The 113,104-nt window shown below is 57.6% G+C and carries 113 protein-coding genes, 1 tRNA gene and 1 other RNA gene (2 of these 115 cut by a window edge); 49 read left to right on the top strand and 66 right to left on the bottom strand.

Annotation, left to right across the window (positions count from 1 at the left end):
• Window positions 1–194: the start of a methyl-accepting chemotaxis protein gene (locus QMZ18_RS13315; protein WP_282606779.1), read on the bottom strand. It extends 1,960 nt beyond the left edge of the window; the window shows 194 of its 2,154 coding nt (coding positions 1–194); the start codon lies at window positions 192–194; its stop codon lies off the left edge, out of view.
• A gap of 596 nt (window positions 195–790) precedes the next feature.
• Window positions 791–1,330 carry a hypothetical protein gene (locus tag QMZ18_RS13310; protein WP_282606778.1) on the bottom strand — a complete coding sequence of 180 codons (540 nt, stop codon included), beginning with the start codon at window positions 1,328–1,330 and terminating at the stop codon, window positions 791–793.
• 278 nt (window positions 1,331–1,608) lie between these two features.
• Here QMZ18_RS13310 and QMZ18_RS13305 point away from each other — a divergent pair, with 278 nt between their 5' ends.
• The 3 genes from QMZ18_RS13305 to QMZ18_RS13295 are packed head-to-tail and all read left to right on the top strand — an operon-like array spanning window position 1,609 to window position 3,092.
• Window positions 1,609–1,857 carry a DUF6460 domain-containing protein gene (locus QMZ18_RS13305; RefSeq protein WP_282606777.1) on the top strand — a complete coding sequence of 83 codons (249 nt, stop codon included), beginning with the start codon at window positions 1,609–1,611 and terminating at the stop codon, window positions 1,855–1,857.
• Window positions 1,858–1,891: 34 nt separating this feature from the next.
• Window positions 1,892–2,761, top strand: coding sequence for a fructosamine kinase family protein (locus tag QMZ18_RS13300; RefSeq protein ID WP_282606776.1), 870 nt, complete (start codon window positions 1,892–1,894; stop codon window positions 2,759–2,761).
• A gap of 13 nt (window positions 2,762–2,774) precedes the next feature.
• Entirely contained in the window at window positions 2,775–3,092 is a 318-nt protein-coding gene (locus QMZ18_RS13295) for an NIPSNAP family protein (RefSeq protein WP_282606775.1), read from the top strand.
• 38 nt (window positions 3,093–3,130) lie between these two features.
• On the opposite strand, the gene QMZ18_RS13290 is transcribed toward QMZ18_RS13295, so the two are convergent.
• From QMZ18_RS13290 to QMZ18_RS13250, 9 genes are all read right to left on the bottom strand, one after another.
• The gene (locus QMZ18_RS13290) at window positions 3,131–3,658 is read right to left on the bottom strand and encodes a gamma carbonic anhydrase family protein (protein ID WP_282606774.1); all 528 of its coding nucleotides are present in this window, start codon (window positions 3,656–3,658) and stop codon (window positions 3,131–3,133) included.
• A gap of 41 nt (window positions 3,659–3,699) precedes the next feature.
• Window positions 3,700–4,335: a glutathione S-transferase family protein gene (locus QMZ18_RS13285; protein WP_282606773.1), complete on the bottom strand. Its 636-nt coding sequence runs from the start codon at window positions 4,333–4,335 to the stop codon at window positions 3,700–3,702.
• A gap of 134 nt (window positions 4,336–4,469) precedes the next feature.
• On the bottom strand, window positions 4,470–5,480 hold the full coding sequence (locus QMZ18_RS13280) for an Ldh family oxidoreductase (protein WP_282606772.1): 1,011 nt from the start codon (window positions 5,478–5,480) through the stop codon (window positions 4,470–4,472).
• Window positions 5,477–6,409, bottom strand: a complete 933-nt coding sequence (locus QMZ18_RS13275; protein WP_282606771.1) for a hydroxyacid dehydrogenase — start codon at window positions 6,407–6,409, stop codon at window positions 5,477–5,479. Before QMZ18_RS13275 ends, QMZ18_RS13280 begins: the two co-directional genes overlap by 4 nt.
• 68 nt (window positions 6,410–6,477) lie before the next feature.
• Window positions 6,478–6,957 (bottom strand): tripartite tricarboxylate transporter TctB family protein, encoded by a 480-nt coding sequence (locus QMZ18_RS13270; protein ID WP_282606770.1) that lies wholly within the window; start codon window positions 6,955–6,957, stop codon window positions 6,478–6,480.
• On the bottom strand, window positions 6,947–8,455 hold the full coding sequence (locus QMZ18_RS13265; protein ID WP_282606769.1) for a tripartite tricarboxylate transporter permease: 1,509 nt from the start codon (window positions 8,453–8,455) through the stop codon (window positions 6,947–6,949). Before QMZ18_RS13265 ends, QMZ18_RS13270 begins: the two co-directional genes overlap by 11 nt.
• A gap of 85 nt (window positions 8,456–8,540) precedes the next feature.
• Window positions 8,541–9,515, bottom strand: a complete 975-nt coding sequence (locus QMZ18_RS13260) for a tripartite tricarboxylate transporter substrate binding protein (protein ID WP_282606768.1) — start codon at window positions 9,513–9,515, stop codon at window positions 8,541–8,543.
• Between the two features lie 137 nt (window positions 9,516–9,652).
• A complete protein-coding gene (locus QMZ18_RS13255; protein WP_282606767.1) occupies window positions 9,653–10,822 on the bottom strand; it encodes a UxaA family hydrolase in 1,170 nt (389 codons plus the stop codon).
• Between the two features lie 2 nt (window positions 10,823–10,824).
• Window positions 10,825–11,112, bottom strand: a complete 288-nt coding sequence (locus QMZ18_RS13250) for a UxaA family hydrolase (RefSeq protein ID WP_282606766.1) — start codon at window positions 11,110–11,112, stop codon at window positions 10,825–10,827.
• Window positions 11,113–11,365: 253 nt separating this feature from the next.
• Here QMZ18_RS13250 and QMZ18_RS13245 point away from each other — a divergent pair, with 253 nt between their 5' ends.
• A complete protein-coding gene (locus QMZ18_RS13245; protein ID WP_282606839.1) occupies window positions 11,366–12,091 on the top strand; it encodes a GntR family transcriptional regulator in 726 nt (241 codons plus the stop codon).
• Between the two features lie 131 nt (window positions 12,092–12,222).
• Here QMZ18_RS13245 and QMZ18_RS13240 read toward each other — a convergent pair whose 3' ends face one another.
• Complete coding sequence (locus QMZ18_RS13240; RefSeq protein WP_282606765.1) at window positions 12,223–12,621, bottom strand: DUF427 domain-containing protein; 399 nt, start codon at window positions 12,619–12,621, stop codon at window positions 12,223–12,225.
• Window positions 12,622–12,903: 282 nt separating this feature from the next.
• Here QMZ18_RS13240 and QMZ18_RS13235 point away from each other — a divergent pair, with 282 nt between their 5' ends.
• Both QMZ18_RS13235 and QMZ18_RS13230 read left to right on the top strand, forming a co-directional pair.
• Window positions 12,904–13,713 (top strand): IclR family transcriptional regulator, encoded by an 810-nt coding sequence (locus QMZ18_RS13235; protein ID WP_282606764.1) that lies wholly within the window; start codon window positions 12,904–12,906, stop codon window positions 13,711–13,713.
• Window positions 13,714–13,884: 171 nt separating this feature from the next.
• Window positions 13,885–14,808: a bifunctional enoyl-CoA hydratase/phosphate acetyltransferase gene (locus tag QMZ18_RS13230; protein ID WP_282606763.1), complete on the top strand. Its 924-nt coding sequence runs from the start codon at window positions 13,885–13,887 to the stop codon at window positions 14,806–14,808.
• Window positions 14,809–14,947: 139 nt separating this feature from the next.
• Here QMZ18_RS13230 and QMZ18_RS13225 read toward each other — a convergent pair whose 3' ends face one another.
• The gene (locus QMZ18_RS13225) at window positions 14,948–16,204 is read right to left on the bottom strand and encodes an EAL domain-containing protein (RefSeq protein WP_282606838.1); all 1,257 of its coding nucleotides are present in this window, start codon (window positions 16,202–16,204) and stop codon (window positions 14,948–14,950) included.
• A gap of 558 nt (window positions 16,205–16,762) precedes the next feature.
• Here QMZ18_RS13225 and QMZ18_RS13220 point away from each other — a divergent pair.
• The 14 genes from QMZ18_RS13220 to QMZ18_RS13155 all read left to right on the top strand — a co-directional run bounded on the left by QMZ18_RS13220 (window position 16,763) and on the right by QMZ18_RS13155 (window position 32,706).
• A complete protein-coding gene (locus QMZ18_RS13220) occupies window positions 16,763–17,560 on the top strand; it encodes a peptidoglycan-binding protein (protein WP_282606762.1) in 798 nt (265 codons plus the stop codon).
• 183 nt (window positions 17,561–17,743) lie between these two features.
• Window positions 17,744–19,774 (top strand): hypothetical protein, encoded by a 2,031-nt coding sequence (locus tag QMZ18_RS13215; RefSeq protein ID WP_282606761.1) that lies wholly within the window; start codon window positions 17,744–17,746, stop codon window positions 19,772–19,774.
• A gap of 14 nt (window positions 19,775–19,788) precedes the next feature.
• On the top strand, window positions 19,789–20,808 hold the full coding sequence (locus tag QMZ18_RS13210; protein ID WP_282606760.1) for a hypothetical protein: 1,020 nt from the start codon (window positions 19,789–19,791) through the stop codon (window positions 20,806–20,808).
• A gap of 346 nt (window positions 20,809–21,154) precedes the next feature.
• Entirely contained in the window at window positions 21,155–21,931 is a 777-nt protein-coding gene (locus QMZ18_RS13205; RefSeq protein ID WP_282606759.1) for a FadR/GntR family transcriptional regulator, read from the top strand.
• On the top strand, window positions 21,921–22,997 hold the full coding sequence (locus QMZ18_RS13200; protein WP_282606758.1) for an ABC transporter ATP-binding protein: 1,077 nt from the start codon (window positions 21,921–21,923) through the stop codon (window positions 22,995–22,997). The genes QMZ18_RS13205 and QMZ18_RS13200 overlap by 11 nt, the downstream gene beginning before the upstream one ends.
• Window positions 22,994–24,106, top strand: coding sequence for an ABC transporter ATP-binding protein (locus QMZ18_RS13195; protein ID WP_282606757.1), 1,113 nt, complete (start codon window positions 22,994–22,996; stop codon window positions 24,104–24,106). The genes QMZ18_RS13200 and QMZ18_RS13195 overlap by 4 nt, the downstream gene beginning before the upstream one ends.
• 187 nt (window positions 24,107–24,293) lie before the next feature.
• Window positions 24,294–25,811: an ABC transporter substrate-binding protein gene (locus tag QMZ18_RS13190; RefSeq protein ID WP_322097203.1), complete on the top strand. Its 1,518-nt coding sequence runs from the start codon at window positions 24,294–24,296 to the stop codon at window positions 25,809–25,811.
• Between the two features lie 89 nt (window positions 25,812–25,900).
• Window positions 25,901–26,848 carry an ABC transporter permease gene (locus QMZ18_RS13185; protein ID WP_282606756.1) on the top strand — a complete coding sequence of 316 codons (948 nt, stop codon included), beginning with the start codon at window positions 25,901–25,903 and terminating at the stop codon, window positions 26,846–26,848.
• 10 nt (window positions 26,849–26,858) lie between these two features.
• The gene (locus tag QMZ18_RS13180; protein WP_282606755.1) at window positions 26,859–27,734 is read left to right on the top strand and encodes an ABC transporter permease; all 876 of its coding nucleotides are present in this window, start codon (window positions 26,859–26,861) and stop codon (window positions 27,732–27,734) included.
• A 57-nt stretch (window positions 27,735–27,791) separates the two neighbouring features.
• Window positions 27,792–29,585 (top strand): gamma-glutamyltransferase family protein, encoded by a 1,794-nt coding sequence (locus QMZ18_RS13175; RefSeq protein WP_282606754.1) that lies wholly within the window; start codon window positions 27,792–27,794, stop codon window positions 29,583–29,585.
• 52 nt (window positions 29,586–29,637) lie between these two features.
• Complete coding sequence (locus QMZ18_RS13170; protein ID WP_282606753.1) at window positions 29,638–30,384, top strand: DUF1028 domain-containing protein; 747 nt, start codon at window positions 29,638–29,640, stop codon at window positions 30,382–30,384.
• A 128-nt stretch (window positions 30,385–30,512) separates the two neighbouring features.
• Window positions 30,513–30,914, top strand: coding sequence for a DUF2306 domain-containing protein (locus QMZ18_RS13165; protein WP_282606752.1), 402 nt, complete (start codon window positions 30,513–30,515; stop codon window positions 30,912–30,914).
• A 33-nt stretch (window positions 30,915–30,947) separates the two neighbouring features.
• Entirely contained in the window at window positions 30,948–31,772 is an 825-nt protein-coding gene (locus tag QMZ18_RS13160) for a class I SAM-dependent methyltransferase (protein WP_282606751.1), read from the top strand.
• 76 nt (window positions 31,773–31,848) lie between these two features.
• Entirely contained in the window at window positions 31,849–32,706 is an 858-nt protein-coding gene (locus QMZ18_RS13155; RefSeq protein ID WP_282606750.1) for a TauD/TfdA family dioxygenase, read from the top strand.
• Window positions 32,707–32,768: 62 nt separating this feature from the next.
• Here the strand turns inward: QMZ18_RS13155 and QMZ18_RS13150 are convergent, their stop codons facing one another.
• From QMZ18_RS13150 to QMZ18_RS13135, 4 genes are all read right to left on the bottom strand, one after another.
• The gene (locus QMZ18_RS13150; RefSeq protein ID WP_282606749.1) at window positions 32,769–34,103 is read right to left on the bottom strand and encodes an NAD(P)H-dependent oxidoreductase; all 1,335 of its coding nucleotides are present in this window, start codon (window positions 34,101–34,103) and stop codon (window positions 32,769–32,771) included.
• Between the two features lie 45 nt (window positions 34,104–34,148).
• A complete protein-coding gene (locus QMZ18_RS13145; RefSeq protein WP_282606748.1) occupies window positions 34,149–34,946 on the bottom strand; it encodes a phytanoyl-CoA dioxygenase family protein in 798 nt (265 codons plus the stop codon).
• Between the two features lie 147 nt (window positions 34,947–35,093).
• Window positions 35,094–35,780 (bottom strand): GntR family transcriptional regulator, encoded by a 687-nt coding sequence (locus tag QMZ18_RS13140; RefSeq protein WP_282606747.1) that lies wholly within the window; start codon window positions 35,778–35,780, stop codon window positions 35,094–35,096.
• A 263-nt stretch (window positions 35,781–36,043) separates the two neighbouring features.
• The gene (locus QMZ18_RS13135; RefSeq protein WP_282606746.1) at window positions 36,044–37,891 is read right to left on the bottom strand and encodes an ABC transporter ATP-binding protein; all 1,848 of its coding nucleotides are present in this window, start codon (window positions 37,889–37,891) and stop codon (window positions 36,044–36,046) included.
• A 599-nt stretch (window positions 37,892–38,490) separates the two neighbouring features.
• Here QMZ18_RS13135 and QMZ18_RS13130 point away from each other — a divergent pair.
• Window positions 38,491–38,667, top strand: a complete 177-nt coding sequence (locus QMZ18_RS13130; RefSeq protein ID WP_282606745.1) for a DUF3012 domain-containing protein — start codon at window positions 38,491–38,493, stop codon at window positions 38,665–38,667.
• A 138-nt stretch (window positions 38,668–38,805) separates the two neighbouring features.
• Entirely contained in the window at window positions 38,806–39,045 is a 240-nt protein-coding gene (locus QMZ18_RS13125; RefSeq protein ID WP_282606744.1) for a GlsB/YeaQ/YmgE family stress response membrane protein, read from the top strand.
• Between the two features lie 65 nt (window positions 39,046–39,110).
• Here the strand turns inward: QMZ18_RS13125 and QMZ18_RS13120 are convergent, their stop codons facing one another.
• On the bottom strand, window positions 39,111–39,854 hold the full coding sequence (locus QMZ18_RS13120; protein ID WP_282606743.1) for a sulfite exporter TauE/SafE family protein: 744 nt from the start codon (window positions 39,852–39,854) through the stop codon (window positions 39,111–39,113).
• A gap of 323 nt (window positions 39,855–40,177) precedes the next feature.
• Here QMZ18_RS13120 and QMZ18_RS13115 point away from each other — a divergent pair, with 323 nt between their 5' ends.
• Complete coding sequence (locus QMZ18_RS13115) at window positions 40,178–40,612, top strand: hypothetical protein (RefSeq protein ID WP_282606742.1); 435 nt, start codon at window positions 40,178–40,180, stop codon at window positions 40,610–40,612.
• Window positions 40,613–40,621: 9 nt separating this feature from the next.
• Here QMZ18_RS13115 and QMZ18_RS13110 read toward each other — a convergent pair whose 3' ends face one another.
• The 5 genes from QMZ18_RS13110 to QMZ18_RS13090 form a co-directional block, all read right to left on the bottom strand.
• Window positions 40,622–40,927: a DUF2277 domain-containing protein gene (locus tag QMZ18_RS13110; RefSeq protein WP_282606741.1), complete on the bottom strand. Its 306-nt coding sequence runs from the start codon at window positions 40,925–40,927 to the stop codon at window positions 40,622–40,624.
• Window positions 40,928–41,037: 110 nt separating this feature from the next.
• Window positions 41,038–41,793, bottom strand: a complete 756-nt coding sequence (locus QMZ18_RS13105; RefSeq protein WP_282606740.1) for an SDR family NAD(P)-dependent oxidoreductase — start codon at window positions 41,791–41,793, stop codon at window positions 41,038–41,040.
• Window positions 41,784–42,803, bottom strand: coding sequence for a ketopantoate reductase family protein (locus QMZ18_RS13100; protein ID WP_282606739.1), 1,020 nt, complete (start codon window positions 42,801–42,803; stop codon window positions 41,784–41,786). Before QMZ18_RS13100 ends, QMZ18_RS13105 begins: the two co-directional genes overlap by 10 nt.
• On the bottom strand, window positions 42,785–43,495 hold the full coding sequence (locus QMZ18_RS13095) for a creatininase family protein (RefSeq protein WP_282606738.1): 711 nt from the start codon (window positions 43,493–43,495) through the stop codon (window positions 42,785–42,787). The genes QMZ18_RS13100 and QMZ18_RS13095 overlap by 19 nt, the downstream gene beginning before the upstream one ends.
• 37 nt (window positions 43,496–43,532) lie before the next feature.
• Complete coding sequence (locus QMZ18_RS13090; protein WP_282606737.1) at window positions 43,533–44,027, bottom strand: MarR family winged helix-turn-helix transcriptional regulator; 495 nt, start codon at window positions 44,025–44,027, stop codon at window positions 43,533–43,535.
• A 206-nt stretch (window positions 44,028–44,233) separates the two neighbouring features.
• Here QMZ18_RS13090 and QMZ18_RS13085 point away from each other — a divergent pair, with 206 nt between their 5' ends.
• From QMZ18_RS13085 to QMZ18_RS13060, 6 genes are all read left to right on the top strand, one after another.
• Entirely contained in the window at window positions 44,234–45,823 is a 1,590-nt protein-coding gene (locus tag QMZ18_RS13085; RefSeq protein ID WP_282606736.1) for an ABC transporter substrate-binding protein, read from the top strand.
• 94 nt (window positions 45,824–45,917) lie between these two features.
• Window positions 45,918–46,889 (top strand): ABC transporter permease, encoded by a 972-nt coding sequence (locus tag QMZ18_RS13080; protein ID WP_282606735.1) that lies wholly within the window; start codon window positions 45,918–45,920, stop codon window positions 46,887–46,889.
• Complete coding sequence (locus tag QMZ18_RS13075) at window positions 46,889–47,770, top strand: ABC transporter permease (RefSeq protein WP_282606734.1); 882 nt, start codon at window positions 46,889–46,891, stop codon at window positions 47,768–47,770. Before QMZ18_RS13080 ends, QMZ18_RS13075 begins: the two co-directional genes overlap by 1 nt.
• Window positions 47,767–48,738 (top strand): ABC transporter ATP-binding protein, encoded by a 972-nt coding sequence (locus QMZ18_RS13070; RefSeq protein ID WP_282606733.1) that lies wholly within the window; start codon window positions 47,767–47,769, stop codon window positions 48,736–48,738. Before QMZ18_RS13075 ends, QMZ18_RS13070 begins: the two co-directional genes overlap by 4 nt.
• Window positions 48,735–49,724, top strand: a complete 990-nt coding sequence (locus tag QMZ18_RS13065; RefSeq protein WP_282606732.1) for an ABC transporter ATP-binding protein — start codon at window positions 48,735–48,737, stop codon at window positions 49,722–49,724. The genes QMZ18_RS13070 and QMZ18_RS13065 overlap by 4 nt, the downstream gene beginning before the upstream one ends.
• Window positions 49,725–49,824: 100 nt before the next feature.
• On the top strand, window positions 49,825–50,718 hold the full coding sequence (locus QMZ18_RS13060) for a polysaccharide deacetylase (protein WP_282606731.1): 894 nt from the start codon (window positions 49,825–49,827) through the stop codon (window positions 50,716–50,718).
• Between the two features lie 83 nt (window positions 50,719–50,801).
• On the opposite strand, the gene QMZ18_RS13055 is transcribed toward QMZ18_RS13060, so the two are convergent.
• The 5 genes from QMZ18_RS13055 to QMZ18_RS13035 form a co-directional block, all read right to left on the bottom strand.
• Window positions 50,802–52,862 (bottom strand): VWA domain-containing protein, encoded by a 2,061-nt coding sequence (locus QMZ18_RS13055; protein WP_282606730.1) that lies wholly within the window; start codon window positions 52,860–52,862, stop codon window positions 50,802–50,804.
• A complete protein-coding gene (locus QMZ18_RS13050) occupies window positions 52,859–53,392 on the bottom strand; it encodes an RNA polymerase sigma factor (protein WP_282606729.1) in 534 nt (177 codons plus the stop codon). The genes QMZ18_RS13055 and QMZ18_RS13050 overlap by 4 nt, the downstream gene beginning before the upstream one ends.
• Window positions 53,393–53,570: 178 nt before the next feature.
• Window positions 53,571–53,646: transfer RNA gene (locus tag QMZ18_RS13045), tRNA-Glu, on the bottom strand.
• A 164-nt stretch (window positions 53,647–53,810) separates the two neighbouring features.
• Window positions 53,811–54,866, bottom strand: coding sequence for a low specificity L-threonine aldolase (locus QMZ18_RS13040; RefSeq protein ID WP_282606728.1), 1,056 nt, complete (start codon window positions 54,864–54,866; stop codon window positions 53,811–53,813).
• A 57-nt stretch (window positions 54,867–54,923) separates the two neighbouring features.
• Window positions 54,924–55,259, bottom strand: a complete 336-nt coding sequence (locus tag QMZ18_RS13035) for a hypothetical protein (protein WP_282606727.1) — start codon at window positions 55,257–55,259, stop codon at window positions 54,924–54,926.
• A gap of 78 nt (window positions 55,260–55,337) precedes the next feature.
• Between QMZ18_RS13035 and QMZ18_RS13030 the strand changes: the two genes are divergently transcribed.
• The 3 genes from QMZ18_RS13030 (at window position 55,338) to QMZ18_RS13020 (ending at window position 58,454) form a co-directional block, all read left to right on the top strand.
• On the top strand, window positions 55,338–56,336 hold the full coding sequence (locus tag QMZ18_RS13030; RefSeq protein WP_282606726.1) for an RluA family pseudouridine synthase: 999 nt from the start codon (window positions 55,338–55,340) through the stop codon (window positions 56,334–56,336).
• A gap of 229 nt (window positions 56,337–56,565) precedes the next feature.
• Window positions 56,566–57,450, top strand: coding sequence for an RNA polymerase sigma factor RpoH (gene rpoH / locus QMZ18_RS13025; protein ID WP_282606725.1), 885 nt, complete (start codon window positions 56,566–56,568; stop codon window positions 57,448–57,450).
• Between the two features lie 251 nt (window positions 57,451–57,701).
• Window positions 57,702–58,454, top strand: a complete 753-nt coding sequence (locus QMZ18_RS13020) for a hypothetical protein (protein WP_282606724.1) — start codon at window positions 57,702–57,704, stop codon at window positions 58,452–58,454.
• Between the two features lie 79 nt (window positions 58,455–58,533).
• On the opposite strand, the gene QMZ18_RS13015 is transcribed toward QMZ18_RS13020, so the two are convergent.
• The 4 genes from QMZ18_RS13015 to QMZ18_RS13000 form a co-directional block, all read right to left on the bottom strand.
• Window positions 58,534–59,025, bottom strand: a complete 492-nt coding sequence (locus QMZ18_RS13015; protein ID WP_282606723.1) for a hypothetical protein — start codon at window positions 59,023–59,025, stop codon at window positions 58,534–58,536.
• Window positions 59,026–59,037: 12 nt separating this feature from the next.
• The gene (locus tag QMZ18_RS13010; protein ID WP_282606722.1) at window positions 59,038–61,062 is read right to left on the bottom strand and encodes a hypothetical protein; all 2,025 of its coding nucleotides are present in this window, start codon (window positions 61,060–61,062) and stop codon (window positions 59,038–59,040) included.
• 280 nt (window positions 61,063–61,342) lie between these two features.
• The gene (locus QMZ18_RS13005; RefSeq protein WP_282606721.1) at window positions 61,343–62,635 is read right to left on the bottom strand and encodes an adenylosuccinate synthase; all 1,293 of its coding nucleotides are present in this window, start codon (window positions 62,633–62,635) and stop codon (window positions 61,343–61,345) included.
• 2 nt (window positions 62,636–62,637) lie between these two features.
• Window positions 62,638–63,813 carry an ATP phosphoribosyltransferase regulatory subunit gene (locus QMZ18_RS13000; RefSeq protein WP_282606720.1) on the bottom strand — a complete coding sequence of 392 codons (1,176 nt, stop codon included), beginning with the start codon at window positions 63,811–63,813 and terminating at the stop codon, window positions 62,638–62,640.
• Between the two features lie 198 nt (window positions 63,814–64,011).
• On the opposite strand from QMZ18_RS13000, the gene QMZ18_RS12995 reads away from it, so the two are divergent.
• Window positions 64,012–64,581, top strand: coding sequence for a paraquat-inducible protein A (locus QMZ18_RS12995; protein WP_282606719.1), 570 nt, complete (start codon window positions 64,012–64,014; stop codon window positions 64,579–64,581).
• Window positions 64,582–64,665: 84 nt separating this feature from the next.
• On the opposite strand, the gene serA is transcribed toward QMZ18_RS12995, so the two are convergent.
• Both serA and QMZ18_RS12985 read right to left on the bottom strand, forming a co-directional pair.
• Complete coding sequence (gene serA / locus QMZ18_RS12990; protein ID WP_282606718.1) at window positions 64,666–66,243, bottom strand: phosphoglycerate dehydrogenase; 1,578 nt, start codon at window positions 66,241–66,243, stop codon at window positions 64,666–64,668.
• Window positions 66,244–66,343: 100 nt separating this feature from the next.
• Window positions 66,344–67,522, bottom strand: coding sequence for a phosphoserine transaminase (locus QMZ18_RS12985; RefSeq protein ID WP_367575948.1), 1,179 nt, complete (start codon window positions 67,520–67,522; stop codon window positions 66,344–66,346).
• A gap of 217 nt (window positions 67,523–67,739) precedes the next feature.
• On the opposite strand from QMZ18_RS12985, the gene QMZ18_RS12980 reads away from it, so the two are divergent.
• Window positions 67,740–69,515, top strand: a complete 1,776-nt coding sequence (locus QMZ18_RS12980) for an SLC13 family permease (protein ID WP_282606716.1) — start codon at window positions 67,740–67,742, stop codon at window positions 69,513–69,515.
• A 25-nt stretch (window positions 69,516–69,540) separates the two neighbouring features.
• Here the strand turns inward: QMZ18_RS12980 and QMZ18_RS12975 are convergent, their stop codons facing one another.
• On the bottom strand, window positions 69,541–70,326 hold the full coding sequence (locus QMZ18_RS12975) for a PhzF family phenazine biosynthesis protein (protein WP_282606715.1): 786 nt from the start codon (window positions 70,324–70,326) through the stop codon (window positions 69,541–69,543).
• Between the two features lie 149 nt (window positions 70,327–70,475).
• Window positions 70,476–70,667: a DUF1127 domain-containing protein gene (locus QMZ18_RS12970; protein WP_282606836.1), complete on the bottom strand. Its 192-nt coding sequence runs from the start codon at window positions 70,665–70,667 to the stop codon at window positions 70,476–70,478.
• A 139-nt stretch (window positions 70,668–70,806) separates the two neighbouring features.
• Between QMZ18_RS12970 and QMZ18_RS12965 the strand changes: the two genes are divergently transcribed.
• On the top strand, window positions 70,807–72,204 hold the full coding sequence (locus QMZ18_RS12965; protein ID WP_282606714.1) for a PLP-dependent aminotransferase family protein: 1,398 nt from the start codon (window positions 70,807–70,809) through the stop codon (window positions 72,202–72,204).
• A gap of 18 nt (window positions 72,205–72,222) precedes the next feature.
• On the opposite strand, the gene thiD is transcribed toward QMZ18_RS12965, so the two are convergent.
• From thiD to QMZ18_RS12885, 16 genes are all read right to left on the bottom strand, one after another.
• A complete protein-coding gene (gene thiD / locus QMZ18_RS12960; protein WP_282606713.1) occupies window positions 72,223–73,032 on the bottom strand; it encodes a bifunctional hydroxymethylpyrimidine kinase/phosphomethylpyrimidine kinase in 810 nt (269 codons plus the stop codon).
• 41 nt (window positions 73,033–73,073) lie between these two features.
• Window positions 73,074–74,435 carry a phosphoglucosamine mutase gene (glmM, locus tag QMZ18_RS12955; protein WP_282606712.1) on the bottom strand — a complete coding sequence of 454 codons (1,362 nt, stop codon included), beginning with the start codon at window positions 74,433–74,435 and terminating at the stop codon, window positions 73,074–73,076.
• A 288-nt stretch (window positions 74,436–74,723) separates the two neighbouring features.
• The gene (gene folP / locus QMZ18_RS12950) at window positions 74,724–75,791 is read right to left on the bottom strand and encodes a dihydropteroate synthase (protein ID WP_282606711.1); all 1,068 of its coding nucleotides are present in this window, start codon (window positions 75,789–75,791) and stop codon (window positions 74,724–74,726) included.
• Between the two features lie 85 nt (window positions 75,792–75,876).
• Window positions 75,877–77,811, bottom strand: coding sequence for an ATP-dependent zinc metalloprotease FtsH (gene ftsH, locus QMZ18_RS12945; protein ID WP_282606710.1), 1,935 nt, complete (start codon window positions 77,809–77,811; stop codon window positions 75,877–75,879).
• Between the two features lie 88 nt (window positions 77,812–77,899).
• Entirely contained in the window at window positions 77,900–79,228 is a 1,329-nt protein-coding gene (gene tilS, locus QMZ18_RS12940) for a tRNA lysidine(34) synthetase TilS (protein WP_282606709.1), read from the bottom strand.
• Window positions 79,229–79,351: 123 nt separating this feature from the next.
• Entirely contained in the window at window positions 79,352–80,440 is a 1,089-nt protein-coding gene (gene ybgF, locus QMZ18_RS12935; protein WP_282606708.1) for a tol-pal system protein YbgF, read from the bottom strand.
• A 466-nt stretch (window positions 80,441–80,906) separates the two neighbouring features.
• Window positions 80,907–81,425: a peptidoglycan-associated lipoprotein Pal gene (gene pal / locus QMZ18_RS12930; RefSeq protein ID WP_282606707.1), complete on the bottom strand. Its 519-nt coding sequence runs from the start codon at window positions 81,423–81,425 to the stop codon at window positions 80,907–80,909.
• A gap of 144 nt (window positions 81,426–81,569) precedes the next feature.
• Window positions 81,570–82,850 (bottom strand): Tol-Pal system beta propeller repeat protein TolB, encoded by a 1,281-nt coding sequence (tolB, locus tag QMZ18_RS12925; RefSeq protein WP_322097212.1) that lies wholly within the window; start codon window positions 82,848–82,850, stop codon window positions 81,570–81,572.
• Between the two features lie 71 nt (window positions 82,851–82,921).
• The gene (locus tag QMZ18_RS12920) at window positions 82,922–83,929 is read right to left on the bottom strand and encodes a cell envelope integrity protein TolA (RefSeq protein ID WP_282606705.1); all 1,008 of its coding nucleotides are present in this window, start codon (window positions 83,927–83,929) and stop codon (window positions 82,922–82,924) included.
• Between the two features lie 17 nt (window positions 83,930–83,946).
• Complete coding sequence (tolR, locus tag QMZ18_RS12915) at window positions 83,947–84,456, bottom strand: protein TolR (RefSeq protein WP_282606704.1); 510 nt, start codon at window positions 84,454–84,456, stop codon at window positions 83,947–83,949.
• 2 nt (window positions 84,457–84,458) lie between these two features.
• On the bottom strand, window positions 84,459–85,187 hold the full coding sequence (gene tolQ / locus QMZ18_RS12910) for a protein TolQ (RefSeq protein ID WP_322097202.1): 729 nt from the start codon (window positions 85,185–85,187) through the stop codon (window positions 84,459–84,461).
• A complete protein-coding gene (gene ybgC, locus QMZ18_RS12905) occupies window positions 85,187–85,696 on the bottom strand; it encodes a tol-pal system-associated acyl-CoA thioesterase (protein WP_282606703.1) in 510 nt (169 codons plus the stop codon). The genes tolQ and ybgC overlap by 1 nt, the downstream gene beginning before the upstream one ends.
• Entirely contained in the window at window positions 85,693–86,757 is a 1,065-nt protein-coding gene (gene ruvB / locus QMZ18_RS12900; RefSeq protein WP_282606702.1) for a Holliday junction branch migration DNA helicase RuvB, read from the bottom strand. The genes ybgC and ruvB overlap by 4 nt, the downstream gene beginning before the upstream one ends.
• The gene (gene ruvA / locus QMZ18_RS12895; RefSeq protein WP_282606701.1) at window positions 86,754–87,380 is read right to left on the bottom strand and encodes a Holliday junction branch migration protein RuvA; all 627 of its coding nucleotides are present in this window, start codon (window positions 87,378–87,380) and stop codon (window positions 86,754–86,756) included. Before ruvA ends, ruvB begins: the two co-directional genes overlap by 4 nt.
• Window positions 87,377–87,943, bottom strand: a complete 567-nt coding sequence (gene ruvC, locus QMZ18_RS12890; RefSeq protein WP_322097201.1) for a crossover junction endodeoxyribonuclease RuvC — start codon at window positions 87,941–87,943, stop codon at window positions 87,377–87,379. Before ruvC ends, ruvA begins: the two co-directional genes overlap by 4 nt.
• 30 nt (window positions 87,944–87,973) lie before the next feature.
• Window positions 87,974–88,723, bottom strand: a complete 750-nt coding sequence (locus QMZ18_RS12885; protein WP_282606700.1) for a YebC/PmpR family DNA-binding transcriptional regulator — start codon at window positions 88,721–88,723, stop codon at window positions 87,974–87,976.
• 429 nt (window positions 88,724–89,152) lie between these two features.
• Here QMZ18_RS12885 and QMZ18_RS12880 point away from each other — a divergent pair, with 429 nt between their 5' ends.
• Complete coding sequence (locus tag QMZ18_RS12880; RefSeq protein ID WP_282606699.1) at window positions 89,153–89,431, top strand: hypothetical protein; 279 nt, start codon at window positions 89,153–89,155, stop codon at window positions 89,429–89,431.
• A gap of 62 nt (window positions 89,432–89,493) precedes the next feature.
• On the opposite strand, the gene QMZ18_RS12875 is transcribed toward QMZ18_RS12880, so the two are convergent.
• The 5 genes from QMZ18_RS12875 to QMZ18_RS12855 all read right to left on the bottom strand — a co-directional run bounded on the left by QMZ18_RS12875 (window position 89,494) and on the right by QMZ18_RS12855 (window position 91,767).
• Window positions 89,494–90,309, bottom strand: a complete 816-nt coding sequence (locus QMZ18_RS12875; protein WP_282606698.1) for a TIGR00282 family metallophosphoesterase — start codon at window positions 90,307–90,309, stop codon at window positions 89,494–89,496.
• Between the two features lie 16 nt (window positions 90,310–90,325).
• Window positions 90,326–90,916, bottom strand: a complete 591-nt coding sequence (locus QMZ18_RS12870; RefSeq protein WP_282606697.1) for a 5-formyltetrahydrofolate cyclo-ligase — start codon at window positions 90,914–90,916, stop codon at window positions 90,326–90,328.
• A gap of 40 nt (window positions 90,917–90,956) precedes the next feature.
• Window positions 90,957–91,112: non-coding RNA, 6S RNA (ssrS, locus tag QMZ18_RS12865), on the bottom strand.
• Window positions 91,113–91,137: 25 nt separating this feature from the next.
• A complete protein-coding gene (locus tag QMZ18_RS12860; protein ID WP_282606696.1) occupies window positions 91,138–91,524 on the bottom strand; it encodes a cell division protein ZapA in 387 nt (128 codons plus the stop codon).
• A 3-nt stretch (window positions 91,525–91,527) separates the two neighbouring features.
• Window positions 91,528–91,767, bottom strand: a complete 240-nt coding sequence (locus tag QMZ18_RS12855; protein WP_282606695.1) for a DUF4164 family protein — start codon at window positions 91,765–91,767, stop codon at window positions 91,528–91,530.
• A 352-nt stretch (window positions 91,768–92,119) separates the two neighbouring features.
• Here QMZ18_RS12855 and tkt point away from each other — a divergent pair, with 352 nt between their 5' ends.
• The 4 genes from tkt (at window position 92,120) to QMZ18_RS12835 (ending at window position 96,433) form a co-directional block, all read left to right on the top strand.
• Window positions 92,120–94,135 (top strand): transketolase, encoded by a 2,016-nt coding sequence (tkt, locus tag QMZ18_RS12850; protein ID WP_322097200.1) that lies wholly within the window; start codon window positions 92,120–92,122, stop codon window positions 94,133–94,135.
• Window positions 94,136–94,208: 73 nt separating this feature from the next.
• Entirely contained in the window at window positions 94,209–95,216 is a 1,008-nt protein-coding gene (gap, locus tag QMZ18_RS12845) for a type I glyceraldehyde-3-phosphate dehydrogenase (RefSeq protein WP_282606694.1), read from the top strand.
• A 121-nt stretch (window positions 95,217–95,337) separates the two neighbouring features.
• Window positions 95,338–95,760 carry a hypothetical protein gene (locus QMZ18_RS12840; RefSeq protein ID WP_282606693.1) on the top strand — a complete coding sequence of 141 codons (423 nt, stop codon included), beginning with the start codon at window positions 95,338–95,340 and terminating at the stop codon, window positions 95,758–95,760.
• A gap of 31 nt (window positions 95,761–95,791) precedes the next feature.
• Window positions 95,792–96,433 (top strand): thiamine phosphate synthase, encoded by a 642-nt coding sequence (locus tag QMZ18_RS12835; RefSeq protein WP_282606692.1) that lies wholly within the window; start codon window positions 95,792–95,794, stop codon window positions 96,431–96,433.
• Here QMZ18_RS12835 and QMZ18_RS12830 read toward each other — a convergent pair.
• Window positions 96,405–96,929: a DUF523 domain-containing protein gene (locus tag QMZ18_RS12830; RefSeq protein WP_282606691.1), complete on the bottom strand. Its 525-nt coding sequence runs from the start codon at window positions 96,927–96,929 to the stop codon at window positions 96,405–96,407. The two genes, QMZ18_RS12835 and QMZ18_RS12830, sit on opposite strands and share 29 nt — an antisense overlap.
• Before the next feature lie 265 nt (window positions 96,930–97,194).
• Here QMZ18_RS12830 and efp point away from each other — a divergent pair, with 265 nt between their 5' ends.
• From efp to QMZ18_RS12805, 5 genes are all read left to right on the top strand, one after another.
• Window positions 97,195–97,761 (top strand): elongation factor P, encoded by a 567-nt coding sequence (gene efp / locus QMZ18_RS12825; protein WP_282606690.1) that lies wholly within the window; start codon window positions 97,195–97,197, stop codon window positions 97,759–97,761.
• A gap of 66 nt (window positions 97,762–97,827) precedes the next feature.
• Window positions 97,828–98,631: an inositol monophosphatase family protein gene (locus tag QMZ18_RS12820; protein WP_282606689.1), complete on the top strand. Its 804-nt coding sequence runs from the start codon at window positions 97,828–97,830 to the stop codon at window positions 98,629–98,631.
• A 222-nt stretch (window positions 98,632–98,853) separates the two neighbouring features.
• Window positions 98,854–100,257, top strand: coding sequence for an OmpA family protein (locus QMZ18_RS12815; RefSeq protein ID WP_282606688.1), 1,404 nt, complete (start codon window positions 98,854–98,856; stop codon window positions 100,255–100,257).
• 140 nt (window positions 100,258–100,397) lie between these two features.
• Window positions 100,398–101,531 carry a flagellar motor protein MotA gene (locus QMZ18_RS12810; RefSeq protein WP_282606687.1) on the top strand — a complete coding sequence of 378 codons (1,134 nt, stop codon included), beginning with the start codon at window positions 100,398–100,400 and terminating at the stop codon, window positions 101,529–101,531.
• A gap of 11 nt (window positions 101,532–101,542) precedes the next feature.
• Window positions 101,543–103,267 carry a peptidoglycan -binding protein gene (locus tag QMZ18_RS12805; protein WP_282606686.1) on the top strand — a complete coding sequence of 575 codons (1,725 nt, stop codon included), beginning with the start codon at window positions 101,543–101,545 and terminating at the stop codon, window positions 103,265–103,267.
• Between the two features lie 9 nt (window positions 103,268–103,276).
• On the opposite strand, the gene QMZ18_RS12800 is transcribed toward QMZ18_RS12805, so the two are convergent.
• Together QMZ18_RS12800 and QMZ18_RS12795 are read right to left on the bottom strand one after the other, a co-directional pair.
• Window positions 103,277–105,145, bottom strand: a complete 1,869-nt coding sequence (locus tag QMZ18_RS12800; protein WP_282606685.1) for an ABC transporter transmembrane domain-containing protein — start codon at window positions 105,143–105,145, stop codon at window positions 103,277–103,279.
• Window positions 105,146–105,328: 183 nt separating this feature from the next.
• The gene (locus tag QMZ18_RS12795) at window positions 105,329–105,775 is read right to left on the bottom strand and encodes a helix-turn-helix domain-containing protein (RefSeq protein WP_282606832.1); all 447 of its coding nucleotides are present in this window, start codon (window positions 105,773–105,775) and stop codon (window positions 105,329–105,331) included.
• 128 nt (window positions 105,776–105,903) lie between these two features.
• On the opposite strand from QMZ18_RS12795, the gene QMZ18_RS12790 reads away from it, so the two are divergent.
• The 3 genes from QMZ18_RS12790 to rpmE all read left to right on the top strand — a co-directional run bounded on the left by QMZ18_RS12790 (window position 105,904) and on the right by rpmE (window position 108,197).
• Window positions 105,904–106,524 carry a cation transporter gene (locus QMZ18_RS12790; protein ID WP_282606684.1) on the top strand — a complete coding sequence of 207 codons (621 nt, stop codon included), beginning with the start codon at window positions 105,904–105,906 and terminating at the stop codon, window positions 106,522–106,524.
• Between the two features lie 159 nt (window positions 106,525–106,683).
• Window positions 106,684–107,691, top strand: coding sequence for an aldo/keto reductase (locus tag QMZ18_RS12785; RefSeq protein ID WP_282606683.1), 1,008 nt, complete (start codon window positions 106,684–106,686; stop codon window positions 107,689–107,691).
• A 284-nt stretch (window positions 107,692–107,975) separates the two neighbouring features.
• Window positions 107,976–108,197: a 50S ribosomal protein L31 gene (rpmE, locus tag QMZ18_RS12780; protein WP_282606682.1), complete on the top strand. Its 222-nt coding sequence runs from the start codon at window positions 107,976–107,978 to the stop codon at window positions 108,195–108,197.
• Window positions 108,198–108,412: 215 nt separating this feature from the next.
• Here the strand turns inward: rpmE and QMZ18_RS12775 are convergent, their stop codons facing one another.
• Window positions 108,413–108,820, bottom strand: coding sequence for a DUF1465 family protein (locus QMZ18_RS12775; RefSeq protein ID WP_282606681.1), 408 nt, complete (start codon window positions 108,818–108,820; stop codon window positions 108,413–108,415).
• A 342-nt stretch (window positions 108,821–109,162) separates the two neighbouring features.
• Here QMZ18_RS12775 and QMZ18_RS12770 point away from each other — a divergent pair, with 342 nt between their 5' ends.
• The gene (locus QMZ18_RS12770; RefSeq protein ID WP_282606680.1) at window positions 109,163–109,630 is read left to right on the top strand and encodes an Hsp20 family protein; all 468 of its coding nucleotides are present in this window, start codon (window positions 109,163–109,165) and stop codon (window positions 109,628–109,630) included.
• A 161-nt stretch (window positions 109,631–109,791) separates the two neighbouring features.
• Here the strand turns inward: QMZ18_RS12770 and QMZ18_RS12765 are convergent, their stop codons facing one another.
• From QMZ18_RS12765 to QMZ18_RS12745, 5 genes are all read right to left on the bottom strand, one after another.
• Complete coding sequence (locus tag QMZ18_RS12765) at window positions 109,792–110,262, bottom strand: HEAT repeat domain-containing protein (protein WP_282606679.1); 471 nt, start codon at window positions 110,260–110,262, stop codon at window positions 109,792–109,794.
• A 14-nt stretch (window positions 110,263–110,276) separates the two neighbouring features.
• The gene (locus tag QMZ18_RS12760; protein WP_282606678.1) at window positions 110,277–110,981 is read right to left on the bottom strand and encodes a hypothetical protein; all 705 of its coding nucleotides are present in this window, start codon (window positions 110,979–110,981) and stop codon (window positions 110,277–110,279) included.
• A 25-nt stretch (window positions 110,982–111,006) separates the two neighbouring features.
• Entirely contained in the window at window positions 111,007–112,074 is a 1,068-nt protein-coding gene (locus QMZ18_RS12755) for a hypothetical protein (protein ID WP_282606677.1), read from the bottom strand.
• A 318-nt stretch (window positions 112,075–112,392) separates the two neighbouring features.
• On the bottom strand, window positions 112,393–112,842 hold the full coding sequence (locus tag QMZ18_RS12750; protein WP_282606676.1) for a thioesterase family protein: 450 nt from the start codon (window positions 112,840–112,842) through the stop codon (window positions 112,393–112,395).
• Window positions 112,842–113,104, bottom strand: the final stretch of a protein-coding gene (locus tag QMZ18_RS12745) for an alpha/beta fold hydrolase (protein WP_282606675.1). The gene runs 526 nt beyond the window's last position; the window shows 263 of its 789 coding nt (coding positions 527–789); the start codon falls outside the window, past its right edge — the gene reads right to left on this strand; its stop codon occupies window positions 112,842–112,844. The genes QMZ18_RS12750 and QMZ18_RS12745 overlap by 1 nt, the downstream gene beginning before the upstream one ends.

The following is a 113,104-nucleotide window of genomic DNA, read 5'->3' as shown; positions in this document are numbered from 1 at the left end:
CTCAGATATGACTGCAAGGCAGTGCGTCTGTCCTCAAGAACCGCGGTCAATTTCTCTTCGATCGCGACGTACGCCTGATCAGACGCCTGAAAATAGTTGGCTCCCCCGATACCGAGTGCAAGTACCAACGCAAATGAAACAATAATCAGCGGTAGTTTGACCGCGATCTGAAGTTGGGCAATACGCGAAAACATGATCCACTCCTGGTCTCTAATTTAGACCAATGATAGTAAAAGGGTGTTAAACAATAATAAATTTTGGGCATATGCCTAAGAAATCGCCAAACTTAACTTTAAGTAGCAACACAACAGAGTCACTCTTAAGATGTTAGAAAATAATTCTATTTTCTGGAGCAGGTTTTTACTCAAAAAAACAATTATTGCGAGCACGATGCCTATTTAAAAATCAACAGGGAAGGTTTTCATTTTTCATTATATATCAATCCGTTATAACGTTTTCGTAACTTCCGATTTGAAAATGAAGTGAAAAACTAAAGAAGACTACACTCACACAATGCAATATCTCAATCGTGATTGTTCGCAACAGGTGTCTCTGCAGGCAACAATCGCCATTGAGGCATCAAATTGAACAACTTTTTGGCAAAAAGTCACAACAGCGGCTCGTATGAACGCACTTTTGCCTACTACCTAGCGTTCATTCGATTTCGAACACCGAGCGGCAATAAATTCGCCGCATTCTGCTGGTTCACAGAAGCAATCAGTGCGGGAAGAAATATGCCAAAAACGGTCATTAATTGTGACCATCCTGTGCAGATTTCCGTTGTTTCCAGTTATTTATCCTGCTTCTGCTCGACGAAGAGATCCCGGGAAATCTGCCCGATCAGCTTGGAGTACTTTTCGTCATCACGGCTTTTCAGCTTCTCAATCCAGCCTGTAACAGTGGCGTAGCGGGCGTCCTTGCCACAAAAACTTGCCGTAACGTCGAGCCGCGCATCTGAGCCACGCGGCGTTCCACCCTGTGTTTCGCCCTTGCACTGCGCCTGTCCATTCAGGCTCTTCGCGCCATTGAAAGTCATGACGACATAAAGACTTGGCTGGGGGGCCTTTGAGGGATCAGTCGTTACAGAAAACCGTCGTTTCTGAAGGGCGCCTGCGATCATGTCCGAAACCTCTGCTTCGAAGGCGGCACGGTCCATATCGAAGGCCTCGCCCTGCACCTTCAGCAACAACGGCCCCGCCTTGGTTGCCTCAATCAAGAAATCCCAGGTGCCTGCGGGATGAACATAGGTCTGATTGGTTGCCGGATCGTCGCAAGCCGAAAGCACAAAGAAAGCTGCCAGAACCATGCCGCGAAAAAAACTCTTAGTCATAAAAATCCCTCAGATAATGTAGAGACTCTGCTACAACACTTGCGATGGATCTGACAATCCGTAGTTATACTGCCGTCTTGCCCACGCGCCCATAGTTGTTCAACATGTCAGGCAAGAGCGAAATGCACAGGATTCCAGTACTTCTGGGGCACGATTCCTCTTGAAGGAAACAGTCGAGAACGTAAATCTTCCTCTAACTATTTGAATAAGAAATAGGTTTATGTTTTTCACTAACATGTTGAAAAACGATCAGACTCTAGCGGGTTAGTTATCACACCATGCCGAACAACGTTGTTTCCACCCTCATCAAACTGGTCGTCGCCTCTGTGATCGTCGGCTTCATTATGTCGTACTTGGACCTCACACCGAGGCAAGCTTTCGAAGGCATGGGCGACGCGGCCGTGGAAGTCTTTGAAATGGGGTCGTCGGTGTTTGAGTGGGGCTTTTCCTACCTCCTGCTGGGCGCCGCCGTTGTCATTCCCATCTGGCTAATCGCCATGGGGTGGAAGATGCTGCGTAGAAAATAGTCGCTCCGCACTCATTCCGGAAAAGAGCCCGGTTTTGGTCAGTTTATCGGAAACAACCCGGCAGAAAATTCAGTCTTTCACCAGCCGCAGGATTGTCTCGACGCGTCGCCTGAGCGGTGGTTGCATCGCCGATGTCTTCAGGATCGGGCTCGACGACGGAAGCTGTTGCGTCGCCAAAGCTGGATCTGTGGGGCGCGAGAACATTGACCTAACGATCGAAGCAGAGATGCTTCAGTTTCTCGGCACAGAAAGCAAACTTCCCGTCCCGGATGTATTACTTGCGACTGAGGGCCTTCTCCTGATCGAATACATCGAGACTGATGGACAGATCGATAGCTCCGCTCAGACGCATGCAGCCGAATTACTTGCCGATCTCCACAATCAAACAGCGCCCAGCTTTGGGTTTTCACGCAACACACTCATTGGACCACTGCAGCAACCCAACCCGGAAACGGAAAGTTGGATTGAGTTTTTCCGAGACCAGCGGCTGCTGCACATGGGCCGGGTCGCGTTGGACCGTGGCAGGCTGACGGATGAAATCTACGATGTGCTGGAACGGCTCTGTGGAAAGCTGGAGCAGTTGTTGCCAGCGCAATCGAAGCCCGGCCTCGTCCATGGGGATGTCTGGGACGGCAATCTTCTGGTTCGCAACGGCCGAATCGCGGCCTTTATCGATCCTGCGACCTACTACGGAGATCCGGAAATCGAATTGGCTTTTTCAACGCTTTTTGGAACCTTCGATCAGAGTTTCTTTGACCGTTACCAGGAACTCAGGCCGCTGGAACCCGGCTTTTTCGAGTGCCGTTGCGATCTCTATAAGCTTTACCCCCTGCTGGTTCATACGGCATTGTTCGGCGGTTCCTATGCGGCCACCGTCGCTGCGACAGTCAACAAATACGCTTGAAGGAATTGCCTCTATGATCTTTGATCATCGCACCTATAGGGTCCGCCCGGGTACTCTACCGAAACAAATGGCGCTCTATAAGGAGTATGGTTATGCCGCGCAGTGCCGGAACCTGGGCAAGCCCGTGCTATATGCGACGACTGAGGTGGGAGACGTGAACACCTATGTCCACATCTGGGCCTATAAAGATATCGCCGAACGCGCAGAGAAACGAGCAGCGATGCTTGCCGACCCGGATTGGCAGAATTACCTGAAGCATAGTGCAGAAGCCGGTTATCTGATCAGCCAGGAGAACAAGATCCTGGTGGCATCAGATCTGCCAACTGCGTAACAGCGACCATCTTCTATAGAAGATGGTCGGTTTTAGCTTTAGTCGATACGCCGCAACTGACTCTTATAGTCTGGAATCTTGGTCACGTAAGACTCTGATGAAAGCCGCAGGCGTTCGATGTGCTGCTCCGACAATTCCCGCACGACTTTGGCCGGTGCGCCGAAGACCAGGGAGTTGTCGGGGATTTCCTTCCCCTCCCCGACAAAGCTGTTGGCGCCGATCAGGCAGTTTCGACCGATCTTGGCCCCATTCAGAATAATAGCGCCGATGCCGACCAGCGTGCCGTCGCCGATCGTGCAGCCGTGAAGCGTTACGCTGTGTCCAATCGTAACGTTGTCACCGATGCTGCAGGGAATGCCCGGATCGACATGCACAACCGAATTTTCCTGAATATTGCTGCCTTCACCGAGCGTAATGCTGTCGTTATCACCCCGCAGCACGGTCCCCCACCAGATCGACGTATGACGCGCCAAGCTGACATCGCCGATTACGACTGCGGTTGGCGCAATCCAGCTCGAAGTCTCGTCGGCGAAGCGAGGTGCCTTCTCGCCAATGGCATAAAGCATGGCGTTTTCTCCGCTTGATTTCCCGGTATCGTAACAGGCGCTCAGGGTAGCGGGATTTCACCCATCTGTTTGGGAACGTGATAGCCACGTTGAAAGGCAGGACGTGCGGCCAGTTCGCTGTACCAACGCGCAAGGTTGGTAAAGGACTTCAAGTCGATCTGCTGCCATTCGAAGCGTGAAATCCATGGCCAGGTGGCAATATCCGCGATGGAGAGTTGATCACCAGCAAGATATGCTGAATCCTCGAGCTGTTTGTCCAGAACGCCGTAAAGCCTCTTCGCTTCATTGCCATAACGCTCCTCGGCGTAGGGCGCTTTACCGGGATTGAATTTCAGAAAATGGTGCGCCTGTCCCAACATGGGCCCGACTCCGCCCATCTGCAGCATCAGCCACTCCATCATACGCCAGTAGCCAGCCTCATCAGCAGGAACAAGTTTACCGCCAGCTTTCTTGGAGAGGTACAACATGATCGCACCGGATTCCATTACGGAAGTTCCATTTTCCGTATCGACGATCGCAGGTATTTTGTTGTTGGGGCTGATCTTAAGAAAGTCGGGCGCAAACTGGTCGTCGTTCGTGATGTTGATGGGAATTGCCTTATACGGCATTTCCAATTCTTCAAGCATGATCGAGACCTTGCGGCCGTTGGGCGTGGTCCAGGTATAGAGATCAATCACGGAGCGCTGTCCTTTCGCGTATTTAGCCAGGTGCGACAGGAATTATCAGCTGTCGACCGTAGAATGGTGCGGCAGTTTAGACCGTGATCCCAGGTTTACGGCAAGAGATTTCGAGCCATCGCCGACGCCGTGGGCTATCGATGTGCCAACTGCTCCAACTCTTCAACAAAGGCAGGATCGACGGCAACGCCACCTCTGGCCGCGGCACCACGTGCCTCCAACCGCCGCATGCCCGGCAGACGTGTACCCGGCTGCACCAGGATCGCTTGCAGCAAGACTTCGAGCCGGTCTGTGAAGGCATCCCCTGACATCCGCCTCGGATCAATCGCAATGAGGGTCTGTCCGACGCCTGGCGCAGGACCATCGGACGTGAAAAATGATGAGGCTTCGAAACCGAAGTTCGCGCCGGTCACGGCGGCGGCGAGGATCTCAACCATAAGAACCAAGGCAGCCCCCTTCGCGTCGCCGATGGGGATCATAGTTCCTTCCAGAGCTGCCGCAGCATCGGTTGTGGGCTGACCTTCCTTGTCCAGGGCCCAGCCGTCAGGAATTGGCTCGCCCTTCTTGGCAGCGACCATCACCTTGCCACGAGCCACCTTGCTAAGGCTCAGGTCAATCAGCAAAGGGTCAGCCGAGCGGCGCGGTGCGGCAAAGGCAATCGGATTGGTTCCGAAGACGCCGTCCCTGCCTCCCCAGGGCGCAATGGCCTTGGGACTGTTGCCCAGAGCAAGGCCAACCAGTCCGTGCTGGGCCAAACGTTCAACGTGATAGCCTGCCTGCCCGAAGTGGTGAGAGCGAAAGACACCTGCCATCGCGATTCCGCTTTCAGGCGCAACCTCGTCCAGCTTTTCGATTGCGAGATCCATCGCCGGAAATGCAAAGCCCGAACCGGCATCGATGCGCAGGGCCGCTGCTCCCACGGGTTCGGCCCGAGGCACGGCATGCCCCTGTACTTTGCCCGAAGCCGCCTGTGCGGAATAGGCCGCCAGCCGCGAAAGGCCATGCCCTTTTTGACCGTCGACTTCGGCGGCAACCAGCGCATTGGCGACGCTGGTGGCATTTTCAGGCGATGTGTTGTGGGCCGTCAGAACGCGGCTCGCCAGATCCTTAAGGGCATCGATTTCGAAGTGCGTCACGGCGGTCATGCCTGTTTCTCCAAGTGGCGTCTTACATTGTCTGCGGTTACGCCGCTGACCCGAACATTTCCCTCTTCGGTCACCCCGGCGATATGCGGAGTGAGAATGAGGTTGGGAACACCCGCGAACAAGCCGCCGGCATCAGCGGTCACCGGTTCACCCGCAAAGACATCCAGTGCGGCCCCGCCGAGCGCACCTGAGCGAAGTGCGGCTGCCAGCGACGCCTCGTCGATGACACCGCCACGCGCCGTATTGATGATAACAGCCCCCTTTTTCATTCCGGCAATCGCGTCCGCGTCGAGCAGGTTACGGGTCGTGTCGTTGAGCGGGACATGCAGACTGATGGCATCACTAGAAGCCAGCAGGTCCCGCAATTCTAGCTTCTGACTGCCCGACCAGGCCCGATGATCCGACGGCAGGAAAGGATCGAACGCGGCAATCCGCATTCCCATGGCACCGGCCCTGCTCGCGACATTGCGTGCAATGGCGCCAAAACCAACCAAGCCAAGCTGTTTACCGGCGACTTCCCGCCCGATGCAGGCCTGGCGCGGCCAATCACCTGCAACGACGGCATCGCTCGACAGGAAAGCACCCCGCAATAAGACCAAGGTCATGGCGATGACATACTCTGCTACCGAGTCATCGTTGGCGCCGCTTGCCGGACAAACCACGATGTCGCGCGCTGTACAGGCATCCAGATCGATATTGTCGAGTCCAACACCGAGGCGGCCAACCACCTTCAGGGAAGTAGCAGCTTCAAGCAATTCACCACGTATCTGAGTGCGGTTCCGGACGATCAGAGCGCGTGCGCCGGCAACCAACTGCAGGAGCTCGTCGGCCTTCTCGACCAAATCCGGATCGTAGTGAAGGGTGTAGTCCCGACGCAGGCCCTCCACCGCAGCTTGATCCATGAATTCGGAAATAACGATATCGGGCATGACTGTATTACCTGTGAGTTTCGGCCAAGGCCGATCCGCATCGACAGAACGGTCTCGGCATTACGCCGTCAGCGAAACCAAACGCCGACGGGAAGCGGCACGAGCAGGACTTTGGAAAAGAGCGTATAAAATCCGAGAACAATTGCCAGACCTGCCACGGGAAACACGATGCGGCGACGGCCGGTCCAAGGGTCATACATGGCAAAAAGCATGATTGCGCCGAAGGCGCAGAAGCCCGACAGAAGAAACCCCACCCAAGGCATGACGAGCGACGCCCCCAGCATGGCGGCCACAAGGCCGACCCGCCGGGGCGTCGAGGCACTGCCCGTGCCGCCGGCAGCCTCGTCGGCTGGTCTTTTTATAAAATTGTACGCGATCAGCAGGATACAAAAGACAATCATGGCCGCCGCAATCGCACGTGGGAAAACGTAGGAATCCGAGTCCGTCATCGAGGTCGTATCCCAGAGAGCCAAACAGGCCATCAGAATGAATACGACCGCAGTCACAGTGCCGGCAAGGTCGCTGCGGCTTTTCGACTCAACCTGCATTAGCGGTTCCTCCCGTAGTGGCCCAGTGCTTCCGTATGAGCGGATAGAAGAGAGAAATCAGCGTGAAAAGAATAATCACCAGGCTGATCGGCCGGCCGAAGAACATACCTGTCAAATCCTCCGTCGCCGCACCGATAGTCCAGGCCTGAACGAACCCCTGCTCCGCGATGCGCCCCAGGATGAGGCCAAGGACGATCGGTGAAGGGCTGAAACCAAAGCGATTGAGGAACCAGCCCACAACGCCCAGAACAATCATGATCACCACATCGGAGATGGAATTGCGGATGGCATAGGTGCCGATCATGGTCATGAATGCGACCGTCGGCACCAGTATGGCCTTAGGTACGGTAATGATCGATTTGTAGGCGTAGCGGCCGATCACCAGACCGGCAGGCAGCATCAGGACCGTCGCCAGAATCAGACCATAGATGAAAGTGTAGACGATGGCGCCGTTCTCAGTGAAGAGACTGGGACCGGTACGCACCCCCTGGATCAGGAGAGCGCCCAGAATGACGGCATCCGGTGGTGTACCCGGGATGCCCAGGACCAAGGTCGGAATAAAGCCACCGCCGACCGTCGCGTTGTTCGCAGATTCGGTCGCCTGAACCCCTTCCGGTTCGCCTTTGCCGAAAAAGGCGCTGCGCTTCGAACTGCGGCGCGCTTCGGAATAAGCGACCAGACCGGCGATCGACCCACCCGCTCCTGGAAGAATTCCTACCAGAGTACCGATTACGGAGCTGCGGATAAGATTGAATTTTCCCAACCAGGAAATCGCCAAAGCTTCCTTGAGGCGGAAACCTCTTGGCTGCTGTGTGACCTTTAGGTGGCGGTCAGGGGTCGCAACCAAATCGATCATGACCGGAATGCAGTACAGCCCGATCAGAGCGGAAACCGTTTCGATGCCGCCAAGCAGAACCTGGCTACCGAAGGTAAAGCGAATATCGGCAGATATTTCCGCAACACCTATACAGGCCAGCAACAACCCGAAGCAGGCGCCGATCAACCCCTTGAGAAGATTACCTTCGGAGAGCGCCGAGATCAGCGTCAGACCGAAGACCGCCAGCCAGAAGTATTCAACCGGCCCGAAAGCCAGAGCGACCTCGGCCAAAGGCGGGGCAAGTCCAAGCAAAAAGGCGGCCCCAATCAGTCCGCCGACCACGGAAGAGACGCAGGCCAGGGTGATCGCAAGATCACCGTCCCCGCGTTTGGCCATGGGATAGCCGTCAAATGTGGTCGCAATCGCCGAGGGCGTGCCGGGCGTGTTCAGAAGAATGGCGGCATATGCACCGCCATAGATTGCGCCCGTGTAAATGGCGCCCATGAGGATAAGAGCCGAAGCCGGCTCCATGGAAAAGGTAATCGGAACCAGGACAGCCACGGCCATGGTTGCCGTCAGCCCCGGCAAGGATCCAATGACGGTTCCCGCCACAACGCCGGCCAGGGCCAAGAGAACGTTGAGCGGCGTCAAAGCCTGCCAGAGATAGTCCAGTCCGGTCATAGCCGCTGTGCCCCGGTTCCGATACCCAGTTTCGTGAAGGAAGAGTAGTTTGCGTCAGTCAACGAAAACTACTTGTAGACGAAAGCTACTTGATAACCCCGGCTTCACGCGCAGCTTCCTCATATGCCTTTGCCTGCTCGGCAACAAAGGCGTTGAGATCCTTGTAACCGACATCGAGCAAAGCCATGCCGTCGTTTTCCATGCGCTTGCGAAACTCCGGATCCGCGTTGATTTCGCCGATCATCTCGGAGAGCTTTACGCGCACATCTTCTGGCGTGGACTTGGGAACCGCGATGCCACGATAGGCCCCAGAAACCAGATCGAAGCCGAGCTCCTTGAAGGTCGGAACATCCGGGAATTTCGGATGACGCTGTTCCATGGCAACCGCCAGCATACGGACCTTGCCTTCATGCTTGGCACCCACCGAAGTGTAACCCCACTCCGCCTTTACCTGATCCCCCAGCAGAGCCGCAACGGCCTTACCGGTTCCCTTGAAAGCGACATAAGTCGTCTTGACGCCGGCCATCTTGTCGAAGCGAACCTGCGCGAGATGATTGGCAGTACCCTTACCCGAACCTGACATTGTCAGCTTGCCAGGATTGGCTTTCGCGTAGTCGACCAGATCCTGAAGCGACTTGATATCACTGCTTGCGTTCACGACGATCGCATCGGGGGTGTAATGGAACATGTAGACGCCAGTGATGTCCTCGGTCTTGAAACCGACATCCTTCTGCAGGGGCTTGACCACGATGTGCGGCAGGTTGATGCCCATCATTGTGTAGCCGTCGCCGATCATGCCGTTGAGTTGCGACCAGCCGACCGCACCACCGCCGCCGGGCTTGTACGCGATCACCAGATCCTGGCCGAACTTCTCTTTGAAGAAGGACTGCTGGTGACGTGCCGTTATGTCGGACTCGCCACCTGGTCCGAAGGGAATGATGTAGTTGACAGGTTTGTCGGGAAAGGCTTGCGCCGTCGGTACGCCAGAAATCATTGCGATCGCCGCCAATGACATCGCCGCGACCACCGTAGTGGCACCGATTTTTCTCAGAATATCCATAGGTTCCTCCTGAATGTACGCCGATTCTTATGGTCCCCGTATCTTCGGGGTATCAGGTAACACACCTGCAAGACGAGCAGGCAATGCTCGGGGCGACGTAAGTCTATTACATCGCCCCGAACCGATAACAACCGAAACTAAGCGCTTCGGTACAGCTTGGTCATAACGAACTCGCGGTGCCCAAGCGCTTCTGCAGCGGTCAAGCGTCCGTTACAGGTCCGGATCGTCATGTCGAGCAGCGCATCACCTGCTTCATCCATATTCATTTCGCGTCGCAGGATGCCGGACACATCGACATCAACATGCTCTCCCATTGTCCGCACGGTACGCGGATTTGCAGTCAGCTTGATGACCGGCTCAATCGGATTGCCGATGATATTGCCCTGACCAGTTGGGAAAAGGTGAACTACGAAACCGGCAGCCGCTTGCAGAGTCACACACTCGGCAGCTGCCGAGGAGGTGTCCATGAAGTACAGACCGGGTCCGCTCGAAGGCGCTTCGGCCGGCTGCAGGACATCGACGAAGTTGGTCTTCTTGCCAATCTTCTCGAAGTTGCCGAAAGCCTTCTCCTCGATGGTGGTCAGACCGCCCTCGATATTGCCTTTGGTTGGCTGACTGTCGGAAAGATCGCTGGTCTTAAAGGGCTCGATCACCTCATCCATATAGGCCTGCCAGGTGGCGAGGAACTTCTTGCCGATTTCAGGGGTTACGCCGCGCTTGGCGCACTCCAGTTCGGCGCCGGTCAGCTCGGACGTCTCACCGAAGCAGGTGGTGGCGCCCTGGACGTCGACCTTGTCGATGAAGTTACCCACCGTCGGGTTCGAGGCCAGGCCCGAGGTCGTGTCGGATTCGCCACACTTGGTCGAGACCCAGAGCTCGCCCAGGCCACATTCCTCGCGGGTCTTTTCGCTGGCCCACTGAACGTATTCCTTCGCCTTGCGGGATGCTGCGGCAATGGTATTGATGTCGCCGTTCTGCTCGATGGCGAAACCCTCGACCGGCTTACCGGTGGCGGCAATACCGTCAACGATCCGTTTGGTCCAGACCGGCTCGATACCAATCACAACAACCGCTGCCACGTTAGGGTTGCTGCCGGTCCCGATCAGAGTACGGAAATGCAACTCCAGATCCTCACCGAACTGCAGACGGCCGTAGTGATGCGGCAGGGCCATGCAGCCCTGGATGTTGTTGGCCACGGCTTCGCAAGCCGCATTGGAGAGATCGTCGAGCGGCAGAATGATGACGTGGTTCCGGACGCCGACACGATTGTTTTCGCGGCGATATCCCCAAAAGCTTGATTGCGCCATACCTACCACCTCTTGGTCTTGACGTTGTGAACGTGGGCGTGATGTCCCTTGCCGATGTCGGCGATCGCCTTGCCGATGTCATGGCTGTACTTGATGATCGTGTCGCCATTCGCGATATCACCCAGTGCAACCTTGTGCCCCAGGGGAATCGGGTCGAGCGCAGTAATCGAAAGCGTCTCGTCGGTCTCCATCAGCCATCCAGTCAGTTCCTGACCGGCTTCGATGCCTTCGACCACGATGACACCAACGGTGTCCTTCGTCTCATGGACGAGAAAATCGGGTGCTGTCACTTAAGTCCTCCCATGCAGAAATCCGCCCGCTGAACGACAAACGGCAGGGGCGGCGTAAAATCTGTCCGACGTTATGCCCGGCGCAGTCCGCAGGTCAAGATATTCTTTTAACTCTTATATAAGAGTTGTATGATTTTTCTTCTAAACTTGCTATAACCCTGGCGCGACATAAAACTTGACCCGCGATAAACCGAAAAGCGCCCGGACCACAGTAAAATGACAGCCGGCAAAGGTGACTGACCCTTTGAATGAAATGAAAACCATACGTGGCAGCGCGCCACTCTACAGTCAGGTCAAAGAGCTGATCATTCAGCAGATCGTAAAGGGCATCTGGAGCCCCGGCGACCTGCTGCCCAGCGAGACCAAACTTGGACAGGACTATGGCGTAAGCCAAGGAACCGTGCGCAAGGCGCTCGACGAGCTGGCATCAGAAAACCTGGTGATCCGGCATCAGGGGAAGGGAACTTTCGTTGCTGCCCATACGCCCGATCGGGCATTGTTCCACTTCTTTCACATTGTCAGCAACAGCGGTGTGCGCCAGATGCCGTCCAGCCGGGAAAAGGGTATGACCCGGCGTCGGGCTCTGCGCGAGGAGACCTTGAAACTTGGGTTGCCGTCTACGGCCAGAGTTATACAAATTGATCGCGTACGCGACTTGGAGGGTCGCCCGGTCATCGCCGAGAGCATCGTGGTTCCTGCCAAGGTCTTCCCGGATCTGGACAAGCTCCCCTTGGCCGATCTGCCAAACAATCTCTACCAACTCTATGAAGACCGCTATTGCGTAACCATCAGCCGCGCGGTCGAGCACCTGCGGGCGGTGGCCGCCTCATCGCAGGACGCGGCCTGGCTCGGCGTCAAAAAGGGCTCGCCCTTGCAGTTGATTGAACGCGTTGGCCATAACCTGAGCGGAGTCCCGGTCGAACTGCGGACCAGCCGCTGCAACACCCAGGACCATTACTACGAAAGCGTCATCGTTTGATTCAGGCGTGCGGGAACCCTCGGCCGACTGCGTCTTGATAAAGCTGCATTTCCATCGACAAAGCGCCTGGATGAACCGATATCTCTACAGTGCGGAATCATACCAATCGTTGTTGTTAACGATCTTTGGTATTAGTGCTCCGAGATGAATTCGTAGCTGACGAGGCGCTTATCGAAAGCGATACAATCAGCGAGTTCCGTCACTTCTTCGTAACTGCGCGGATAGGCCCACGCTGCATTCTCGGCAATTTCACGATCGACTTTGACCGACCAGTAGGACGCGTAACCTTTAAAGGGGCAATGTGTCTCCCGGGACGTTTCGCGCAAGAATTCGCTGCGCACATCTCTACGTGGAATGTAAACCACGGGATCATAGCTGGCTTCCCGGACCGTGATCCCATTCCTGGTGTCGGCCACAACAATGCCATTAAAGAGCACACGGACTTGCCTCTTTTCATGCGCAAGTTCGACTGTGTGTTCAGGGTGTTTTTCGTATCCGGGGCCCGGCCCCATTACCGCCGCGCTGTGCATCTGCATCTCCCAGTTGTTGAAACCATAACCTATTCATCTGGTCCTGCAAAAAAAACAAACAAGAGGAAGCCGGTCGTTTTTCTTTTTCCTACTGCGACTTTACTCCTCATTTTAACGCCCCGCTCATGAGGGCTTTTCCCTGCTTACGACTTAGCTTTCAAGCATTATACTTGTTAACGAGCGTACCGGCGTATACCAACTATCCCCCGTTGAACGACGAGATTAGGGAATGGGGATCTTCCGAACCGGAGCCCCGGGACGCCCTATAGTGGACAGGTGAGAATGGCGCGGCAAGGTAACGGAAAGAAAGAGGATCAAGCAGACCGCACGCCCCCCGGCCTGCGGCGATTGTACATTCTCGAGGTTCTCACCCAGTCGGGATACCCGATGACGCCAACGGACATCAACGAAAGCCTCGGTTTACCGAAGCCTACCGTCCATCGCCTTTGTAACGAGCTGCACCTGGACGGTTACCTGACCAAAGACATCGACGGCCGACGCTTTCTGCCGGGCAAGCGCCTGCGGAGCATCGCCGCAGGCGTGCTGAGCTTCGCGCCACTTGCACAGCTGCGGCACACAATCCTGCAACGCGTGTCGGAACAGGTGGGCGAGACCTGTAACATCACTCTGCCCGACACCAGCGGCATGATCTATCTGGACCGCGTGGAAACCCACTGGCCGATCCGTATCGAGCTACCCGTGGGCGGCCATGTGCCCTTTTACTGTACTGCAAGCGGCAAACTGTACTTGAGCACTCTGCGCCGGTCACAGCAACGCCGGCTCGTGGACAGCCTGAAACTGGACCGGCACGCACCGAACACCATCACCGACAAAGACGAGTTGCTTGCGGCACTGGAAGTAACGCGCAAGAACCGGCTCGGCGTAGACAACGAAGAGTTCGTCGAGGGAATGGTCGCCGTGGCAGTACCGGTCGAAAACGATAACGGAGACTTCGTCGCAACCCTGGCAATCCACGCCCCGGTCCAGCGGATGAGCTTGGCTTCAGCCATGGAGCACGTCGATCTGTTGCGGCATGCCGCGAAAGATCTCTACAGCGTCGCGATCGACCCAGAGTCCCCGCCGACAGACTGAACAGGCTGGCGATAATGCCCGCGTTGCTTAGCGCGTGCCGATAGCTCTTCTCGAGTAAGCCGTAAACCGCTAGCTTTTGCTTGACTTGTTTTATGCGATCCATCTATTTGAGACTTAAAGTCTCATTTTTAGACGAATACGCTTAAACTCTTTTTGTTCGGGAGTCGGGACATGCTCGGAAAAACACAGGTCGAATGCCCGCAGAGCCTTCTGCGCGCCGCCAAATCCGCCGCGCCACTGCGCACCGCAATCGTCAATGCGGGTGCCGCCGTCGTCATGGAGAGCGCCTACGACGCAGCAAGCGCGGGCGTTATCGAGCCGGTATTTTTCGGTGACGCCGATGCCATTCACCATCATGCCTCCGATCTCGGTTGGGATATTTCCGCGTATCAGATTACGGCCGCCGACAACGAACAGGCTGCGGCAAGTGCGGCGGCAAGCGCGGCAGGTAACGGCGAAGCGGCTGCGGTCATGAAGGGACATATCCACACAGACGTCTTCATGCGCGCTCTACTGAGCAGATCAGCGAACCTGCGGACGGAACGCCGCCTGACCCATGTTTTCCATATGACGATTCCAGGACGGGAAGGTCAGCTCCTGCTTACGGACTGCGCCGTCAACATCCACCCGGATATCGAGACCAAGAAGGCCGTAGTTCAGAATTCGGTCGACTTGGCACATGCCCTGGATTTGGCTGAACCAAAGGTTGCTCTGCTCTCAGCCACCGAGGAGCCCATGGAACAGATGCCCTCAAGCACCGAGGCTCGAACCCTTTCCGACTGGGCAAAGGAAAACGTCAGCGGCGCCGCAGTCTACGGCCCACTGGCGATGGATCTCGCTCTCTCCAGCGAAGCCGCGCGCACGAAAGGCGTGGATCACCCGGTCGCCGGTCGCGCCGACATCATCGTTGTACCGGATATTGTGACCGGCAATGCTCTCTTCAAAATGATGGTGCATTACATGAACGCCTGCGCCGCCGGCATCGTCTTGGGCGCCAAGGTGCCGATCCTGCTTACCAGCCGAGCCGACCCGCCCGCCGCTCGTCTGGCCTCCGCAGCTCTGGCGGCCATCATGAACAACAACAGCGCGCACTAGATTCACGCATTCGGCAAAGGCCTGATTCGCGTTCCATTTTGGTTCAAAACGAAAAGATCAGGCTAGAGAGTGCGGTCGCTCTCGATAAGCTTATTCGAGAGCGTAAGATGCCCTCTCATTCATAAAACAGGAGCCGGATTCAAGTTCCATTTTGGTTCAAAATGAAACGATCAGGCTCAGCGTCAACCGGCGTGACGCTGTGGATAAATTCTAATGCGTCCTTTGCCGCCATCGGCGCGGCAAAGTGATAGCCTTGACCATAAGAGCATCCCATATCTGTCAGCATTTCGGCCTGTTCGGGCCTCTCGATGCCTTCCGCGACGACGTCTTTTCCAAGCGCGCGCGCCATGGCACAGATTGAAGCCATAATCGTCTTGCTCTGCTGCGAACGGGTCATTGCCTTAACGAAACTGCGATCGACCTTCAAAATATCGATCGGCAAACGCGCAAGGTAACTGAGAGAGGAATATCCGGTCCCGAAGTCATCCAACAAAACGCCGATTCCCCGAGTGCGCAACTCGGAAAGGATTGCGATCGCTTGCTGGGCGTCGCGGATCAGGACCTGTTCGTTTACCTCGACTTTTAACATTGCCGGATTCACAGTATGCGCGGACAGAGCAGCATCGATGTCACTGATGACACTGCCGTCGGAAAGCCGGACTGTTGAGAGATTGAATGAAACATGGATCGGGGGACAATCCCGGGTCTTTGCACAAGCGTCGTGCCGGGCCTGGTTCGCTTCTGCGATAAAGGACAAGCTTCGCGCAATGATCTCACGGTCGAGATGAACGACGGCTTCCAGGTTTTCGGCAACCGGAATAAAGCGCTGTGGTGAGACATTTCCCAGATCAGGGTGCCGCCAACGCACTAAAGCCTCAAAACCAACAAGGTCATGCGTTTCGAGACTCATTATCGGCTGAAATTCGACGAAGAATTGGTCGTTTTCAAGGCCGGCGATTAGTTGCCGTTCAAAGCGGAGAATCTGCCTGACATCTTCGGTGCCCGCGCGCGCCGACAGCAGTGCACTCTCGCCCGGTTCAGCAACGCTTTGAGTTAACCCCGGTGCACCGACAAGACTTTGCATGGATCGAAGGCGGTTGGTCAGCGTATCAATCAGCAGGGCGATGGTGGGATCGGCATTGCGTATCTTGGCGTCGATCTGCAACCGGTCGATCGAGAGAAGCGTCGTTTTTTCGACGGCAACCACCGTAGCCGACCGCGGCGCATTATCAAAGAGTGCCATCTCGCCAACAATTTCGCCGTGACCAAGCCGGGCCAGGGTGACAGAGCCTTGCGACGTTTGCTTGACGACTTCGACCACACCGTCTTCCACGACATAGGCACGCTCGCCCCCCTCACCCTCACTAAACAGCAGGTCTCCCGGCTGAAGGGTAATCTTGTAGGGTTGAGAAACATCGGGAGGTACGTCGTCGATTATAGTCGCTCCAACTCGTTAAAATCATGAATCAGACGGCGCAATGGAGCGTGGCTGAACGACCTACCTGCCGCCGATCAATTTTCCGCGCCGCACCCGAGGGCGGGCATGCGCCTTCTTGGCCCAACGTCTGTCAATATTGTACGATCACTTACAACATACAACCACCAAGAAGATCACACAGGCGTGAAATCTGAGTGACAATAAAAAGGGATGAGCGAAGCGTCTGAAAACTAACGCTACACAGAGTTCAGCGCCGAGCAAGATATTACAGCCGCACTCGCCGATTCAGAGTAAACGCAAGTAATCATCTATTACCACAGATAGGTGTGAATTGTTCAGAATCCTTTTTCGACTCCTCACCCAACCATGCAGTAGATAACTCCATTGGCATTGAAGAGCATATGACGCCGCTCTGAGTTTCCCGATTTCGCCTACGTCCGGGGAATACAAAATCGGCATCGGATGCTAGACGCTGTGCTAGTATCCGCTCGCTTACAAACAACCTGGCGAGAAACGATGGCGACACTGAAACGGGGTATGCGCAACGACGAGGTCAGGCGGCTTCAGGAAAAACTGAAGGAAGCAGGTTTCAATCCAGGTGGTGCCGACGGACACTTCGGTAAGGCAACCGATCGAGCCGTACGGGCGTTCCAGGCCAGTGAGGGTCTCCTCGTCGATGGTATCGTCGGCCCGAGAACACTTGCAGTACTGTCAGCCGAGATTGAACCGGATCCTCCGCTGGCCATCGCGACGGTAACCGTTGAAGGGGTTGCAAAGATGATTCTCTCGACCCCACGCCGCAATATCGAAACCAATCTGCCGCCGGTTCTTGAGTCGCTGGTCAGCGCGGAACTCACCGACAAACCGATGGTGCTCACGGCCTTGGCGACCATCCGCGCCGAATCGGCCGGTTTTCTGCCGATACCTGAAGGAAAGTCACGATTCAACACTTCGCCTGGCGGTCATCCTTTTGACCTCTACGATAATCGCCGAGACCTGGGCAACCAGGGGCCGCCGGACGGTGGCCACTTCAAGGGCCGGGGTTACATCCAACTGACCGGGCGCGATAACTACGGCCGCATCGGTGAGAAAATTGGTTTGGGAAACGGTCTAGTCGAAAATCCGGAGCGGGCAAACGAGCCCAGAATTGCCGCCGGCATTCTCGCAGCCTTCCTGAAAGTCAAGGAACGTCGCATCAAGGAGGCCATTATCCGTTCCGATCTCCGGTCGGCACGGCGTCTGGTCAACGGCGGAAGCCATGGGTTGGATCGCTTCAGCCGCGCCTTCAGAACGGGCGAGCGAGTCATCGTCTAATTCCAATTGGCAATGCATCAGCATTCCGACTCGGCATCTATCCATGTTAGAATGCCGCAACTGATAAACCCGCTTGCGGCGAACGTCAAAACCGAACAGCAAGCGTCAGAGGCCCGCAGCAGGTCCGGGCATTGGCGACAGGTCCCGGCAATAGCGGGGCGGCTTTGAGATGGGGGAGACCGCATGACGATACCTTTGTCTGTTGTCATGTCCGCGATCACCGCGGTTCTGAAATACCGGGGACGCGTCGATACGATTTTATCCCTCAACGAGGCGACGAAGGGTCTGCCCTTTCGTCTCCCGCCCGCGCCCAAACGGGAAGACCGCAGCAATTTTCTGCGACAGATGTGGGCGTTCTTCGAATCGCCGACCGGTTTGGCGATTCTGCATACCCAGGATCTGGTAACAGATTTCGAAGACGTTAAGGCGGCCGTGAACGGCGGCAACAATCCGCCTGCTGCGAAGCTGAACCGCTGCTACAAACTCTACTTCGAAGCCGCCAATGTTCCGGCCACACTGCTGGCGGGAGATGGTGCCGCCCCAGGAGACTTGCGCGCTCTGGCCAGTTCAGGCCCCGATACGGAAATGCGGCTGGCGTACTACGTCGTTGAATCCCAACGGCTATCGCGTAATCCGGTCTACGCGCGCCTCGCCCTTGCAACCGTAGACACCGCCCTGGAATTCCTGGGAGACAACGCGACGACCTTCATCGCGAATCCCAGAACCAGAGTGTTGGTCGAATCTCTGATTTCAGAATTTGCGGTCAAACAGGATTTCGACGATTTCTCGATCAGAAGTATTTACCAGAGTCTTTTAGGCTCCGCGCTTTTCGCCGCACTCGACAATCCGGATGCGGTTCCCAATGAAGCCGCACTCAAAGCACTGTTCGGCGCGCTTAACGACCTCCGGGCGGCGCGGCGAGAGCAAGCCGGAGACTCGGCGGGTGCACGGGAACGCGCCGACGAATTCTTCGCCCGACTGATCACTGCTGACGGCTTCAAAGATCTGGTCGCAGGCATTTTCAGACAGGTTGCAAGCGACCCTTCCTTCATCTCCTCCGACGCAGCAGCAAAAGCCGTCATCAGCAGCACACTGAACGCCTTTGCAGATAATTTTCCGGAAGTTCTAGAAGGTGATCAGGCCGCCATCTTTGGTGTGATCGAAGCCGGTCTTGCCGCCGGCGCTCAAAACGTGGAAGGTGTTCTCAAACGCAAGATCGGGGATCAGCCCCTGATAACGGCCGTTGCCACCGCAATTGCAGGCACGATCGGCGAGCGGGCAGCTGCAAACAGCTTTTTCAAGGAACTTGCGAGCGGCGAAATTTTTGCCGGCATCTACAAAGTTGCTCTTGGGGCGGTCGCCGCCAACCCGGTTGCCCTAGCCAGCACCGCAGGTCTGCCTCCATTCGCTACGGATCTTGTAACCGGCCTCGCCCAAACCCTGTCCGAAACGCCGTTGAAGGAGACCTTCGACAAGCAGACGCTTCGAGATGTGGTGTCGAAAAGCCTCGTTATCTTGTCGGAACACCCCGACTTGGTCGCTCGTGACAGCCGCTTTGCCTCACAAGTCGTCAGCGCGACGTTTGAGGCGGCGGGAAATGCCATCCGGGACGGCCTGCAAACAGAAGATGTCATCGCCATAACCGACGCTGCATTGCGATCGGCAACGGACAACCTGGCGCTGGTCGAGATGGACGCGCGGTTTCGTAGCGTCCTGACGACCATGGGGACAGTGCTGGGCAGCGAGGGCGTCACACCATTGCTGACCAGAGCAGGGCGAAGGGATGCCCTGATCGCTTCCATCCGGGCCGTGGCGGCAAACCCTGGCGTCTGGGCAAAGTTTGACGAAGCCGATATCCTTCAACCCCTTACAGTCGGCATCATTGATGCACTGATAACCGATCCGACCAAGCTGCTCTCCGGTCCCGTCATGGTGGATGCTCTGCGCAAAAGTCTGACGGCTGTTGCCCGACGAGGCGCTGTGTTGCTGTCGGACGGTGCAGTCGATCATACGGCGCTCAAGGCCGCCCTTACCTTAGGATTGAGCGCGGCCAACGGCGAGATCGGTAAGACAGTCGACGGCGAGAACCTGCCGGATTTCCTGGAGCGGGTGATCCTGAGTTATCTGGCAGCACCCTTCGCGCTCGCAGAGGGAGGCAATCAGGCCTTCGACGACTTGGTTCGGGGTGTGGTCGCTCAGCTTGACGGCGCATGAAGAGAGGTAACGCGATGCAGAGATTTCTCCTTTCATTCCTTGCGGCAGTAATCCCCGTCATATCTCTTTCAGGCTGTGAAAGCATAAAGACACCGGCGCTGCTTCCCGAAAAACAGGCTCTCGCGGAGGTCCACGACGTCTATCGGCAAGAGTTCGCTGAGCTGTTTCTCTCCGGCCAAGGCGAAGAACCCCAGTGCCTGGCTAACCTTCCATCGGCAAACCAGCCGACTTTTTCCAGAACCCGGTCAGCTATCCGGGCCTATCGCGTACGTTTCGGCAGCAAACAAGCTGAAGCCGCTCACCTGACCGTGTTGGATGCCATGATGCATCTGCAGGTCGGCAACGTCGGCCTCGCCCGTCTTCTTGAGAGTGACGTGGAGACGGCCAAGGGCAACCTGGTATCCAAGACCGGACGCTTTACCCGGGACTTCCTGTTTGCCGAGCATTTTGGAGCGTTGATCGAAGGCTGGCGTGTGGTCTGCGATCTTACCGCGACACCGGCAAAAGAGGTCGAACGGGCGGCAGAACGACTCGAAACAGCCGCGGAAGAAATCGGCGATGGCCTTACAGAAGCGGCCAAATCAGGCCAGTTGGCTGAGCCCGACGCCGATCAGGGCGCGATCTACCTGGCAACGACCGCAGCGATCTTCAATGTCTGGGCCATAAAGGAACGCGGACAACTCTGCATCGAGCAAGGGATGTGTGGTTGCGAAGCAGGCGAAAGCGCCTGTCCATCGGCCACTCAGACAGCAACGGCCTGCGCTGCAGAAACCGCCGCGCTGGATCGTTTGGAATGTCATCAGAACCTGCGCCGCGACTATTTCAATGAAATGGTCAAACCTGAGAGATACGTGGGAAGCCGCGATCTGATCGGCCTTTTTCTGGACGACAGCGAGAAAAAGCTGGCGAACTGCGCAGCGGCAGATGCGATGACGCGCTCTACGAGTTCATCGCGTCTGAGATACCTGAGTTGGTACAAATTCTTTCACGAGCGTTTGCCGGCGGCGTCGACCTCCGAAGCCTGCCCCTCCTAAAGGGCAATTCAGATTGTTCGCTGTTTCAGAGAAACCGATCAGTTTTGAAAGCTTGCCACCGCCTATCGCGCACGGCGCCCTCCAAAGGTATAAGCCAGGCAATTTTTGACGGTACCAATCATAATTGGTTTCGTTTATTTGCCAGGCGAGCAGATTTTCTATGCGTTAGAGTTTTTTGACCAAATTGGCTGATTTTAGCCCATAGTAGGTATTTTTATAGCAATTTTGGGTTATGCAGTTTCCGAATGCTTTTCCAAAAATTGATTAAGCGGGCTTGCAATCGAACCAATACGAATCAATGATGGCATCAATTCATATTGGTTTCCCTGCAAACGAACCTTTGCCTATGTCGCCCGACAATCAGAGAGACGCACAGAATTCAACGCTCGATAGCGGCGATCAAACTCACCCTGGGCAGAATAGCTCAAGATCCAGCAATTCAAGCCTGGCCCTTGAACGCCTGCGCAAGATGCTTGACGAGGATCACTCGACGACGGACCACCAGTTGCCGACCGAGCGTGTGCTTTCGGAAATCCTTGGCGTCGGGCGCCGCGCTGTCAGACGTGCATTGGAAGTTCTTGAGTCCGAAGGCCGGATCTGGCGGCGGCAGGGTTCGGGCACTTACGTTGGCCCGGCCCCCGAGCAACAGGGCCCCACAATCGACGGGCTCTCCAACCGTTCGAATTTCTTCGAAGTGATGGAAGTTCGGCTGCGGATCGAACCTGCCCTTGCACAGCTCGCCGCGCTGCGTGCCACCGAAGATGACATTAAACACCTGCGCGAACTGACCACGAAGATCGTGGAAGCCAAGGACGCAGACAGCCGTGAGCTCTGGGACAGTGCTTTGCATCGCTACATCGCGCAGACCGCAGGCAACACACTGTTTCTTGCGCTTTTCAACATTGTCGACAAGGTTCGGCAGGATCCAGCCTGGCACCATGTGCGCGAACTTGCGCGCAGCCGCGATAGCGCGATGCTCTACAGTGATCAGCACGACACGATTGTCGAGGCCATTGAACGTCGCGATCCGGCTGGTGCCGAGGCCGCCGCGCGGCAACACATCCTCTCGCTGCACGAACGCCTCCTGGCCGTAACGGCCGGCGGTCTCAGTCATGCGTCCTGATTCCGCTCTTCTTGAGGAACCGGCTTCTTTGGTTGATGCCCTTGGCAAAGATGATTCAGTTGCCAGCACCGCGGCCGTCACGCCGGTGTTGGCAGTCGAGAGCCTCTCGATCGGCTTCAAAGGCATTGCGACAAATGTTGTCGATAACGTCTCTTTTTCCGTAGCACCGGGCGAGACTTTATGCCTGGTCGGAGAATCCGGTTGCGGCAAGAGTATCACCGCTCTTTCCCTTATGGGCCTGCTGCCCACTCCACCGGCAGAGATCACCTCAGGTACCGCAGTGTTCGACGGTAAAGACCTGTTATCGCTCCCGAAGTCGGAAATTTCAGAAATTCGGGGCGACAAGATCGCCATGGTGTTCCAGGAGCCCATGACCTCGCTGAACCCGGTCTACACGGTTGGCGATCAGATCAGCGAAGCGGTACGCCGCCACCGACAGGTGACAAAATCCGAAGCGCAGGACCGCGCCCTGGAAATGCTGAAGCGGGTCCGGATCCCTGCCCCCGAAAAACGCCTGAAGGAATTTCCGCACCAGCTATCAGGCGGCATGCGCCAGCGGGTGATGATCGCCATGGCACTCGCAAATGATCCAAGCCTTTTGATTGCGGACGAGCCGACCACGGCACTTGACGTCACCATCCAGGCCCAGATTCTCTCGCTTGTCCGCACCCTGCAGGAAGAAACCGGTACTGCCCTGATCATGATCACGCACGACCTCGGTGTGGTCGCGGAAGTCGCCGACAAGGTTGCGATCATGTACGCCGGGCGCATCGTAGAGGCGGGGCCGGTCGAGGAGATCTTTGAAAATCCGCAACACCCCTACACGCTTGGCCTGATGAGTTCGATCCCCTCCCTGGCAAAACGCAGTGGGCGTCTGGTCACTGTTGCAGGCATGGTGCCGACGGTCGATGCCATGCCGAGCGGCTGCCGGTTTGCGACACGCTGCCCCTTCGTTGCCGCAGATTGCGAACGAAATATCCCGCCTTTGTCGAAGGCAGGCGACGATCACGAGGTCGCCTGTTTCAGAGTTCCGCTGGAGCAAAAAGTTGGAGAGGCGACATTATGACGCCCGACCTCTCCACGACAGCACCCGAGACGACGATTCTCGAAGCACGCGGTCTCACACGTCATTTCGCTGGCCCGGCACGCCTGTTCGGCAAAACGCCATCGGTCAGGGCGGTTGACGGCGTCAGTTTTGGCATCCGGCGCGGAGAGACCTTTGCGATCGTCGGGGAATCCGGATGCGGTAAATCAACTCTCGCCCGGTTGCTCATTCGTCTTTTGGCGCCCACCGACGGGCGCGTCATTTACAACGGCCAGGACATCAGCGGATTGTCGGATGCTGAAATGCGGAGCCTGCGCGGCGAGCTGCAATTTATCTTCCAGGATCCCTTCTCGTCGCTCAATCCGCGCATGACCGTCGGCGCCATCGTTGAAGAGCCGATGCAGGTCCACGGCGTCGAAAGCAGCGCAGCCCGAAAGGAACGTGTGGCGCAGCTGCTTGGCCGGGTCGGACTGCGGGCTGAGCATGCCAATCGCTATCCGCACGAATTCTCGGGTGGCCAGCGCCAGCGCATCGGCATCGCCCGGGCACTCGCCAGCGGCCCCAAGGTGATCATCGGCGACGAGCCTGTCTCGGCTTTGGATGTGTCCATCCAGGCACAGGTGGTCAACCTGCTGGAAGACCTGAAAGAGGAGTTCGGCCTAACCCTGATCATCATTGCCCATGACCTCGCGGTCATCCGGCATATGAGCGACAGGGTCGGCGTGATGTATCTTGGTGAGATGATCGAACTCGGCCAGACTGATGCTCTCTACGATCAGCCATTACACCCCTACACCCAAGCACTGATGACCGCCATCCCGGTGCCCTCGCCCAAGGCGCGGCGTATGTCGGAAGGCTTGAGCGGCGATGTGCCGAGCCCCTCGGCACCACCAACCGGCTGCCGCTTCCATACCCGCTGCCCACACGCACGCAGTCGTTGTTCGGAGCAAAAGCCGGCTCTCGAACAAACCGGGGATGAGCGCTGGGTCGCCTGTCACTTCTGGCAGGAGATCAAACGCCCCGATGCCGGGCTCGATGCCGAAACGGTGCGTGGCGACGCCACGGCGCGGAGGTTCGAACTTTACAGAAGCTGGAGCGAGGGGAAGAACCCCGCCACGCCGCAAAGATAGCAAACCAAGATCCACGCAGAATGGAACACAGATAAGAAACAGGACGTGCCTAGAGTGCGATCGTTTTTGAAGGAAACAATCAAGAACGAGATTCGTCCTCTAACAATATGGAGTAGAGACTGGTTCATGTATTTCGCTGCTGCAGTGAAAAACTGGCCTGTCTCTAGAAACAGAGGAGACAAGCAAAATGCGTAAGCTGACACTCGCCGCAACGATGGCTGCCCTGGCAGTCGGGGTTGCGCCCGGTATCTCACCGGCCACAGCCGCCGACCTTAGGATCGGCCTGCAGGAAGACCCGGATGTTCTCGACCCCGATCAATCCCGTACGTTCGTTGGCCGTATCGTCTATGCGGCAGTCTGCGATAAGCTGGTCGACATCACACCGGACCTGGAAATTATTCCCCAGCTCGCGACCGGTTGGAGCTGGTCGGACGACGGTCTGACGTTGACCATGGATCTTCGCGAAGGCGTCACCTTCCATGACGGCACCCCCTTCGACGCAGAAGCGGTGAAAGCGAACATCGAACGCTCCAAGACGATGCCCGAATCCCGTCGCAAGAGTGAACTCTCATCAATCGAAACCACTCAGGTGACCGGATCTCATCAGGTAAAATTCACTCTCGCATCGCCTGATGCGACCCTAATCGCACAGTTCGCCGATCGGGCCGGCATGATGTTGTCGCCGACGGCAGCCGCTGAAAAGGGTGTCGAACTTGGTTTGGCGCCGGTTTGTTCGGGTCCCTTCAAGTTCGTTGAACGGGTTCAGCAGGATCGGATCGTGCTGGAGAAGTTCGATGGCTATTGGAACAAGGACGCAATCCACATTGACAAGGTGACCTACCTGCCGATTCCGGACACCACCGTCCGATTGGCGAACCTGCGCGCGGGCGACCTCGATATGCTGGAGCGGCTTGCAGCTCCCGACGCCGCCTCGGTGAAGGGTGATTCCAGCCTGCAGTACGCCGAAGCGGTGAGCCTGGGCTATCAGGGCATCACAGTAAACGTCGGGAACGGCGATCGTGCCAAGAATCCGTTGGGTGAGGATCCACGCATCCGCCAGGCACTAGAGCTTTCCATTGACCGGGAAGCCCTTAACCAGGTCGTGTTTGAAGGCGCCTTCAAACCGGGTAATCAGTCCTTCCCAACCACCAGCCCCTGGTACGACAAATCCCTTCCCATGCCCGCACGTGACGTGGAAAAGGCCAAGTCGCTGTTGAAGGAAGCAGGATACGACAAGCTGGAGATCGAAGTGCAGGTCGCCAACAACCCGGTGCAGATGCAAGTCATGCAGGTGGTTCAGGCCATGGCGGCCGAAGCCGGCTTCGACGTGAAGATCAAGGCGACCGAGTTTGCGACGCTGCTGCAGGAGCAGTCTGCGGGCAACTATCAGGGCAGCCAGATCGGCTGGTCCGGCCGGGTCGATCCCGATGGCAACATCCATCAGTTCATGACCTGCAAGGGTGGCATCAACGACTCCAAATACTGCAATCCGGAGATCGATGCCCTTTTGAATGCAGCCCGTCAGTCCACGGATAACGCCGTGCGCAAGGCAAAGTATGACGAGGCCCGCAAGATCCTCTCGAAGGACCTGCCAATCATTTACCTCTATCACCAGACCTGGATCTGGGCGCTGTCCGAAAAAGTGGAAGGCTTCGCGGCTTATCCAGACGGCATGATCCGCCTGGAGAACGTCAAAATCAATTAGGCTAGTGCCGCCTCGGGGTCCGGGAAAAAAGCCCGGACCCCACTTTTTCCACGCAAACAAACTTCGCACGCCGGAACGAACAACCGACCATGTATTCCTATATCGGCCGACGCATTCTGATCACGATCCCGACCCTTTTGCTGGTGTCGGTTTTCGTGTTCATCCTGCAAAAACTCCTGCCCGGTGATCCGATCCTGGTGCTCGCCGGTGAGGAACGCGATCCCGAAGTCATTGCCTTTCTGCGCGAAAAATACCGACTGAACGATCCAATTCCCTATCAGTATTTCTATTGGATCTCTTCGGTTCTTCAGGGCGATTTCGGAATCTCGCTCCGGACCAATCAACCAGTGCTGGAACTGATTAAGGAAAAGCTGCCGGTTACAATCCAGCTGGCCGTAATGGCCATGATCATTGCCTTCGTGATCGGCATTCCGACCGGAATCCTCTCGGCCATCAAGAAAGGTACGATTACCGACTACCTCGCCAATATCGTCGCCTTGTCAGGGCTCTCAGTACCGAACTTCTGGCTCGGTATCATGCTGATCCTACTGGTGTCGGTGAATCTGGGCTGGCTTCCGGCCTCCGGTTACCAACCTCTGTTCGAAGACCCGATAAAATCTCTTCAAACCATGATCATGCCAGCCTTCGTCCTTGGCACCGCCTTAGCCGCCACACTGATGCGTCACACCCGCAGCGCAATGCTCGGCGTCTTGAAAGCAGATTACATCCGGACCGCACGCGCCAAGGGGCTGTTCGAATCCGTCGTCGTGCTGAAACATGCCTTTCGAAACGCCCTGCTGCCCATCGTAACCCTCAGCGCCCTGCTCTTTGGAGAGTTGCTCGCCGGCGCAGTGCTGACAGAACAGATCTTTACCATCCCCGGCTTCGGCAAGCTGATCGTCGATGCGGTTTTTAACCGGGATTACGCGGTGGTCCAAGGCGTGGTTCTCTGCACGGCCGTGGGCTTTATATTTATGAACCTGTTGGCCGATGTCGCCTATCTGGTTCTCAATCCGCGTTTGCGGGATCAGGTGTGAGGAGCCCATCATGACCAGCGCCGTCACCACCCTGAAACCGGAATCAACGCATCGTGACGAAAGCCGCATCTGGAAAAAGCTTAAGGGCAACAAGAGCGCGGCCCTGGGCTTTATCTTGGTGCTATTCTTCGTCGGCATTGCGGTGCTCGCCCCGATCCTGCCGATCGACGACCCGACGGGAACCTCCTGGTCGGCGATCCGTAAGGCGCCGTCCGACGCCTATTGGTTCGGCACGGACGAGCTTGGCCGTGACATCCTCTCGCGCATGATCTGGGGGGCTCAGGCTTCGCTCTTGGCCGGTGTTGTCTCGGTCGCCATCGCGGTGCTGATTGGTGTGCCTTTTGGGCTGATCGCCGGTTACTTTGGTGGCTGGCTGGACGGAATCATTTCCCGCGCAACCGATGCCCTGCTGGCAACACCCTTTCTGATCCTGGCCATCGCCCTGGCAGCCTTTCTCGGACCGAGCTTGACCAACGCGATGATCGCGATCGGCCTTTCGGCCATGCCGATATTCGTCCGCCTGACCCGCGGTCAGGTTCTGAGCGTAAAGACCGAGGACTATGTGGAAGGCGCGCGGGCGATCGGACTATCTCACACCCTCATCATCCTGCGGTACATTCTGCCCAACGTTTTCGCGCCGATCCTGGTGCAGGCGACGCTCGCCGTTGCGACCGCGATCATTGCCGAGGCCAGTCTTTCCTTTCTTGGATTGGGTCAACAGCCACCTGCGCCGAGTTGGGGCAGCATGCTGAACGTGGCAAAAAACTTTCTCAGCCAGGCGCCCTGGATGGCCATGTGGCCTGGCGCGGCAATCTTTCTCGTCGTCCTGGGGTTCAATCTGCTTGGCGACGGCCTTCGCGATGCCCTCGACCCCCGTGAAACCTAGACGCAATTTTCGCATACGCTGACAGTTATCAAAGCATAAGAAACAATCGGAGCCTCTATGTCCCAGTTCACCACCCGCCCGGAAATTGTCGGCAGCTTCGGCGTCGCGACCTCGACTCATTGGATTGCGTCCTCGGTCGGGTTCGGCATTCTGGAGAAGGACGGCAATGCCTTCGATGCCGCCGTGGCCATGGGCTTCGTACTTCAGGTCGTCGAACCGCACTTGTGCGGCCCGGCAGGCGACGCCCCGATGGTGTTCCATTCCGCGAAAACCGGGAAGGTTGAAGTCCTCTGCGGTCAGGGCACGGCACCGGCAGGTGCAACAATCGAGGCCTACCGCGCACAGGGCCTGGATCTCATTCCCGGGTCAGGTCTGCTCGCGACCGTCATTCCCGGTGCCTTCGATGCCTGGATGCTGATGCTGCGCGACCACGGGAGCCTCTCAGTGCGGGAGGCACTGGCCCCCGCGATCTATTACGCAGAAACCGGCCACCCGATGCTTGAACGCGTCGCGGAGACCATTGCCGATCTAAGTGAATTCTTTAAGGAGGAATGGCCAACATCCTACGAGACCTGGTTGCCCGGAGGACAGGCGCCAAAGGCGGGCAAACTGTTCCGCAACCCGCAGCTGGCCGCCACCTGGCGCCGCGTGGTTGAGGAAGCCGAAAGCAAGACTGGTCGCGAGGCACAGATTGATGCCGCACGTGACGCCTTCTATCGCGGTTTCGTCGCCGAGGCAATCGACAGCTATGCCAGCACGGCTGTCGTCATGGATGCCAGCGGCGAGAAACATGGCGGCGTTTTGACAGCGGACGATATGGCTGGCTGGCAGGCAAGCTATGACACGCCGCTGACCTACGACTATCACGACTGGACCGTGGCCAAGACCCAACCCTGGAGTCAGGGACCGGTCCTTTTGCAGGCACTGGCACTGCTCAAGGGCTTCGATATTTCAGCGATGGACCCCACCGGGGCAGATTTCGTGCACCTGGTCATCGAAGCCATGAAGCTGGCCTATGCCGATCGCGAAGCTTATTACGGTGACCCGGATTTCGCCTCAGTACCTATCGAGCACCTGTTATCCGACGCCTACAACGATGAGCGGCGAAAGCTGATCGGACCACGAGCTTCCACCGAACAGCGTCCGGGCATCGTTCCAGGTTACGAAAAACAGGTAGAGCTTTCCCTCGAAGTCCAAGCCGCCATCTCGGATAGTGGTTCGGGAGTCGGGGCCGGCGAACCGACCATGGCCCATCTCTCCGACCGCAAGGGCGATACTGTCCATATCGACGTTATTGATCGTCACGGCAACATGGTATCTGCAACTCCCTCCGGTGGCTGGCTACAGTCTTCACCGGTTGTACCGGGTCTGGGCTTCCCATTGAACTCCCGCGCACAGATGTTCTGGCTGACCCCCGGCCTGCCCACGTCACTGGCACCGGGCAAACGCCCGCGCACCACGCTGACACCATCATTAGCTTTTCATAAGGGGCGCCCGACACTGGCGTTCGGCACACCTGGTGGCGACCAGCAGGACCAGTGGCAGCTTATTTTCTTCCTGCGTCATGTTCACCACGGGCTCAATCTTCAGGAATGCATAGATTTCCCATTGTTCCACAGCATGCATTTCCCCAGTTCCTTCTATCCGCGGGGTGCCGCGCCCGGTCATATGATGATCGAAGAGAATGTCGGGCCTAAAATATTGTCGGACTTGGAAGCACGGGGTCACATCGTCAATCCTGCACCGGAGTGGAGTGTCGGCCGTTTGACGGCAGCAAAGCGGGACGAAGACGGTCTGTTGCGTGCCGCCGCGACGCCACGGCTGATGCAGGCCTATGCTGTAGGACGTTAAAAACTGCTGTCCCGCCTTTGAAACAAAAGTCGAAGCACAGAGGAATTAGACCATGACCTGGTCCATCGTTGCGCGTGATCCCAAAAGTGGTGATCTGGGTATCGCCGTCGCCACCCGCTTTTTCGCGGTCGGCGCCAGGGTGCCACACATTCGTAGTCACGTGGGCGCGGTTGCGACCCAGGCGTTCGTCAATCCGCACTACGGCGTCAATGGCCTGGAGCTGCTGGCCGAGGGCATGTCGCCGCAGGAGGTGATCAATGCCGTGACAGCAGCCGACGAAGGCCGGGAAAGCCGTCAACTCCATTTGATTGACGCACAAGGACGCAACGCGGCCTTCACTGGTAAAGATTGCGTCGACTGGGCCGGACATCTGGTCGAGGATCAGGTTTCTGTTGCCGGGAACATGCTGGCGGGACCGGAAGTGGTCGGCGCAACTCTGGAGAGCTACCTGCGTCATCCGGACCTCCCGATGCTTGAACGACTGCTGACGGCAATGGATTCCGGAGAAGCGGCCGGCGGAGATAAGCGCGGCCGGCAATCCGCCGCCGTGCAGGTCTATCGCGGTGAAGCCTATCCGTGGCTAGACCTGCGAGCCGACGATCACGCCGCGCCCCTGAAGGAACTGCGCCGCCTCTATGCTGTCGCCCAGGAACGCTATCTGCACTTTGCAGAGGGGCTCCCGACGGCAGCCAATCCCTCCGGTCTGGTTGATCGGACTGAACTTGAGAAAAAGCTGAAAAACATAGAAGAAGCCCGTCAACGCAGCGGCGCGGCCTCCGCCTCCTTTGCCAATCCATAAAGGGCTCGTCCTGCCGACTAATACCAAGGAGCGTTGGTATTAGTCGGCATCTTCCATTGTCACGATGGACCGCTATGATGCGCCTTTCAGCCGAAACAGAATTCGGCTCAGAGGATGCTGCAATTCAGATGTTTAACCTGGATCCATTACTTCAAGCCAACACCGCCATCCAGATCCATGCGTCGGCGGCGATCGTTGCGTTTTGTTTGGGGGTCCTCCAGTTCGCTGCGCCGAAAGGCACCTTGCCCCACCGCACCATTGGCTGGATATGGGTCGTTGTCATGATGTTCGTGGCGGGCTCTTCGCTTTGGGTTCATGAGATTCGGCTGATCGGACCTTGGAGTCCAATCCACCTCATCTCGCTCTGGGTACTTGCCGGACTACCTTTCGCCGTGATAGCCGCAAGACAACACCGTGTTGATTCTCACCGGCGGGCCATGATCGGATTTTTTACAGGTGGTTTACTACTGGCAGGCGCTTTGACGTTCCTGCCAGGCCGCCTGATGCCGAAAGTCTTCTTCGGCCTCTAATCATTCAAGGTTTTTTTCCATCGAGGCATTTCCATGACCGATTCCACCCAACCACCGGCGGGGCTCAGCCAGGACGACCTCAAAACCGCCAATCAGGCGGGCTGGGACGAGGCTGCCGACCTGCACCGGGCGCATCCGCAATTCGCAGCCTTGTTGGAGGGCTTTGCAACACCCGGCTTTTCCTGCTTCGACGACTTCGCAAACAGGCGGCTAAGAACGCTAGAAATGACCGGAAAGTCGGTCGCGCAGCTTTGTTGCAACAACGCGCGCGAGCTGCTCTCCATCAAGAACATAGGCGCCGGCAGGTGCGTCGGATTCGACTTTTCCCAGGCCTTTCTCGACCAGGGCCGCGAGCTCGCCGCGGCGGGGCAACTGGAGGCCGAATTCGTGCAAACGGAAATCTCGGCAATTCCGGACGAATACAACGAGAGTTTTGATCTGGCGGTCATGACCATCGGCGTGCTGGGCTGGATGCCGAACCTTACAACCTTCTTCGCAACAGTAAGTCGTGTCCTGAGGCCGGGAGGTCGCCTATTCCTATACGAAGATCATCCGATCCTCAATATGTACCCGGACGGTGAACAGGATATGCCACCGGTGCCGGACGAATCCTACTTCCGCTCGACACCTTATCAAAGCAAGTCGGGACTGGATTACGGGAGCGGGAAGACCTACGACGCCCAACCGGTCTATTGGATCTTTCACAGGATGAGCGACGTGGTCATGGGCGTAGTGCGCAACGATTTCGCCATTGAGGAATTCGAGGAACTGCCTTACGACATCGGCACGCGCCCAAGCTACGAGAACCAATCGCAGCAACTGCCCTTGTCCTATATTCTGTTCGCCAGGAAAGAGTGAATTGACTTTCAAACGATTTGCTTTGCTGGATTAGCACCGGCAGCGCTAGGCTCCCGTAGACTGAGGGAGGCCCAACATGCTCAAACTGGATCAGATTACGCCCGCGATAGGCGTGGAAATATCGGGCGTGGACTTCTCGCGCCCCCTCACGCCCGAGGTGCAAGACGAGTTCTATCAGGCACTCCTCGATCACCTGGTCATCTTCGTGCGGGGTACCGCGATCAGCCCGGAGACCCATCTCGCCTTTGCCCGCAGCTTTGGTGACCTGGACAGGCCCCACCCCCTCTACCCTCACGTCGAGAGTTTCGAGAACATCGTGCTATTGGAGAACGATTCCAACACACCCCCCGACACCAACTCCTGGCACACCGACCTGACCTTCAAGGCGGAGCAGCCCTTTGCCTCGATCCTAGTGGCGCGCCACGTGCCCCCCACCGGCGGTGATACCATGTGGTCGAGTTGCTACGCCGCCTACGACCGACTACCCGACGGCATGAAACGGGACCTGAAAGAGCTGGAGGCGGTCCACGACATGGGCGATTTCCGCAACAGCTTCGCAGAGGAAAAGGATGGAAAGTCCGGCGTCGAGCGTCTTGACGACGGTTTCGCGCGCTTCGGTCAGAACCTTCGTCCGCTGATCGGCCGCCATCCCGTCACGGGACGAATTTTCCTGAACTTCAACGAAGCCTTTGTGAGCCATATCGCGGGCCTGACGACCAACGAGTCCAACGCGCTGAAGAGCTTTCTGGCCAACCACATGAACAAGCCGGAAGACCAGATGCGCTGGCGCTGGTCCGAAGGCGATCTCGCCATGTGGGACAATCGCGTGACCATGCACTACGCGGTCGCTGATTACCTGCCGCGGTACCGCTGCATGAACCGTATCACGGTGATACAAGACCGCCGGGTGAAAGACGCGCAGACGGCAGCTTAGCGCAGCAACTTAACACGGTGTAGTCATCCAACTCCGCAGTCGGAACGCCGCTGGTGGCGCCCTTACTGGGCCGCCCCAGATAACGCTTCCGGCGCCGCGCGGGTGGCCTCGCTCTCGCGCCGCAACCGTACGGCTTCGCTTGTTTCGTCGATTTTCACGTCGGTGATCGACACCAACTGACCTTTCGGCACATCGCAGCACAAGGCGACGCCGTGTGCCAGGCCGATCGGTAGCGCGGCTTCGGTAACGCTGCGTTCCGCCGGGACGAGCTTGCCCCACACAGTATAGCCGCCCTCGCCGTCCAGGATCTCACCGGCTTTGAGATCACGTTTCGCCACCGCCACGGCATCGCCGTTGAAGGCGCGACTCTGTCCGGTCGGTTCGCCGCGCAGAGCAGCGGAGAGCACCGAGATGCCTAGCTCGAGGCCGATCAGGTGGAAGGGCTTGTACATGGATGCAAAGCGGCCGCTGTCGTCGGTCTTGAGGCCATATTGCCGGAAGCAGGCTGCCGCATAGTCGTTGGGCGCTTCAAAGACGACGTAGACGCCCCAACGCAGATCCCGATAGACCGGCCGGCCGTCACGCTCAAGGGACGAGACCACTTCCACTGTACCCGATGAATCCAAAAGGCCGCCGGCGGACTTCGGACGTAAGACATGGGACAGATCGTCCACGCCGCAGGGCGGGAAGAGCAGGCCGTCGCTAGGTACCGCCAGATCGCAGGCATTAGCGATGGCCGCCATCTCGATCGCCGACTTGGTCCCGTCGAGGAAGGAATTGAACATCTGAGGATTCATGCCGGCCGCCTTTGCCTCTGCAGGCGTCAGACCGTAGTGAGACCAGACGTCCTCCGGCGTTACCGCGTGATATTCCGGAAGGTACTTCGTGCCCTTGCCTGCCGTCACAACCTTGAAACCCGCGGCGCGCGCCCAATCGACCATTTCCGACACCAGCGCTGGCTGGTCGCCGTAAGCCATGGAATAAACCACGCCGGCCGAGCGCGCGCGCTGGGCAAGCGCCGGACCGGCCAACACGTCCGCTTCGACGTTGACCATGACAATATGCTTGCCGCTGTCGATCGCCGTAAGGGCGTGGCGGATTCCGGCAGCCGGTTGGCCCGTCGCTTCGATTACAACTTCGACGTCATCTCGCCGGCAGAGTGCTTCACCGTCCTCGACAAATTCGGTCGCGGTAATCAGATCTTCCGGCCAGCCTGTGTCCCGGCAAGATTTACGCGCGCGTCCGGGATCGAGATCCGCAATGGCAGCAACCTCGATGCCCTGGGTGCTCGGGATCTGATTTAAAAACATCGTGCCGAACTTTCCAGCTCCGATGAAACCGACCCTTACTGGTCTGCCCGACGTGGATCTGTCCTTAAGGAGCGCGTGAAGGTTCATGCTGCAACTTCCCTTTATATCTCATTCCGCTCTCCTGACCGGACGTCAGGCGACGGCCTTCCGGCTCTCGGCATAGCGGCTCAAAGCGTCGTCCGATAGCGGTTCGATGGGCGTGAAATCGCGATGGGCGATCCACTCCGGCCGTTGAAATTTGGTGATGTGATTGGAGACTGCACAGAGCGTCAAATAGACGATCGTACGGGGATAGGGCGTAATGTTGGGTGGACTGGCGTGTACCAGATTGCCGTGGAACATCAGGACCGATCCGGGTGCCCCGGTCGGTGCCACGATGCCCCCTTCCGCCGCGAGCGCAGTCACGCTTGCTTCATCGAGCGTCCACAGCGGATAAGACGTGGTCTGGAGGTCGTGTGCGGCCTCGATCGTACCCTTCTTGTGACTTTTCGGGATGAACATCAGGGGTCCGTTGATCGCCATAACCTCATCCAAAAAGACGGCGATGTTCATGGCGCGGGCTTCCGGCATGCCGTCGTCGCGCGCCCAGGTACCGTAATCCTGATGCCACTGCCAGACATCGCCGGTAAACGCCGCCTTGGCATTGACCTTGAACTGATGCATGTAGACCTGCTCTCCCAGCAATTGGGTGACCGGGTCGATCAGACGTGGGTGGGCACCGAGACGCCGAAAAGCCTCGTTATAGGTATGGGCGGCGAAGGCCGTGCGTGGCGCGCCTGATTTTTCCCGCCAGACCTCTTCCCGATCCGACGCGTAGATCTCAGACGCCTCCTCGCGCAGTGCCGCAATTTCGGCCTCGGAAAAACAGGAGGGTAGAAATACGTAGCCCTGCTCGTCGAATTCCTCGAGCTGTTCCGCCGACAGTTTCATGGTGTCTTCTCCCTAACTCTTATCGCGGCCATTCTTATCGGGCCATTCTGATACCGGCCAATCGTACCGGGGCATCATTATTATGCGCAGCCTGGGTATGCCTTATCTAATTCTGGAGCTCATCGAGGCCTGCAGTCTATCAAGCCCTCACGCTGCCGCCGTACGCTGACTGAGCCTGATCCAGGTTGCCTCACCGGCGTCAGTGGCGTGCTGGCGCGCGAGTTCCTCGGCATGACGTCCCTGGCTGCTCATGATCGCTTCAGCTATTTCGTTGTGTTCCACCCATGCCCGGGCGCGGTAATCGGGATCGTCCAGAACGACACGCATGGAGCGCTGAAAGTGCGGCCAGGACGGTTGAACCATTTCGGCAATCGCAGGATTTCCGGAGAGCCCATAAACCGCCTGGTGAAAATTCACATCGGCATCAACCAGCTTTTTGATGTCGTTCGCTTTGACCGCAGCCTCGCCGATTACCAGTGCCTGCTCCAATGGTTCGCGCTCCTCGACCTTCAGGCCGCCGAAGATCGCCCGACCTGCGGCCAGTCCTGCCGCCAGACCGTCGATGGCACCGCGCACCTGATAGAGAGCTCGGATGCGATCGGCGTCAATCGGCGCCACCATCAGCCCGCGCCGGCCGCGCTCGATTACCAGGCCTTCATGCTTCAGGAGAGCAAGAGCATGACTGACTGGTTGGCGCGACACACCGAGTTTCTCGACCAAGTCGTCCTGAACCATCGCCTCCGACTCCGCTAAATCCCCCATCAGGATGGCGCTCTTCAATGCCTCATAGACCTCATCCACGAGGTCGGGCTTCTGCCGTATCTGCTGAATCATGATTTTTTGAATTCCATATTCCGAACGTTGAATTCTTTCGATGGAATTCAGTATTTATTAATGCACTCGCGAAGTCAAAGCGATTGTTTTGGGTAAAATAATGTTCTTATTTTAAATTAGAAAAAAATTATATATTATTGTTTAATATTGATTTTTTCCGATCATTCATGTCAGCGACGAATGAACAGGGCCAAGCAGATAGGCATTTCCGCTTGGCCGGTTAGAGTTCAATTAGATTTGAAGTCTCAAACTGGTGGAGCCGCTTATCCCGCTTTGGCGGGCGCGTCCAACCCCAGGAACCCGCCAGACTGCCGCTCCCAGAGGCGCGCATAGAGACCGCCCTGGCGCAACAGATCCTCATGGCTGCCTTCCTCGGCAATCCGGCCACGATCCAACACGACCAGCCGGTCCAAAGCCGCAATGGTCGAAAGACGATGCGCGATAGCGATGACGGTTCGCCCCGCCATCAGGTTTTCGAGCTGCCCCTGGATCGCGGCCTCCACTTCGGAATCGAGCGCCGAGGTCGCCTCGTCCAGAACCAGGATCGGCGCATCCTTCAGAATCACACGGGCGATGGCAATCCGCTGCCGTTGACCGCCCGAGAGCTTCACACCCCGCTCGCCTACCTGGGCGTCATACCCCTGTCTTCCGTTACGATCGACCAGATCCGGAATGAAATCGACGGCCTCCGCCAATTCGGCTGCACGGCGCATTTCCGCCTCGCTCGCATCGGGCCGGCCATAGACGATGTTGTCGCGGATCGAACGATGCAGCAAAGAGGTATCCTGCGTCACCATGGCGATGTGGCTGCGCAAGCTCGATTGAGTGACTGATGCGATGTCCTGACCGTCAATCAGGATACGTCCGCCTTCCAGATCGTAGAACCGCAACAGAAGGTTCACCAACGTCGATTTACCCGCGCCAGAGAGGCCCACCAACCCGACTTTCTCCCCGGGTCTGACGTTCAGGGAAAGGTTCTCGATGACACCGCTGTCTTTGCCATAATGGAAACGCACGTCTTCGAACCGCAGGGCTCCATGAGGCACCTGCAGCGTTCCGGCGTTTTGTCGGTCGAGCACTTCATTGGGCTGGGAAATAGTCTCGACACCGTTCTCCACCGTCCCGATGTTCTCAAAGAGATTGGTAACGGTGCGCAGGATCCAGCCGGACATCTGGGTTAAGCGGATTACCAGACCCACCGCGATGGCGATGGCACCGACGGTAATTCCGCCATTGAGCCACAAGGATATCGACTGTCCGGCGATGATCAGTAGCAGCAGCGAGTTCAACACCAGCAATGCCGCGGTCATGCCAAAGATCGAGCGCATCAGCAAACGAAAGGCATGGGTGTGCCGCCGCATGGTTTCGCCGGCGAACTCGTCTTCCCGCTCGGTGTGGGCGAAGAGCTTGACCGACTGGATATTGGTATAGCTGTCAACCACCCGTCCGGTGAGCGCCGAATTGGCTTCGGACAGCGATGCCGCGCGGCGCCGCACTGGTGGCACCATAAAGACGATCACCGCAGCGTAACAGGCGATCCAGACCACGATCGGCACCATCAGTCGCCAGTCGAGTCCCGAAAAGAGAAACAATGTTCCCGCGAGGTAGATCACCAGCAGCCAGACCCCGTCTATGACGTTGACCACTGCTTCGCGCAACGCGTGACCGGTCTGCATCACCTTTTGCGCAACCCGTCCCGCGAAATCGTTCTGGAAAAATGCCAGGCTCTGACGAAGCACATAACGATGATTGCGCCAACGCACGCGGTTGGTCAGGCCCGGTGAGAGGGTCAGAGTGATGAGCCCCCGGGAACATAGAGTCGCAATAGGCCGCACGACGATAGCAACGAAGCCCATGAGCAGCAGCATCGTGCCGTGGGTCTCGAAAAAGCTCTCCCGGCTGGTTGAGGTCATCCAGTCCACCAGAACACCCAGGAAAGCATAGAGCGCCAAATCCGACACTGCCGCGATCCCTGAGACAATCAGGGTCACGCTCAACAACCCCTTGATGGGGAGCAGATAGTGCTCGAAAAACGCTTTCACGCGCGCGGGCGGCTGCACGATCGAAGCCGGTGCGAGCGGGTCGAAAAGGCGTTCGAAGAAGACGTACATAGGATGGCTTTCCAGTAGCGTTGACAAAACCGGGAACGAAGCAAACCCCGGAACTCGGCAATAAGCCGGGATCTGAAAGACACAGAACCCCCGGCGATGGCCGTAGGCTGGGACATAGCTCTGCGGCAAAAGCTTGAATGAGCAATAAGCTGGAGTCATCGGCGGGGCGAGGCCGATACGAAAACTATCATAGCATCGGACCAGCAGGTTGTCGAACAAATCCGGAACATAACATAGCCAGAAGATGGCTGAATTTCCTATCGTCCACAGGATTCCAGGAAAATCTCATTCTATAGCTTTTCATCAAGATAAATTGAATTTTAGCTTTATACTCTGTAACTTAGGGGCCTTTCACATTCTTGATTGCAACGCACAAAAATGATCGTGCGCTCAGTTCGCACAGGGATAATCTGGATTGCGTTTAAGGCATGCGAACTAATCCTACGTGTTATTACGAACAGGCGCAGATGCGTCTTTCCATTATCCTGAATGAAAGAAAAGGCCACAGGCGACTGGCGTCAATCTCAGGCAGCGTAGCGCCACCCGGCTGCGTCGTCATTCGATGCCGTCAATTTGCCTTCGCCGTTAGAGAGGACGAAATGAAAGTAAAACGCCGAACGGCACTTGCCGTGCTTGTGATTGTTGGTGCCCTGACCGCCGCCTGCTCCCCCGAAGTGGGCAGCGAAGAATGGTGCGCGGATTTGAAAGATAAACCCAAAGGCGATTGGAGTGCCAACGAAGCCAAGGACTTCGCCAAGCACTGTATCCTGGGTTAGTTAGCGTAACGGAATAAGCCGCAGAGAGAATTTGCGCGGGTGTCCGGCCGACGCTCCAGCAGCGAGCGCCCTCCGTTTCAGCGGAGGGCCGATCCGGACTATGAATAGACAAAAAAACGATAAGGAGACTGGAAAATCATGGAATCGATAATCGGCTCAATCCTCATTGGCGGCCTTGCCGGATTTGTTGCGGAAAAGCTTATGAAATCCGACATGGGTCTGATTGCCAACATTCTGCTCGGCATCGCCGGCGGTCTGGTTGCCGGCTGGCTCCTGCCCCTCGCCGGGATCGGCATTTCTGGCCTGGTCGGGTCGCTGTTAGCCGCAACGGCCGGTGCCTGCCTGCTGATCTTCATCGCACGGCTGGTGAAAAAGTAGACCGGAATAAGAGCGGACGGAAATTGAGGCGCCCAACAAAGTGGCGCCCCCGGCGCTGCGAATGCCTACCAACCAGCGTCGGCAATGATATAGAGGCCGAGCAACAACAGCGAGATGAAGAACAGACGGCGAAAAAGAGTCTCGGGCAGACGGCGGCGCAGGCGTTGCCCCAAAACCATGCCAATCAATGCCGGAATGACTGCAGCAGCCGAAAGTCCGCCAAGCTCGGCGGTCAGGAGGTTGTTGCCCTTGAGTGAAAACCCCAACGCGATCGTAGAGACCGTGAAGAGCATGCCCATGGACTGAATCAGCAGATCGCGGGGCAGACCGATGGCTTGAAGAAAAAGAATGCCAGGGAACACGAAGGACCCGGTCATACCCGTAAGCACACCGTTCAGCCCACCCAGCAGCGGTCCCGCCCAGCGCTCGCGACCAGGCGAGAGCGACAGCCGAAGGCCGCTCAGGCTTAAGAGCGCGTAGACGATTAACAGGATCCCCAAAAGTGCCGAGAGCCAAGCCAGATCGACGCGCGTCAGAGCCGCGGCTCCGAGCCAAACCGTCACCGAGGCCAAGATAAGAAACGGCCAGATCCGCAAGAGGATCACCCTCGCGTTCCCGCCCACCGCCGCCTGCCAGATGTTGGTGACGAAAGACGGCACCAACAACAGTGCCATGGCTTGCGGCAGACCCAGCGAAGCGGTCAGAAGCGCAAGGGAAACTGATGGCAAGCCCAGCCCGATGACACCCTTGACGGTCCCGGCCAGCAAAAACGTCAACGCAATGGAAATGAGCGTAAAGTGATCAGGCATCGCCGCAGTCTACAATGGAAACTCAAGAGTGCGGTCGCTCTTGACGGAACGGTCAAGGTTACGAATCGCTCTCTAACTATATGAAACAGAGACTGATTCACATTTTTCACTAAAACAGTGAAAAACGATCAGACGACAAAGTGCCAGTAAAAACCAAGCAGCGCCCGAAAAAAACAATGGCGCCGCATCGGAAGTGATCGACATCAAAGCGCCCTTCCCTGCACGCTGTATGATTGGCTTAGGACGTCACAAAGAAACAAGGTATCCGTGCTTCCGGGATTCCGTTCCGTCTTGCTGACGCCTGATCGTTTTAGGAGAGTCCCATGTTTGGAAATCCCTCCTTGATTACAAGAATCGCCGTCGGGAAAACGGCTGGTCTCGTCATCGGTCTTGCCGGTTTTTTCCTGCTCCCCGTCCTAGATCCAAACGCAGGTCTGTTGATGCGCTGGGGCATCCTGCTCTGGTACACCACGCTGGGCGCCATTATCGGCATTTTTGGCGTCTTTAACTGGCACCCGATCCTGAAGCTTCCCATGCCCTGGTGGTTCCGTGCTCCGTTCATGGGGGCCTGGATGAACTTTGTCCTGACCTTCTTTGCCTACGACAACCTTGGCCAGGTGATGACGGCCATCTTCGGTGTGGATGGCATCGTCACTTCGCCCTTCTGGTTCACGCTGGAAGGTACCATTGTCGGGCTGATCATTGGTTTCCTGGCGACACGCTTCGGCGGCGAGGGCCGGGAGACCGTGCCGGCCTAGGTTGGGAACTCAGGATGTCGTCCCAGCGGTGTCGATTTTGCCCTTCGGTTGGGAAAAGCGCGCGGCCGATCTCAGACGCGCTTTGGCCGCTTCTTCCTCACGATTACGCGGTGGCTGGGACGTTTCTAAAGCGCCAACGAGTTCATGCACCGCAACGGCCACTTGCTCCACGGCACGTTCGAATGCGGCGGCATTGCGCTTTGAAGGTTTGGTCGAACCACTTAACTTGCGCACGAATTGGAGTGCTGCATCGTGAACTTCGTCATCTGTTGCAGGCGGTTCGAAGTTGAAGAGCGTTCTAATGTTTCTACACATCGCACTAGTCCGGTTTTATGTCGACCCAAGGTGAGCCTGGCTACGTCCTGCGACAGATTTGACCCGATTTCACGCAAGGTGACAATGCCACCAGAAACTGTGATCCAGCATCACGAACGCCCACCATCCACCGAAAGCACCTGCCCCGTCACCCATCCCGCCTGTTCCGATGCAAAGAACAGCACCGCAGCCGCGATATCCTCGGGCGTCCCCAAACGCCGTGTATGGATGGCATCAATGATCTTTGCCTGTCCATCAGCTCCATAGCTTTGCCATTGCTGCGTAGAGCTTGGGTTGGACAGCACCAATCCCGGTGCTACGGCGTTCACTGTGATGCCGAAGGGCGCCAATTCCCAGGACAGCTGCCGGGTCAATCCGACCAACGCATGCTTGGCCGCCGTGTAGGCCTGGATACCCGTCAAACTCGGCCGTAATCCCGCACCCGAAGCAATATTGACGATGCGCCCCCAGCCGGCCGTCTTCATAACCGGGGCGACGGCCTGAGCAAGCCAGAAAGCGGCATCCGCATTGGGTTCAAAAACCTTGCGCCAATCTTCCTCCGTGATTTCTTCGATTGGCCGGCCGATCTGTCCACGAACGCCGCCTGCGGCATGCACCAGAATGTCGATACGCCCCTGCTCTTCAGCAATCTCTTTACAGTGGGCAATCGTAGCATCTCGGTTCGAAAGATCGAGCACAGCACTCTTAGCACCCAGTTCGGCGGCGGCTGCGGAAACTCCGGCGCCATCGAGGTCGGCGAGATAAACCATCGCGCCCGCTTCGACAAATGCGTGGGCGATAGCCCGCCCTATCCCTTGAGCTGCACCGGAGACGAGCACGACTCTCTGATCAAATTTCAGTTGCATCGGTCAATCAGGAGTTTGAGTGTTTCGGGGCTTTGAGGACGCCGTCCCTGCTCGATGTCGTGTATGAGTTCGACCAGAGCCTGAAGGCCAGGTGTCCCGATACCACAGTCTGCAGCGACTTCGGCAATGATGCCGATTTGCGCGTCGACTTCGGTCGGACGCTTGCGGACAGCAAGGTCACGCCAGATACCGGAGTGAGTCTTGGCGGTATGGCGGTTGAATTCCGCAAGCGCCGCGACGGAAGCCTCCGCATCGGCATAGGACGCGCCGGGCATAAAGGCGGCGGGCTCAAATCCGTTAAAACCCTTGGGCATTACGTTGCGAGCTGCCGCGACAGACATGACTTCGCGTCCAAGCGTGACCCAAGCGCGTGTCCGCGCCGGATCGTCGAAGTTTGCCGTCATGGAGTCATCCGTCAGTGCCGTTGCGAACAGCATGGCGCCGTATCCCAATTTGCCCCAGAGATAGGCCCAGATATCATCTGTGAGAACCGCGTCGGGTTCGAAGATGCTGAGTAACTCGTGCATCCGCCGGGCGCGGTCTCCGTTATCGCCGTAAGCCTCTCCGACAACGACGGCACCACGATTGCCGAATAGAATACGCCCAGCCCCGTGCCAGTCGGCACCGAAGTTAACGAAACAGCCCATAGTGCGGGCTTCACCAAGCGATCTGGCGATGAAAAGTTCGTTCAGTCCGTTTTGTGCTGAAAGAACGTAACCGTCGTCTGCAAGGTGCGGTGTAAGGTCTCGCAACGCCGCCTGCGTATGATGCGCTTTCACGGCCAGGACAATGCAGCTGTAGGTTCCTTCGAGCTGGTCCGGCGTGACGGTCGGAACGATTTGGCAAAACTCGTCGACGGGCCCCTCGATGGTCAGGCCCCGGGTGCTGCAGGCTTCGGCGTGTTCGGCAACGACGTCCACCATAAGGACGTCCAGACCCGCGCGCGCCCAATAGGCGCCGAGTGTTCCGCCAATTGCGCCAGCGCCCCAGATCAGGAGTGTTTCGCCCACGGCCCCTCCAACTCAGCGCGCGTTTCCTCGACACCGGCCTTCCAGAGTGCCGCCATGTCTTCATCGGATTTTTGGTATTCACCGCCGAAGTTCCCGTCACCCAGCAGGGCACGCCCAAGGGCCGGGTTCGATGCTTTCAGAGCCTTGAAGTCAATGAGCGGCTTTGCACCGTCCGGCGCCGGTGCGTTTGCCAGACGAGTCCAGGGGAAATTCTCCATCCAGCTTGCATGGGAACCAACCGGATCGATTTTCTTGGCCGCCTCAAGGGTCTTCGGCGCCGCCCACCAGGGATGATATTTTATCGACATCTCCGGCCAATCCGACATCAGTTCCTGAATGAGCGCCGCAATCGGCGCGTTTCCACCGTGCCCATTGACAATCAGAACCCGGCGGAACCCCGAATTACGCACGGAGCGGATGAGGTCCCGAAACACCGCCATCAGGGTCTCCACCCGCAAGGAAACACTTCCGGGATAGGCCGAAAAATACGGTGCAAGACCAAAGGGCATAACAGGATAAACCGGCACGCCGAGAGGTTCGGCGGCTTCGATAGAGACGCGCTCCGACAAAATTACGTCTACACAGAGCGAGAGTTGAGCATGCTGTTCGGTCGAACCCACCGGCAGGACGCAGCGATCGTCGCTTTTCAAGTAGTCTTCGACCTGCATCCAATTCATTTCGGCAATGCGCATCTTGGCGTTTCTCCCTTCCTGCTCACGTGATGCCGGCTCAGCCGTCGATCTCAGTCGTCCAATCCTCAGTATCGAGGACGATTTTGGCGAGCAGATGAGACAGCGTATCCCTTTCCCGCGGAGACAAGGACGACAGCATTTTTTCCTCGAACTGCTGGAACTTGGGCAAGGCCTCGTCAAAGATCTTCCGGCCGGTCGGCAGGAGATGAAGTGTCTGGTTCCTCCGATCGGCGTCATCCGCCCGCCGCTCAATAAGTTCGAGCCGGCAGAGCTTCTCGATCGCGCGGCTCAGCGTATTTTTGGGGAATCCGGAAGAGATGCTGATATCGCGCGCCAAAACACCATCCAAAAGCCCCAGCGAATAGATCACGATGAACTCGGGCCGCGTAAGGCCGTAGTTCTTTTGGACCCATGCATAGAGCGGTGAATTGTAGCGTAGTGCGATATGATTGAACCGGAATGCAAACCAGCAGGGGTTGTTCCACAGCTTGGCTTCCGTCAACGCCGCAAGGCCAGTTCTACCCGTCTGCATTGGCCGTAAATTGCGTTGCGGCAAAACCTGCTTCTCCTTCCTCCGGATAGTTCAGAATCAAAAATTAGATCCAAATTGAACTTGACGGGCAGTATGATGCCTTACATTCTGGTGAATACAAGTTCTAAATGGAACTAATATAAAATTTGCATCACTCAAGAAATGTCAAAAAGATAAAAATTTTTACAGGACCTTAGGAGGACGCAATGAAACTGAGCAGGCTTCTCCAGGCGGGCGTGATCGCGCTTGGTTTGGGAACACTTTCAACAATCGCAACGGCACAGACGCTTACCGTAGGTGTGCGCGGCGGACCCGAATCCATGGATCCGCATTACTCCGCACTCGGTGTGCATGCCGATGCGATGAAACACATCTTCGACACCCTGGTGTGGTCCGGCGATAATCTGCAGATCGAGCCCGGCCTCGCGGAATCCTGGCGCTCGCTCGACGACACCACCTGGGAGTTCAAGCTGCGTAAAGGCGTGAAGTTTCACGACGGTTCGGACTTTACAGCAGAAGACGTCAAATTTTCGGTTGAACGCATTCCCGAAGTTACCGGACCGACTACAGTTTTGATCTATGTCCGGCGCATCAAGGAAGTCGTCATCATCGACGATCATACCGTGCACATGAAGACTGATGGGCCGGCGGCAACTCTGCCAAACGATTTCGTGCGCCTCTTCATTGTTTCGCACAAGGCCGCGAAGGACTATTCGACCAAGGAGACAGCTGCGGAAGGCTTCAATTCCGGAAAAGCAGCGGTCGGCACAGGACCCTACAAGCTGGTCTCCTGGGAGCCTAAGGGCGATCTGGTCCTGGAGCGTTTCGACGGCTACTGGCGCGGCAAAGGCCCCTGGGCGAGTGTCGTGCGCAAGGAAATGCCGAACGACTCTTCGCGTCTTGCAGCGCTCAAAGCAGGTCAGGTCGATTTGATCAACTACGTGTCTTCGGCCGACTGGCTGTCGCTGAAGAACGATTCAAAGACCGACACCTTCCTGGCCGACAGCGTCTACGTTATGAACCTGCAGCTGGACCAGCGTGAAAGCACGCCAAAGGTCTATGACCTCGACGGCAAGGTTCTTGCAAAGAACCCCCTGCGGGACGCTAAGGTACGCGAAGCCATCGATCTGGCAATCGACCGTGAAGTCATGGTCGACGTCGTCCTCGAAGGACTTGGCCGGCCGGCTCGCCAAGTCATGCCAGAAGGTTTCTTCGGTTCCAGCGAGAAGGTCATCGCCCGCAACTACGATCCGCAACGGGCCAAGCAGTTGCTTGCAGATGCCGGATTCCCGGACGGCTTTAAGATGGATCTCTATTGCACCAGCGACCGCCTGCCAGGCGACGGTGCGATCTGTCAGGGGCTCGGTCAGATGTTCGCGCAGGTCGGCATTCAGACCAAGGTAAACGCGATCACCCGCTCCGTATACTTCCCGGCCCAGGCCAAGCGCGAGTACTCAGCCTTCATGAACGGCTGGGGGACTCTAACCGGCGAGGCATCCTACACACTCGGATCGCTCGCCCATTCACCCGCTCCGGACCTGAAGCTCGGCGCGTTCAACCGCACGGACTATAAAAATCCGAAAGTCGACGAGTTGTTGCAGGCTGCCGGCAAGGAGCTCGACGACGCTAAACGCCGGGCATTGTACGAAGATGCGATGGAACGGACCATGGCGGATCGCGTGTACATTCCTCTGGTGAATCTGCAAGCGGTTTGGGCCGGCGGTAAAGGCAAGTTGAAAATGACACCGCGTACCGACGAGGATACGCTGGCGTTCTTTATAACACCTGCCGAGTAATAGACTTACGCCGGGCAACGGGTCCTTACCAAGAGTGTAAGGACCCGTTTCGCTTCGACTGATCGCTTATAAATTGTAAGAAACTGCACCGACGATGCTGGGGTACTTCATTCAACGATGCCTGCAAGCCATCCTGGTCATGCTTGTCATGTCAGTGATCGTCTTCGTCGGGGTCTATGCCATCGGCAATCCCATGGAGGTCCTGATACCGCCGGATGCGCCGCAAGATGTCCGGAATTTCATCATCGCACGCTTTGGTCTGGACCGGCCGTTGTGGGAGCAGTACCTGACATTCCTCGGCAACGTCTTCGTCGGCGATTTCGGCTATTCCTTCGTCTACAACATGCCGGTTCTCGATTTGATTTTGAGCCGGCTTCCCTCGACGTTGGAACTCGCACTCACGGCAGTTTTAGGAGCCGCTTTGATCGGAGTGCCACTTGGGGTTTATGCGGGTTACCGGCCCAACGCCGTTTCATCGCACACGATCATGAGCCTATCGATTCTGGGCTTTTCGGTCCCGACCTTCTGGGTTGGCCTGATTCTGATTCTCACCTTTGCCGTATCGCTCGGTTGGCTGCCTGCGGGAGGGCGCGGCGAGACGGTGACCCTGTGGGGCGTGGAATGGAGTTTCCTGACCGCGAACGGCTGGTCACACCTCTTTCTTCCCGCCATCAATCTGGCGCTCTTCAAGATGGCGATGATGATACGACTGGCGCGCGCCGGTACTCAGGAAGCCATGCTGACCGATACGGTAAAGTTTGCGCGCGCAGCGGGCCTGTCGGAGGCCACCATCGTATTGCGCCACGTGCTCAAACTCATTTCCATTCCCATCATTACGGTGTTTGGGCTGGAACTCGGCTCGACCCTTGCCTTCGCCGTCGTGACCGAGACGATCTTTTCCTGGCCGGGCCTTGGTAAACTGATTATCGACAGCATCACGAATCTCGACCGTCCGGTCATGGTCGCCTATCTGATCCTGGTGGCATTGCTGTTCATGACCATCAATCTGGTCATTGATCTGATCTACGCGGCCCTTGATCCCCGGCTCAGCCGTGGGGGTGCCTGATGGCGACTCCCGCAACACCGCTCGGGCGGTTCTGGATCACCTACAAGGAAAGCAAAGTCGGTGTGGTGGCTCTGGGAGTGGTGGCCGTGATCCTGGTGGTCGCCATTCTGGCACCGCTGATCGCGCCCCAGGATCCCTACGACCTTTCACGCCTTTCCTTAATGGACGCCCGGCGCGCGCCGGGGCACATCGGCACGGGCGGCTATACGCATCTGCTGGGGACCGATGCGCAGGGCCGCGACCTGCTTTCCGCCATCCTCTACGGACTGCGCATCTCGGCCCAGATGGGCCTGGTGGCCGGCATTGTCGGTTTGTCGATTGGTGCGACACTTGGAATCTCGGCAGCCTACATCGGCGGACGCACCGAAGCGCTGCTGATGCGGACTGTCGACCTGCAGCTCTCCTTTCCGCCAATCCTGCTGGCGCTGGTGCTCGTTGCCCTGCTCGGTCAAGGCAAGGCACAACTCATCACGGCGCTGGTCGCCGCTCAATATGCCTACTTCGCCAGAACCGCCTATGGTGCCGCCACGGCGGAACGCCGCAAGGACTACATCGAAGCGGCATACGGGACACCGCTATCCCGGCGCCGCATTGTGTTTCGGCACTTACTGCCCAACTGCATGCCGCCGCTGATCGTGGTCGCAACAGTCCAGATCGCCAACTCGATCGCCCTGGAAGCAACCTTGTCCTTTCTGGGCCTTGGCCTGCCGGTCACGGAGCCATCGCTGGGCATGCTGATCTCCAATGGTTTCAAGTACATGATGAGTGGGCGCTACTGGATTTCCGTCTATCCCGGGATTGCTTTGATAATCCTGATCGTCTCCATCAATCTGGTTGGCGACCGAATTCGGGATCAATTGAATCCGAGGCTGCGGCGATGAGCGAACCGCTGCTACAGGTCGCCGGGCTTTCGACCCAGTTCCATACCCAGGCCGGTGTGGTCAAGGCGGTCAGCGATGTTTCCTTTTCGCTGGAGCGCGGACAAATTCTAGGTCTGGTGGGTGAATCGGGATCGGGCAAGAGCGTGACCGGTTTCTCTCTGCTTGGGCTGGTCGATCCGCCCGGCCGTATCGCCGAGGGGTCGATCAGGTTCGACGGGCAGGAACTCGTCGGCATGCCTCAACCAGATCTTCGGGCTCTGCGCGGTAAACGTATTGCAATGGTCTTCCAAGACCCGATGATGACCTTGAACCCGGTGCTCTCGGTGGGCACGCAAATGACACTCGCCGTGCGGGCACACGATAAGGTCAGTAAACAGATGGCCCGCGACCGGGCGGTCGAAGCCCTGACCCGTGTCGGCATTCCTGATGCCGGGCACCGGTTGGATGCTTACCCTCATCAGTTCTCCGGCGGGATGCGGCAGCGCGTTGCCATTGCGATCGCCATGATTCACAGCCCTGACATCATCATTGCGGACGAGCCGACAACAGCGCTCGACGTCTCGATCCAGGCTCAGATCCTCCACGAGATGCGCGAGCTCGCCAAGGACAGCGGCACCGCACTGATCTGGATCAGCCACGACCTTGCAACGGTTTCGAGCCTCGCCGAACGGCTGCTGGTGATGTATGCCGGCACAATCGTCGAGGAAGGGCCGACGGCCCGCGTGTTGAGAAATCCGCGACATCCCTACACGCGCGGTCTTCTTGACTCACTGCCGGCAACCGCGCCGCCCGGTCAGAATCTACAACAGATCCCCGGGAGCATGCCGTCGCTTCTCGCCTTGCCGCCGGGCTGTGCCTTTGCGCCCCGCTGTAGCTTCGCGAGCGAGGTCTGCAATGGCGACGTACCCTACCTCGTAACGGGGCCGTCGGCCTTTCGCTGTCATCACCCGATCGGCGAGGCAAAATGAGCGAGACCTTCCTGTCACTCGATGCCATCATCAAACGCTTTTCACCCAGCTTGTCGGTTGGAGATCAGATCGCCGCACGTCTGGGCGCCAAGGTGGAAACACGATCGGTCCACGCCGTCGACGATGTTTCTCTCAGCATTCTGCGTGGTGAGACTCTTGGACTGGTCGGTGAGTCGGGTTGCGGAAAATCCACGCTCGGCAGGATCGCGGCAGGAATCTTGCCGGCGACCTCAGGAACGGCATCGCTCGGCGGCGAGGCCGTCATGATAAACGGCCGCAAAACAACGACCGAGGTGCAGACTGTTTTTCAGGACCCCTTCGCCTCGCTCGACCCCCGGATGCCTATCGGGGACATCATTGCCGAAGGCCCGATCACCCACAATTTGATCACCCGTTCGGACGCGAAAAGCTATGTCGGAGGTTGGTTGGAACGCGTCGGACTGGACGCCGGCTTCGCCGAACGCTATCCGCATCAGTTTTCGGGCGGCCAGCGGCAGCGCGTCGCGATCGCGCGCGCACTCGCGATGCAACCGCAACTGTTGATCTGCGATGAACCGGTCGCCTCACTCGACGTCTCCATCCAGGCTCAGATCATCAATCTGTTCCTGAAGCTGCGACGCGAACTGCAGATCACCTGTCTCTTCATCTCGCACGATCTCAGTGTCGTCCGTCACGTTTCAGACCGCGTCGCGATCATGTACCTGGGGCGGATTGTCGAAATCGGCGAGACGGAGACTGTCTACAGTTCTCCCTCACATCCCTACACCCGGGCGTTGCTCGACAGTGTGCCGAAGCTGGTTCTGGAGGACGACGCCCTGGTGGAGCTGCGACCGATCGTAGGCGAAATTCCCTCACCTCTCGATCCACCGGCGGGGTGCAGTTTCAACCCACGTTGTCCTATGGCCCGGGACCGCTGCATCAAAGAAGAGCCGCAGTTGAGAGCAATGGGGACAGGCCAACAGACTGCCTGTCACTTTTCCGACTGAACGGGTCGCAGTGATACAGAGTGCGGTCGATCTTGATTGAAGAAGCCAGGAACCAGAACCGCTCTCCAGCCAACTGAAGTAACCTCTAGGAAGATTGACCATGAGCGAACTTGAACCCTGGCAATGGTCAGACGAGATCTGGCAGAAAAAGGTCAACAAAGTGCGCGCCGGCCGGCCGTTGGTGCCGCCGGAATGGCCAGGCGGCGCGAGAGCCGCCGTCGCGCTGTCCTTCGATTCCGACCATGAGACCAACGAGCTCCGCGACGGTGGCGCGTCGATCGGGCGCCTCTCCTGGGGGCAATACGGTGTACGCCGAGGTATTCCGCGGATCAAAGCCGCACTCGACAAGGCGGATATCAAAGCAACGTTTTTTGTGCCCGCCGTATCCGCACTGCTGCATGAAAATGAGCAGCGTATGCTCGCCGCGGAGGGACACGAGATTGCTATCCACGGCTGGATCCATGAACTCAACTCGATCCTGAGTTACGAGGACGAACGCGACCTTATGTTCCGCTCCGCCGACGTGCTGGAGAAAATCACCGGAACGCGCCCGGTCGGCCTGCGCACTCCATCTTGGGATTTCAGCCCCCATACCCTGAAGATCGAGCGCGAGTTGGGCCTGCTTTACGATTCCTCCCTCATGGCGGATGACGACTGTTATGAATTGCTTGATGAAGGAGAGCCCACCGGCATTGTCGAGCTGCCGGTTGAATGGATCCGCGACGACGCGGTCTACTTCAACATGCATCGCTTCCATGCGTTGCGTCCCTATACGCCACCCGACGCTGTGTACGACATTTTCCGCCGCGAGTTTGATCGGGCTTATCAGGAAGGCGGCCTGTTTCTTCTGACCATGCATCCTCACGTGATCGGTTACCGTTCGCGGATCGGCATTCTCGAGGCTCTGATAGAGCACATCAAAGACCACGAGGACGTTTGGTTTGGGACCCATGCCGAAGTGGCAGAATATGTCTCGAACCTTGGGGATGAATGAAAAAACGTGCAGCAGTCTCTGCATCATTCAATGAGAGGCTGCTGCACGTTCTTAGACGGTTCGGCCGATAACGACCGCGCGGTTTACTGTTGAGGCTCGAGAGCCGATGCCGATTTCGCCAAGCGCACCAGATTGATGAATTCGGCACGGTAACCGAAACGATCCTCTCCCTTGGCAGATCGGGCCAGGGCAATCACATCATCGTAAGAGAAATCTGCCGTATAACGTCCACCGCGCAGGATTTGTCCGAATGCCGCGACAGCAGCGGCAAAGCGGGAAGACTGCGGTGCCTGTTCGACTGAAGACACTTCCAGAGCCTTGGTGACGGCTGTCGAAATCAACGTGCTGGTATCACTGTCGGGTAATTTGTAGCGGATCTTCAGGAAGGCGTATTCGTTGCTGGTGTTTGTACCGCTTTCCTTGGCCAGGCTTTCTGATTGATAGCGAAGATCGTCGATCCGTTGTCCAGAAGAGCCAGCTGGCGTGAACTCATAGAGGGCCGTCACCGTATGTCCGGCGCCGATGTCTCCGGCATCGACTTTATCGTTGTTGAAGTTCTCCCGATTCAACATGCGCGTTTCATAGCCGATCAGGCGGTATTCGCTCACCGTCGTCGGATTGAACTCCAACTGCAGTTTTACGTCCTTGGCAATGGTGAACAGGGTCGAACCCGCTTCATCCACCAGAACTTTCCGAGCTTCATTGAGTGTATCGATGTAGGCAGCGTTACCATTGCCGTTCTGGGCGAGTGCCTGCATCAGCTCGTCATTGTAGTTGCCGTGGCCGAATCCCAATACTGACAAGGTCACACCGGTCTTTCGCTTGCGTTCGACGAAGCTCTTCAATTCCTCCGGGTCGGAGATGCCGACATTGAAGTCTCCGTCAGTTGCCAGGATCACCCGGTTGACTCCGCTCTGGTCGATTTGACGTTCGGCAAGCTGGTAGGCTTTGCGGATCCCTTCTGCGCCCGCCGTTGACCCGCCGGCATCAAGACGATCGAGCGCGGCGAGAATCTTGTTTTTATCGTCCGCCCGCGTTGGCTCCAGAACCGTCCCTGCGGAACCCGCATAGGCGACGATGGCGACCGTGTCGTCGGGCTTGAGCGAGGACAAAAGCAGCTTGAACGAATTGCGCAGCAGCGGCAGCTTATCGGGCGAATTCATCGAACCTGAAGTATCGATAAGAAATACCAGATTAGCTTTCGGCGCGTCGGTCTTCGGCAACTCAAAGCCCTTGATGCCGATGCGCAGGAGCCTGGTGTTGACGTTCCAGGGTGATGGCATGACAGATACGTTGGCCTTAAAGGGTTCGCTGCGGCTGTCGGGCGTTTCGTAGTTATAGTCGAAGTAATTAATCAGTTCCTCGACACGGACGGCATCTTTTTGGGGCAAGACACCACGGTTCAGGGCGCCGCGCACAAAGGCATAAGATGCCGTATCGACATCGACGGAAAAGGTCGAGACCGGATCCTCGGTCACCAGTTGCAGGGGATTGGGGGCTATGTTCTCGAAGTTATCCCGGCCTTGCTCCTGGTAGTGCGGTGCTACGACATCGCTGCGGTCACTTAAACCCTGCGCCCTCTCGGCTTCCCTACGCAAACGAGCCGGAGCCTGTGCGAGACTTTGAAGAGGAGCTTGTCCGGCAGTTGCCGGTGCAGCCGCGCTTGTCGACGAGGCTTGCGCTGGAACCTGGCGCTTTTTCTCACTTAATGCCTGCCGGCCAACCAGTCCTTCAATGCGTGGCGCGGGTTCAGCCTCACTCATTGCCACCGACTCCTCCTTGTCTGCGGGAAGATCAGCTTCGTCATTACTGTAATCGTACATCGCCGGCATCAAAGCTTGTTCGATCTGATTGAAGTTGAGAACTGCAAAGGTCAAAACAGCCAGGCTCGCGCCGCCTGCCAGCATGTGTCTCAGTTTCGGTTGCGCAAAGTTCATCATCGGTTTCCTCTTGAGTGCGATCAGCAAATTGTTGCCTCGCTCTCTAAGACGTGCGCCGATGCCGGTTCCTTGGTGAGCCTTTGCATTTTCTTCCTGAAACTGAGTCATGGCGGCGCCCATCGCAGCCTGCCGAGCGGCGTCATCTGGCCGGACAGGATCCTGCCCCCGGAAAGCCCGTTTCATTCTGTCCAGTTCGTCACTCATGCTTCTGCTTTCGCCAAGGCTTTAAGTTCTTTGCGCAATTCGTGCATGCGCCAGGACACGGTTGATTCCTTAATCTCCAGAACATCTGCGGCCTCTGCGTGCGTAAGGCCCTCTGCCAAAACCAGCACGGCGGTCTCGCGCAGATCCTCGCCGACCCGCTGGAGTGCGTCATATAACCAGCGCAGTTCGCGTGCTGTTTCAGCCTCCGCGCCGCGCATCAGCTCAGAAATTACGCTATAGGATTCGTGCAGACGGGTGGTGGCGCTCTGCCGCCGGTGATGGTCTTGCGCTGCATTGACGACGATACGGTAGAGCCAGGTGGTAAAACGCGCCTCACCCTTGAATGAACGAAGCTTGCCGGCGAGCGACGTGCAGACGGCCTGAGCTATATCTTCCGCGTCTTCGCGTACTCCGGTGAAGCGAAAGGCAATGCGGTAAACGCCGTCATAGTGCCGCTCCAGCAGCACCTTAAATGCCGCTGCATCGCCATTTCCGGCCTGCACGGCCAACGCACTATCGCTCGTGTTCATACGCATGTTCAGTCATTAGACGTATGAGAGCAGCAAATCCTTGGCAATGTCGGGAAAAAATTTCGCGCCAGAGCGATTACGCAGTAATTCGCCGGAAATTAGCTGAAATTCCACCAAAACCGGATGCGCGACGGCATCTCCGCGCGGCGTTCAAGCCAGTCGATGATTTTTAATGAAATGGCGTCCCCTAGGGGAGTCGAACCCCTGTTTCCGCCGTGAGAGGGCGGCGTCCTAGGCCACTAGACGAAGGGGACCTGCTGGACAGGGGGCATGACATAGCTAAAGCCGGGCGTCGGGGCAAGCTTTTGTTTTAGGAAAATCCCTAGTTTCCGCGTAAAAAACTGCACCTACAAAATATCGTCCGATTTCACGTCCCTGGTTGGACTGCCAATCAGCCGCCGTCATCAGATAAGGTCATTTATGCAGCGGCGTCCCGGGCCAAGCTGGCAGCGCTGGCGATGAAAGCCTCAACATCCTCTGAAACGCTGTTGAAAGCGGTCACCAGCCGGATCTCGCGATGATCGTGGCCTGTCGTGGCGTTGGCCCAATCGTAGAACATGAAGCCCGCGGCCTTCAGACCGTCTACGACCGCCTTGGGCAGACGCAAGAACAGTATGTTGGCTTCGACCGGGTGATGCAGAGTGATACCGGGTAGCCCCGACAGCCCCGCGCCCAGGCGAGCCGCCAGGCTGTTGGCGTGTCTGGCATGGCGTAACCAGAGATCATCGGCCAGATAGCCTTCAAGCTGTGCCGAGAGAAAGCGGCCCTTGGAAAAGAGGTGTCCGCCTCGTTTCCGCCGGAAGCCGAACTCACCCGCGAGCTCAGGTTTGAAAATAACCACGGCCTCTGCCGCCATGGCTCCGTTTTTAGTGGCGCCGAAGGCAAGCACGTCGACACCGGCCTTCCACGTCATCTCTGCCGGGCTGCAGCCCAACGCAGCAATGGCGTTGGCAAAACGCGCGCCGTCCATTTGAAGGCCAAGTTTATGCCGTTGCGCCACTTCGGAAATAGCGGCAACCTCATCGGGCCGATAGAGTGTTCCGACCTCCGTCGCCTGGGTGAGGCTGATCGCAGACGGCTGCACGTGATGAACATCACCGGCACCGCCGATTTCTGCAGCAAGGATGTCGGCAGTCAGTTTTCCCTGCGCACCCTCCAGCGTCACCAGCTTGGCGCCGCCGGTGTAGAACTCCGGTGCACCACACTCGTCGACCGCGATATGTGCATCACGATGGCAGTAAACAGCGCCATAGGGAGGCGTCAGGAGCGAGAGTCCCAGAACGTTCGCAGCCGTACCGGTCGCAACGGGATAGACCACCGTCTCCGTCTCAAAAATCTCGTTAAAGCGGGCTCTTACACGCTCGGTCACCGGATCAGCACCGTAGGGCATCGCCGGCCCCTCATTCGCCGCCGCCAAAGCCGCCAGAATCTCCGGCGCCATAGCCGTCACGTTGTCGGATGCGAAGTTCGTCATGTCTGTTACCTATGGAGAGTATGATCGCAAATGAGGGTTTCCGTGGACGGTTTTGCCCTACAACGGTGGTTGCAGGGTCACCCGGCCCAGAACCTTACCGTCGGTCGTATCCATGACAATAATTTGCTTGCAGCGTTGGTCGTCCAAGCCGTCCAGGGTAATCAGCAGTCTTTGCCCCTCCAATTGGACCGAGTCCAGATCGCAGCCCAAGGGAACGGGGAGATCAATGTCTCCGAAACTTGCCGTGGCGTCGGGAACATCGGGCGTGTCCGTACGCGCCGCAAGCACCGGTTCGCCCGACATCATGCGATCCACGATGGTATAGACCACGAAGCCGAAGCCGGCGACGATGACAACAGACATCAGGATAACGGCGGTCTTAAGGGCTTTCATCGATTTAGGCTTTCAAGGTTCATGGCGGAAGGCTATCTCTCTGCACAGTATTTGACACAATAACCGAAGCACACGGCTTTGCCCGACATCGACGACGCAAGAGAAGCAGACATTACCGAACGTCACGAGATCCTGGTGGAGCCCGTAGACAAACGCGAACGCGTGGATCGCTTACTGGTCAAGAAGCTGCCGACCCTGTCCCGCAGCAGGCTCCAGGGCCTGATTATCACTGGTCAGCTCAGCATCGACGGCAAGACGATAGACAACCCGGCGTTTCGGGTCAAACCCGGCCAAAGCCTGGTTCTCGAGGTGCCGCCCGCTGTCCCTGCAGAACCCGAAGCGCAGGACATCGAACTGAATATCGTCTTCGAAGATCCTTACCTGATCGTGATCGACAAGCCCGCCGGCATGGTGGTCCATCCCGCTCCCGGAAACCTTGACGGTACTTTGGTTAACGCGCTCATCGGGCACTGTGGAGAGTCGCTGAAAGGTATCGGCGGTGTGCGCCGCCCGGGAATCGTCCATCGGCTGGACAAAGATACCACTGGCCTCATGGTGGCAGCCAAGACCGAAGCAGTGCATCAGGCTCTGACCGAACTTTTCGCCGCACGTGATATTGAGCGCGCTTACCAGGCCCTCGTTTGGGGGCGCCCCAGCCCGGAACAGGGTGAAATCGAAGGTAACATCGGCCGCAGTCCACGCAACCGCAAGAAAATGGCGGTTCTACGCCACGGCGGTAAGACGGCTCTAACTCGGTACCGCAGCTTGAAAAGTTTTGCGGAAGGCGCGGTGAGCCTGATCGAATGCCGCCTCATGACCGGAAGGACCCATCAGATTCGGGTGCACCTCACCGAAAAGGGCCATTCTTTGATCGGTGACCCGGTTTACGGTCGTGCCAGCGAGGGAAAGCTGCAACGTCTGTCCGACGATACCCGCGAAACGATTAAAAACTTCAACAGGCAGGCGCTACATGCCTGTGTTTTGGGCTTCAAGCACCCGATAACAGCAGAAAAACATTCGTTTCAAAGCGAATTACCTCCTGATATAAGCAACTTGATTTATTCTTTAGAATCATAGTAAAATATCGCGTATTAAACGAATATTTGTGCGATCGCTTGTGGATCGTAGGCCGCGTTCCTACATAATATATACGGTCTTCTGGCAAAAGGCCGTGTCCAGGGGGATTACCTGGCATCGTTAGAACGCAAAAAACCGCAGAGGGGGTTGTACTCTCCTGCGGAGGTTTGCCCGAAGCCTGCAAGGGGATAAGACCCCACGTTCAGGCTGGGTTTAGGAGTATGTTGATATGGCTTCACCAAGAGTTCCCGCCTTAGGTTCCGAGGGCAATCTGTCATCCTATCTTCAGGAAATTCGTAAATTTCCGATGCTGGAACAGGAACAGGAATACACCCTTGCGAAAAACTGGCGCGAAGGCGGCGACGTTGAGTCCGCCCATCAACTGGTCACCAGCCATCTGCGGCTTGTGGCCAAAATCGCCATGGGATACCGCGGTTACGGCCTGCCTGTTTCCGAACTGATCTCCGAAGGCAATGTCGGCATGATGCAGGCGGTCAAGCGCTTCGATCCCGAACGCGGCTTCCGTCTGGCCACCTATGCTATGTGGTGGATCCGGGCTGCCATTCAGGAGTACATTCTACACTCTTGGTCGCTCGTGAAGATGGGTACGACGGCCGCGCAGAAAAAGCTCTTCTTCAACCTGCGCAAGCTGAAAGGTCAGATGCAGGCTATCGAAGAAGGCGACCTACATCCTGAGCAGGTCTCGCACATCGCGACACAGCTCAATGTACCCGAAGCCGATGTTATCAGCATGAACCGCCGACTCGCGGCTCCCGACAATTCTCTGAACGCGCCGCTGCGGATCGACGGTGACGGTGAGTGGCAGGACTGGCTGGTGGATGACACCATGGACCAGGAAACCATGCTTGCTGAGGATGAAGAACTCGGCAAACGCCGGGCGCTGCTGGTTTCGGCCATGAAATCCCTTAACGAGCGTGAACGGCACATCCTCGAGGAACGACGCTTGAAGGACAATCCCACCACGCTCGAAGAACTGTCACAGGAATACGGCATCAGCCGCGAGCGGGTTCGTCAGATCGAAGTCCGCGCGTTTGAAAAGCTTCAAAAGGCGATTCGCAACGCCGCCATTGAGCAACGGCTGGCAACCGCGTAACGGTTTTTTTGAATAACTCCTCCCTAGGCTGGTTATAAGCCTAACTTTAGGGCCGATCTCACAGTGAGACCGGCCCTTTTTATGTTCGCCAGGTCTTATCTGGGAGAGGAAACTGCAGCCTGTGCGTATTTTCATCAGAGTCTGGCTGTTTTTCGCTGAATGAGTGAAAAGCCCGAATTTGCCTCTCATTTAAATTGTTAAAGCGGATCACCCTTGACCGGGCTGAGTACGCGGCTTAGAGCAAACGGATAATGGTTACACAAGATTCATCCACACTCGCTCCTTCTCAATCCAATCCGGATCATCTGCCCAAGTGGGTTTGGCTTTGGCTGCCGTTGGCTGTTGCCGTGGTGCTGGCTTTCATAGGGCAGGTTGCACCTGACTTTTACAGTGTTTGGTTCGGCAGCGAAGAGCGTGGAGTCCTAGAACTTTCTCACGCTCTGATTCCTCTGGCTGGTTTCTTTTTAAGCTTGCGAATTCTCTTTATGCCCCAGGTACGCAGCTTTAAATGGCTGTGGTTGTGGGTCGTGCTGGCTGCACTCGGTTGCCTTTACATCGGCGGCGAAGAAGCCAGCTGGGGCCAGCACTATATGCAGTGGGATACCCCGGAGGCCTGGGAGAAAATCAACGACCAGGAAGAAACCAACCTTCACAACACCAGCTCCTGGTTTGATCAGAAACCACGCGCTTTGCTCGAAATCGGTGTCATCCTTGGCGGTATTCTCATTCCTTTGGCAGCTCTAAAGCGACCGGAAATCCGCGCGACCAAATTTGCTATTATCCTGCCACCGCTCATCACTTTGCCTACGGCGGTACTGGCAGAATTCTCAAAAACCTCGGAACGCATACTCTCCGCGATCGAGTTCGATGGGCTCATCTTCAGCCGCGCGAGCGAAGTGCAGGAGACCTTCTTTTTCTACTTCATTCTGCTGAACCTGGTCATCCTGAAACGCCGGTTAAGGGCGTCGAAGCCACTCGCCCAGGACTCCAGCCAAGAAGTATAGAGTCTGGCTCATTTTTGTTCCTGATTTCGAGAACGATCATCAGGTTCCAGACCTTCTTTTGTTTGCCCTACCCCAATGCCTACTCTACCTCAGGTTCAGCGGTCTCTTCTTCAGACTCCCGATAGGGTTCTGCGGTGACGGCCGCGACTTCATCGCCCCAGGTCGCAATAAGCTTCTTTTGCTTTGCCCTCAGCCCCAGAACCTGTGTCTTCGATGCGACCCCCTGGAAGTTGGAGATGATCGGCGGCATGATCCAGTAAATCAGCCAACCCAGGCCGGAAGCCATAAGAGCTGAGGCCCAGGAAAAAATGTCCGACATGCCGTCGAACGAAGCCTGAAACGTCTGTCCCTGAGACCATAGCTCAGCGATCGCCGGTATTGATCCCGCCAGGTTCATCATTCCCACCGTGACCACGAATTTCCGGCCAGGTGTCCCGTCCACAATAAATACGACCATCGTCGGCACCATCAGAACCACCAACAGCATACAAGTTGGCATCAAGACTGCGGCGACGGGTATCCCGAGCAGGATCCATGTCATCTTGTTGCTTTTTGCCGCTTCCGTGGCCATAAGACTGCTCCGTCAGCTCACGTAAATTAACGACATGACCGCGATCGAAACGCTGGCCAGAACCGAAGAAACAACTGCCGACGCCCGCTGACTAACAGCTGCAACGCGCGCCTTGGACGTCAACCCTCCCTCTTCGTGCCAAGTGATTTGACCGGCAATATACGCGAACTCCCGTTGTGCTTGTTCAAAGCCGGTGTCGTCCTGCCGACGAAGATCTTCGTTGTCCACAAGCCACAACAGTCCGGCGAGATCACCGCCCTTTACGGCGCCATCTATTCCCTTGGAGAGTTGCTCCCGGAAGCTGCGAAAATGATAGGTTTCGACGATCGGCGTAAGCAGCTGTGCAAACCACCGCGAGATATTTGGCAGAGACGCTGGTCCCACGGCGCGCTGAACCTCGGCATACAGCCGGAGCACCGCAATGTAGTACGATAATTTATCTTTTGGATCGGCGAGTTTATTGAGCAAACGTTCCGATAGGTTTTTCGAGCGCGCAGCGCAGAAAGCCGCAATATGCCGGTCAATCGGCTCACGATCGCCCACGCCGGATTCTGCGACGCGCTCCAAAGCCGGTAAGAGGTCTGGAATCTCGTTGACGAATTGGTCTTTAAGCAGCGGAGACAGACATGGCCAACCGGAGTTGCATTCATAAAGCGCGCGTTCCGGGCCGTAGCCGATCATCGAACGGTTTACGAAGGTTTCAATCATGTCGGCCTGGCGAATCCAGGGCACGAAGTCGGGCCGCATGGCAGGTTGGGACTCGATCCAGGACTTGTGCAATTTGGCGCGCACCACCTCGCAAATCATCTCCGGCAGATGTTCCTTGCCGAAATCGATCGCCAATGCCTGCGCCAGCCCGTCGAGCCGAGCACTGACTGTCTTGTATCGGATCGGCGCGGTATGATCGAGCGCAACCAAGACGCCCGATAAGGATTTGTCTTGGCCGCCACCGCCACTCTCGCCTGCCAGGCGGGACATACGACTGGCCTTTAAGATTGATGACGCGCGTTTATCATCCGACAGGCTGCGGCGAACCCAGCCCTCTAAAGCGTCGTCCCTGAGTTTGTCCTGAGCCTGCGCCCAATTCTGACCCATAGCGAAGGAAAGACCTGGCGCAGTGATATATTCCTCGCCCTCAAATTCGAAGGTTCGCGCAGCTTTAGGAGGAAGCGTGGCCTGTTTGGGACTCAGATGACGGCCGTTAGCCCAAAGTTCGAGATCGGAAATGCTCCAGCGTTCATGCGGATCGTCACAAAGGAGACCCCGCAGCGCTTCCATAAGTTTGAGTGAGACCTTCGAGGGTCCGACCAGTGTTGCATAGGATCCAACCGCGATCTTTGAAGCGACAACCTCATCATCGGACATATGCGCAATTGGATTGCCACCGCAGTTCAGAACGGCGATCAGGACTCCCAGAGCATAATAGTCATCGCTGACATAACCCGCGCCGCGTCCACTCGGGTTCGACATTGCCGCGTCGATGGGTTCGTAGATCACCGGTTGAAAGTAGCCTGCGGGCGTACTCACGCATTCACCAAGAATCATTTCCTGATTGCTGCCCGCGCTGATGAAGACATTGTCCGCCCGGATCGCCCTGTGGGCCATCACACGGCTGCCGATCTCCCGCAAAATGGACATCATCGGCAGTATGACACCCCGAATGATGTCATCTTCAGCGATTGGCTGGAAAGCGGCGTCCGGTTCCATTTGCACCCGATCACCGCGCGGCTGTTCAAATACGATAGCGAATTTGCGACTCTGGTCTCTGCTAAGCGTAATCACTCCAGACGCACGCGGCGTTAGGAATGCGCTCGATTCGACGTGAGACAGCGACCGGATTGCGTCTACGCGCGGCGCCAACTCGCGTTTGCAGATGATCGCAAACAGGTTGCGGCTGGGGTTCCGGGTGTCGTGCGCTGCCACAGCGTCGACACCGGGCGAATTAAGAAACGGCAAGGGCTGGTCAGGGTAAACTTCGTAGCGATTTGGTAGTTCGGTTCCTTGATCGCCTCCTCGCTTTACTGCCGTGTTCGCCATCTCGTGTTCGAGTCCTCTCCACCCACTGGCTTGAGCAATCCGATAGGATCCACCATCCAAACGCCGGGGGTCATCAGCTTCAATCATCCCACGAACGGCGAAGCCCGCGTGCAAGGCATCCAGCCTGCGCAGACATTACCGCTCCCGGAGAAAATTAACCTGAAGAGAACAAAAAGATAGTTAACGGCGACCTAAGAACTTCGCCTTACGGGCGATCGCTCTTGAATGGGGCGATCAAGAACATGATCCGCCCTTCAACCCATTGAAAGAAAAGCTAACTTCAGCCTTCGAAAGGATCGCGCACGAGAATCGTGTCTTCACGCTCCGGACTGGTGGAGAGCAACGCAACCGGGACCTCGATCAATTCCTCAAGGCGCCGGATGTACTTAACGGCCGTGGCAGGCAGTTCAGCCCAAGAACGCGCGCCCTGAGTGCTGTCGCTCCACCCCTCCAGATCCTCGTAGACGGGTTCGACCTTAGACTGGCTTGCGGACAGGGCCGGAAGATGATCCAAGACCTTCCCGTCAACGCGATAACCGGTACATACCTTAAGAGTTTCGATCCCATCGAGCACATCCAGCTTGGTCAGCGCAATACCGTCGATGCCGCCGGTCTTTGCTGCCTGACGCACCATAACCGCGTCGAACCAGCCGCAGCGACGACGCCGTCCCGTGACGGTGCCAAATTCATGACCGCGCTCGCCAAGGCGCTGACCGATCTCATCATCCAACTCGGTTGGAAATGGCCCCGCGCCGACGCGCGTCGTATAAGCCTTGGTAATCCCCAGAACATAGTCCATAGCCTTGGGACCGATCCCTGAACCTGCTGCCGCTTGGCCGGCCACGGTGTTGGACGAGGTGACAAAGGGATAAGTGCCATGGTCGACATCGAGCATCGCACCCTGCGCGCCCTCGAACAGAATACGTTGCCCACGGCGATCAGCCTGGTCCAATACATTCCAGACACGTTCGGCAAACGGCAGGATCCTAGGCGCAATTTCGAGCAGCGCAGTGACCAAACCTTCCCCGCTCGCCTCGGGCTGGCCAAGTCCGCGCAGGAGGGCATTATGGTGCAGCAACAGGGCATCAACCCGTTCACGCACCGTAGTCTCGTCCGCCAGATCGCAGAGGCGGACTGCGCGGCGGCCAACCTTGTCTTCATAGGCCGGGCCGATCCCGCGGCCCGTGGTGCCGATCTTTGCATCGCCGCGTGCAAGCTCACGCGCCCGATCGACCGCCGCATGCAGCGGCAGAATCAGGGTGACATTTTCGGCGATTTTTAGCGTTTCCGGCGTGACGACAACGCCCTGTTCTCGAATCCGCTCAATTTCTTCCAGCAGCGCCCAGGGGTCGACCACAACGCCGTTGCCGATCACCGAATGTTTACCCTGACGCACAATGCCTGAAGGCAGCAGTGAGAGTTTGTACACCACGCCGTCGATGACGAGGGTATGCCCGGCATTGTGTCCGCCCTGAAACCGCACCACCACGTCGGCGCGTTCCGAGAGCCAATCGACAATCTTGCCTTTTCCCTCATCGCCCCACTGGGATCCGACGACAACGACATTAGCCATGGTTACTCTTCCTCTGTATCAAGAATTGCTCTAACCAATTCGATCGCATCACCGTTCAACACATGGCTGCACAACAGCCGCTCCGCCTCGGCATGCGGGTCCTCGGCCTCATCCAACGCGCCGATAATGTTCCAGCCTTCGGACTGCAGAGATGCCACGCGCGTACTATCAGCGCCGATCGGCGTAAACAGACGGCGCACAGCAGCAGGCTTGGGCAGAGACCTCAGGACCGTATCCATGAAGAGGGTGAAACCTGTGCAGGATTCAGTCGAACCATCTTCAATTTCGGCGTCGTAACGGCCACCACGGCCCAGTTCACCCCTGACGTTTCGGGCGAATACGACGAAACTGATGCCGGTCTGGTATTCGAATCCCCGATGTTCTACCGGGTCAAGAGTCAGAGCAACGTCAGCCGCTTCAGCGCGGATCAAACCAACGACGCGCTTCAATCGGCTCAACTCTATGTCTGCAGCGGACGGCAGGCGCAGGGACTCCAGTTTTTTCAAGGCTTCATCAGCGGGTCCGGCAGCCCGCAGCAGAGCCAGGAAAGGCTCCGACCGATCACCGGCCAACTGAGCAACGCTGGCCGCGTCCTTGCGGTCCAGCGCTTCGCGAAGCTGCGACGACTGCAAATCGTCAAATCCCAGGTCTTTCGCAAGAGCGCCCACCAGCGGTGGCAGGTTGAGATCGACCGAGAGACCTTGAACACCGACCGCCTCGAGTGCACGGGCCGCGAGGAGAACGACCTCTGCATCGGCGCGTTCCTGAGATGCCCCGATCAGCTCGGCGCCGACTTGGCCGAATTGCCTCTCCGGTCTTAGCTGGCTGCCCTTTACCTGCAAAACCTGGCCGCCGTAACAAAGGCGAAGCGGGCGCGGTGCATTGCGCAGGCGTGTCCCGGCGATGCGCACAACCTGCGGCGTCATATCGGCGCGCAGCCCAAGCATACGGTGGCTCACGGGGTCCATCAGACGGAAAGTTTGCTGTGCAACAGCTTGCCCGGTGCCGGAAAGCAAGGCGTCCTCGAACTCCAGAAGCGGTGGTTTCACCCGCTCATAGCCCCAGCCCTCGAAGGCGCCGATCAGGCGCTCGACGACCCCCGCTTCATGGGCAGCCACAGGCGGAAGGATATCTTGCAGGCCCGCAGGCAGCAGTGCTTTATCACCAAGAGTGTTCATACGATCGCCATGGAGATTGGTGCAATCCTCACGAAACGCCGTCCTTACGAAATGCCGCAAGGTATCCTGCGTCTTCTGTTGACAGCCGGGAAGTGACTACTAGTTTTACCGGGCAACGGCAATTGGAAATCCACATTGCTTTGGAGACCTCGGCCAATCCCGCAAGACTTCTACTTATTGTCAACGGCTAATGACCTCATGGAATCTGAAATTCCACCTAACACCTCTCCCGAAGACGACAAAGCAGTGCTCCTGAGAGGAGATGCGCTTGCGGACCGGCTTTTGGGTCTGATGTTGCTGACGTCGGCAGCTTTGCTGGTGGCTGGTTGGTTCATGCCGGTCATGACTGTGCGGACCCTGATGATCTTTTACGACGAGGTTTCGATTGTCGAAGGCGCCCTTCGCCTGATCGAAAGCGGAGATTATCTTCTCGTGGCGATTATCCTGACATTCACTATCGTTTTTCCGGTCTGCAAGCTCATCCTGGCATTTCTGGTCTGGCGTCGTCCGGAAATCCCCCGTGGTGATCTGAGCCGAGCACTCCGTTGGGTCGAGCTTTTCAGCAAATGGTCCATGCTCGACGTTTTTGTCGTCGCGTTGGTGATCGTGATCGTCAAGATATCGCTGGTATCCGACGTCACAATCCATGCGGGCCTATACGTCTTTTGTACCGCAGTCGTGCTTTCCATGTTCACCGTCTGGCGCATCACTCAGCTCGCCCACCGCGAAATCCACAGGCAGCCCTCTTCAAACTCGCCCGCGCCCTAGAGTTTATCCAGGTCAACATAATCGCGGTTGGCGATCAGTCGTCCGGGTGCATGGATTCTATCCGCTCTAGAATATGGCCAGGCTCTAAAAGTGCAGTTGCTGGACCTGTTTGATGCTCGGCAGTCTCTTGAGTGTATCGATGACCGTGGGGTCCAGAGCCGCATCGAGCTCCAGAAGGGCTATGGCGTCGCCGCCGCGCTCCGCCCGCCCAAGATGGAAGGTTGCGATATTCACCCCGGCAGAGCCGAGCGCCATTCCAAGAGCGCCGATGAAGCCCGGCTTATCCTCGTTAGTGATGTAAAGCATGTGTGCTGCAAGCTCGGCTTCGATCTCAATACCTTTGATTTCCACCAGTCGGGGCCGATGACCGCCGAACAGAGTCCCCGCAACGGCCCGATCGCCGCGCTCTGTGGTCACGGAGACCCGGATCAGAGTCTGGAAATCACAATCCCGCTCGTGCTTGACTTCGGCAACGTCGATATTGCGCTCACGCGCAATAATCGGGGCGTTCACCATGTTGACCGATTCGAGCATAGGCCGCAGCAGCCCGGTCAGGATCGCCTGGGTCAGGGGACGGCAGTTCAGCGAAGCCACCTGCCCTTCGTACTCGATCGTGACGTTCTTGAGTCCGGTCCGGGTCAACTGGCCGGCAAAAGAGCCGAGTTGGTCGGACAGCTCCATATAAGGGCGAAGCCGGGCGGCTTCCTCAGCAGTCAAAGACGGCATGTTGAGGGCATTGGTCACGGCGCCGGTCAGCAGGTAATCCGCCATCTGATCGGCAACCTGCAGCGCTACTTTTTCCTGCGCTTCAGCAGTCGCCGCGCCCAGATGCGGCGTCGCAACGACATTGTCCATGCCGAACAAGGCATTTTCCTTCGCGGGCTCGTCTGTGAAGACATCAAGTGCGGCACCGGCGACCTGCCCCGATTCCAGTGCGGCCTTCAGATCATCTTCGACCACGAGACCTCCCCGTGCACAGTTGATGATCCGCACACCGGATTTCATCTTCGCCATGGCAGTGGCATCGATGATGCCTCTGGTCTGGTCGGTCATGGGCACGTGCAAGGTTATGAAATCCGAGCGAGTCAGAAGTTCGTCCAGCTCAAGTTTTTCAACACCCAGGTCTTCGGCCCGGTCCGGCGACAGGAAGGGGTCGTAGGCGACAACCTTCATGCGAAGTCCCTGTCCGCGGTTCGCAACGATCGCTCCGATGTTACCGCATCCGATGATACCAAGGGTCTTGCCGGTCAGTTCGACGCCCATGAAACGGGATTTCTCCCACTTTCCGCCCTGGGTCGACCGGTCTGCTTCGGGAATCTGGCGTGCCAGAGCGAACATCATTGCAATGGCGTGCTCCGCGGTCGTGATGGAGTTCCCATGAGGTGTATTCATCACAACGATACCGCGTTGGGTGGCCGCCGGAATGTCGACATTGTCGACACCGATACCTGCCCGTCCGACGACCTTGAGATTGTCGGCAGCGGCAATAACATCCGCAACGACTTTTGTCGCCGAGCGGATTGCAAGGCCATCATAATCGCCAATCTTAGCAATCAGCTCTTCAGGGCTGAGACCGACAAGGACATCGACCTCGATCCCGCGTTCACGGAAAATGTCCGCAGCGCGCGGGCTCAACTTATCTGAAATCAGTACTTTAGGCATTTCTCATTACCTCGAAAGGAGCCGCGCAGAAGGCTAGGCTTTCTGAAGTCTCACTCTTGCGCGGAATTTAGTGGATAGGAGGCGAGCGCGTTGCCGCGCCTCAGGCCGCCGCCTTCTGGGACTTGACCTCTTCGAAGGACCAATCCAGCCAGGGCAGCAGTGCGCGCATATCCTCAGACTCGACCGTGGATCCGCCCCAGAGACGCAATCCCGGTGGAGCATCACGATAGCCACCAAGATCAAACCCGACACCTGCATCCTCGACCTGCTTGGCAACCGTCTTTGCCACTACTGCCTGCTCATCTGACCCAAGGCTCTGGAACCAGGGGTCAGCAAATTTCAAGCAGATGCTGGTTGACGAGCGGATCGCCGGGTCGCCGACCAGGAAATCAACCCAGTCTCTTTCAGCGACCCATTCGGAGACCGCCTGCAGGTTGGCCTGCGAACGCGCTTTTAGAGACGCAAGTCCACCGATCGATTCTGCCCAACGCAGAGAGTCCAGTGCATCTTCGACACAAAGCATCGAAGGCGTATTGATTGTCTCACCCTTGAATACACCCTCGATCAGCTTGCCGCCTTTGGTCAGTCGGAAAATCTTGGGCAGCGGCCAGGACGGCGTATAGCTCTCCAGGCGTTCGACAGCGCGCGGACTGAGAACCAGCATGCCATGTGCCCCCTCGCCGCCCAGCACCTTCTGCCAGGACCAGGTAACGACGTCCAACTTATCGAACTGCAGATCCATCGCAAAGACCGCCGAGGTCGCGTCACAAATGGTCAAGCCGCCACGGTCGGCGGGAATCCAATCCCCATTCGGCACGCGCGCGCCGGAGGTCGTGCCGTTCCAGGTGAAGACGACGTCGCGGTCGCAGTCGACCTTTGTGAGGTCGACGATATCGCCATAGTCGGCTTCAAGGCTTCTAAGGTCGTCGAGCTTCAATTGTTTCGCGACATCGGTGATCCAACCCTTGCCAAAACTCTCCCAGGCGAGCATATCAACGCCCCGCGCCCCCAGGAGTGACCACAATGCCATCTCGACCGCACCTGTGTCAGACGCCGGCACGATCCCGATACGATAGTCTGCAGGGATACCAAGAATGTCCCGGGAGCGCTCGATGACTTCGCCCAACTTGGCTTTCCCATCCTTGGAACGATGAGATCGGCCCAGACTCGCACCAGAAAGTGCGTCGAGCGACCAACCTGGACGCTTTGCGCAAGGACCGGATGAAAACCTAGGATTACTGGGCCGAATGGCCGGCGTCATCAACGCCATCTGAGTCATCTCCTGATTTTGAATGATGAGAAAAGACGTCGCTTCTGTCGCAAACGCCCCCTAAAGTGTCGCGGATACTAGAGACCATGTTGCAGTGCGTCAATGCAGGTACGACGTTTCCCTCTCCACTGGTCGGACGGGGAATTAGCAGGTTAATGTCACCACTCTCTATGAGAGATGAAACATGACTCCACAAGCCAAATTCGGGAGAGACCTCGCGTAATCCATGAGCATGGAGCAATACTTCCTTTTTGCCATCATCGGGGCCGGACTCGGGATGTTCGCCTGGGGTCGGCTGCGTTATGACGTGGTCGCCATTCTGCTATTGCTGGCATCCGTAGCTACCGGCGTCGTTGCAACGGATCATGCCTTCAGCGGTTTCGGGCACCCTGCGGTCGTGACGGTCGCCGCCATCCTGATTCTTTCACGTGCGCTGCGGAAATCCCGGATCGTGGAAGTGATTTCCAGATTTCTCGAACCTGCCACATCAAACACATCGCTTCATGTTCTGGCCATGAGCGGCACTGCGGCGGCCTGCTCCGCCTTCATGAATAATGTCGGCGCGCTCGCACTGATGCTGCCGGTGGCAATCCGCAGTGCAAAGGAAACCCGGCGCCCAGTCAGCCGGTTCCTGATGCCCCTGAGTTTCGGCTCCCTGCTTGGCGGCCTCGCCACCTTGATTGGTACCCCGCCTAACATCATCATCGCCAACGTCCGGGCTGAAACCACAGGCCAAACCTTCGCCATGTTCGATTTCGCGCCGGTTGGACTGGGCGTCGCCATCGTGGGCATCATCTTCATTGCGTTGATCGGCTGGCGGCTTTTGCCGCACCGTGGCGAGGTCGCGGATTCTCAGGCCCGCTTCATGCTGGAAGACTACATTACCGAACTCCGGGTCCGTACCGGTTCGCGTTTTGTCGGTCGGCGATTGGTCGACCTTGAGCTCCTTGGACAAGGCGATATGGTCGTTGTCGCGCTCATCCGGCGCGAAGACCGGATGCTCGCTCCATCCGGTTTCCTGCGGCTGCAGGCCGAAGATATTCTGGTTGTCGAGGCGGACACCGCCACTTTGGAGCGGATCGCTGAAAAAGCCGAGCTGGAAGTGGAAGGCAGCGCCGAAGTCGAAACCGAGAATCTGCGATCGGAGCGGGTCGGCCTGATGGAGGCTGTCATCGTCCCGGGCTCGCGTCTCGAGGCACGGACAGCCCAAGGCATGCGATTGCACACTCGCTACGGGGTAAACCTGCTGGGCGTCGCCCGGCAAGGCCGGACGGTTGGGGAACGGCTTGGTCAAGTGCGGTTTCGCGCCGGTGATGTCCTGCTGCTTCAAGGGGATCGGGCCTCGATGCAGGATGCACTGACAAACCTTGGCTGTCTGCCCCTAGCACAGCGCGAAATCGGTCTGGGCCGGCCTAAAAGCTCGCCAGTTTCTCCTCTGATCTTCGGGTCCGCAATCGCGCTCGTGGTCTCGGGGACTGTACCAGCACAGATCGCTTTCGTGGCGGCTGCCGTTGCGCTCGTGATTCTTCAGCAGGTTAGTCTACGTGAGCTTTACGAATCCATCGATTGGTCAGTGATCGTTTTGCTTGGCGCCATGATTCCGATCGGCACTGCGCTCGAGACGACCGGAGGCACCATGGTCATCGCCGGTCCTATTCTGACTCTCGCCGACTCGATCCCACTCTGGGGTGTCCTGGTCCTTTTGATGGTCGTTACCATGCTGATATCGGACGTGATGAACAATGCGGCGACCGCGGTGCTCATGGCCCCGATCGGAATCGCAATCGGACAAGGGCTGGGAGTCAGTATCGATCCCTTCCTGATGGCTGTCGCGGTTGGTGCCTCTTCGACCTACCTTACGCCGATCGGACATCAGTCCAACCTTCTGGTGATGGGCCCTGGCGGCTACAAGTTCGGCGACTACTGGCGCATGGGCCTGCCGCTCGACATCCTGATCGTGTCGGCGGCAGTGCCACTTATCCTGCTGGTCTGGCCCTTTTAGGCCCAGGGGTCCGCAAAATCGTCGGTCAAACCTTAATGGTGCCGATCATATAGGGCGCGGCGCGACCGGAGATCAGAACGCGATCCCCTTTCAGTTCGACAATCAGTTCACCGCCCCGCGCCGAAATTTGACGCGCTGTCATCTTGGTCTTGCCAAGCCGTTCACTCCAATATGGCGTTAGAAGGCAATGGGCTGATCCAGTCACCGGATCCTCCGGAATCCCGTGCTTGGGTGCAAAAAATCGGGAGACAAAATCGCATTCCGTTCCTTCCGCAGTCACGATCACGCCGCGGGTCTCGAGACCGGCAATCTTGGCCATATCCGGCTTGAGTCCACGCACGGCTTCCTCGTCCTTGACGATGGCCATAAGGTCCATGCCGTCGAACGTCGCCTGCACCTCGGCATTCAGCGCTTCGCTGAGCAACGCCGGACAATCACAGGCTTCGCTCTTTAAAACCGGAAAGTCGAGTGTGTAGAGATCGTCGTCCCGCGTAACCTCCAGCCGTCCGCTTCGGGATTGGAACCCCATGGTCTTACGGCCGGGCTCCAAGTAGGTCGCGATCACATAGCTTGTAGCAAGTGTCGCATGACCACAGAGATCCACTTCGGCGCCCGGCGTAAACCAGCGCAGATGAAAATCCTCACCATCACGCACAAAGAATGCCGTCTCCGACAAATTGTTCTCCACTGCGATCAACTGCAGCAGCTTGTCGTCGAGCCAGCTCTCCAATGGACAGATGGCTGCCGGATTGCCGCCGAACACCGCACTGGTGAAGGCATCAACCTGATAAAGAGTAATTTCCTGAGCCATTCCGGCACTCCTCATTGTCACTCTACAAAAATTAATACCACTGGCATCTGCTCACAAAACCCGGCTTTCCGGTTTAAGGCCGGTTGGAGTGAGATCGCAACGTGGGATACAATTTCGGTTATTGTCTCCCACGTTCGCCTGACACTCAATCATGCGCGCCAGAAAGGTTTGCCGGCTTCACGGTGAGCGGCCACCCTGGATACCCCAATATCCTGCAGCTCGTGATCCTCCAGAGCTCGGAGCTGTCTACGCTGGACTGCCCTCCGAACAAAGGTTTCGATCAAACCAACATGCCCGTTTGTGCCAGTCTTAAAGGACCCTGCAAACAGAGTTCTTGGCATTGACGTTAAGGGCGAGAGCCCAAAGTGTGGTAATATTGTACTCATCATTCTCTCCTTTGAATCGATACAATTTCCTCCCCGATTCAATAATTGTATTTATGTATTGCATACGAACGTAGTCAATGTAATTATTGTCACCATGACAAATTGGCAACCAGATATCGATGATCGGAGCGGCCCGCGCTATCTCGCTCTCGCAGACGCCTTGTCCGACGACATTGCATCGGGACAACTCAACGCCGGTGACCGTCTACCCACGCACCGGGATCTGGCATGGCGTCTAGGCGTCACAGTCGGGACAGTCAGCCGTGCCTACGCGGAAGCCGAACGGCGAGGATTGACCAGCGGCGAAGTCGGTCGAGGCACCTATGTTCGTGGCGCCACGGCAGCGATGAACCATGTACTCTCAAGCAAAGAGCAAGACGACGAAGATACGGTTCACATGAACTTCGCCTTCCCGCCCCCGGGATGTGAAGCTCAATACATACCCGAGATCCTCAACAGCCTGGCACGCGACCCGCAAACCGTCTCGAACTTCGGTTATCAGCCGCAGGGCGGTTCGTGGCGGCATCGTATTGCCGGCGTCCGCTGGATCGAACAAAGCGGCCTGGCGAACGTGGATCCCGAGCGGGTCGTCCTGACGGCAGGCGCACATCATGGGATGACGGTTGCACTCTCCGCAATCACCCGTCCCGGTGACCGGATTGTCACCGAGGCTTTGACCTATCCCGGTATTCAGGCAATCTCGCGTGTGCTCGGATTGCGCATAGAAGGCTTGCCTCTCGATGCGGAAGGAATCATTCCTGAAGCCTTTGAAGCTGTGTGCCGCAACAATGACATCAAAGCGCTCTACTGTGTGCCGACCTGTCAAAACCCGACCACCAAGACCATGTCGGCAGCCAGGCGCGACGTCATCGCGGAAATTGCTCTTAGATTCGCGGTTGCCGTTGTGGAAGATGACGTATTCGGCCGCTTCGTGGAAAGTCCGCCAACACCAATAGCTGCGCTGTTACCGGATCTCGGATACTATGTGACCAGCCTGACCAAAGCCGTGGCACCCGGCTTAAGGGTCGGTTATGTCGCAGGCCCCCGGTCGGCAACCGACCGTCTGACCAGTGCCATACGGGCGACCTGCTGGATGGCTTCCCCCCTTACGGCAGAGATCGCCGCGCGTTGGATCGAAACTGGTATTTCAGAAGAAATTCTTACCAGCCGCCGACGTGAAGGACGTCAACGCCGCGCCATTGCCTTAGACGTATTGTCTGATTGGGACATCGATTGCGCCGATGACAGTACCTTTATGTGGCTGCATCTGCCGGACCCTTGGCGCTCCAGTGATTTCGCAGCTGCAGCCGCAAAGCGGGGCGTAACCGTCACGTCAGCAGAGGCTTTTACTGTCGGACGGCGGGAAACACCGCACGCGGTACGAGTCTGTTTCGGTCAGCCCGCGAATCAGAAAATTTTAAGAAGCGGCCTTGAAACGCTAAGTCAAATCCTCCGCAGCGAGGCGTCGGATTTTTACTTGGCCGTGGTGTAAACCAATCCCCGGGGAATGTTAGGACGCCTCGAACCCCGCGAAGGTGTGGCCGTGATTTACGGGCCCTTGTCCACCGCCCAGACCGGGGTTGGTCCGAATCGCTTCGTGAAGGTAAGCGCGCCCGCGTAGCACGGCATCCTTCAGTCCCATCCCTTGCGCCAGACTGGTGGCAATGGCCGAGGCCAGCGTGCAGCCTGTACCATGAACGTGCGGCGTCTCGATCCTCTGGCTTTCGAAGGTTTCGATACCCTCCTCGCTCGCCAGAATATCGGATACGGTTTCGCCCCCCTGCATGTGTCCGCCTTTAAGCAAAACGGCCTTGGGGCCAATCGTGTGCAGCATCGCAGCCGCCTGCAACATTCCGTCGATATCGCGGATCGTCATACCGGTAAGCTTCTCGGCCTCGGGGATATTCGGTGTCATGACGCTCGCTCGCAAGGACAAACGCCGGGTCAATGTCTGAACCGAACCGGGATCGAGCAGACTGCTGCCGGACTGAGATACCATGACCGGATCAACAACGATCGGAATGGATGGATCCAGTTCATCGATGATATCCGAAACGGCGTCGATGACTTCGGCGTTGTGAAGCATGCCGGTCTTAATGACGTCAGTGCCGATATCATCCAGTACGGCTCGCATTTGCTGCTGAATGAACGCAGGCTCAACACCGACAACTCCCTCGACGCCACGCGTATTCTGCGCGGTCAATGCCGTGATAGCCGTCGTGGCGAACCCGCCAAGTGCGGTCACCGTCTTTATATCGGCTTGGATCCCGGCCCCTCCGCCAGAGTCTGAACCGGCTACGATCAGTACGCGTGCCGTCACAACACGTCCCCTCTCACTTCACTGTCCTTTTTAGCTGCAACTTAAGCGGCAGCTTCCTGAATGGTCGTAACGATGTCACCAACGACCCTATCGATCAGCGACTCGTCTTCGCCTTCCGCCATCACGCGAATCAAAGGCTCGGTCCCCGACTTGCGAATCAACAGGCGTCCGCTGTTTCCGAGAGTCTGTTCTCCGCTCTGGATCGCCTGCTGAACCATATCCAACGATAAGATCTGATCGAGGCTACCGGCGACCTGAAGCCGGACATTGCGAAGTAACTGCGGCAAGGGCTCGAACACCTGCAGGACTTCACTCGCCGGCCGGCCGTCCTGAACCAGCGCCGCGAGAACCTGAAGCCCCGCAATCAAACCGTCACCCGTTGTCGTATAGCGGCTGAGAACGATATGCCCCGACTGTTCTCCGCCAACGTTGTAGCCGTCGTTCCGCATACGCTCGACGACATTACGGTCGCCTACCGGCGTGCGAATCAAATCGATCCCGATGGTTTGCAGGTATCGTTCCAGTCCGAGGTTAGACATAACCGTCGCCACAACGCCATTTTTGTCGAGCAGACCGGATTGGTTCCAAGAGCGGGCAACCAGTGCCATCACTTGATCACCGTCAACTACACGGCCCTGTTCATCGGCCAGGATGACGCGGTCGGCGTCACCGTCAAGCGCCATACCGAGGTGTGCGCCGTGAGCAACCACCGCTTCCTGCATGTTGCTGGGGACGGTCGCGCCGCAATTACGATTGATGTTAAATCCATCCGGCGTCACGGCGATCGGTATGACCTCGGCGCCAAGTTCGTAGAGAACCTTTGGGGCCACACGGTAAGCCGCGCCATTGGCACAATCGACCACGATCTTGAGACCGTCCAGGCGCAGGGGCCGCGGAAAGGTATTCTTGACGAACTCGATATAACGGCCGAGCGCATCCTCCATCCGTTGGGTACGTCCCAGTTTATCGCTGGGCGCCAGCGCGGCAGTACCGCCGCCGCCGGCAACCCGTGCTTCGATCGCGCGCTCCACATCGTCGGAAAGCTTAAAGCCGTCGGGCCCGAAAAGCTTGATTCCATTGTCCTGATAAGGATTGTGCGACGCCGAAATCATCACGCCGAGATCGGCACGCATGGACCGGGTCAGCATTCCGACGGCCGGTGTCGGCAGCGGGCCGAGCAAGACCACTTCCATCCCCATAGAGGTGAAACCGGCAGTGAGAGCGAACTCGAGCATATAGCCCGAGAGGCGGGTATCCTTGCCGATCACCACTACATGGCGGTGATCGCCACGCCGGAACTGCGCAGCGGCCGCCTTCGCAACGGCAAGAACCGTTTCAGCGGTAATGGGTTCGACGTTTGCCGTTCCCCGAATTCCATCAGTACCAAATAAGCTTCGTGTCATACGATTTTCCATTTGCGTACTAATCTTATAACCATTGTCACTTCCTGAACTCAACCGTCCTGCATCAGGGTTCCCTCGATAATCGGGATATCGCTGGAGCGACATCCAAATCGTCAGCAAACCATGGAACTCAAACGTTTCGCTTTGCACACGGGTAAGCGTAAATCTGTTTCTAGTTTAACAAGTAAGACAGCGATTCTCGTTCCCGGTGAATCCCACTGAGAACGCCCCTACTCCAAGGGCGGAACCTAGGTTTTTAAGCCGCGTACGACTAAAATTCCCTTTAATTTATGGCGATTCTTCGATAGCGCGCCAAACTGCGATCATCTGTAAAGTCTCAGCAACATCATGAACTCGGAAAATCTGGACGCCCCGTGATAGGCCAGCCGCGACTCCGGCAAGGGATCCGAACAGCCGGTCCTTCGGCGCCTCGCCACGCGAAAGTCTGGCGATAAAACTCTTCCGGCTGAGTCCCAGGAGAATTGGCGATCCCAAGGCGTGAAAGAGGGTAAGCCGGTCGAGTAGAGTGAGATTGTGCTGGAGGTTCTTGCCGAAGCCGATGCCGACGTCGACGGCAATGGAGCCGCGCTGAATCCCGGCATCAACGCAGTTTTCAACCCGCCGTTCGAGATAGTCGAACACATCCAGCGCTACGTCCGCATAAGTAGGGTTTTTCTGCATGCTGCGCGGATCGCCTTGCATGTGCATCAAAATGACAGGGATACGAGCGTCGGCCACAAGGGATAAACTATCCGGGTCCCCTTCCAGCGCCGTCACATCATTTACGATTGCAGCGCCAGCGTCGATCCCCGCATGCATTACCGCTGCATGCCGCGTATCGATGGACACCCGCGCCCCGGCATCGCTGAGAGCTTGGATAACGGGAACAACACGTGCAATCTCTTCCGCCTCAGAAACCGGTTCTGCACCCGGCCGGGTCGATTCTCCACCAACATCAAGAATAGCTGCGCCGGCTTCCCACATCGCCAGACCGTCGGCGATAGCCCTACCGGCGTCAAGACGATCACCGCCATCTGAAAAGCTGTCGGGCGTCACATTAACGATACCCATGACGGCAGGGCTATCCATGGGAAGTCCTGCGAAAGGTAAGCGGGTTGCCGTGAGGCGTTCCAAAACCGTTTCGAGTTGTCTGCCGCCGCCTTCTTCATTGGCCGCAAGCCAAACAGCCAATTGCTCAAGCGTTAAGCTTTCCGATTCGCTGTCGCCTTCGGCCTCACGTAGGAGCACTTCGCAGCGATCGAAAAAACGGCCTGATCCGGCGAGAGGCTTCGCGACCCCATGTCCGTCAGAATGGGAAAAGGGTGCCAGAGGGCGTAGATAGAATTTTCGAGACATCGACTCGTCTAGCTGGAAGCAACAAGCCCCGCCGTTTTGGCAGGGCTTGTATCTTTACGCAATGGTAGAAACCAGTGCCGGGTGGTTAACTGCCCGGCTGAGGCTCCGGCTCGAACCCGCCTGGCGTTTCCTTGCCCGAATTACTTGCCGGCTTGCCGCTCGAAGGTACCGAAGAACGCCCGCCGGTGGCCGATCCACTGTCAGCCTCGTCACCCCGATCGATCGATTCGCCGCGCAAAATTGCCTCGACCTCGTCGCCGGTAATGGTCTCGTATTCCAGCAGCGCTTTGGCAACGTCGTGCAGGCCCTGCGTGTATTCGGTCAATACGGCCCGCGCCTTATCTTCCGCTTCTTCGATGAAACGCCGGATTTCTTCGTCGATCATCTTTGCAGTCGCACCGGAAATCGTCTGGCTTCGCGCCACCGAATGACCGAGGAACACTTCTTCCTGATTGTCGACGTATCGGAGACGACCGAGCTTATCGCTCATCCCCCACTCGGCGACCATGGCCCTGGCAAGATTGGTCGCGCCTTGAATATCACTCGCGGCACCTGACGAAACATACTCTAGGCCATAAATCAGTTCTTCAGCGATCCGGCCGCCGTAAGCAGTTGCCAACTGTGCCTTCATTTCACGGAACTTAAAGCTCAGTTGATCTCGTTCCGGCAGGAACATCGTCACACCCAACGCACGGCCGCGTGGAATAATCGTCACCTTGTGAACCGGATGATTACCCGGAACATTGAGGGCAACGATGGCATGCCCCGCCTCGTGATAGGCGGTCATTTCTTTTTCTTCCTCGGTCATGACCATAGAGCGCCGTTCAGCACCCATCATGACCTTGTCCCGCGCTTTTTCGAAATCGTCCATCGTGACCACGCGCTTTCCAGAGCGCGCCGCCAGCAAGGCGGCTTCGTTGATCAGATTCGCGAGATCGGCACCCGAGAAGCCCGGTGTCCCGCGCGCGATTGTGCGTGGCTCCACGTCGGGCGCCAATGGCACCTTGCGCATATGGACCTTAAGGATCTTTTCCCGGCCCAGAATATCTGGGTTCGGCACGACGACTTGACGGTCGAAACGGCCAGGGCGCAGCAATGCAGGATCCAGCACGTCCGGACGGTTGGTCGCCGCGATCAGGATCACACCTTCGTTAGCTTCGAAGCCATCCATCTCGACCAATAGCTGGTTGAGGGTTTGCTCGCGCTCATCGTTACCACCACCCAGACCGGCGCCGCGATGACGTCCGACAGCATCGATTTCGTCGATGAAGATGATACAGGGTGCATTCTTCTTGCCCTGCTCAAACATATCGCGGACGCGGCTGGCGCCGACACCAACGAACATCTCGACGAAGTCGGAACCGGAGATGGTAAAGAAGGGCACATTGGCTTCGCCGGCAATGGCGCGTGCCAGAAGTGTTTTACCGGTACCGGGAGGTCCGACCAGGAGACAGCCTTTCGGAATTTTGCCGCCCAGGCGCTGGAACTTTTGCGGGTCGCGCAGAAAGTCGACGACTTCTTCGAGCTCGACTTTCGCTTCGTCGATGCCGGCAACATCGTCAAACGTGACCCGGCCCTGCTTTTCGGTCAGCAAGCGCGCTTTACTTTTGCCAAAGCCCATGGCCTTGCCGCTGCCGCCTTGCATCTGCCGCATGAAGAAGATCCAGACGCCGATCAGCAACAGCATCGGGAACCATGAGATCAGGATCTGCAAAAGCGGATTTGCTTCGTCTTCGGGTGCCGCATCAATGCGCACATTCGCCTTTTGCAGACGGTCCACCAGGCTGGGGTCATCAGGCGCATAGGTTTCGAAGTTTCTGCCCTGGCGGGTTTGCCCGGTAATGTGCTGGCCCTGGATTTTTACTTCCACCACTTCACCGGCATCAACACGATCGACGAACTCGGAAAAGGCGAGCGTTTCCTGGGGACCTCTGGTCGGCGATCCCTGGAACACATTGAACAAGATGATCAAGAGCAACACGATGACTATCCAAAGTGCTGCATTGCGGCTGAAATTCACTGGGCGTGCCTTCCACTCGGTCGAATTCGTTGCATAGGGCGAAGCTTTTCAGCGCCCTCTTTAGCTAAAAGATAATAGGCTTCCTCGCCTAAGCAACCGTAAAGGCGACTCCGGTAAGGGAATTTCTTGACCGGAAACGGCACTTTTCAATCAGGGCGCGATGAACACCCTGTCGAAAGTATCCTAAGTGGGGTGCAGAAGCCACCCCCTTGTCGTCCCAGAACGCCGGGACAGCATCGCCTGCAAGAGGCGGAAAACCTAGGTTTTCCGGTTGAACGGACCTACGAATTGCAGACCATCCATCACGCCCCAACGGACCAATTGTCAAATCCCCTGAGACCGTGGAAAAATTAACGCTCACGATGACGTCAAAACGGCCGTCCCAATGGAGCAAACAGCCTGGTTGGAGCAGAACTGGCGCAAGATGCCGATTTTCACGGCATATCACCAGGTTCTGGCGCCATGGCAGCAGACGACAGCCCGACAATGTTGCACCGGTGGTCAGGCCGGCACTGATTTTTCCGTAAAGAGAGTCCAGACGCTCCAATCTGGGGCCATAATCGCCGCCGGAAAAGGTGGTGAGTATTCTCGCCAGGCAGCGCAGAGCAATATCCTTCGGCAACGCCTGCAAAGGCGCCGGATCGACCAATGCGATACCAGCAGGATGGACCGATACGCTCCGGGCCAGCGCCCTAGAGACTGCCGCTTCGGCACCCGTGCGGGCCTCGCCAAGACGTTGTGCGGTTTCTGCCAACTTCGACGCGGGCAGCCCTTCCGGCGCTAAGGCCGGCAACAGAGTGCGAAAGCGCGTTCGTTCGTATTTCAGATTTCTGTTGCTCGGGTCTTCAACCCACTCGATCCCGCGCATTTCAAGTGTCCGTACAAGACGCGCCTTAGGAAGGGTAAGAAGCGGGCGCAACACGCGATAATCGGGCTGTTCCTGCAGCAGCGTCATCGCCGCCAGACCATAGAGCCCGCTGCCACGCGACAAGCGCATCAGGAAAGTTTCGGCCTGATCCTCCTGGTGATGGCCCAAAACCAGATTCAAGATTCCCTGTTCAGCACAGTACTCCGCGAGGAGACGATAGCGGGCCTGCCGCGCAGCCGACTGTAGATTGGAACTGGGTTTCTCTCCGGTCCATGACAGGGCAACACTTTCGATCCCCATCTCCGACAAGCGCCGCCGGACCAGCGCCGCCTCATCACTTGATTCGGGACGCAGACCATGATCGACAACGACTGCTATGGCGCGCCCGGACAGGGCGTTGGCCCAGTCATGAACCAGCACAGCCGCACCCATGGAATCAGCGCCACCGGAAACCGCAACGGCAACAACCGGGCGGCGCTCGAAGGGTCCAAACGGCGCCATCAGAGCCGCAAACTCTTCACTGGTAATCGGGCTGATCTTAGATGCCATCAAGCGCTTGCCAAGATTCCAGGTTACACACGACCTTGACCACGACGACCCTTCGTCAAAGACGTATTGTCTCAGGCAGCTGTCAGTCCTGGTCCGCGGGCTCCTTCGATCACCCGATAAGCGTTAAGAGCAGGAGTACCGCTGTTGCTCTTGCTTAGTCCGCCGCAGAACAGTGGCAGCGGCCTTGGGATAGCGCTTGATCAGTTCTGCGAAGGTACCACAGGCATCGGCACTATTGCCGAGAGCCCCCAACGACATCCCGAGCTTTAAAAGATTGTCCGGTGCTTTGGAGTTATTTGGATACTGTTGGTAGGCTTCAGCGAAGATCACTGCCGACTGCTGATAATCACCGCGCACATAGTGCGTTTCACCCAGCCAGTACTTGGCATTGCCGGCCAATGCATCTTCAGGGTGCTGTTCAACGAAGGAACGCAATGCCTGTTCGGCCTCGTCATACTGCGCCTGTCGCAAGAGGCTGAAGGCGTAATTGTACTGTTCCTGTGGCGAACCGGTCGGTAAAGCAGCCGTCTGCGCAGTGCCGCTTGCAGAGGCTCCAGCCGCTTGCCCCTGGGCTCCGGCATTTCCAGCTTGCTGGCCCTGGAATTTTTGCAGGTCTCCCTGGCTGATCGTTCCCAGAGTACCCGGCGCGCCGGCTTGCGTCGTCGCCGTGCTACCCGCCGTGCCACCGGATGCGGCCGTCGCCGCGCCGGCAGCCGCAAAATTTGATGCGCCCGCATCGCCAGACGCACCTGAAGTAGTCGCGCCGCCATCAAGACGCTGTTCAAGGTTTTGGAGCCGAAGATCGACATCTGCCACAAGACTGTCGAGCCGCTTGTCGACCTTATTGATCTTATACCCGAACTGCTCGATCTGTCCGGTCAGGGAGCGCAACTCCGATTCGAATTGGGACAAGCGCAGCTCTATCCTCGCCGCCTGGGTTCCTGAAACATCACCCCCGGCGACTCCAGCGGCGGCGCCTGCTGCCGGCGCCTCACCGCGGAAGACCTGCCGCTGTAACGCGGACAGTTCGCGCTGCAGGCGTTCGACCTGCGCATTGAGCGATTCCTGTGCGTTCACGGTCACGGGAAGTGACACTGCGGAACCAAGTGCGAAGGCGCCAGCCAGCACCAAAATGCCGGCCGCTCGCTGCAATTGGCGCCAGGCAGTCGATTTGCGGTAAACGCTTGATAAGGGGTCGTTGATCATTTTCATAGTCTTCATCCGCCCTAATCGCATTTGATGCAAAACGATTCATTCCGAAACGATTTGATCCAAATTACCGGGCAACATTTCCTTGAAGCCAGATCAAACCGCGTTCAATGAGGTCGATTGATCGCAGATTTTTCCAGCGAGTTCAAAACTTGGACGCCGAACCACGTTCTTGAATTCACCGCTCAAGAACGGCCTCTTTCCGGCACAGTTTTCCTGCGTCTCACGCAACGCAGCCTGCTTTCGTCTTGCCGCATCCAAATCCTGCCGTTACCGGCCCAGGTGTCAAATGCACGGCAAGCATCGAGAACTTCAAACCGGAAGCTCAACAACTTAGAGCCAAATTTCATGTCAGAAATATGGCGAGCTGCCGGAACAGGCCGCGAACCTATCCACAGAAACAGCAACGCCCGCCCCCGAAATTTGACAATCGGAGGCGGGCGAAACCAGCGTCGGATGAAACCGAAACTTAGTTGACTTTGAACACGCCGCGGCGGTTCTGAGCCCAGGCTTCCTCGTTCGAACCGAGAACGGCCGGCTGCTCCTTACCGAAGCTGACGGTCTGTACGCGGTTCGGGCTGACGCCCAGCGCAACCAGGTAATCACTTACCGAATTTGCGCGGCGCTCACCGAGAGCCAAGTTGTATTCGCGCGTTCCGCGCTCGTCCGCATGCCCTTCAACAGTCACGGTCGCAACCGGATAGCTGTTCATCCAGACGGCAACCTTCTCGAGGACTTCACGGCTGTCTGCCGAAAGGTCGCTTCTGTCGGTGTCGAAGAACACCCGGTCACCGACATTCACGGTCAGGTGTTCCTGGGTTCCAGGAGTCGGGCCTGCAATCGCAGTCGACTGCACAGGTGCAGTACCCTCCGTCGTCGGCGCAGTTGCCTGACCGCTGTTACCGCTTGTTGCGGCAGTTTCATCGTCGCTTGCACAAGCACTCAGCAGCGCAGCTGCCGCAATGAGAGTGAGGAACTTTAAACGCATATTGTGCCCTCTCGAGACATCCCCGGAATCCATTGGACAAGGTCAGGCCTGCTACCGGTCTTCATTGAGGCCCCCTTAGAAAGAATACATCCCCCAGCACCGGTTAAGCACCGGTAAAGTTTCGTGGAATATACCGGCCACAACCTATTGAATCAAGGGGGACCACGCCGGGTCGGACCCATCGATCGGAGTCGTGACCTCGCGTTCGTTGAAACCGGTCAAATCTATGGTAAAGAGTTTCGTATCCTGTTTGCCCCGCGCGTCCGCCGGCATCTGCCGGTAAAAGGACAGCACACGACCGTTTGGCGCCCAGGTTGGTCCTTCGACCAGAAAACCCTCGGCCAGCATACGCTCTCCACTGCCGTCAGGCCGCATAACGCCTATGTAAAAGGTCCCCCCGCTCATACGGGTGAAGGCGATCAGGTCGCCGCGCGGCGACCACACGGGCGTGGCATAACGGCCTTTGTTGAACGAGATCCGCTGCACACCGGAGCCATCGGCGTTCATCACGTAAAGTTGTTGCGATCCCCCTCGATCGGAATTGAAAACAACTTGTCGCGAATCCGGTGAATAAGACGGCGAAGTATCGATGGACGGGTGCCGTGTTAAACGTGTGACCTGCCGCGTGCGGAGGTCCATCGTGTAAATTTCCGTGTTGCCTTGCTGTGCGAGCGACATCACGACGTTGTTGCCGTCAGGGGAAAAACGAGGCGCAAACGTCATACCCGGGAAATCGCCCAGGACTTCCTGCTGTCCGGTATTCAGGTTCAAAAGATAAACCCGCGGAACCCGCTTTACGTAGGCGAGATAGGTGATCTCCTGCAGAGTTGGCGAGAAGCGCGGCGTGAGAACCAGGTTGCTGCCGTCGGTCAGGAATTGATGATTGAATCCATCCTGGTCCATGATCGCCAGCCGTTTTTGACGCCGGTTTTGAGGCCCGCTTTCCGCCACGTAAACGATCCTGGAATCGAAATAACCTTCTTCACCCGTTAACCTCTTATAAACGTTGTCGGCAATGATGTGTGCGACGCGGCGCCAGATCGAGGGTGGCACGGTATAGGCAAAGGCCGTGAGCTGCCCTTCACCGAAAACGTCCCAGAGACGAAATTCCACCCGCAGCCTGCCGTCCTGTTGCAGCTGCGCGCTGCCGCTGACCAGGGCCTGTGCGTTGATGACACGCCAATCGCCGAAGCGCGGTACGTTTCTCAATGCCGCAGGGTCCTGAATAAAGGCCCCTTTGTCGATTGGCCGAAACAGACCGGAGCGCTCCAAATCGGCTGCAACGACCTCGGCGAGGTCGTGACCAATCAACTGCTCTTCCGGCGTGGCACCGTAAAAATCAGATACCGCAATGGGCAAGGGTTCTACGAAGCCTTGCGTGATATCAACGTTAAGCTGCGCCCTGGCGGGCTGTATCTGCAGCATGGTCACCGCGGTGACAGCGAAAACGCCTGCCACTAAGGCGAACAGGCGAATCGAGGAAAGTCGGTTCTTCATCATGTCCCAAACATCTCTCTTGGATCGAACTTCAGATTGATCACACGCCAAATTTCATACTCGTTCACTGGCAACTTGTATGGACTGCAAGCCTGTATAGCACGCCGCGCGTTCTCCGCTGCGCTTCGGAAGTAAGCATCGCCAAACATTCTCGTGACGTCGACCACCTCGGCCGAGACCAAAGTGCCATCTCGCCGGAGCGTGATACGTATCTCGACGACGAGATCTTCCGCCTGCTGAGCGCCCGGATCCAATCGCCAGCAGCGTTGAATCTGCTGACGGATGGCCCGCGCAATTCCCTCCTGAGCTATACGGCTGACCTGCTGCTTTGGTTTTGCCTGCTCGGCAACATTGGGTGCCGTGGCCGTCTGCTTCTTTTGCGTCGGTTGTTTTTTCAGCTTCTCGACATTGCGCAGGATAGAGGTCAGCGCATCGGCTGGCGGTTCCTCGGGCTTTTCCTCTTTCGGCTTCTCGGTCTTCGCCACAGCAATCTTCGGCTTTGCCCTCGGCTTGGGCGGCAGCGGCTTTGCCTGTTTCTCAGGCTCGGGCTCGGGTTCTGGCTCTGGCTCTGGCTCTGGCTCGGGTTCCGGCTCAGGTTCGGGTTCCGGCTCGGGCTCTGGTTCCGGCTCGGGCTCGGGTTCCGGCTCAGGTTCGGGTTCCGGCTCAGGTTCGGGTTCCGGCTCAGGTTCGGGTTCCGGCTCGGGCTCTGGTTCCGGCTCTGGCTCGGGCTCTGGTTCCGGCTCTGGCGCCGGTGTCGGTTTTGGATCCGGCGGCGGCGGTGTTTCTTCCTTTTCCGGCTCGGGCTCGGGTGCCTCTTCTTCGGCTACGGGTTCCGGCTCTGGATCCGGCTGGTCTGGCGTTGCCGCCTCCAGCTCGGCGAGTGTGATCAGCTCAACCGGCACGGAGGTGATCGGCGGCAGCGGCGACACAAAAGTAGGCAGACCCAACGCCAACGCGGCGATAACCACCACGTGGAAAAGGATCGATATGATGGTCCCGTTGCGCATACCCTGCCGCGATGCTCCTAGCGGTTTTCAGAGGCTTTGGAAGAATCGCTCTCCGAACCGCCCGTCACATCGCTGGGCGAAGCACCGCTCGGCAACTCGGCAATCAGTGCAACGCGCGTAAAGCCTGCCGAATTCACCGTGGCCATGACTTCCATCACCCGGCCATAGTTGATGTTCCGATCGCCGCGGACGAAAATCCGCGTGTCCGGTTTATTCTCGGTAATCGCGATCAGGCGCGGCACCAGCCGATCGATCTCCACCTCGGTGTCCTGGACGAAGAGCAACCCTTTATTGTTGACGGAGACCACCAGCGGTTCGTCCGGATCGGACAGTGTCTGTGCCTTGGCTTTCGGTAGGTCAACCGGCACCCCTACGGTCAACAGCGGTGCTGTCACCATGAAGACGATCAGCAGCACCAGCATCACGTCGACGAAGGGTGTCACGTTGATGTCGCTGAGCGGCTGATAGCTGCTCCGCCACCTACCGCCCCTGCCGGAACGGCTTGAGCCTTGGAAGCGCCCGGCCATGGTCAGGTCTTCTCCTCAAGTTGCCGCGACAATATGGCGCCGAATTCACCGGCAAAGGCTTCGAGGCGACCTGCGTATCGGCCGAGATCCGTCGAGATCTTGTTATAGGCGATCACAGCAGGAATAGCGGCGACAAGGCCAAGCGCCGTCGCGAACAGGGCCTCGGCGATACCCGGGGCCACCACAGCAAGGCTGGTATTTTTCGAGGCTGCGATTGAGGTGAAGGCATTCATGATACCCCAGACCGTACCGAATAGCCCGATGAAGGGTGCCGATGCACCAACGGAAGCCAGGAAGATCATGTGCCGTTCCAGGCGCTCCATTTCGCGGCCCAGGGAAATATCCATCACGCGTTCGATACGCTGTTGCAGGCTGATCCGGTTCTGATCGCTGACCCCCCCTTCCTTTGAGCTCGACCGGCGCCACTCACGCATCGCCGAGACAAAGAGCGAAGACATGGGATCGGGCGGGCGTTTGTCGATCCGGTCGTAAAGATCGTCGAGAGAGCCGCCTGACCAGAAGGCTTCTTCGAATGTCTCTGCCAGATTGCGCAGGCGGCGCATCTTCAGAATCTTTTCGAAAATTATCGCCCAGGACCAGACCGAGGCGAAAAGAAGCAGGACCATAACGATCTTCACGACGATGTCGGCCTGCAGGAACAGTCCCCATACCGTCAGGTCATGCGCAACGGAACCGGCTAATCCGACCGCTTCCACCGTTTCGTTTTCCATTAACTTCCCCCAACCGAGGTTGCCATTGTTTCAGACTCAAATCGTTTCAAAGCAGCCTGCACAGCCTGCGGCATGCGCATCGGCCGTTGCCCCGAACTGTTCAGGCACGCAATCCTGACAGTCAGCTTCGCCAGACATCCGTCATCGCGCCAAACGTCTTGAAGGATTTCGACCGATGCACCACCGATCCGCGTGACGCGGGTCCGAACCTCAATGCCGTCATCCAGCATCGCCGGCCGCAGGTATTCGACCGTACAACTGCGCACGGCGAACAAAAGGTCATAGTCCTTACGGATGTTTGTTTGGTTAACGCCGACGACCCGCAGCATTTCGGTGCGTGCCCGTTCGGCGAATTTCAAATAGTTCGCGTGGTATACGATGCCGCCCGCATCGGTGTCTTCATAGTAGACACGCATCGGCAGACGGAACTCAGCACCCAGAATGTATCCGCCCGGCGGCTCCACCTGTGCCCGATCCACGGCCGCTGCCTTGCCCTGCAATGCGATCACGGCAGTTCCTCCGTGTCATCCGAAACACCATTCGTGACCAACAGATCGAGCTGCGCGGCGAGCGCTGCCGGAACATCCAGCCCCAGGTAAGTGTAGCCCGCAGAGGCCAGAACGCGGCCCCGGGGAGTCCGCTGAAGCAGGCCTTGTTGGATCAGATAGGGCTCGATAACGTCCTCCAGAACATCGCGCTGTTCCGATAGGGCGGCTGCCATCGTCTCCACGCCCACCGGTCCTCCACCATAGTTCTCGGCGATGTTGCGTAGGTATTTGCGGTCCATGGAATCCAGGCCGCGTTCGTCAATATCGAGACGGCGCAGGGCGGCATCGGCTGCTTTGGCATCGATCGAGCTGGCGCCGTCAACTGTCGCGAAATCCCGGACACGGCGCAGCAGGCGCCCAGCCACACGGGGCGTGCCGCGAGAACGCCTGGCGACTTCCAATGCGCCGTCACGTGTCATCTCAATGCCGAGAATACCGGCCCCGCGCGAGACGATCTGCTCCAGTTCGTCCGGCTCGTAAAACTGCAGACGGAGGGGAATACCGAAGCGCTCGCGCAGCGGGGTTGTGATCAAACCCGATCGGGTGGTCGCTCCAACCAGCGTAAATGGCGGGAGATCGATGCGGACCGAGCGAGCGGCCGGTCCCTCGCCGATAATCAGATCGAGCTGAAAATCCTCCATCGCCGGGTAGAGGATTTCTTCCACGGCAGGCGACAAGCGATGGATCTCGTCGATGAAGAGAACATCATGCGGCTGCAAATTGGTCAGAATGGCGGCCAAATCACCGGCCTTGGCGATCACCGGACCGGAGGTCGCACGAAAGCCGACCCCCATCTCCCTGGCAACAACCTGTGACAGGGTCGTCTTTCCAAGTCCTGGAGGACCGAAGAAGAGGACGTGGTCCAAGGCGTCGCCACGGCCACGCGCGGCCTCGATGAACACGCTGAGATTGGAGCGCAGCTTTTTCTGCCCGACAAAATCGGCCAGCGACAAAGGACGCAAACTCTGTTCTGGCGAATCGCCCTGGGCGAAGTCCGGCGCTATGATCCGTTCGTCGGTCATGACGACAGCTCCTGCAGCCCAATGCGAATCAGATCCTCAATCGGCGCTTCTTTGCCCAATTGATGTACGGCCTTGCCCACCGCGCCAAAGGCTTCCGCCCTGCGGTATCCCAGATTAACCAGTGCCGAGATTGCATCTTCGGACAACCCACCGGCAGATGCTGCGGCACCTGCAGGTGAAGCCGCCCCGGTGGCCTGCGCCGCCAGATTGCCGAGCGCAATACCGCCTGCCTTGTCCTTGAGTTCAGCGACAATCCGTCCGGCAATTTTGGGTCCGACACCGCTGGCCCGGGTCAGCGCCGTTTTGTCCTGTGCTGCGATCGCCTGGAGAAGGTCCTCGGGCGCAAGGGTGGACAGAATGGACAGCGCCATCTTGGCGCCAACACCCTGGACCGTTCCAAGCAAACGATACCAGTCCCTCTCGCCCTGGTCGATGAAGCCGTAGAGATGAATATGGTCTTCCCTCACGTGAGTTTCGATCAGGACACTTGCGGTTTCACCTGCAAAAGGAAGTCGGGACAAGGTGCGCCCGGAACAGAACACGACATAGCCGACGCCGCCGACATCGATCATCGCCCAATCATCGCCGCTGCTGTCGATCAGACCGGTCAACTTACCAATCATCGTGCACGTCCGATCACATCGGAGGCTCGGCCTGAGGCCGGCACTGCGGGTTTCGCGGAAAGCGGATCTTCACGGCCTGCCGACCACTTTCGACGGGTCGCAACCTGATGAGAGTGGCAGATTGCCACAGCCAAGGCATCTGCCGAGTCCGGGGAAACAATTTCGCAGCCTGGCAGCAGGCGGCCGACCATCATGCCAACTTGATCTTTTGTCGCGTGACCGGTGCCGACCACTGCTTTCTTGACGATCATGGGCAGATACTCTCCCACCGTCAGACCGGCCAGTGCCGGGGTCACCAACGCTATACCCCGCGCCATTCCGAGCTTCAGGGTCGAAGAGGGATTTTTATTGGCAAGCGTGACCTCGACAGCCGCTTCCTGCGGTTCGAAATCAGTCAGAATCTGCACAAGGCCGTCATGCAGCTCCACCAAACGCTGCGCCAGGTCCTTCGATTGGGTCGACTTTATCACGCCATTGGCAATATGGCGGAGGCTGTGGCCCTCCGCCTCTATGACACCCCACCCCATGTGGCGCAATCCGGGATCAAGTCCAACGACACGCATAAATTCGTTCAGACCTCCCTCAACGCTCGATCATGCAGTCAGACGTGCCAGAACGTCGTCAGCAACTTCGAAGTTGGCAGATACGCGCTGAACGTCATCGCTGTCGTCTAAAGTATCCAGCAGTTTCAGCATGGTCTGTGCCTTATCCTCATCGAGAGGAGTTACCGTTTGAGGTTTCCAGGCCAGATAGGCTTCCGCCGGATCGCCGTAAGACTCGATCAAGCTGTCGCGCACGCTTGAGAAATCATCCGGTTCGCAGGTAACTTCGTGACCGTCCTCGGTGGATTCCACATTGCTGGCGCCCGCTTCCACCGCGGTCTCGAACATCTCGTCGGCCGAGGCGGTCTCCCCCGGGTAAAGCAGCAAACCCACGTGATCAAACATAAAGGAAACCGAGTTGGTTTCGCCGAGGCTGCCGCCGAACTTGCTAAAGGCCGCTCTTACTTCCGAAGCCGTCCGGTTCCTGTTGTCGGTCATCGCTTCGACGATCAGCGCAACACCGCCGGGGCCGTAGCCCTCGTAACGAATCTCCTCGTAGCTCGAATCGTCCTCGCCAGCCGCCACGCGCTTGATCGCCCGATCAACATTATCCTTGGGCATGTTGGCCGCACGTGCAGCAATGATCGCCGAACGCAGCCGAGGGTTCTTGTCCGGCTCGGGCATGCCCGACTTCGCCGCGACCGTAATTTCACGAATCAAACGCGCGAAGACCTTCGCACGCTTCTTATCCTGGGCACCTTTACGGTGCATGATGTTCTTGAACTTGGAATGGCCCGCCATGACCACGAATCCTAAATGATGATGCAAATAACGAAGATGTCAGCCATATCTTGTGGAAGTGCGGGGTAACGACCGCAAGAGTTATTCCTGCAATATGGCGACAATAGGGCGCCTTCTAGCAGGTATTCGCCGCAATCTGAAGCCCTCTCGCAGTCAATCCGCGCGCCGAACAACCAATTGCAGGGTTTTTATCTCGAATGACGCCGAATTGGCCTCATTCCGGTCTCGTTTTTTACACAACGCGGCGAAGAAAACCTGCGGATTCCGCGCTTAATAGGACCACCAGGCAAAGGGCCGCTCAGATAACTCCGATTAACGGCTGCTTAACGCTTTTCCGACACACTCGCAGGACGGATTTTCAGGTACGGATTTTCAGGCGCTTTTCACCGTAAAGCGCGCCTCCGACAGGATGGGGAAAAGGGTCATACAATGGCGTTGTCAATAAATATTCCAGAGTTGAGCGTCGTCAGCGACGGCAACACAGACAAAGTGGAATTCGCCCGGCGTAGTGAGAAAGCAGCCGAGTTGGTTCACGATTTCGTTCAGCAGTCCAGTCTTTCAGCCTTCGATGCCATGCTCGGGGCCGCCGAAGACAGTGCCCTGGAAGCAGCGAAGGAAGCCGCGGCAACCGCGGAAGAAACAGCTGAACAGACAATGATGGTCCAAAAGGAAGTCGCACGCTTTTTAGCTCAAGCGCCAAAAGGCTGATCAAACCCACCAGTGGCCGAGAGGTTAGCCCGTTACGCCAGCCGCTCCTTTACTCAGCCGCATCAAAGCGCTGGCAGTGCTTCCGGTAACCGGCCGCCCAGGCGGACCGGCTCGATCCTTTTAGCCAATCCGCTCGAATCATCCGTTTCAACCAGAACTGCGCTGAGCGACCCCTCGCCGCTCGCCACGGAAAGCCGTTCGGTCGGCAGCTTGCGCGTGAAGCGGGCAAGCGGAACAGCTTTATCCATTCCGATAACGGAATCATAATCGCCGCACATTCCGGCGTCGGTCTGATAGGCCGTTCCACCCGGTAAAATCATCGTATCTGCAGTGGGCACATGAGTGTGGGTGCCGACGCAGAGACTGACCCTGCCGTCCACGAAGTGACCCATCGCCATCTTTTCGCTGGTCGCCTCGCCATGAAAGTCAAGAATGACGGCATGAACCGTTGCGCCAAGCCGCTGGCGCTCCAGTTCACGCTGAACCGTGGCAAACGGATCATCCAGTGGATCCATGAACAAACGGGCCATTACATTCAGGACTAAGACCTTACGGCCGCGTGTCGCCTCGAAAACCGCTGCGCCGCGGCCCGGCGTGCCCGATGGAAAGTTCTGCGGCCGCAAGAGGCGCGGCTCCCGATTGATGTGGGTCAGCATTTCACGCTGATCCCAGGAATGATTGCCACCCGTGATCACATCTACACCGAGCTCGAAAAGACCGTTACAGATCTTTTCAGTGATGCCGAAGCCACTCGCTGCATTTTCGCCGTTAACAACGATAAAGTCAGGTTCGAGCTCGCGTCGCACCCGGGGCAAATGGGCTTCGAGCGCGTCCCGGCCGGGACGGCCGACGATATCTCCGCAAAAAAGTAGTCTCATTGCCGACAGGCCCTAATCATCCGAATTCAATTGCCTCGCGCTCGGTCACGATCCAGTCGAGTTGCTGATCGTTAGCATCTTTAGGCACAAGATCGACCTCAAGAGCCGAAAACGCCACACCGACGGCCGTCACTTTCTTGGCTGCGCGGAGTTCGGCAAGAGAGCGGTCGTAAAACCCGCCACCGTATCCCAGGCGATACCCCTGCCGGTCAAAAGCCAGCAAAGGGACCAACAACAGATCGGGTGCCCTCGACTCGCGTGACGGCGCCGGCTCCAGCGTCCCAAACCCGGCCGGAACCAGTTCATCACCGGGTTTCCAGTCGCGAAAGACAAGGGGACGGTCCTTTCCGGTCATGGCCGGCAGCACGATCTGGCAACCACCTGCATCCAGGGCCTGGAGCAGGGGACGCAAGTCCAATTCGTCGGCAAGTGGCCAAAAGCCTGAAACAACAGTGCCCGCAGGAATGTTAAGCGTGGCCAAAACCCGGTCCCGCAAGGCGGTCGGCAGGTCCCGTTCGGCGTCAAAAGCCGCACGTCTACGCAACTTGGCTTCTTTCCGAAGTGCCTGCTTCCGCTCGTCCAGCGAGACTGACTCAGCATCGAACATGATGTCTCGCGCCTTTTCCGGGAGATATACCGGTGATTGAAGAGGTGCCGCGATGGCCGTTGGCAACAATCATCCTCTGTGGCCTGCGATGCAGGTGGGCGCCATATACCGGAACCACGGCTCCAGCAGGGACAGCTCCCTAGAGGTTCGTATTGGCCCCAGGGATCTAGTAGCCTGACGCACCTCGCAGCACCTTCAACTTAAGTGTCCAGTGCTGCTATTTAAGCCCCCTCGAGGCGGGTCGCAATAGATTCCAGTCGAGAGGCGCAGGCTTCGAGCGCATTTGCCGCTTTTTCCTCAAGTGGATCCGGACCGCTTGCCGTGCCCTCATGATCCGAAGGCTTGGCTGGAGAAGCGGCGTTGGCGGAGCCGGATGCACCGGAATCCTGCACTTCTTCCAACTGTATAAGAGCTTCATCAAGTTCGTCGGCGATCACGAGCGAAGCCATCATCATGAGATGCGATTCGCTCAAACTGCCAACGCTTTGCTTCAGATGAGCAACCCGGTCATCGACAAAAGCCGCGAGTTTCATCAGATGCTCTTCTTGCCCGTCGTCACACGCAACATCGTAATGACGGCCGTTAATTGTAAGATTTACCTGTGCCAAGGCTTACGCTTCCATCACCGATTTGAGCCGTGCAATCGTCGAATCCAACCGGCTGGAAACCTCGCCGGCGAGGCTCTGCAGGTTCTCGTTTTCCTCCCGCGCCGCGCTCAGGGCCGCGCGAAGCTCGCTGTCGTCAGACGCACCTTCGCCGTTCGAACGTGCCTGCACGCGGCCTTCAACAGCAGCATCAAGGCGGTCGAGCGCCGACTTTAGTCTTTCGGTGGCTTGATTCAATCGGGTCATTGGCGAGTCATATGTATTGATGCAGCCGATTCTTGCTGAGAGGTAAGATTCATTAACTATGCCCGGCAGCATATGCGCGCGACATCACAATGGTCAACCGCCAGCGGGCATGAAGACACCGCAATATCACAAAAGGGCCATGACGTTTTTGAAGATATTCCGGAGGCTTGGAGGCTTTCCTTCATCTGCCGCGAGCTGATCTCTTTTCATCGGCTCTGCGTGGAATCGCCAATGGGAGTGACATCCCGGTTGACCTGACTGGGGCGCGACGGCATGTTGCGCGAAAATTTGCCGCGAAACCCGGTCACCGGAGGCTGGGAGACGGCATTTCCCCATCACGGTGGATACATTAATGGACTCTTTGCAGTCGGGCCCCAGGGGCTCGGAACCCAAGCTCGCCGCCAGCCACAAAGACATGGCCAACGCGATACGCGCCCTCTCTATGGACGCCGTTCAGCGCGCCAATTCGGGCCATCCCGGCATGCCAATGGGCATGGCCGATGTCGCAACGGTCCTCTATACGCAGTTTTTGAAGTTCGATCCGGCCCGGCCGGACTGGCCCGACCGGGATCGCTTCGTGCTGTCGGCGGGACATGGCTCCATGTTGCTCTATTCGCTTCTCCACCTAACCGGTTATCCGGAGATGACGCTGGAGCAACTCAAGAATTTCCGCCAGTTGGGCAGCCTGACGGCCGGTCATCCAGAAGTGGGCCACGCTCCCGGAATCGAAACCACAACCGGACCTTTGGGTCAGGGGCTCGCCAATGCCGTGGGAATGGCACTGGCCGAGCGGCTGCTGAATGCGCGTTTCGGCGACGCGGCCGTCGACCATCACACCTATGTCATAGCTGGTGATGGTTGTCTGATGGAGGGTATCAGTCACGAGGCCATCTCCCTCGCCGGACATTTGGGTTTGAGCAAGCTGATCCTGCTTTTCGACGACAACAGCATCACAATCGACGGCCCGACCTCCCTCTCGGTTTCCGATGATCAGGCTAAGCGCTTCGAAGCCTGCGGCTGGGACTGCCGTTCGGTCGACGGGCACGATCCGGCAGCCGTGGCGGCTGCGATCGAGGCCGCGAAAGCAAGCGACAAGCCTTCGATGATCGCCTGCAAAACCTCCATCGGCTACGGTTCGCCGAACAAGGCCGGCAAGAACTCCGCCCACGGTGCACCCCTGGGCGAAGATGAAATCGCTGCAACACGTGAAGCGCTGGGATGGCCTCACGCGGCCTTCGAAATCCCCGACGACGTAATGGCCTCCTGGCGCGCCACCGGTGCCGCCGGCGCCGAAGCCTCGTCGGCCTGGGATGAGCGGATTGCCGGTCTCGACAGCGCAGACCGCAGTGAATTCGAACGAAGGGTGGCCGGTGAACTCCCCGCAGACTGGCGGAACAGCTTCGCCACTTACAAACAGAAACTGGCAGACGAGCAGCCGAAACTGGCGACCCGCGTTTCATCACAAAAAGCACTCGACGTGCTCGCCGAGGTCATTCCGGAACTGATCGGCGGCTCCGCTGATCTTACCGGATCGAACAACACCAAGGCCGCCGGCCAGAAGCCGGTCACCCGTGACGACTACTCGGGCGGCTACCTCTACTACGGCATCCGCGAGCACGGCATGGCTGCCGCGATGAACGGCATGGCCCTGCACGGCGGTGTCCTTCCTTACGGCGGGACCTTCCTGGTATTCACCGACTACTGCCGGCCTTCGATACGTCTTTCCGCGCTGATGAAACAGGGCGTGGTCTACGTGATGACCCATGACTCCATCGGTCTGGGTGAAGACGGCCCGACCCATCAGCCAATCGAGCATCTCGCCGCTCTTCGTGCTATTCCGAACCTGAATGTCTTCCGTCCAGCGGACGCGATAGAGACGGCCGAATGTTGGGAACTGGCCATTCAAAACCGCGAATCGCCGTCAGTGATCGCCTTGACTCGACAGGGATTACCGACGGTTCGTAAGGACGTAAGCGAAAATCTCTCGGGCTACGGTGCCTATATCCTCTCGGAGGCAAAGGATGAGCGCCAGGTCACTCTGGTCGCCTCTGGTTCGGAAATCGAAATCGCCTTGAAGGCGCAGGAAATGCTCACTGCCGAGGGAATCTCGAGCGCCGTTGTGTCGATCCCCTGCTGGGAGCTTTTCGCCGATCAGAGTCAGCATTACCGTGACGAAGTACTTGGTCCTGGCAGCCTGCGTGTCGGCATCGAAGCCGCTCTGCCTTTCGGCTGGGAACGTTGGATCGGGCCCTTTGACGCTTTCGTCGGGATGCAGGGCTTCGGTGCTTCGGCACCGGCCAAGGATCTGTTCGCTCACTTCAAGATCACGCCGGAAGCCGTGGTCGAAAATGTCAAGGCGCGGCTCTAGAGCATCGTCGTTAATGGATATCCGGCGTCGCTCGAATGCGGGCGTCGATTGATAATTGAAAGGGAAATCTACGATGGCACTGAAGGTAGCAATTAACGGTTTTGGTCGGATCGGCCGTCTGGTGTTTCGCGCCGCCATGGAATCGAAGCGCAGTGACCTGGAGTTCGTTGCGATCAACGACCTGGGCTCCCCTGCCGACAATGCGCATCTGCTGAAGTATGATTCTGTGCACGGGATTTATCCCGGTGAAGTGGATGCCAGCGACGACAGCATCATCGTCGACGGTAAATCAATTAAAGTCCTGTCCGAGCGCGATCCGGCCGCCCTTCCCTGGGGTGAACTCGGCGTCGATGTCGTCATGGAGTGCACCGGCATCTTTGCAAGCCGCGATGCTGCTGCAAAACACCTCGATGCCGGTGCCAAGCGGGTCCTGGTCTCGGCACCTTGCACCAATGCCGACCTGACAGTCGTTTACGGCGTCAACAGCGACCAGCTGACCGGCGAGCATACAGTTGTCTCGAACGCCTCCTGCACCACCAATTGCCTCGCACCTGTGGCCTATGTGCTGCACGAAGTCGTCGGCATCGAGCAGGGTTTCATGACCACGATCCACTCCTTCACCGGCGATCAGCGAACAGTCGACACGCTCCATAAGGATCTCGCCCGTGCCCGTGCGGCTTCGGTTTCGATGATCCCGACGTCGACTGGTGCAGCCCGGGCCGTGGGTCTGGTTCTGCCTGAACTGAAAGGCAAGCTGGACGGCACCTCTGTTCGTGTCCCGACCCCGAACGTCAGCTTGATCGACCTGACCTTCAACGCCGGCAAAGAGACCTCGGTCGAAGAGATCAATACCGCCATTTCCTCCGCGGCAGCCGGCAAGCTGGCCGGTGTTCTCGCGGTCAACGAAAAGCCACTGGTCTCGACCGATTTCAACCATAACCCCGCCAGTTCGACCTTCGATCTCGCCGAGACCCAGGTCATCGACGGCAAGTTCGTGCGGGTGATGTCCTGGTACGACAACGAATGGGGCTTCTCCAACCGTATGAGTGATACCGCGATTGCAATGGGTAAGCTGATCTAAAGCTCCCCACCCTTTCCGGACGATGCAAGAAAGCGGAGCCTGAAGGTTCCGCTTTTTTCATTGTACCAGGGGGAACGTTCAGATCGCTTTCATCAAAAGATCATTGCGATATGATCCAGACATGCAACGCCCCGTCATCATCGTGCACTCCTTCGCACACGCCCGTGCCGCTGTTGGCGCAGCCACCGAACTCTCGCGCGCAGTCACACTGGCTTCGGCACCGGATGCTGGCATGCAGAGCGGACCGGCGTGGTTTTCCTCTCTTATCGAGCAAGCCCTGGACGCTGTACCAGGCGCACGCGAACTCGAGATGATTTCATTGTTGGATTGTGGGGAAAAGCCGGGATACGTCATGGCGGCACTGCGGCATGGCGTTAAACAAATCTGTTACACAGGGTCCGCCGAAACCCTGGCCAAACTGCGAGAAATCGCTGAACAGCTGGACGCCAATATCATCACGGAGCGTCCTCAGGGGCTCGATCTCCTGGGCGTGGCCGATGCCCGCGTCAGCTGTCTGGCGTGGATAAACGGCGGAAGCGATTGAAATCGCGTCGTCCCTCCTCTATTAGCAGCACATGACTTGCCGCCTTTACCTTACCGCGCCGACCGATCTGGGATCGCCGGAGCGCCCCATCGACGCCTTCGCCAACCTGTTGGCCGATGTTTTGAACAGCGGCGCGTTCGATTGTCTCCTTCTACCCCGTGGAAATGCCGACGAGACAACCACTCGGCGGTCCATTGAACGCCTGTGCCCCATTGCGCAGGATTTGGGCGTCGCAGTGGTGTTGGAAGGAGACGCCGGTCTGGCAAAGGAAACCGGTTGCGACGGCGTGCATTTGTCAAATCCCAAAGCCTATGGGGGCGCCCGAAAACTGCTGGGCGACGACGCCATCGTCGGTGTCGATTGCGGCCTCTCCAGGCATCTGGCCATGGAAGCTGCAGAGCGCGGCGCGGATTACGTCGCCTTCAAACGCCCGAGTATCGAGGGTGCCGAAAATTTGGAAGTCACCGACGAAACAGCACCGACGCTCGAAGCAGTTCTGGAATGGTGGCAGGCGATGATCGAAACGCCCTGTATTGCAATGGATGCCAAAGACGAGAAGGATTGCGCTAACCTTGCCAAGGCGGGGGCTGATTTCGTGGCCCTAGGCGATGATTTCTGGCAGGGCGGCGCTGCCTCCGACATCCTTAAAAACGCCGCAGACAGCCTGTCCTAAAGGGTGTTTCGTCCGCGTCCAGCCGTTCTGCCAGCATACTAATCTGATGCTCGCTGAAGACTTCCACCCCGTTCTTCAGCAGCAATGCCGCCACCACGCCGGCGCCAGGTATTCTCGCGCCGGTGAAACTGCCGTCATATAAAAAACTGGAACCACAAGAGGGGCTCCCATCAGTGAGTAATGCGAAGCGGCAATGCCACTTTCGGGCTGTTTCAAGCGCTTTCCACGCCCCTGCCAGAAAACTCTGCGTGACGTCTTTCCCCGTGTTCTCAAGTATTTTTGCAGTTCCGTCGTGCACCGCATCACCTCCGCGCCCACCAATGATTTCTGCTGGCGGGCGCGGAACGGGAAGTCCGGCCTCGACTTCCGGACAAAGCCCTACAACGCGTCCCTCCCGTTGCCATTGAGACAAGATGCTGCTCGCGACAGTCTTGTCGCTGCCATCGTATCGAACCGGTTTACCCAGCAGGCAGGCACTGACCAGAATCTTCTCCATAACAGGGAGCTTAGAGTCCGAAAACCAGCTGGAAAAGCGCCTTTTCAGGCCTGAGCGCTGCAATCAACAGCATCCCATTGCCTGCGGGAAGACGACCTGCTAGCTTCCGCCCGCTTTTCGCCCCGAGACTGCTTTCCGCTCCTGACCCGCCGATCGGCGGTATAGAGGTCGTACAGCGACTTCCAACAGCTGAACTCAGTCTGGACTGGCGCATATCTAACTCGGAACTCGGCCCTGAAATCGGCCAGAAATTGGACGGACGATCATGAAAATTAATGGCAACGCCATTCGCCCCGGAAACGTCATTGAGCACAAAAACCGTCTCTGGCGCGCTACAAAAATTCAGCATACCCAGCCTGGAAAGGGCGGTGCATACCTGCAGGTCGAACTGAAGGATATTAGGGACGGCACCAAGCTGAATGAGCGTTTTCGCGCCAGTGAGGACGTGGACCGGGTTCGTCTCGATCAGAAGGACTACCAGTTTCTGTTCGCCGACGGCGAGATGCTGACGTTCATGGACAACGAATCCTATGAACAGGTCATGCTGCACAGCGATCTTGTCGGTGAGCCTGTTGTTTTCCTTCAGGACGGTATGACCGTGACGATCGAATCATACGAAGAAGAACCGATTTCGGTCATGTTGCCGGATACGATCGTTGCTGAGATTGCCGAGGCTGACCCCGTCGTCAAGGGCCAGACCGCGTCTTCGTCATACAAACCCGCCAAGCTGGACAACGGCGTAAAGATCATGGTTCCGCCGCATATCGAATCGGGCACACGCGTGGTCGTTAACACGGCAGATTCCAGTTACGTCGAACGCGCCAAAGGCTAATTCGCCAGTTTCGCTCGCCGCAAGTCACAGACCATCGTCTGACGCTCAACCCGGGAACCACACATAATGGCCACTCGCTCTGCAATCATTACCGTCATGACCCGTGCGGCTATTAAGGCCTCCCGTGGTCTGAAGCGCGATTTTGGCGAAGTCGAAAACCTGCAGGTCTCGAAAAAAGGGCCTGCAGACTTTGTTTCAACGGCCGACCTCAAAGCCGATCAGACCCTGCGCGAAGAGCTGGGCAACGCGCGGCCCGAATACGGTTTTTTGACCGAAGAATCCGCCGAAACCAAAGGCACAGACGAAGACGGTCGCCGCTGGATCGTCGATCCGCTCGACGGAACATCCAATTTTCTGCACGGCTTACCTCATTTTTCGATCTCAATCGCACTGGAAGAACGCAGTGAGATTGTTGCGGCGGTCGTTTATGATCCGATCAAAGACGAGATGTTCACGGCCGAAAAAGGGGCGGGAGCTTTTTTGAACGACCGCCGGCTCAGAGTCTCGGGCCGCACCTCCCTCGACGTCGCTTTGATCGGCACGGGGGCCCCCTTCCTTGGTCATGGCGACCGCGCCATGTTTGCCAAGGAAGTTGAAGCGGTAACTGCCGTAACCGCCGGGATACGGCGCTGGGGTTCGGCGGCCTTGGATCTGGCGTATGTGGCATCCGGCCGCTTCGATGGTTTTTGGGAGCGGGAACTTTCGCCCTGGGATATTGCCGCCGGTATTTTGTTGGTGCGTGAAGCCGGTGGACAGGTCAGTGCGATCAAGGGTAACCCCTTCAAGTTCGATGGCGATGGCGTCCTCGCAGCCAATGTCGACCTGCACCCCTTGCTCGTCAAAATTCTGCGTTCAGCAAGGGACAAATAGTTCGCTGGCGACAGAATTGGGATCGGTCCGGATTTCCCTTGCCCAGCATTCAAGCCAATAACAGGGTTAACAGGATATTATCCTCTCTTGGTTAGAGATTACTCTCGTCAGGCGACTATTCGCCGTTGCGGATCCGGCTTTACCTAAAGAAGTTGTCGCCGCGCCTGCAGGAGCTTAAGCTAGCGCCCGGATTCGTATAGGGAATCTCTCGGTGGGGAACGAATGACACGACAAACGTACCGGACCGGATCAGTGACGACACCGTCTTCAGTGAAGACGGGCGGCGCACTGTCAGGCTCGAAACTCCCTCTAGCTGCCGACCGTCGACGGTTTGCATCAGGCATCGCGTGCTTTGGCCTTGCGACCCTCCTCTCCAGCGCGAGCGTGACTGCCTTAGCGGAATCCAGCGTTTTCGTGAATGAGGCATTGCTGGACGGCATCACACAGCAAGGGGTTCCGGTGCTTCCTTACGGCGGGCAAGGCGCCTACCAAGGTCAACCCGGTTACAATGTCGGTGGCTCAGCCACCACCATCGTGGGCACCAACGCCGACGGTTCGCAATATTATGTGACACGGCCATCGACCCTGCTGTTCCCGCCACCGCAGTTTCCCCGAAGCCGCGTGACCATTATCGATTCAAGCACCGCATCTGGCGGCGGCAATGCCCTTTCCTCTAATCGTTTGCTGCCGCGTGGCACCACCGGCGGTGTCGCCACGCAAACGACATCGAGCGCCGTTGCCCCGACGACCGCCGGAACGTCCGGGGGAAAAGCCGAGTCACGTCTGCTCGTGCCCCTCCCGCCGAATATTTCTCAGCAGGCGGCAAAGCCAAAAGCGCCGGCGGCTAAACCTGCGAAGCGGAAAGTTGCGAAAGCCGCAGCGGTTCCGCAGCCACCAAAGAATAGCGCGCCCACTGCTAAGGCATCGGTGCCAAAGGCACCCGCTCCAAAAGCTCCAGCGCCGAAAACTCCGGCAACCGCAAAGGCTGTGCCTGCAGCACCTGCGGCCCCCAAGATCGCCGCCGCACCGCCACCGCCAAAGCTTGTCCCCAAAGCACTCGCGGAGACATCGCCCCCCAAGACGGCGTCGTTGGGCAATTCGTCAAGCGCGACATCTGCAGGGAATGCGTCTCAACTCAAAGACACCAACACGGCCCTGACACCGCCGCCCCCACCGCCGCCGGTTACTCCATCGAGCGGTGCGCAGGCGGCGCAGCCCAAACAACAGGCCGCCGCTCCAAAAGCAGCTGTCGACGACAGCTCCAAGGCATCAGCATCGAGCCAAAGCGCTTCGCGCGGCAACACGGGCGCAAAGGTCAGCGAAGTTCAAGTCCTCTTCGGCTCCAACGAAGCGGCCTTAAGTGGTCAGGCGAAATCGTCGCTGGAATCAGTCGCAGAGGCTATGCTCGCCGATGAAGCGAGCGAAGTGCAGCTGTTCGCCTACGCAGGCCAGGCGGATATTGATGCGACTCAGGCGCGCCGGTTATCCCTGTCGCGCGCCATGGCCGTAAGGGCCTATCTGATCGGCAAAGGCGTGCGTCCCGCGCGTATGCAGGTTCGGGCGTTAGGCAACAAAACAACCAGTGGATCACCCGATCGCGTAGATGTCGTTCCCGCCAAAAGGTAAAACGTGTAACGTTGACGGAATTTCGCCGTTGGGCTAAACGCGGAAGAGTTTCATCGCAGCCGCGTATGGCTGTACACATTAGACTAAGCCGCGAGGCACTGTAGCGGATTATGAACCGGCCTAAGCGTTATTTGATACATATGAGCATTTTTCTAGTGCTCGTCGGACTGGCGGTCTTCGCCCTCGCAGAAAAAGTAATCGACGCCTTTCAAGCGAACGAGCTGTTCAACGGCCTGATCCTCTTTGTGCTGGTCTTGGGAATCCTCTACATCTTTCTGCAGGTTTGGCGCCTGAATCCGGAAGTTGCCTGGTTGGATCGCCTGCGGCGCGAAAGCAAAGGCGGACTGGTCTTTCCCGGCTCACTCTCTGAAGACCGCCCACCACGCCTGCTGGGCCCCATGGCCAATATGCTGGGTGACCGCGCCGGCCGGCTTTCGCTTTCAACGCTGTCCATGCGCACACTGCTGGACGGTATTCACAGCCGCATCGAAGAATCGCACGAGCTGTCACGTTATCTGATTGGCCTGCTGATCTTCCTCGGCCTGCTCGGCACCTTCTGGGGTCTACTTGAAACAGTCACTGCCGTTGCCGATACCATCGGCGGATTGAACGGCGCAATCGACGATCCGGCTTCTCTGTTTGAGGAACTTAAAAGCGGACTGGCAACCCCCTTGGCGGGCATGGGTACGGCCTTCAGTTCTTCTTTGTTCGGCTTGGCAGGATCATTGGTCCTCGGCTTCCTCGAACTGCAGGCCGGACAGGCCCACAACCGCTTCCTCAACGAGCTCGAGGAATGGCTATCAGGCGTGACCAAGCTTTCAACCGGCAGCATTGGAAGCGATGGTGACCAGTCGGTTCCCGCCTATATTCAGGCCTTGCTCGAAAAGACGGCGGATAGCTTAGATCAATTACAGAGGACCATTTCGCGCGGCGAAGAAGATCGCTCCTCCATGACCCAGGGCCTGGCAGGCCTCACCGATCGTATGTCGACACTGACAGACCAGATGCGGGCCGAGCAGAGCGTCTTGATGAAAATGGCGGAGAATCAGTCGCAGCTTAAACAAGTCATGTCGAAGCTCGCTGAAAACGAAGGCGGCGCCGGATCAGCAGGGCTTGACGAAGCCTCCCGTGGACACTTGCGCAACGTCGATCTGCGTCTGGAGCGCATAGCCAACGACCTTTCCAGCGGGCGCGAGAATGCCATTCAGGAGATCCGTGGAGAGATCCGCCTCCTGACCCGCACCATCGCCGCGATCGCCGAGGAAAGCGAGTAGGGATCCTATAGATGTATTCCATGGGCCGAGGTGGCGCACGACGATCGGTTAATATCTGGCCGGGCTTCGTCGACGGACTGGCCAGCCTTTTGTTGGTGGTCATCTTTGTCCTAATGGTCTTCATGGTCGCGCAATTCTTCCTCAGTGTTGCGCTGAGCGGCCGCGACGCAGCGTTGCAAAAACTGGAGCGCGAGGTCAGCCAGCTTGCCGACCTCCTGTCCCTCGAGCGTCAGGAAAACGCTGACCTGCGCACCCAATCGTCAGATCTCTCGGCACAACTCAGTTCATCCCTCGCCGCGCGCGACACATTGCAAAACCAGCTGGCGGCATTAAACGATGAACGCGACGGCCTGACATCGCAGCTCGAACAATCCGTGTCCCGACGCGACAGCTTGGAGAACCAGCTTGCCGATTTGACTCGCGACTATGACGAAGCGCAGGTCAAGCAAGACAGTTTAAGCAATCAACTTGCCGCAATGATCGAGCAGCGCGACAGCCTGACCACAACCCTGTCGGAGCGTGAAGCGGAGGCCGCCGCCCTTCTGGAACAGCAACGCAAACTTCAGGACGAACAGCAGCAGCTCAAAAGCCAGCAAAGCGACCTGGAAAAACAACAGGCTGAACTCCAGGGTCAGAACGAAGATCTGGTCAAACGACTGGGACTGAGCGCCGAGGAAATTGCGCGCAGCGCTGAAGAACTGAAAACCGCCTACAGCACGATTGAGGCTGATAAGGAGACGATCGAAACTCAGCTGGCCGAACTGGCTGCCCTTAAGAAACTTCGGGAAGAGGAAGAAGCCAAGGCCGCAGCTGCCTTGGCAAGCAAAGCGGCAGAGCTGGAAGATGCCTTTAAATCCATCGAGGCTGACAAAGAAAAGATCGAAGCTCAGCTGGCTGAACTGGCTTTGTTGAAACGCCTGCGCGAGGAAGAAGCCGCACTGGCAAAAACCCAGCTGGAAGACGCCTACACCACCATCGAAGCCGACCGCGAAACGATTGAGACTCAACTTGCGGAGCTCGCGTTGCTGCAGCAGATGCGCGACGAACTGACCGCCGGTTTGGCTTCGACCGAAGAAACCGTCGCAGCACAAGAAGAATTGACCGAAAAGGCGCAGGCCGAAGTCGTTCTTTTGAACCGTCAGATTGCAGCCTTACGCCAACAGCTGGCCCGCATTGCCGTCACGCTGGAAGCCACCGAAGCGAAGAACCTTGAGCAGGAAGTCCAGATTGCCGATTTGGGCAGCCGGCTCAACGTGGCCTTAGCCAGCAAGGTTCAGGAACTGGCCCGCTATCGGTCGGAGTTCTTCGGCCGGTTACGCGAAGTGCTTGGGAACCGCCGGGACGTCCGTGTGGTCGGAGACCGCTTCGTCTTTCAGTCAGAGGTACTGTTTTCCAGTGGCGCGGCAGAGCTGGAAGAAGCGGGTAAAGGTCAGCTGGCCAGTCTTGCGAAAACCCTGCGTGAAATCTCCCGCAATATTCCGCCGGAGGTCGACTGGGTGCTCCGGGTCGACGGGCATACGGACCGCGCCCCGATCAACACCTTTGCCTTTCCATCGAATTGGGAACTTTCGACGGCGCGTGCGATCTCGGTTGTCAAATTCCTGAATGCCCAGGGCATTCCGGCCAACCGTCTGGCTGCCACAGGTTTCGGCGAGTTCCAGCCGATCGACGAAGGCAACGACGAAATCGCCTATCGCCGCAACCGCCGTATCGAACTCAAACTGACCCAACGCTAATCGCTGTGATCAGGATCCGGCGGAACTCTTCAAGTCGTTGAACATCTCTGCTTCGCCGAACTGAAGTTCGGCCAAACGGGCGTAGAGGCCACCCTGGCGGATCAGTTCCTCATGGGTGCCGCTGGCCACCACACGCCCCTCATCCAACACGACGATCCGGTCGGCTTTCAACACCGTCGCCAGGCGATGGGCGATCACAAGCGTGGTACGATCGGACATGAGGCGTTCGAGCGCCTGCTGTACGGCCCGTTCGCTCTCGGCATCAAGAGCGCTTGTGGCTTCGTCCAACAACAGCACAGCCGGATCGCGCAGAATGGCACGGGCAATGGCGAGGCGTTGCCGCTGACCACCCGACAAGCGCACACCACGTTCACCCAGGAAAGTATCGAAGCCATCGGGGAGTCGATCCAGGAAGTCTTTTGCCGCAGCAGCTTCAGCTGCCTGAAGCACCTCTTCGTCGCTGGCATCTGGTCGGCCATATCTGATGTTTTCCCAGGCATTTGCCGAGAAGATTACCGGCTCCTGCGGCACGAGCCCGATCCGATTGCGCAGCTCGAGCGGGTCGGCCTTGGTCAGTTCCACTCCATCGAGCCTGATATGGCCGCTCTTCGGATCGTAAAATCGTAGCAGAAGCTGGAAAATCGTCGTCTTACCGGCCCCCGAAGGACCAACGATCGCAACTTTCTCTCCAGGGTCGACCTTGAGCTCCAGTCCATGAAGCGCGGCGTCTTCCGGGCGTGCGGGATAGTGGAACAGAACCTTCTCGAATGAGATGTTACCCAATGCGGGGTCGGGCAAGGTTTCCGCCACGACCGGCGGCGCGATATCGGTTTTCGTCGCCAGCAGGTCGAACAGGCGTTCCGTTGCGCCTGCAGCGCGCTGAAGGTCGCCAATCACTTCGCTGATCGCACCCACGGAACCGGCGACAACAATCGCGTAAAAAACAAATGCCGAGAGTTCACCGGGAGAGATTCGTCCGGCGAGAACATCCCTCCCTCCGATCCACAGGATAGCGCTGACCGCGCCGAAAACCAGCACGATGACGACCGCCGTCAGCATCGCCCGCGCACGGATCCGCGAGACTGCCGTTATAAATGCCTCTTCCGCCCGGCCGCCGAATTTCATGCGGTCAATGGATTCATGACCGAAGGCCTGAACTGTGCGGATCGCACCCAGGGCCTCGTCAGCATAGGATCCCAGATCGGCGACCCTATCCTGACTGTCCCGGCTCAGCCGCCTTACTCGGCGGCCGTAGATGATGATCGGTAAGACCACGACCGGCACAACCAGGAAAACCATGCCCGTCAGCTTGGCGCTGGTCACGATCAGGAGTACCGATCCACCCGCGAACAACAGGAAATTTCGCAGCGCAACCGACACTGAAGATCCCACAACCATCTGCAGCAACGTTGTGTCGGTGGTCAGGCGTGACAGAACTTCGCCGGTTCGCGTGATCTCAAAATACGCCGGCGACAGCGTAACCAGGTGGTTGAAGACCGCTTTTCGGATATCCGCAACGACCCGTTCGCCGATCCAGGAGACAAGGTAGAAACGGCTGTAACTTGCCGCAGCCAGCAACACCACGACCCCCAGGAGGACCATCACCGCCTGGTCCAGCAGATCTGCATTCTCACTGGCAAAACCATCATCGACCAAGGTACGCAGGCCAAAGCCGAGTCCAAGAACCGTCGACGCAGCAACCACCAGTGCGACAAGAGCCCCCGCAACCTGGAGCTTGTAAGGACGCACGAATTGCCAAAGTCTGACCAGATGCGACAGCTCTTTGCTGGAGGGCCGTCCCGAGTTGGTCGAATCGCCCTGGCTGGATTTGCCGCCAGTGCTATCGTTGCTTTGCCCCGAGGAGCGCGGTCGCATCATCTAATCTGTACTTCTTTCAAAAACGGGTCTATCCGCCAGGGCCTGTTCAGATCCGTGGGCCGGGGCAATTTATCGTCAAAACCTGCGCTATCCCTTGTGCAATCGCCGCCGCGAAGTCAAGCGCCATCAGCGCGGCATGTTGTCCGGCAAACTACATTCGACAAGACCATCAGTGCCACCAAACTAGTGTTCTGCCGTTAAGCAGTTGCCATGCGCATGGTCCGCCAGTGTGTCGATCACCCTGCAGTCTTCGACCTTTCCGCCCTGGCAGGCATGGACCATGCGTTCAAGCTCCGCCTTCAAGGATTCAAGACGGCTGATCCTGTGGTTCACCTCATCCAGATGCTTTTGCGCGATCGCATTGATTTCCGCACAGGGTTGGTCCGGATGATCGGAAAGCTCCAACAGCTGCCGGATCTCAGCTTGCGAAAACCCAAGCTCCCGGCTGTGTCGGATAAATGCCAGTCGCGATAGATGTTGTTGCCCGTAGACGCGCTGGTTGCCCGCCGAGCGCCCCGGCTCCGGCAGCAGACCGATCTGTTCGTAGTAGCGGATCGTCGGCACTTTACAGCCGGTTTCTCTCGATAGTTGACCAATAGTGAAGCTTTCGACGCTTTTGCCTGATCCCATGGTTTTCTCTGCGTCCAAAATTTTTTGGGCCACGGTCATTTTTCTCTTGAAGCTATAGTTACTAGAGACATTAGGTTCATGCCTTGATGGAAATCAAGTGGACCGACAAAGCAATAGGAGTAACGGCCGTGGCAGGTTGCTGTGGACAGGACGCCAAGTTTGATGGCGCTTCGAAGGCCTTCAAACGGATACTGATCGCAGTGATCGTGATCAACGGCGCAATGTTCATCGCCGAGATTCTGGCAGGCATTGCCGCGGGGTCGCAGGCCCTGCAGGCGGATGCGCTGGACTTTCTGGGTGACACCGCCACTTACGGCATCAGTCTGGCGGTGATCGGCATGCCCCTCGCCGTCCGGGCCAAAGCAGCCCTGTTCAAGGGTATTTCGCTGGCGATTATGGGTCTCTGGGTGTTCAGTTCGACCGCTTATCACGTTCTCGTGACCAATACGCCGCAGGCCGAAGTGATGGGTGTAGTCGGCTTTATTGCGCTGCTCGCAAACCTCGCATCGGTCCTCCTGCTCCTCAAGTATCGCAACGGAGATGCCAATGTCCGCTCAGTCTGGCTCTGCAGCCGCAATGACGCCATCGGCAACATCGCCGTGATGCTGGCCGCCAGCGGCGTTTGGGCAAGCAGCAGTGCTTGGCCGGACCTGATCGTCGCCGGGATCATGGCCGGGCTTTTCCTTTGGTCGTCCCTGCAGATTATCCGCCAGGCCCGCGCGGAAACACTCCAATCCCAACCCGCCTGATTCGAGCGGCCGTCGGAGCGCTTGCCGAATTGAGAAGCGGTGGTTTCCGCGCCCGTTTGTGCGCCTCTCCACATTGCGGTCAAGCGTCCTCCTGTGACAAGCTCGTCAATTGGAACCGGGGTCCCTGCCCCGGTTGAAAGACAGGAAAATTTGGCGGATATGGAATACCGGAACCTTGGTCGTAGTGGCCTGAAAGTGACAAAACTTTGCCTGGGCACCATGATGTTCGGCGGCCGCAGTGACGAAGCCGGATCGCGGGATATCATCGCCTTCGGCCGTGACCAGGGGATCAATTTCATCGATACGGCCGACGTCTACAACAATGGTGAGTCTGAGCGCATCCTGGGGCGTGCTATCGCCGGCGACCGGGATTGGTGGATCCTTGCGACCAAAGCGGGCAACAAGTTAGGCGAAGGCCCCAACCGCCAGGGGGTCAGCCGGCGTTGGCTGATTCAGGCGTTGGAAGACAGCCTCACACGCCTCGGCTCCGATTACGTCGACATCTTCTATCTCCACAAGGAGGATCTCGATACGCCGCTTGAAGAGACGGTTGGCGCGATCGGCGATCTCATCGCCCAGGGAAAGACCCGTTATTTCGGTGTCAGTAATTATCGCAGCTGGCGGGTCGCCGAGATTTGCCGACTCTGCGACAGCTTCGGCATCCCGCGTCCGGTGGTCAGCCAGCCGCTCTATAATGCCCTCAATCGCACCGTCGAAATCGAACATTTGCCGGCCTGTAATCACTATGGCCTCGGGGTGTTCCCCTACAGCCCGCTGGCTCGTGGCATCCTGACCGGCAAGTACGATCCCGATGCGGCACCCTCGACCGAAACCCGTGCAGGCGCCCAGGACACGCGGATCATGCAAACCGAATGGCGCCGTGAATCCCTCGTTCTCGCACAGAAGATAAAACAGCACGCCGAAGCCCGCGGCATCACGGCCGGTCAGTTCGCCCTCGCCTGGCTCTTCAACAACCAGATGATTACCGGCGCTGTCGCCGGTCCGCGAACGCTCGAGCAATGGCAGGAGAACTTCGGCGCCCTTACCTACCAGTTCACGGCGGAGGACGAAGCCCTGATCAACGATCTTGTCGTGACCGGGCATGCTTCGACTCCCGGCTATAACGACCCCGCTTATCCCATCGAAGGTCGCGTGGCCTTGAACTGACACTTTTGTCGCCAACGCATCGCCGTGCTCCGTCAACCCGGAGGGGTTTCGATGCACGAACTTCGTGATGTATAGAGGATGTTAACCATATCGGGCCAAAACGTCTTTCAACCGCGTTCTGAGCCATTGAAAACCATGCTTGCAGCGCATCGGCGCGCCACATTTCGCAACTCATGTTCCGGCCAGGGATGACTTTTACCGGAAAGTCGTGAATTGGGGCCTTCGGGGGCTTGCGTCGAGGTTATAGCTCGGTTATATACGCGGCCTTCAAGAGGATCAGGACGATGAAACAAGACATCCACCCCGAGTACCACGAGATCACCATTCACATGACCGATGGTACCGAGTTCAAGACGCGCTCGACCTACGGTAAAGAAGGCGACACGCTGCGCCTCGACATCGACCCCAAGACGCACCCGGCCTGGACCGGCGAGCATCGTCTGGTCGATTCCGGTGGCCAGGTCGCAAAGTTCAACAAGCGTTTCGCAGGCCTCGGCCTCAAATAAGGCTCCGGCCTTCGTACGCTTTTGGACGAAGTACTCCGAACGGCGATAAATCGTCGTTTCAGGGCAACTGCCGAACCAATGGGCTCCTCTTCAGGGGCCCATTTGCGTTTCTTTTTCAAAGACTAAGTGAAAAGACTGACGAGAGCAGCAGTATCAGCGACGCGAGTCCGATTGTTCTTATCTGAACGGGTAGGCAGCGTGAATCGCGCTCTGGCCTAAGCGACACCATCCAGCATCGAATCCAGCCGGGCGACACGCTGATACAGCCGGTGGCTGCGATCAAGCAGCTCCATCAGCTTGGGCTGCAGGATCACTTCCTCAACACAGCCGGTCGTATCACAGACATCCTGCCCTGACAGCCGGTGTTCAGCGGCAGCCGCGTCGATCCGCGAGATCTCGCCGGCATGAACGGCTTTCTGGATCAGGAGCCAGGCCATGATCTGGGTTAAACGCGCCGTAAGCCTCATGGTTTCACAGCTCGCCCAGAGCTGAGCTTCCGGCGTCATCTTGGCACGTTCAGCGCGGTCATGATGCGTCAGGTAGTCGCGCGACTCCCGCATGAGGGTCATCGCCTCATCGTAGGTCGAGTCAAAAAACGCTACAGGTGCCGCCGACGTATTCAAAATCAAAGCTACCCAGGTTTCGGCCTAAAACCGATTATAAACGAACGACCGAACAAACGGCCACAGAAGCAGAGAGTCTACCAACTACCGCCTTAACAATTGGTTGGTCTCAATGATTAACAGATTCGCCTTCGTTGTATTTATTATCAATAGTTTAGCTGGAAACAATGCTTAGGGCCGAAAAAATAATGCCCCCCTCTTGAAGCCAATTTTCCGCCAAACTATATCTAAACTGTCGCCAGGCAATGCCTCAGAGAGGGTTGCAGAAGGCGGCAAACGTCGGGTCAGACCATGGTGGTGGGCCCGGAATATCAACCATGTTGCTCATCGGAGGATATGGCAATGCGTAGTTACGATCTTTCCCCCCTTTATCGCGCGACCGTCGGTTTTGACCGGATGATGAATCTTTTGGATTCGGCTGCCCGTGTCGACGAATCCGCGCCAAGCTATCCGCCCTACAACATCGAAAAGATTGACGAAGACTCCTATCGGATTTCCATGGCTGTCGCCGGTTTTGCCGAGGAAGAGCTCGACATCACCGTGACCGAGAATTCACTGGTCATCTCGGGCAAAAAGGACAAAGCCACTGGCAAGGAAGCGAAGTTTCTGCATCAAGGAATCGCGAACCGCAGTTTCCAGCGGAGCTTCGAGCTCGCCGACCACATCCGAATTGCCGGCGCTGCCCTCGAAAACGGTCTCCTGCATATCGAGTTGGCCCGCGAAGTTCCCGAAGCCATGAAGCCGCGCAGCATCAAAATCGAGGCCAAGGCATCGAAGGCTGCCAAGGTGATTGAAGACCAGGCTGCGTAAGCACCTTTTGGAGTGGGTTCGTTCTTAACGGAAACGGTCAAGAACGTGAATCGTCCTCTAACTGTATGATGTAAATTGCGATCGAAAAAAAGGAGCCGGGCGGAAGTAATTCCGTCCGGCTTAAGTCGACAGGGGAGGTTCCTTGCCTGCGCGGGGCGTCCCTATTTCTCCGCGCGGCGTTTCAACAATCTTCGCGCCTTCGTACGGACAAATCCGCTTTCATCGGCGCGCGCAATCTTTGTAATTTCAGTAAGGGCTTCCTTGGTGCCGATCCGGTCCAGGGCCGAGACGGCAAAGCGGCGTACATCGGCCGACTTACTTTTTGCCTGCCGCTTCAGCGCTTTCAGCGCTTCTTTCCCGCCCAACTGACCCAGAGCATCAACCGCGCCAATCAGACCGCGCTCGTCGAGCCTGGGTATGGCGGCGACGATATCCGGTACGACTTCATTCTTGCCAAATCGACCGAGAAGATGGATCGCCGACTGACGGCGCTTGATATCTTCCTTGTCGTCCTGAACGACAGATCTTAGCTGGCGGTAGTCTTCGACCGACTTGCGTGCGACGATTTCTTCGTAGGTGTGGCCGCATTCGGATTCGAGTTGTAGCGCCAGTTCATCGGAAAGCGTTGCCATGGTTTACCTCGCTTTCAACAGCTTTCGATACTGGGATCATCCAGTATCTCGTCGCATTGCGACGCATTGAGATCCGGCGGCAGGTTGGACCAGCCCGTGTTCGGCCACATCAGATTGTCGCTATTGCTCGCATTGCCCGTGCTGACATGTGCATTCAATCCGATAACATGGGTGAGCTCATGAGCCAGCACCCAGGCGGAAGAGCCGAAACGGACCCAGAAACCGCGCCGCCCGGCCGGATAGGAGGAGCAGCCGGCAAGCCCGCCATTGGTCGATCCTGCCGTATAGTAGCCAACCACATCCGCCCCGAGATTGCGACCGAGGTCAAAAAGATCGTCCTCTTCCGAGGTTGGACTGCCTTGAACACCCAGTGGGCAGGTGGGTTGATCCAACACCCCGTTGCCGCCCAGAATATTGGTGGTCTCGGTGATGCTGCCGACGACATAGATCCAGGCGTCGCAATCGCTCAGCCAGACTTCGTTTGCAGCATCCATGTCGCGCTGCAGATTGTTGTACTGTCCGGCTGTCGAGCCGGTAGGCCGAACTGTCACCAGGGCAAGCCGCAGGAAAGGTTTGTTCTGAATCCGGTCGAGCTGTGCCTTCAAAGAGCGGGTTTGATTGTTGGTGCCATAGACACCAAACACATCGCGCTTGAGTGAGAGAGGCGGGTTCCGCCCCAAACAGGACGACGCGATCGACTTTACACTTAGCGTAGCCATCGTCGTTTCTCCCGATCAGCAGCGATTACTGCAGAGCAACCAGAACCGGGATCATCCCTTGACCCGACTTTAGGTTGCCCAGGGCCTTGCCGATCACCGATCCGAATGCGCGCATCTGATCTTGCGCCTTCATGGCATGTCCGGGCGTCGGCGATGAGGTCAGCAGATCACCAACCCCGATCGGGTTCCGCTCCGCGTCCACCTTGCAGAAGATGCGTCCAACAAGAGCCAGCGGCAGTTGGTTGATCAGGCCTTTACGACGGCCAAGCACGATACCGGGTCGATACTCACCAGCACCGGCGACGACGCCTGCTACCCTCTTATCGTAAGCCTGATCACTCCTGCGCAACTTGAGTTCATCGCCGATGATCATGACCGTGCCCGGCTCGACATCGGCTGAATCCTCAACCTCGAAGTCCTCGGCACAGTCCGCGTTCTGAAGAATGATATCCCCGCTGTCGCCATTCAAATGAATGGTCGCCTGTGCGAGTGTCTCGTTGTCGCCACTCGATGGAAACAGCACAAGGTCACCGTCGGCACCATTGCCGCCCAACCAGGCATTGCCGCCACCGGCATCGAGCCGGATGCGGTTTTGCCCTGTGGTGCTGCGAAGAACCAGATCGCCATCAGCCCCCTGCCCGCCAGCAAAAATATTGGCGCCATTGCCATCGACATGGATCGAGGCACTTGCTGTGGACGTATTATTGCCCGAGGCACGAAACATCACGAGATCACCGTCAGCACCATTCCCACCCAGCCAGGCATTTCCGCCACCGGCATCGAGACGGATGCGGTTCTGGCCCGTGGTACTGCGCAAGACCAAATCACCATCTGATCCGTCACCACCTGCAAAGATGTTCCCGCCATTGCCGTCGATATGGATCGAGGCTTCGGCCGTCGAGGTGTTGTTACCGGAGGCGCGGAACATCACAAGATCGCCATCGGCACCATTGCCACCCAGCCAGGCATTGCCGCCACCGGCATCGAGGCGAATGCGGTCTTGTCCGCTATTGGCGCGCAGAACCAGATCGCCGTCGGAGCCGTCGCCGCCCGCAAAGATATTTCCAGTGTCGCTGTTAATCGAGATAGGCATTTTGCGTCTCCTTCGCTCACGGTGGCTCAAGGCCCCGAAGCTGTTGCAACAGGTGCAGTGGGTTCCAACAGGTTCTGGCAGCCTCGTGCGCCAGGTTCTGGTGGTTTTGTACGGACGCCGAATTGCCTGAGCAGAACGCCAAGCAATCAATTTCAAATCTATTTATAAGTATACGTATGTTTTATTGTTTGTAAACGTATATTTTAAAATTAACCGAACGTCAACCTGAATTCAGAGGTGAACACATTGATAAAAATACGGTTTTTATGAAAGTTCTCTGACAGGTGGGCAAAAAATTTGCTGCCCCATCAAGTAAGATCACCGTTCCAGAGCTTTGAGCGCTGCCCGCAGGGGCTCCGGAATCGCAACCGGCTTCATGCTGCCGCGGTCGACGAAAACATGCACGAACCGCCCCTCGGCGGCAGCCTGATCACTCGGCGCAATATCAGCGCCTTGCTTAAACAGTCCGATCTCGTAGGTGACACTGCGCCCGCCGAGTTTGGCGACACGCAGGCCCGCCTCGATCACATCGGGAAAGACGAACGACGCCCTGTACCGGCAGGAGGATTCAGCGCAGACGCCGATCACGCCACCGTTGTGGATATCGAGCCCGCCCCGTTCGATCAGATAGGTGTTAATGACGGTGTCGAAGTAGGCATAGTAGACGACGTTGTTCACATGCCCGTAGATATCGTTATCCATCCAGCGGGTCGGGATCTGAAGGAAATGCGGATAGTCGGCGCGCGTTTCAACAGACGACTGCGTCATTAGAGAAAGGCTTTCAGCGCAGCCAGTGTATCATCGGGCTTTTCCAGCATCATCATGTGGCCGGACCCCTCGATCCGCGCAACCTGTGCTGCAGAAATCATGGACGCCAAGGCCGTGCCTGCCTTGAAGGGGGTCATCTTGTCGTCGCTCCCCAACACCAACAGGGTTTCGCAAGCGACTCTCTCTGCGGCTGCCTGCCCTCCTTCATAGGCGCTGCAGGCGGCGAGATCATTATGCAGGACCCCGGGCGAAGCACGCTCCA

This window comes from Pelagibius sp. Alg239-R121 (assembly GCF_947331435.1).
GTDB lineage: Bacteria > Pseudomonadota > Alphaproteobacteria > Kiloniellales > Kiloniellaceae > Denitrobaculum.
The sequence above is the reverse complement of the archived record's forward strand: the minus strand, read 5'-3'. Positions and strand labels throughout refer to the sequence as shown.

Bases quoted from the DNA above. Each gene is read 5' to 3' on its own strand.
- QMZ18_RS13310 (WP_282606778.1), bottom strand. From the start codon at position 1,330: ATGACTAAGAGTTTTTTTCGCGGCATGGTTCTGGCAGCTTTCTTTGTG.
- QMZ18_RS13305 (WP_282606777.1), top strand. From the start codon at position 1,609: ATGCCGAACAACGTTGTTTCCACCCTCATCAAACTGGTCGTCGCCTCT.
- QMZ18_RS13295 (WP_282606775.1), top strand. From the start codon at position 2,775: ATGATCTTTGATCATCGCACCTATAGGGTCCGCCCGGGTACTCTACCG.
- QMZ18_RS13290 (WP_282606774.1), bottom strand. From the start codon at position 3,658: ATGCTTTATGCCATTGGCGAGAAGGCACCTCGCTTCGCCGACGAGACT.
- QMZ18_RS13280 (WP_282606772.1), bottom strand. From the start codon at position 5,480: ATGACCGCCGTGACGCACTTCGAAATCGATGCCCTTAAGGATCTGGCG.
- QMZ18_RS13275 (WP_282606771.1), bottom strand. From the start codon at position 6,409: ATGCCCGATATCGTTATTTCCGAATTCATGGATCAAGCTGCGGTGGAG.
- QMZ18_RS13270 (WP_282606770.1), bottom strand. From the start codon at position 6,957: ATGCAGGTTGAGTCGAAAAGCCGCAGCGACCTTGCCGGCACTGTGACT.
- QMZ18_RS13265 (WP_282606769.1), bottom strand. From the start codon at position 8,455: ATGACCGGACTGGACTATCTCTGGCAGGCTTTGACGCCGCTCAACGTT.
- QMZ18_RS13260 (WP_282606768.1), bottom strand. From the start codon at position 9,515: ATGGATATTCTGAGAAAAATCGGTGCCACTACGGTGGTCGCGGCGATG.
- QMZ18_RS13255 (WP_282606767.1), bottom strand. From the start codon at position 10,822: ATGGCGCAATCAAGCTTTTGGGGATATCGCCGCGAAAACAATCGTGTC.
- QMZ18_RS13245 (WP_282606839.1), top strand. From the start codon at position 11,366: ATGAAAACCATACGTGGCAGCGCGCCACTCTACAGTCAGGTCAAAGAG.
- QMZ18_RS13240 (WP_282606765.1), bottom strand. From the start codon at position 12,621: ATGCACAGCGCGGCGGTAATGGGGCCGGGCCCCGGATACGAAAAACAC.
- QMZ18_RS13235 (WP_282606764.1), top strand. From the start codon at position 12,904: ATGGCGCGGCAAGGTAACGGAAAGAAAGAGGATCAAGCAGACCGCACG.
- QMZ18_RS13230 (WP_282606763.1), top strand. From the start codon at position 13,885: ATGCTCGGAAAAACACAGGTCGAATGCCCGCAGAGCCTTCTGCGCGCC.
- QMZ18_RS13220 (WP_282606762.1), top strand. From the start codon at position 16,763: ATGGCGACACTGAAACGGGGTATGCGCAACGACGAGGTCAGGCGGCTT.
- QMZ18_RS13215 (WP_282606761.1), top strand. From the start codon at position 17,744: ATGACGATACCTTTGTCTGTTGTCATGTCCGCGATCACCGCGGTTCTG.
- QMZ18_RS13210 (WP_282606760.1), top strand. From the start codon at position 19,789: ATGCAGAGATTTCTCCTTTCATTCCTTGCGGCAGTAATCCCCGTCATA.
- QMZ18_RS13205 (WP_282606759.1), top strand. From the start codon at position 21,155: ATGTCGCCCGACAATCAGAGAGACGCACAGAATTCAACGCTCGATAGC.
- QMZ18_RS13200 (WP_282606758.1), top strand. From the start codon at position 21,921: ATGCGTCCTGATTCCGCTCTTCTTGAGGAACCGGCTTCTTTGGTTGAT.
- QMZ18_RS13195 (WP_282606757.1), top strand. From the start codon at position 22,994: ATGACGCCCGACCTCTCCACGACAGCACCCGAGACGACGATTCTCGAA.
- QMZ18_RS13190 (WP_322097203.1), top strand. From the start codon at position 24,294: ATGCGTAAGCTGACACTCGCCGCAACGATGGCTGCCCTGGCAGTCGGG.
- QMZ18_RS13185 (WP_282606756.1), top strand. From the start codon at position 25,901: ATGTATTCCTATATCGGCCGACGCATTCTGATCACGATCCCGACCCTT.
- QMZ18_RS13180 (WP_282606755.1), top strand. From the start codon at position 26,859: ATGACCAGCGCCGTCACCACCCTGAAACCGGAATCAACGCATCGTGAC.
- QMZ18_RS13175 (WP_282606754.1), top strand. From the start codon at position 27,792: ATGTCCCAGTTCACCACCCGCCCGGAAATTGTCGGCAGCTTCGGCGTC.
- QMZ18_RS13170 (WP_282606753.1), top strand. From the start codon at position 29,638: ATGACCTGGTCCATCGTTGCGCGTGATCCCAAAAGTGGTGATCTGGGT.
- QMZ18_RS13165 (WP_282606752.1), top strand. From the start codon at position 30,513: ATGTTTAACCTGGATCCATTACTTCAAGCCAACACCGCCATCCAGATC.
- QMZ18_RS13160 (WP_282606751.1), top strand. From the start codon at position 30,948: ATGACCGATTCCACCCAACCACCGGCGGGGCTCAGCCAGGACGACCTC.
- QMZ18_RS13155 (WP_282606750.1), top strand. From the start codon at position 31,849: ATGCTCAAACTGGATCAGATTACGCCCGCGATAGGCGTGGAAATATCG.
- QMZ18_RS13150 (WP_282606749.1), bottom strand. From the start codon at position 34,103: ATGAACCTTCACGCGCTCCTTAAGGACAGATCCACGTCGGGCAGACCA.
- QMZ18_RS13145 (WP_282606748.1), bottom strand. From the start codon at position 34,946: ATGAAACTGTCGGCGGAACAGCTCGAGGAATTCGACGAGCAGGGCTAC.
- QMZ18_RS13140 (WP_282606747.1), bottom strand. From the start codon at position 35,780: ATGATTCAGCAGATACGGCAGAAGCCCGACCTCGTGGATGAGGTCTAT.
- QMZ18_RS13135 (WP_282606746.1), bottom strand. From the start codon at position 37,891: ATGTACGTCTTCTTCGAACGCCTTTTCGACCCGCTCGCACCGGCTTCG.
- QMZ18_RS13130 (WP_282606745.1), top strand. From the start codon at position 38,491: ATGAAAGTAAAACGCCGAACGGCACTTGCCGTGCTTGTGATTGTTGGT.
- QMZ18_RS13125 (WP_282606744.1), top strand. From the start codon at position 38,806: ATGGAATCGATAATCGGCTCAATCCTCATTGGCGGCCTTGCCGGATTT.
- QMZ18_RS13120 (WP_282606743.1), bottom strand. From the start codon at position 39,854: ATGCCTGATCACTTTACGCTCATTTCCATTGCGTTGACGTTTTTGCTG.
- QMZ18_RS13115 (WP_282606742.1), top strand. From the start codon at position 40,178: ATGTTTGGAAATCCCTCCTTGATTACAAGAATCGCCGTCGGGAAAACG.
- QMZ18_RS13110 (WP_282606741.1), bottom strand. From the start codon at position 40,927: ATGTGTAGAAACATTAGAACGCTCTTCAACTTCGAACCGCCTGCAACA.
- QMZ18_RS13105 (WP_282606740.1), bottom strand. From the start codon at position 41,793: ATGCAACTGAAATTTGATCAGAGAGTCGTGCTCGTCTCCGGTGCAGCT.
- QMZ18_RS13095 (WP_282606738.1), bottom strand. From the start codon at position 43,495: ATGCGCATTGCCGAAATGAATTGGATGCAGGTCGAAGACTACTTGAAA.
- QMZ18_RS13090 (WP_282606737.1), bottom strand. From the start codon at position 44,027: ATGCAGACGGGTAGAACTGGCCTTGCGGCGTTGACGGAAGCCAAGCTG.
- QMZ18_RS13085 (WP_282606736.1), top strand. From the start codon at position 44,234: ATGAAACTGAGCAGGCTTCTCCAGGCGGGCGTGATCGCGCTTGGTTTG.
- QMZ18_RS13080 (WP_282606735.1), top strand. From the start codon at position 45,918: ATGCTGGGGTACTTCATTCAACGATGCCTGCAAGCCATCCTGGTCATG.
- QMZ18_RS13075 (WP_282606734.1), top strand. From the start codon at position 46,889: ATGGCGACTCCCGCAACACCGCTCGGGCGGTTCTGGATCACCTACAAG.
- QMZ18_RS13070 (WP_282606733.1), top strand. From the start codon at position 47,767: ATGAGCGAACCGCTGCTACAGGTCGCCGGGCTTTCGACCCAGTTCCAT.
- QMZ18_RS13065 (WP_282606732.1), top strand. From the start codon at position 48,735: ATGAGCGAGACCTTCCTGTCACTCGATGCCATCATCAAACGCTTTTCA.
- QMZ18_RS13060 (WP_282606731.1), top strand. From the start codon at position 49,825: ATGAGCGAACTTGAACCCTGGCAATGGTCAGACGAGATCTGGCAGAAA.
- QMZ18_RS13055 (WP_282606730.1), bottom strand. From the start codon at position 52,862: ATGAGTGACGAACTGGACAGAATGAAACGGGCTTTCCGGGGGCAGGAT.
- QMZ18_RS13050 (WP_282606729.1), bottom strand. From the start codon at position 53,392: ATGAACACGAGCGATAGTGCGTTGGCCGTGCAGGCCGGAAATGGCGAT.
- QMZ18_RS13040 (WP_282606728.1), bottom strand. From the start codon at position 54,866: ATGACGAACTTCGCATCCGACAACGTGACGGCTATGGCGCCGGAGATT.
- QMZ18_RS13035 (WP_282606727.1), bottom strand. From the start codon at position 55,259: ATGAAAGCCCTTAAGACCGCCGTTATCCTGATGTCTGTTGTCATCGTC.
- rpoH (WP_282606725.1), top strand. From the start codon at position 56,566: ATGGCTTCACCAAGAGTTCCCGCCTTAGGTTCCGAGGGCAATCTGTCA.
- QMZ18_RS13020 (WP_282606724.1), top strand. From the start codon at position 57,702: ATGGTTACACAAGATTCATCCACACTCGCTCCTTCTCAATCCAATCCG.
- QMZ18_RS13015 (WP_282606723.1), bottom strand. From the start codon at position 59,025: ATGGCCACGGAAGCGGCAAAAAGCAACAAGATGACATGGATCCTGCTC.
- QMZ18_RS13010 (WP_282606722.1), bottom strand. From the start codon at position 61,062: ATGGCGAACACGGCAGTAAAGCGAGGAGGCGATCAAGGAACCGAACTA.
- QMZ18_RS13005 (WP_282606721.1), bottom strand. From the start codon at position 62,635: ATGGCTAATGTCGTTGTCGTCGGATCCCAGTGGGGCGATGAGGGAAAA.
- QMZ18_RS13000 (WP_282606720.1), bottom strand. From the start codon at position 63,813: ATGAACACTCTTGGTGATAAAGCACTGCTGCCTGCGGGCCTGCAAGAT.
- QMZ18_RS12995 (WP_282606719.1), top strand. From the start codon at position 64,012: ATGGAATCTGAAATTCCACCTAACACCTCTCCCGAAGACGACAAAGCA.
- serA (WP_282606718.1), bottom strand. From the start codon at position 66,243: ATGCCTAAAGTACTGATTTCAGATAAGTTGAGCCCGCGCGCTGCGGAC.
- QMZ18_RS12985 (WP_367575948.1), bottom strand. From the start codon at position 67,522: ATGACTCAGATGGCGTTGATGACGCCGGCCATTCGGCCCAGTAATCCT.
- QMZ18_RS12980 (WP_282606716.1), top strand. From the start codon at position 67,740: ATGAGCATGGAGCAATACTTCCTTTTTGCCATCATCGGGGCCGGACTC.
- QMZ18_RS12975 (WP_282606715.1), bottom strand. From the start codon at position 70,326: ATGGCTCAGGAAATTACTCTTTATCAGGTTGATGCCTTCACCAGTGCG.
- QMZ18_RS12970 (WP_282606836.1), bottom strand. From the start codon at position 70,667: ATGCCAAGAACTCTGTTTGCAGGGTCCTTTAAGACTGGCACAAACGGG.
- QMZ18_RS12965 (WP_282606714.1), top strand. From the start codon at position 70,807: ATGACAAATTGGCAACCAGATATCGATGATCGGAGCGGCCCGCGCTAT.
- glmM (WP_282606712.1), bottom strand. From the start codon at position 74,435: ATGACACGAAGCTTATTTGGTACTGATGGAATTCGGGGAACGGCAAAC.
- folP (WP_282606711.1), bottom strand. From the start codon at position 75,791: ATGTCTCGAAAATTCTATCTACGCCCTCTGGCACCCTTTTCCCATTCT.
- tilS (WP_282606709.1), bottom strand. From the start codon at position 79,228: ATGGCATCTAAGATCAGCCCGATTACCAGTGAAGAGTTTGCGGCTCTG.
- ybgF (WP_282606708.1), bottom strand. From the start codon at position 80,440: ATGAAAATGATCAACGACCCCTTATCAAGCGTTTACCGCAAATCGACT.
- pal (WP_282606707.1), bottom strand. From the start codon at position 81,425: ATGCGTTTAAAGTTCCTCACTCTCATTGCGGCAGCTGCGCTGCTGAGT.
- tolB (WP_322097212.1), bottom strand. From the start codon at position 82,850: ATGCTGCAGATACAGCCCGCCAGGGCGCAGCTTAACGTTGATATCACG.
- QMZ18_RS12920 (WP_282606705.1), bottom strand. From the start codon at position 83,929: ATGCGCAACGGGACCATCATATCGATCCTTTTCCACGTGGTGGTTATC.
- tolR (WP_282606704.1), bottom strand. From the start codon at position 84,456: ATGGCCGGGCGCTTCCAAGGCTCAAGCCGTTCCGGCAGGGGCGGTAGG.
- tolQ (WP_322097202.1), bottom strand. From the start codon at position 85,187: ATGGAAAACGAAACGGTGGAAGCGGTCGGATTAGCCGGTTCCGTTGCG.
- ruvB (WP_282606702.1), bottom strand. From the start codon at position 86,757: ATGACCGACGAACGGATCATAGCGCCGGACTTCGCCCAGGGCGATTCG.
- ruvA (WP_282606701.1), bottom strand. From the start codon at position 87,380: ATGATTGGTAAGTTGACCGGTCTGATCGACAGCAGCGGCGATGATTGG.
- ruvC (WP_322097201.1), bottom strand. From the start codon at position 87,943: ATGCGTGTCGTTGGACTTGATCCCGGATTGCGCCACATGGGGTGGGGT.
- QMZ18_RS12885 (WP_282606700.1), bottom strand. From the start codon at position 88,723: ATGGCGGGCCATTCCAAGTTCAAGAACATCATGCACCGTAAAGGTGCC.
- QMZ18_RS12880 (WP_282606699.1), top strand. From the start codon at position 89,153: ATGGCGTTGTCAATAAATATTCCAGAGTTGAGCGTCGTCAGCGACGGC.
- QMZ18_RS12875 (WP_282606698.1), bottom strand. From the start codon at position 90,309: ATGAGACTACTTTTTTGCGGAGATATCGTCGGCCGTCCCGGCCGGGAC.
- QMZ18_RS12870 (WP_282606697.1), bottom strand. From the start codon at position 90,916: ATGTTCGATGCTGAGTCAGTCTCGCTGGACGAGCGGAAGCAGGCACTT.
- QMZ18_RS12855 (WP_282606695.1), bottom strand. From the start codon at position 91,767: ATGACCCGATTGAATCAAGCCACCGAAAGACTAAAGTCGGCGCTCGAC.
- tkt (WP_322097200.1), top strand. From the start codon at position 92,120: ATGGACTCTTTGCAGTCGGGCCCCAGGGGCTCGGAACCCAAGCTCGCC.
- gap (WP_282606694.1), top strand. From the start codon at position 94,209: ATGGCACTGAAGGTAGCAATTAACGGTTTTGGTCGGATCGGCCGTCTG.
- QMZ18_RS12840 (WP_282606693.1), top strand. From the start codon at position 95,338: ATGCAACGCCCCGTCATCATCGTGCACTCCTTCGCACACGCCCGTGCC.
- QMZ18_RS12835 (WP_282606692.1), top strand. From the start codon at position 95,792: ATGACTTGCCGCCTTTACCTTACCGCGCCGACCGATCTGGGATCGCCG.
- QMZ18_RS12830 (WP_282606691.1), bottom strand. From the start codon at position 96,929: ATGGAGAAGATTCTGGTCAGTGCCTGCCTGCTGGGTAAACCGGTTCGA.
- efp (WP_282606690.1), top strand. From the start codon at position 97,195: ATGAAAATTAATGGCAACGCCATTCGCCCCGGAAACGTCATTGAGCAC.
- QMZ18_RS12820 (WP_282606689.1), top strand. From the start codon at position 97,828: ATGGCCACTCGCTCTGCAATCATTACCGTCATGACCCGTGCGGCTATT.
- QMZ18_RS12815 (WP_282606688.1), top strand. From the start codon at position 98,854: ATGACACGACAAACGTACCGGACCGGATCAGTGACGACACCGTCTTCA.
- QMZ18_RS12810 (WP_282606687.1), top strand. From the start codon at position 100,398: ATGAGCATTTTTCTAGTGCTCGTCGGACTGGCGGTCTTCGCCCTCGCA.
- QMZ18_RS12805 (WP_282606686.1), top strand. From the start codon at position 101,543: ATGTATTCCATGGGCCGAGGTGGCGCACGACGATCGGTTAATATCTGG.
- QMZ18_RS12800 (WP_282606685.1), bottom strand. From the start codon at position 105,145: ATGATGCGACCGCGCTCCTCGGGGCAAAGCAACGATAGCACTGGCGGC.
- QMZ18_RS12795 (WP_282606832.1), bottom strand. From the start codon at position 105,775: ATGGGATCAGGCAAAAGCGTCGAAAGCTTCACTATTGGTCAACTATCG.
- QMZ18_RS12785 (WP_282606683.1), top strand. From the start codon at position 106,684: ATGGAATACCGGAACCTTGGTCGTAGTGGCCTGAAAGTGACAAAACTT.
- rpmE (WP_282606682.1), top strand. From the start codon at position 107,976: ATGAAACAAGACATCCACCCCGAGTACCACGAGATCACCATTCACATG.
- QMZ18_RS12770 (WP_282606680.1), top strand. From the start codon at position 109,163: ATGCGTAGTTACGATCTTTCCCCCCTTTATCGCGCGACCGTCGGTTTT.
- QMZ18_RS12765 (WP_282606679.1), bottom strand. From the start codon at position 110,262: ATGGCAACGCTTTCCGATGAACTGGCGCTACAACTCGAATCCGAATGC.
- QMZ18_RS12760 (WP_282606678.1), bottom strand. From the start codon at position 110,981: ATGGCTACGCTAAGTGTAAAGTCGATCGCGTCGTCCTGTTTGGGGCGG.
- QMZ18_RS12755 (WP_282606677.1), bottom strand. From the start codon at position 112,074: ATGCCTATCTCGATTAACAGCGACACTGGAAATATCTTTGCGGGCGGC.
- QMZ18_RS12750 (WP_282606676.1), bottom strand. From the start codon at position 112,842: ATGACGCAGTCGTCTGTTGAAACGCGCGCCGACTATCCGCATTTCCTT.